We start from the raw sequence: 115,343 nt of genomic DNA, 5'->3' as shown, positions 1-115,343 counted from the left end.
CAGCGAGGAATACCGCAAATCCTACGGCAATGATGAAAACCCGGTATTTGATGATGATGATTCCGCCAAACTCCCAGCTGCCGGAAAGGTAATCAGGGGTTGCCGCTGAGATCTGATTAGGGCCCCATACTACTTTCAACATCTCTGATAAAACAAGCATCAATCCGAGCGTGATTAATATTTGCTGTACATGGTTGCCGTAAACCGGTTTGATGATCCAGCGCTCTGTGACGATGCCAAGGATCATGCCCGTCAGGACGGCACCGATAATCCCGGCAAAAAAGCTGCCTGTTGTTGAATATATCCAAATGCCGCTGTAGGCACCCCAGGCGAACAAACCGCCATGGGCAAAATTAAGCACATCCATCAGGCCGAAAATCAAGGTAAGACCGGCTGCCAGGAGGAAGATCAGCATTCCTGTGGCAAGGCCGTTAAGGCTTAAATTAATCAATACATCCACTCTTGCTTCCCCCTTTCCTAGGCAATGCCGAGATATTTCCGTCTCATTTCTTCGTCCTCACGAAGGAGGTTCATCGAGCCATTCGAAACCGTCCTGCCATCATCGATAATGTAAAAGCTGTCGCCAATACTGCTGGCCATCATGAAGTTTTGTTCCACAAGGATGATCGTTGTCTTATCCTTCATTTGCTGGATCGACTCCATCACCTTCTCCACTATGATTGGCGCGAGGCCTTTGCTGGGTTCATCGATCAAAAGCAGTTCATTGTCATTGACATAGGCTCTTGCGATAGAAAGCATCTGCTTCTGGCCGCCGCTCAAAAGCCCGCCCGGTTTTTTCCAGAACTTTTTCAAGTCAGGAAAAAGCTCAAGAATCCATTCCAGCCGCTGACGGGTTTCATCATTTTCATTTTTGATTGCTACCTTGATATTTTCCTCAACGCTCAGCCCGGCAAAAATCCCCTGGTCCTCTGGCACATAACCAATTCCTTTATTGGCAATCGTATAGGTTGGGTGGCTCTTGATTTCTTCACCTTTAAAAATAACCGAGCCTTTTGCAGCCGGATTCAATCCCATGATTGTTCTCAGTGTAGTTGTTTTGCCGGCACCATTCCGCCCCAGCAGTACGGTAACCTCCCCCTTTGGCACTTCAAAAGAGATGCCTTGAAGGATGTGATACTGACCTATGAATGTCTCCACCTGGTCAAGCTTCAGCAGCGTGCTCACTATGCAAACCTCCCAAATATGCAGATTGGACCGTTTCATTTTTCATGATTTCCTCCGGTGTCCCATCGGCAAGCAGAGCACCATTGAATAAAACCATGATCGAATCCGAAAGATCCATGATCATATCCATTTTGTGTTCGATCAAAATGATCGTCCGGTCACCGCGCTCCTTGATTTTCCTGATTACTTCCAGGATTGCCGGAACCTCTTCAAGTGACATGCCTGCAGTCGGTTCATCAAGCAGCAGCACTTCGGTGTTCAAAGCCAGCAGCATCGCTATTTCCAGCTTCCTTTTTTCACCGTGGGCAAGGTTCCTCGCAAGCGCATCCTTCTTGCCATCGAGCAAGACCAGTTTCAGCCACTCTTCTGCCTGCTCCTCAAACTTTTTAAAAGAACGGAAATGCCTGAGCATCTGATAGCGGACTCCTTCATGTGACTGGACCGCCAGACGGACATTTTCCATTACCGTCAAATTGGGGAAGACATTGGTGATCTGAAAGGACCGTCCGATTCCGGCCCTCGTCCTTTTGGTCGGAGAAAGGTTTGTGATGTCATTGCCTTTATACACGACCTGTCCCTTCGTCGGCACGAGCTGCCCGCTTAACAGGTTGAAAAAAGTCGTTTTTCCGGCACCGTTGGGACCGATGATTGATTTGAAATGATTATGCGGGACTGAAATGCTGACAGAATCAACAGCGGTATGGCCGCCAAATGTAATGCTGAGGTCTTTCGTCTCGATAATTGCCGTCATCTACTTCACCACCCTTGATTGAATTACGCCTTCAGTAAAAGCATAATGAACTTCGGCTGAGTTACCGAAGTTCATTATGATATTTGGAGCGGAAGCGCCTTGGTCAGCCCCGACAAGCGCTGGAGGGCCTGACGGTGAAGTCGTTCTTTGACTTCATTGACAGGACCGAAGCGACTCGAGGGGCTAGGCGCTGGAGCTGGACAGTTCTCGAAGTGATTTTATACTATCTTATTATTCTTGTTAATTCCTTATCGGCGGAGCTGTTTCTTCTGGAGAGAGCTCGCGGATCAGGACAGGAACTGGATAGTTGACTCCTTCCTTTTTCTCGAGCTTGATTGCGTATAATGCCTGAAGTGCCTGATGATCCTCTTCACGGAAGGTCATTTTTCCTTTTGGTGAATCAAAGCTCATCCCTTCCATTGTCTCGATCAATTTCTTGGAATCCGTGTCACCCTCGGTTTTCTTCAAAGCTTCGACAATCGCCATCGCTGCAGTCATGCCTCCTGGTGTGAATAAGTCTGGAAGCTCACCGTTGAAGCGCTTTTTATGTTCATCAACAAGCCATTTATTAATATCATTTTGCGGAAGGTCATGATAATAGACTGTGAAGCCTTCCATGCCGACAAGTGGCTCCATTGTTGCAAGTGCTGCGATATCAGGAGCGCCTGTGGAGATTTTGATTCCTTTTTCCTGTACTTTCATATCTGAAATCTGGTTCCATGGAGAATTCGCCCCAGCCCAGACGACAAATAAGTAATCCGGCTTTTGGTCGATGATTTTCTGGATGTTCGAAGTGAAGTCTGTTGCAGCTGGATCTGCATATTCTTCGTGGATGATTTCAGCGCCAAGTTTTTCTGCTGCTTCTTTGAAGGCTGCGACGCCATCGCGGCCAAAAGAATAATCCGGTGCAAGAGTTGCGATTTTCACGCCATCCTTCGCAATTGCAGCGGCACCCGCAACAGCATCCTGAGAAGAGTTACGTGCCGTGCGGAAAATATATTCATTGAATTCAGAGCCTGTGATGCTGTCCGCAACAGCCGGCTCGACGATCATGATTTTTTCATATTCCTCAGCGAGCGGCAGAACTGCCAGCGTGTCGCCTGAGCTTGAAGATCCGACCAGGAAGTCTACTTCATCCTCTTCAAGAAGTTTCGTCGCTTTCTGGACCGCTACCTCAGGTTTGGTTTCTGTATCTTCAACAACGAATTCAATTTTACGGCCCGCGACTTCATTTGTTCCATTCGTTGCGTATTCAAGGCCAAGCTCGAAACCGCGAAGTGTCTGCTTCCCATAAGCTTCAAGTCCGCCCGTTTGGGAAGCCAGCACACCAATTTTGATCGGTTCTGTGTTCTTCGGTTCATCGTTCCCTTCTTTCCCTTCAGTGCCTCCTGACTTTTCTGTCCCCGATCCACTGCAGGCACTAGTAAACAACAAGACCAAAATGAGCATAAAAGATAAAACAAAATTCCGCTGACCAGCTTTCATTGCCTTTCCCCCTTTAAAAATGGTATTCCAAAGCCTACAAGCTTTGACATCATCTTAAAGAATGCCAGTTACAAATGAGTTACATCATGGGGGATATGATTAGCCAGCAATTGTTGAAATTCTAAAAACTGTAAAAAGTGAAACCAAAAAGAGGCGCATTCCGTATAGAGAGATACATAAAAAGGGGGACAACTTCGATGGATTCTGTATTTTTGTTTATCATGATCCTTTTCACACTTCCATGGATCATTACGACCATCATCATGACACCGATCCAGTACAGATATATCAAAAAAAATGGAACAACTAAAGAAACAGAAGCAGCTTTCACAAAGTGAAATGTACGAGGAAATGCCTGTGCAGGAAGAAATCCTTCACATGAACCTTCAATCGAATATTTTGTTCATACCGGCAAACATCATTGCAGGATTGATCTATAAGTACCGGGATCGGTAAAATGGACTTTCATTATAAAACTTCCTAATAAAATAGTATCCCCTCCCATTTTTATGGCAATAACGTTACTAAACTGCCTAAAACATGGAGGGGATTTCTATGATGGGAATCTATCTGATCAATGAAAAGATTCATATAAATGGACATATCCAGGATGAAAGTGTTGATATTCAGCAAAAACTGCTGCTTGATCTAATGAAGGCAGAGAGAATTCAGCCTGTAAAATTAAATCCATACCAGCTGAACGAGCATTATACGATCCCACATGCCCTGCTCTATGATTTAAAACTCCATAAAAAGCAGATTGATTGCCTGCTGATGTATTCAAAAGAGTCTATCGAGGATTTCGCTGTAACCTATCCCGCAAGATGGCTGATCCTGAAGAGTTATTTTGACACCATTGTAACCGTGGCCTAACGCAGTAATAGGATGCAGCAGTTCCAAGTCAAAAGCCGTCTGTCCCGCCAAAAGCAATGCAGTAGCCATCAAGGTCTTTGACGGCAAACTCCTTCCAAGGACCATTATTTTCATCAACCCATGGATCGATGGCAATTTGCGCACCCTTTTCCTTGAATTCTTGGTATAGCTCATCAAGCGAATTCCAGTCTTCTACATAGCAATACAGGTCGAACCCTTGCTTTTCCCCTGCTGCCGGCGGGTTAGGCCTCACTTCTTTCGGATCGCTCGCTTCCAGCAGTTTTAGTGCCAGTCCTGAAAACCCATCCCGGATGGCCCACCAGTCGGTCACCTCACAGCCTAATACATCACTGTAAAACTTCCGCGATTTTGCAAGATCCGATACTAATAAAACCTTCAATGAACTGTGAATCTGTCTTTTTGTCCCCATGCCGTTCCTCCTGTATGTCTATTGATTTTGCCCTTCAATAATCATCTCATACATATGCTTGGTTGGTTCCAGCGGAGTGACTCCCAGTTCTTCCTCAAGCACTTCACTGCATTTTTTATACCAGCGGATGGCTTGCGGACGATTGTTCTTACGATAATAGCAAAACATCAGCAATCGATAAGCTTCCTCCCATGTTCTGTCCCTGTGGAGGATTTTTTGGCACCAATGAATGGCAGAGTCATAGTTTTCACGCCTTACATTCAGCTGCGCCAGCTTTTCAGCACCACGCAGAAAATATACAAGCAGCCGCTCCCGTTCATTGAGGCACCAATCCTCATACCTTCTTTCAGGAAGATAATCCCCGTTATATAGATTCAAGGCGCGCTCTAGTTCCTCCATCGATTTTTCAGTATTCTTCTCTTCGAGGCCGGCTTCTGCCCATTCTTCGAATATTCGCGAGTCCAGTTGAATTGCTGCCTGGGGGTTTATTCCGTATCCCGTTCCTTCCCTGATAATGAAAAATGGGGTGGATCTCGCTTTGCGCGCAGGCTCCAGAACATTATTCAAGGCATTCAGCGCAACTTTAAAATCTCTGTCTGCATTCTTTCCCTCATGTGTTGGCCAAAGAATCTGGAAAATATCCTCCTTCATCAGGAACTGGTTCCTCTTTGTCAAGAATAGCTGAAAAAGCTCTTTCGCCTTTCCTCTCTGCCAATCCCTGTCCTCCACTTCCCTGTCTCCAAGCCAGAGCCGGAATTGGCCAAGCGCTTGGACCCTTAATGTATAGCCAGGATGGGCACTCAGGCGGGGGATCTTCAAATCCTCCAACAGCTTCTCGGCATATCCAGGCGCTATGGACTGCTTTACCGCTTCAATGAGCATAGGTGAGAACACTTGCAAATCCCGCGGCCCAAATGTTGTCCGTTTTTTCAGGAAAAATTCATATCCGCCTGTCTTCATCAATTTTAAAAAGCTTGAAAATGCTGATTTGAATTCCTCATCTTCATTCAATGAAAAATAATAATAGGACTTCCAGAACGAAAGCAGCATCCTGCCATATTCATCACCACACTGGTTGATCAGCCCCTCTGCTTTATGAAGGTTCTCACTCGCCTCCTTGTGCCTGTCATTGTAAATTGATGCAATCGCCAGGCAAAGCGTTATGAGAGCCGAAAGCCAGACATCCTTCACCTGTTCTGTTTCAAGCAGCGCCTTTCTCCCAGCCTCAGCAGCCCTCTCATATTCACGCCTTGAGCCATAAAGAATGCATAGGCCCATCAGCGGTTCAGCCTTCCCGCGTTCGATGCTCAGGCGTCCCATGATATCAAGTGCCGTTTCATAGCATTTTTCAGCAAGAGCCAGATCATATTCTTCAATCAGCTGGACTGCATGGCCCATCCTGATCCAACCGCAAGCTTCCACAAATGGAGCCTGGATATCAATCCCATACTGGATCCCTGATTGAGATAATGCCTTTGCTTGCATGCCATTGCCTGTAAAAGCTTCAATCAATGCCAGCAGCAGATCGGTCTCCCTGTGCGATTGCGGCAAATGCAGTTTATCATCCAGATGGCCTGGCGCCTTGGCATCCATTAAAATCTTTCTCATTTCTTGGAATCGGCCGGTCCTTAAATATAGCCGGGCTTCCAGGTTTCCATCCTCTATATGGACCCCCATCAACCTTGCCCGTTCAATCCACCTTTCAGCCTTCAATGCCTGTCCGGAATTGATCAAGTTTTCAGCAAGAAGGCGATAAAGCCTTCCCGTTTCCTCCGCGGCAGCATCAAACATCGCCGCTTCCCGAAGCTCGATTGCCTGCGCTAAAATGCGTTCAGCTTTAAGCGGCTGGATTGTATCCAGATAAATTTTTGCTTTGCCTTCAAGTGCCTTGCTTTTCCATTCTGCATTCCCCATCCTGTCAGCTGTCTGTATGGCCTGCTCATAGCATGCTTCCGCTTGCTTGTACAATGAGCGATATCGGTAAACCTCTCCCTCAAGAAATAAGAGGGAACAATAGCGCCTTTTATCCTCCTTGGGGATTTTTGCAAGGCGCTCCTGCAGATTCTCGAGCTTGCCCATTTCGAGAAGCTCCATCCCCTGTTCGTCCATAATCGCTGCAGCAGCGCTGTATTGGCCAATTTTCTCATAACAATATAATGCCTCTTCCCACTGCCCCTTCTTTTCAAAATAATGAGCACTGTTCATCATCAATACTCTGTATTGACCAGGCTGGCTGGTGATCAGCCTGGTCTCGAGGAATTCGCGAAAAAGGGCATGATACCTGAACTGGCTGTCGCCTATCTGCTGTATGAACAGATTTTTCGCAGTCAACTGCTCCAGCATCTGGATGGAACTCTTCATACCGAGGATGTGATCGCATATATCCGTACTTATTTCCTCAAAGATACTTGTCTGTTCAAGGAATTGCTGAATCATTGGAGGCTGTTTTGAAAACACTTCATAAACCAGGTATTGAAACAGATCCTCAAGCGACTTTGCCGGTTCTGCCAGGAGATCATCCAGACTCTGCAGGTGAGGAAGCTGCTGGGCGATCATTCCTATTGCAATGACCCACCCTTCTGTAATTTGATACAACTGGTCTATTTGTTCGTCACTGATAGCTAGCTGATAATAATCAGAAAGAAGCAGTTCAATTTCTTCTTTGCCAAAAATCAAATCTGTCTTCGATATCTCATTCAATTCATTTTTAGCCCTTAACTTAGCCAGCACTTTCCAACCGGGCTTTGTCCTGGTTGAAATGACAAGATGGAGATGGCCTGGCATATGCTCCAGCAGTTTTTCCATCCAGACATTGATATGGTAGGAATGTTCGATTGCGTGGAAATCATCGAGAATGACAACAATTTGTTCAGGGATCTGAAGTATCTCATTGATGAAAAGAGAAGAGAGCATGCTAAGTTCTTCTTCCCTTATGTAACGGTTCATTTTTTTCATATAGGGTATTAACTCTTGGCCAAAATCCGGGAACAAGGTTTGAATCGAGGCTGTCAAATAGGACAGAAACGGAAGAATATCGTCATCAGAAGAAGTGATGGTATACCAGCAGCATGACTGTTTCTGATCGTTGACATGCAAGGCCAGAGCCGTACTCTTGCCATAACCGGCTCCTGCCTGAATGATGGTCAGCGGCTTTTCGGAAACCGCTTTCATTTTTCTCGATAGTTTTGCCCGCCTTATCCATTGCTCCTGTAAGCCAGGAACAATTAATTTTGTTTTGATCAATGGCAATGTTCCCTGCATGTAATCTCCGCCCTGTTTTTTAGAATGGTGCTTTAAGTCTAACATGAACGAAATAAAAAAAGACTCGAAAAATGACGAGTCTTTCACTTCTCTATATGTATGTTCAGAACGATACATCCATTTCCTCGAGCGGCCAGTATCTAAGATTGACCTTGCCAACGACCTGATTTTCTGAAATGAAACCAAACTGCCTGCTGTCCCAGCTTCCAAGGCGGTTATCGCCTAGGACAAACAATTTTCCTTCTGGCACTCTTTCAATCCCGGTCAAATCCTGGAGTGTAAAATCGCCAGTCAAGTAGCCCACGGGGGATTGCTCGCGATACTGCTTCAAAAATGGTTCCTCCACCTTTTTGCCATTGATGAATAACATATCCTCCCGGTATTCAACTTTATCCCCCGGCAGGCCGATGACCCTCTTTACAAAGTCTTCTTCCTCATTCGCATGGAAGACAATCACGTCAAACCTTTCAAGATCTTCGGTCTCGTATCCCAGCTTATTGACAACGACTTTATTCCCGTCTTCCAGTGTAGGAAGCATAGATTCCCCTTCAACCACATAATTGGAAAAAAAGAAAATCCTGATAAAGATAAAAATGATCATTCCGAGAGCAAAAGCCTTGATCCATTCGAGGCCTTCCCTTTTCACGACTTCTCTCATCGACTTCCTTCACCACCTGTTATCCTGCTATCTGTCATTATCGTCTTTTCCAACACTCATATTCATTTTTACTTCAATTCTTTTGCCGATATACCACAGAATGGCAATTACTGCGAGAACGATTGCAGTTCGCGCCGGATTGGTGATCAATGAACGAATATCATATCCTACGAAACTGATGGTGAAAATCATGACCATTTTCCCTGTTATCACTGCAAGCATATATTGAGCCATGCTGATTTTTGAAAGACCGGCAACAATATTGACGAGGGCAGATGGAGTAAAAGGAAAGCAAAGCATCAGGAATATCGGGCCAAACCCGTGGCGCTCTATCCAATTCATTCCCTTCTGGACTTTGGGGTGGCGCTGCAAAAACCTGAGGATCCGTCCCTGGCCATACCTGCGAAAGATCAAGAAAACGAGCAGGGCACCGAGAACTGCTCCAATCCAGGAAAAAAGAAACCCAAGCCACAGCCCAAACGCATTCGCATTCGCCATGACAAATAAGAACAATGGCAGGAACGGCAAAAATGCCTCAAGCATGGGCAGAAGGATTCCGGGAATCGGCCCAAATGAACGGTATTGGCTGAGCAAATCCATAATGTTTTCGATTGTAAACCATTCTTTCATCAATTCAACATCCATTGAAATCTCCTTGTCCAAACAACTCGGAAATCAGAACACTGAGTCAAAGTTCTGATCCCCTTATCCTTTTTACCTCTTAGAGATAATTGTACACCTCTATTTTTATTTTGGGGAGTTTTTAGCCAAGCCAGCTACTGAGTTAAAAATTGTTCCAGCGCGTTCCTATTCTCTTCCTTGTTTATCACGAGGACAGCACCTGCACCGCTCACCCTCTGATTTTCGAATGAACCTTCAACGGGTATCCTCATTGTTTCGATATTCCGATTATCCTTGGAGAGCAGCCCTTTTCCCATAAATAAGATATCGCCTGTATCCATATTGGTATTGACAAACGGAGTAAGAACTCCCACCAACTTAGGGAGCTTCGGCAAAGTCTGGATACTGGCGAATTGCTTGCCGACTTCCTTTATGACATTTTGCTGGCGTTCAACACGGCCAAAATCACCGACTGCATCCTGGCGGAATCGGACATACCCAAGAAGATGCTTCCCATCCAGTCGCTGAACGCCTGGTTCGAGTGTGACACCTATCCCCTCGGACATTCTCTTTTCAACGTCGACTTCAACACCTTCCGGGAATGCTTCATCAATCAGGCGGACGAACCCCTCAAAATCGACGATTGAATAATATTGAAGGCTGACATCAAAGTTTTCCTTAATTGTCTGCCGTAATAGCTCCGGGCCCCCAAGCGCAAACGCAGCATTGATTTTATTTTTTCCGTGTCCCGGGATCTCCACATACGTATCCCTCATGATTGAAGTCAACTTATAAGACTCCGTATCTGGATTATAGCTGGCAATCATGATTGTATCAGCCCTTGAATTTTCCTCTCCTCTCGCGTCACTGCCAATCAGCAGGATATTCGTGAGGCCATTGCGGTCACTCTCGCCATTAAAATGGTATTCCTGCTTGTTTTCCTCACCCGCCCTTTCCGAATCATTTACGCCAGAACGGAATTGCATGTAGGAATACAGCGCAACGGCTCCGACCAACAGGAACAGCAGCAGAAAAATGCTGGACCATCTTATTCTTTTTCTTTTCTTTTTATGCTGATGCCGTTCAGATCTCATATGAAAGTTCCTTCCGCTTTAAAGATATTGAACTGACTTTTATTAAGTCCTTTTTGTTAAGTTGTTGCTTTTGCAATGTTTTAATTCATGACAGGTTAGTTGTTACCAACATTGATTCATAAGCAACACTTTATTACTATTTTCCTTCTTTACCTATAACCTTAAACTTATCTGGAGAATTTTTCAAAAATAAACCCGCGGCATATCACATGCCGCGGGCAGTCATTCGTTTATTTTACAGATGGCTATTGAACCAATCAACTATGGACGCCAGCCTGCTGAGTCGCAGATTAGGCTTTCCGCTTCTTGAGAGCTCATGGTTCGATTCAGGGAATCGGATGAACTTCGTTTCCTTCCCCTGTCTCTTCAAGGCAATGAAAAGCTGCTCTGCCTGTTCAATCGGGCAGCGATAGTCCTTTTCGCTGTGAAGGATCAATAATGGTGTATTGATTTTATCCACATAGGCGATAGGTGAATGCTTCCACAATGTTTCCAAGTCGCTGAGGTCAGCCTGAATCTGCCACTCTGTAAAATAGTAGCCGATGTCACTGACACCATAGAAGCTGATCCAGTTTGAAATTGAACGTTGCGTGACGGCTGCCTTGAATCTGTCCGTATGACCGACAATCCAGTTTGTCATGAATCCGCCATAGCTCCCGCCGGTCACTCCCAATCGTTCCTTGTCAATGAAATCGTAATTTTCCTGAGCATAATCGACAGCGTCCATCACATCCTGATAGTCCCCGCCGCCATAATCGCCACGAACGGCATTGACGAATTGCTGTCCATACCCATGGCTGCCTCGCGGATTGATATAAAGGACACCGTAGCCTTCAGCAGCCAAGACCTGGAATTCATTGAAATACGAGTTTGCATACATAGCGTGTGGTCCCCCGTGAATTTCAAGAATCAGTGGATATTTCTTTCCTTCTTCATATCCAGCAGGCTTCATGATCCAGCCATGAAGCGGGGTACCATCACTTGCTTCGAAAGAAATTTGCTCAGGCTTCGATAAAGTGACTGACTCCAATACCTTTTCATTCACAGAGGTCAGCTGCTTCATCTCACCAGTGGTGACTTCAAGCTGGAACAATTCTCCCGGCAGCACTGGATTGCTGATGGCCGCAATGATTCTCTGGTTTTTGCCGTCAAGAGTGTACCCATAAATATGCTGCTGGTCAAGAAGTGCCGGATACACTTCGCCATCAAGGTTTCCAAAGTATAAAACCGTGTTGCCCTGGTCACTTGCAAGAAAATAAAAGCTCCTGCCATCTTCGCCCCAGATCAATCCAGGACTATTAGCGCCCTGCTGGAAGTCTGCGGCAACAGCGTCTCCAACAAGAATATCCATGTTCTCCGTGACACATTGGATGCTGCCAGTCTGGAGGTCCTGTACCCAAAGCTGAGTTAGTGTTGCATTCTCAAACTCTCTCTCATGTCCCGTATAGCCAAGGTATTTTCCGTCAGGTGAAAATACAGCATTCCCGAAGTAGCCTGTACCATTCGTCAGCTTCGTTTTATTTCCTGTCTCAATGTCCATCAGCCACAAATCACTTTTAAATGAGAAATCGCGTTCAGATGTCTCATCAGCCGATAATACAAGGCTTTTGCCATCAGGAGACCAGCATTGCAGATGATAGTCTACTTCGCCTTTTGCCACTGATTCTGCCTTGCCGTCTGCAAGGTTCACAATGACAGTCTGTTTATACTTTCCATCCCAGAAGCCAGCTGCGTCTGATTTATACTTCATTTCCTCAGCTACGAAAGGTTCCAGCTTTTTGTCGTCCTTCTTTTCTTCTGCTTTTTCAAGCAAATCCTCGTCACTCTTCAAGGATACGGAACAGGCGATCCGAGATCCATCCGGAGACCAGACTGGACCATTGGCACCATTTCTGAAATCGGTTGCCTGCTTCGCCTCCCCGCCTGCAGCATCGAGAACAAAAATCTGGTTCTTGCCGCTGCGGTTTGAAACGAAAGCCAGTTTCGATCCATCCGGTGACCATCTCGGAGAATGGTTGCGGTATTCACCATATGTCCATTGCTTCGGCTCTCCGCCTCCTTCAATGTCAATTATGTATAAATTAGATGCATAATCATTCTTGCTCTCCAGCATCTCTGTCTGAACAAACACACACTTCTTTCCATCAGGAGAAAACTGAGGGTCAGTAACGGACTTTAATTCAAATAAATCCTCTGCTTTAATAAATCTTTTTTCCATCACGGGAGCCATCCTTCCAAAGTTAAATTATTCACTTTATATTTCGATAACAGAAATAAATCTCCTGCTTTTATCGATATCTTTTTCCGAAAAAAACCGACTACACACCATTACTGCAATTTTCCTTTTGTTTTGGAGAAGATGATAGGTAGGAGTAATTTTTTTATCCTCTTGAAATCCTCTTCAAAATCCGGTACGATAATTACGAACAAATGTTCTTATTTTAAATTGAAGGGACAGAGCAAAATGACAAGGATTCCTGAAAAAGACCGCGATATTATGGAGCAGGCCATCTATTTGCCGATGGTACTGGTCGTGCTCAATCGGGATCTTTCTGTCGTCGAAAATAGTCCATTTAAATTAAAAAAGCCCTATTTGGAACTAATCGAAGAAACAATGAAAGCAGTCCAGAAAGAACTCTCCATCGTGAAAAGCTACCTCAAAAAGAATAACCTTAAGGTTGAAGAAGTAAGACGGGATGACGCCTTCACCATGTTCCTCTTCATCTACAAAGGCTACGAAGAACAGCATAACTATTTCAATCCCCGAATACGCAACAAAGTCCAGGAACTGATGGTCCATTATCTTTTCAAACGGTTCAAAACAGTGGCAGCAGAACAAAAAGAATCCGGCTGAAAACCGGATTCCTCAGTCTTTATATGCCTCACTGACGAGATTGCCATACCCCTGTGAGTCACTGTACTTCGGACCATGGAGCAGATATAACGCTTTACGTTCTGTTTCTTTCATTCGCTGCAAGAATTTGGTGCGAAGCAGGGATGTCCTCAGCACCTGGTTTTCAAATGAATGATGGGATACCGGAAGTATCAGGGTTTTCTTATTCCTGAAGGTAACCTGTGTACTGTGGGCATCCACCTTCTTATGGAATAATACATGCTCGTGTGAAACCCAGATGCAATCCTGTTTTGTGGGTGAGCTTGTTGGCATGAAATAAATGGAGCTTATAGGGTCGATGATGATGGGGGTTTTATGGGTGATCCCGGTAAGCTGTTTCGTTCCCTCTTTCCTGCCTTCATAGCTGCTTCCAAAATATTTACAGCTTTTCTTAACGACATCTATTGGTCTGAATGGGGATAAATACTCCTCCTCCAGCTCGATCACCCTGGAGTAAATCCTGCTGCCGTATTCTTCAGGAATAATTATCATGGTAAAAGGATTTATTTCGTACTCTTCTACTAAGTTCTTTGTACTTCCTGTCATTCCTTCACCTCCTAGTATACCTCATACCCTATTTTACCATAAGTGTTTTAATTTTCTTTAATTACATAAAAAGTTCTATTTTTAGCCACATTTAATGTCTGAATATAAATTTTCTAAAAATTATAAAAATTTAGTTGATTATCTTTTCGATAATCCATATAATATAAAAAAGGTCTAAGAGGTGAGGTAAATGAAAGAAAAATCGTATTCTGAAACCATGAAGGCCAGCGTGATGAAACGCATTAAAGCCAAGGAATCTTTTGTTCTGGACCTGTATGTTGACATGCTAATTTCCGAAATTCAGCTGAATACCAAGAAAGAAAAATTGATGACGAAAATTGATAAAGCAATCGATGAACGAGACAAAATCCTGTTTTTAACCTTGACGGAAGAATTGAAGGATCTCAACAAACAATTTGGCACTTGATGAGTGATATCCCCTATATAGGGGATATTTTATTATTCCGAAATAAGGCTGATCGCTTTGTTGAATTCAAAAAAGCCCTCATGTTCGAGGGCTTTTTGTTTTAGCTTTGCTCAATATTCGTCTTCCTGTTCATTTCTCTTCTTCACTTCATAATCCTCAAGTCGGGAAATCCGTTCCAGCATGGTTGGATGTCCGTAGCGGAAAACCTTTACCAGCCATGGGGGATTGACCTGGCTCAGTCCCGCCTTCGTTAGTTCCTGGAAGGCAGTTATCGCTGCATCAGTATTGTCCGTCATTTCGATCGCATACCGGTCAGCCCTTGTTTCCTGGTAGCGGGAGACAAGATTGGAAACCGGGCTTGAGGCAAACATGATCATTGAGAGGAACATCAAGAACAGCGGGAACGACCTCAAGTCGCCAGGATGCTCCAGCTTGAATTCCCTACCCCATCGCTTGATTGCCCAGTTCATCAATCTTGAGACAAGGTACAGACCGAACAAAGAAAGAACCAGGTAGCCGGCGATCCCGATATATAAATGTTTCTCCACATAATGAGCCATTTCATGGGCCATTATGAACAAAATTTGATCATCGTTCAATCTGTTCAATGTCGTATCCCAAAGAACGATTCTTGAATTGGAACCAATTCCCGTAACATATGCATTCAGGACATTGGTTTTTTCAGCCATATCCACTTCAAATACATGATCAGCGGGAATATTGGCCTCACCCGCAATTTCCAGGATTTTAGACTCCAGCTCTTTATTTTTCAGCGGGGAAAAATCATTGTACAGCGGATCAATCACTACCGGCTGCAGGAACATGATGAACAATGTGAACGGAACGGACAGCATCCATGCAAACAGCCACCAGAACTGCTTAAACTTGTTCATCAGCCAGTAAAGGACGATGACAATCACGAACATCATCGCATAATTGATCCAGAAATCAATCAACTCATCCTTCATCCAGGAAGCAAATGTTTGCGTCGATATATTATAGGTCTTAGACAGCGTATAACTGATGTAACTTAGCGGGAAGGTCGCGATATAAGCAAAGAATGTGAGCCAAATCAAATAAATCGCTGTCTGGCCATACTTATTCTTCGCCGTTTCTTCTCCCCATTTCTTGAAAGCTTTTGAAAGCCCCAAGAGCAAGATCAAAAAGTAAAACAGCCACTCAAAAGGTGTCGACAGGAAAAATAATAAATTCCTAACTTTTGAGTATTCCTCACTCAACATTAATTCCCTTCCATTCAAGAATGTTGCAGGGTCAGCTCTCGAACCTTCGAACTCAAATGGAAGGCTGCTATCTGCAAAGTAAAATAAGTACCAGTAAACCGCAAAACCATAAAGCACATAGGCGATAACACCGTAAAAACCCATCTTTCTCGCCATAGCTTCTCCCCCTTTACGTACAACCATGTCTATAACTATTTTAATCCTTTGTCCCAAAAATAGAACAAGTTATTGCTGGCAGGAGGAAATGCTCATCCAACAATTACCCAATTCTCCGACTCCTCCGCTTTTCGGGCACATGTTCTTCCAACTTGTTACCGAATTCACCGACTCCCCCGCTTTTCGGGCACATGTTCACCCAACTTGTTACCGAATTCTCCATAGCAGCAATTCAGTTGTAGTAATTCCTAAGTTCTACATTTCTTCGTCTAGTCAGACATTTGCTTTTAACAGCAAAAAGGTACCAGGAAAAAATCCCGATACCTTTTTCTTTATGCTAGCTTCTTTAATTCTTCAGGAAGCTATCGTCAATCAATGTTTTGAAGTCTGGTTTGTCTTTCAAGAACTTTAAAGTGTAGGATGAATCCGAGAAGTCCTGGATTGCCTGTGCATCTACTTCATGTGTGAAGCCGATGCGCTCCCATGCCAGCTCGACTACATCCTTTTCCAGTTCTTGCCCTGTTGTTTCTTTAATGTCGTTGATCGTGATTGCTTGTGCTTCTGCTGGATTTTCGTTGATGAATTTCACAGCATCTTTATGAGCATCAATTATTTTTTGGACAGTTTCAGGCTGTTCCTCGATCATCTTACCGGAAGTGACCATTACGGATGCAGGGAGTGTTTCGCCAAATGATACTTCATTCCAGCCGATGACGACTTCTGCTCCTGTTTCTTTTTCAATGACGGCTGCCCATGGTTCTGGTGCTACAGCGATGTCCACCTTGCCTGCCTTCAGCATTGCCGCGTACTGTGCCGGCTGGCCGGTAAGATGCTTCATCGTCCCGCCGATACGCTGTGATGTAATACCTTCCGCCTCCAGGTACGTTTCATACTGGACATCGTGTGTGCAACCTACGCCCGGTGTGATGAACGTCTTGCCTGCGAAGTCTTCAACTGAATCAATCTTGACTCCCTTCCTTGCGAGAACCACCGTGCCCCCAGTGGATGCACCCGCAATGATCTTAACATCAGCGCCTGTTGAGTAGTTATTCATAGCCGGGCCCGGCCCGACAAGACCTGCATCGATTTCCCCTGTTTTCAAGGCAGTCATGAATGAGCCGCCTTCAGCGAATGTCTTATACTCGATTGTTGTACCATCTCCAAGCTGCTGTTCAAAATAGCCCTTATCTTTTGCCACCATGGCAGGTACGTGATTGATGTTCGGGAAATAACCGATGACGATTTTCTCCTTTTCACCAGATGCTGTGGATGATCCTCCTGCACCGCAGCCTGCAAGCAGCACCGCGAATGCCATTAGAACTGCAAGAAATATCGAAGCTTTTTTCATGTGATTCCCTCCTGTTTTTATGATTCAAGTCCCCAGCGATTCAGCACCGATTTTTCGATGCGCTGGAAGATAAGCTGGTCAACCACTGTTCCAATAATGCCAATGATGATCATGACGCCTATGACCAGACCCATATTGCCGAAGTCTGAAGCGTAGCGCAGAGTATATCCAAGACCCGGACCCGTGCTTAAAAGTTCCCCTGCCATGAGGGCCCTCCAGGCAAATGCCCATGCCAGCCTTGAACCCGTGACTACATAGGGGATGGCTGCCGGAAAAATCACTCTCTTATACAAATTCCAGCCATTCACACCCATTGTCCTGGCTGCCTTTATGAATAATGGTGAAACATTTTTGATGCCCACCCTGATATTAAGGGTCATCACAAATGTTCCTCCTAGAACGACTACAAAAATGACGGCCTTCTCATTCATGCCGAACCACATGATCGCGAGTGGAAGCCATACAATGCTCGGTACACTTTGAAAAGCAAGGACGATTGTTCCAAGCGTCTCATCCGCCGTTTTGGATTTTGCAAGCAGGACTCCGAGCGCTGTCCCGATTACCAGGGAAAGTCCAAGGCCAATCCCAAGTCGCTTGAAGCTGGCAATCAAATCATATATCAAGGTTTTATCCTCGAATCCTATGACCAATGCCTCTAGGACCTTTTCCGGAGATGGAAGGATGATTGGCATCCACCACTCCAGCTCGCTTCCGGCGTACCAGAATGCAATGATTGCTGCGAAAAATATGATTCTCTTAATGTGCGGATTCATCTGCAAGCTCCTCCCTGATGACTTTGTCGATCTCCTTCTTCAGGTAGCCCATAATATATTCTTCCAGCTCAACCATCTCTTTTTTATGCTCATCGCGGGGCCTGGGAATGTCCACTTTAATATCCTTAAGGATCACTCCTGGTTTTGTTCCCATCACGATGATTCGGTCTGATAGCTTAATGGATTCGGAAATGCTGTGGGTTACGAATAAGATAGTCTTTTGTGTTTCAGCCCAAATCGTCTCCAGCTGCCCATGCAGGCGTGAGCGAGTTTGTTCATCAAGCGCCCCAAAAGGTTCATCCATCAAGAGGATTTCCGGATTCATCGCCAGCGCCCTGGCAATGGCCACCCGCTGCTGCATTCCACCTGAAAGCTCATGAGGATAATGTGAAAGATACTTGCTCAACTGGACCTTTTGCAGCTGTTTTTTTGCCTCGGCTTCTGCCTGCTTCTTCGGCATTTCCTGTTTAAGCGGAAACAGGACATTCTCCAGGACATTCAGCCATGGAAAAAGCGCTGCCTGCTGGAACACCATCCCCCGGTCCTTCCCTGGTTTATCAATTCTTTTACCTAAAACTGAAACTTCTCCGCTTGTAGCTGGAGTCAGCCCGGCCACTATCGAAAGAAGCGTGGATTTGCCACACCCCGATGGACCAAGGATCGATACAAATTCCCCTTTATTCACTCCTAGATTAATATCTTTTAAAATATCAACCTGGTGATTATTTTTATCTTCATACTGTTTGTGTACATTGCTGATTTCGATAAACAATTTAACCACCCTATTCTCATAAAACTTATTAGTATAGTCGGAATTAATAAAGTTAATTATAATCTATTCATTCATCTTGTCAACATTTCTTTATTTTTGTAATCAGCCAGCCCTTTTTTTAGATTAGTCCCTTTCATTGGCAAAAAAAATAGACCTGCATGCCAGCAGATCTAAAAGAAATAAGAATATAAAGTCAAGACTGAAATCGATCCTATGACGACTACAATGACATTCGCACCCATAAAGGCAACGATGAAAGCGGCCGCGGCTCCGATCAATCCGTACCAGATGTCTTCCTGAATGAACAGGATTGCCGGGAAAATCAGCGCCCCCAGTGTGGCATAAGGGACATTTTTCAGAACACCCTGCAGGAAAGGCGGCAATTCTTTACCGCGGAACATCACGAACGGAAGCATCCTCGGGATGTAGGTCACGACCGCCATCCCAATGATCATGATGATGATTTCTTTACTCATCTGCCTCTGCCCTCCTGTCCTTCTTAGAGCTTTCTACAACCTCTACGATAATGGCCGACAATAAAGTCGCCAGGACAATAGCCCAGCCAGTGGACATCAGTTCAGCCATCGTAAAAATCGAGTTGAACGCAGCAGCAAGTGCTGCCAGGTATACAACTTTCACATTGGTTTTCATTGATGGAACCAATAAGCCGACAAACATAGCATATAATGCGACTGACATGCTTTCCTGAAGAGTTTGCGGCAATCCGGCCCCGACAAGGAAGCCTAGCCCGGAAAAGACGACCCAGCTTGAGTAGGCAGTGAGATTCAAACCGAACATATAACCGGCATTGACCGTTCCCTCCCGCGTTGCTGCGACCGAAAACGTCTCATCGGTAATCCCGAAGGAATACCCCATCCTTGCCCCAACCGTATCCTCTTCTGCCTTTTCATTCAAGGAGGCAGACATGAGGAAATGGCGGATATTCACGATAAAGGTAGTGAGAATAACTTCAAAAATACCGATTCCCTGAGCAAGGAGGCTTAAGGAAATGTATTGTGCGGCGCCCGCGAATACCAGCATGCTCATCATGACCGTCTCACCGAGCGCAAGTCCCGTTGTCTTGGCGATCAAGCCAAAGGTAAGTGCAATCGGCATATACCCTATCGCAATGCTGATGCCTGATTGAATCCCTTTTTTAAAATCTGTTGCATGCTTTACAGCCAATGTACCTTCCACGAGATCCCCGCCCTTTCTATCACTATGTAAAAATCGAAACCCTTTAATCAATTAAAATATATTATACATACTTCCAGCAGCTTGGAAAAGTATTTCTTTTACCGAAATAATTTGACCGGTTAAAAATTCGAATCGCTGGCCTCAAAAGTGCAGTTGGCCGATATATTCGAAAATGTGGTCGATATATCTAAGAAGTGGTCGATATCATGGAATTGTAGTCGATATATTTCAAAATTCGGCGTACGAATCGAAGAAATGTGCAATTTATATGGTCTCTCAACATCCTTTTTTGCAATAACTAGAATGCAATCAACATAAAAAAACACGGCCGCGGCCGTGTTGAGTTACTTTCCTTTAAATTCTGGCTTCCGTTTCTCGCTGAATGCGGCCAGTGCTTCGAGCCGGTCTTCTGTCGGGATGGTGACTTCATAGGCTTTGCGCTCAATTTGCAGTCCTGTCTGTAAGTCGGCATTCATCCCCTGCTTGACGGCGTATTTAGCCTGCTGCAGTGCAACAGGTCCGTTAGCCAGCATCATTTCGGCAAATTTCATGCATTCATCAAGCAAGCTTTCTTTTTTGACTACAGCGGTAACGAGGCCATAATCCAGTGCTTCCTCAGCTTTCAGCCGGCGCGCTGTCAATATCAGCTCAAGTGCTTTTGCCTGGCCAATCAGCCTTGGAAGCCGTTGAGTTCCTCCTGCTCCAGGTATGATTGCCAGGCTCGTTTCTGTCAATCCCATCTGCGTCCCAGCTGCGGCAACACGGAAATCACATGCCAGGGCAAGCTCCATTCCGCCACCGAAGGCAAATCCATTGATGGCTGCGATTGTCGGCTGCGGCAGCTGGTCTACCATCGTGAATACCTCGCCGATTTTATAGATATTCCGCTTCACGTCTTCATCAGACAGAGTGCGGCGTTCCTTCAAATCAGCTCCCACGCTGAATGCTTTATCGCCAGCACCGGTAAAAATCACGACTCTGGCTTCACGGTTTGTCCTGATTTTTTCAATGACATTCTGTAACTCATCAAGCGTCTCATAATTAAAAGCATTTAATGCATCCGGGCGATTCAGCGTGACGATTGCTGTATGTCCCTGTAATTGAAAATCGATGTTTCCCACCATGATCAACTCCTTCTCCAATGACATTCTAGCCCAGGGAGCAAATTTCCTGCCCCTTTATCAAAGCACCAGCGCTTTGATTTACTCTGTCCAGCTTTCGAAGCTGAGATTACACAAAACAAGGCAAGCATGGCGCCTGCCTCTCAACTGTAAAAATTATTGTTTTTGTAAAACCTGATTCTTTAATGCTCTTCTTAAAATCTTCCCAGTTGTATTCTTCGGAAGCTCTTCGAGGAACTCGATTGCGCTCGGCACCTTGTACTTGGCCAGGTGCTCACGGCAGTAGTCCAGCAGCTGCTCCTCTGTCAGCTCAGGGTCCTTGCTGACGACATAACAGCGTACAGCTTCACCGAAGTTCGGATCCGGAACACCGAGGACCGCAACCTCAACTACTTCAGGATGGTTATACAAAACTTCTTCGACTTCACGTGGATATACATTGTATCCCCCAACCAGGATCAGGTCCTTTTTGCGGTCAACGATGTAAAAATAACCTTCTTCATCCATGCGGGCAAGATCACCTGTATACAGCCAGCCATCCCTGATAGTCGCGGCTGTTTCTTCTGGCATCCTATAATAGCCTGCCATGACGTTCGGGCCGCGGACAATCAATTCGCCGACTTCTCCAGGAGCCACTTCCTCTCCCATTTCATTTACAACTTTGTTCTCAACATTCACAATGGAAGTTCCAATTGAACCAGCCTTGCGCGGACGGTCAAGAGGGTTAAAGCAAGTTACTGGTGAAGCCTCGGACAAACCATAACCTTCAGAAACCATCACATTGAACTTGCGCTCGAAGTTCTGGAGAAGTGCAACCGGAAGGGAAGCACCGCCGGAAATACACAGTCGAAGTGACTTAAGGTCATCCGGGTTTCCTTCTGGATACTGGAATAGGAAGTTATACATCGTCGGTACGCCTGCAAAAACAGTCGCCTCATATTTCCTGGCAATCCGGAATACTTCTGCCGGGCTGAACTTAGGGACAATCAACAGTGTTCCGCCGTTCATCAGCGGCGCATTAAGGGCAACTGTCAAACAGAAGACATGGAACATCGGCAAAGCCGTGATCACCTTGTCTTCTTCATTCATCTTAAGGTAATCGCTTACATCCTTTGCATTGCTATAAAGATTTTGGTGTGTAAGCATAGCTCCCTTAGGCTTGCCTGTTGTTCCAGACGTATAAAGAATGACAGCAACATCATCATCATTCAGTTCAGGACCCTTGAAATCCAGGTCTCCAGAACCAACGACATGTGTAAACGGTTTCATTTTTTGCCCTAAAGGAAGCTTGGACATTTCCTCTTCAGACATCTGGCTCTGGCCTGTCTCCGCAATGACGAAGTGTTCGACCTTTGGCAGGTGCTGATGCATTTTTTCAGCGAGCGGCAGCATTAAATCCAGACCAACGACCACTTTAACATCGCCATTGTTCAGGATATAGCCGATTTCATCTGCTGTGTAAATTGGATTGATGGGAATGACTGTTGCACCGAGCCTTAGCGCTCCGTACATACCGATGACAAAATGTGGAGAGTTTCCTAGCAATAAAGCGATATGATCGCCTTTTTTTACCCCAAGTTTCTCAAGACCAGAAGCAAACTTAGTTACAGCAGCATCAAGCTCTGCATAGGTGCTTGCTTTGTCCATGAAAAAATATGCTGGCTTATTGCTCAGCATTGAGGCAGTGTGATGAAGCTGTGATGAAAGATTCATTAACTCCCTTCCCCCTTTGCGGTGACAAGAATCACCTAACTTTGTAAAAAGTTTTCTAAATATATTATATTGAAAGAAAATTATGGATTCAAGGAAAATATGTCGGAATTCTAACAATTTTACTTTCAGAATAAAAAACGCGGTGCATCAACACCGCGTTTCAAAAGTTAATATATTAAGTTAATGAAATCTTCTTTAGAAATATTTCCGAAATAATGTTTTATATCTACACCTTCCAACGCCTGAGCAATTTGGGACCTTTCATATTTAATTCCTGTCAGCTTGTCCTCAACTTCAGTCACATCGCCTACACCGAAGAAATCTCCATAAATTTTGCAGTTTTCAATGATCCCTTTGTTTACTTCAAAGCGGACATCGACCTGGCCAACTGGGAAACGATGCGAATGCTGAAGGTTGAACTTAGGCGACTTGCCATAATTCCAATCCCAGTTCTGGTATCTTTCTTTGGAAAGCTCATGGATATTTTCCCAGTCCTGCTCTGTTAAGACATACTCAGGAATATCGTCCAATCCATCAAAGATATTTTTTAGCAGAAGGGAACGGAATTCCTCAATTGTCACTTTTTCAGAAAGGAACTCGGAGATATTCGCAACTCGGCTGCGGATTGATTTAATACCTTTAGATTCTATTTTGTCTTTTTTTACGTTAAGCGCTGAAACTACGCTTTCAATCTCTGAATCAAACAGAAGTGTTCCATGGCTGAACATCCGCCCTCTTGTCGAAAATTGAGCGTTACCGGATATCTTTCTTCCTTCTGCCAACAGGTCATTCCTTCCGCTTAATTCCGCATTGACTCCTAGTTTCCTTAGAGCATTCACCACGGGCTCGGTAAACTTCCTGAAGTTGTGGAAGCTTTCTCCATCGTCCTTCGTGATAAAGCTGAAGTTCAGGTTGCCAAGATCATGGTAAACAGCACCTCCGCCTGATAATCTGCGGACAACATGAATGCCATTCCTGTCGACATATTCGGTATTGATTTCTTCAATCGTATTCTGGTTTTTGCCAATGATGATGGATGGCTCGTTTATATAAAACAGTAAGTACGTTTCATTAATGTCAAGGTTCTTCAAGGCATATTCTTCAATTGCCAGGTTAATCCTTGGGTCTGTGATTCCTTTATTATCGATAAATAACATGATTGATTCTCCTTTAAAGAGTGATTTCCAGCCCTTCCCTCGCAAGGGTTATAGGGCCATTGAAAATGGTTGATGCTTCTGAAACAAGCTGGTCAATTTCCCCATAATGCGGCAAATGGGTCAGGACCAGCTGCTTAACACCTGCTTCAGCCGCAAGCTGTCCGTTATCATAGCTGTTCATATGTCCCGCACCTTTTCCATCCTGGTTCCCGTAAAAATTGCATTCGGAAAGCAGCAAGTCTGCACCGGAAGCAAACGGGATGAACTCTTCCTTAAATGAAGTATCGGCAGTATACACCAGTGACTTGCCACCGGCTTCGATCCTCATTGCATAGCAAGGAACCGGATGGACAGCAGACAGGAATGAAATCGTGAAAGGTCCTGCGTTCAGCTTTTTAGCCGGGTCATAAGCGACCCCTTTAGTGATGTTTTTGTATGTAAGCTTCGCAAATTCCTGTGTATCCTGAGTATGTCCATAAATCGGAAGCTGCGGGGACCTTTTTCCCAGAAATCCCTGAATCAGACGTGCATGCTGCAATACGCCAATATCTGCGATGTGGTCTGGATGATAATGTGACAGCACCATGGCATCCAACTCTTCAGGCTGGACGAAATTTTGGAGTCTGGCCAGTACGCCGCTGCCAAAGTCGATCATCAGCTTAAATCCTTCATGTTCAAGCAAATATCCAGTGCTTGCCTCATTCACTTTTGGATACCCGCCCCAGAACCCTACTATAGTCAGCTTCAATGATTTCCCTCCTATAATCACGCTTTTTCTATCACTATACTTCATTCTGCCCATTTTTTCACTAGAACGGCTTTTTCAGAAAATTATGATTGACGCCTTTCACTCTGTTATAATACAATAGAGTAAATAATGATACTGTACCAAAACACAACTTGTTTGGAGGGGAACAACATGATTCAAAATGTCGTAGAATTCTTTCGTAATTTGCCGAAGAAGCAGTGTATTGAGTGTGGAGAATCGATTGACGAACAGCATGAGTGCTATGGAAATAAGTGTGATGGATGCATGGACCCTGGTAAACTATAAGAAAAGCGCAAGCGCCTTGTTCAGCCCCGACAAGCGTTGGAGGGCTGACCAGTGAAGTCGTTCTTTGACTTCATTGGGCGGACCGAAACGTCTCGAGGGGCTAGGCGATGGAGCTGGACAATTCTCGAAGTAGATATACGTCTATAATTCAAATTGATTCGTTTTCCTTCCCCGGTTTCCCGGGTGTAATACAATCCCTTTTCCGCAGTGTAATAGCTGCACATGAAAAGCCAGCTCGATATCTATTCGAGCTGGCCTCTTTTTTATTATGGCTGTTTTCGCAATACGAAAAGGGCCTTTGTCATTCAACTAACATGGCAAATTTCCTTTTGAACATCCAATGGAAATATAATGCTGTGCCTGCTGCCAGGACTAAAATGTATCCTGCCAAAATTCCTGTATTTTGCCACATGAAACTGAAATCGCCGCTCGAGATCACAGCTTTGAATCCCTGCACAGAATATGTCATTGGCAAATAAGCGTTAAATTCCTGTAAAAATCCAGGAATTAATTCCAACGGGAAAGTTCCAGCGCTGGTAGTAAGCTGCAAAATAAGAATGATAATTGCAACAAAACGTCCTGGGTCTCCTAACAATGTCACAAGGAATTGGATCAATGCAATGAAGGTCAGGCTTGTGACAATCGAGAAAATCAGGAATAGCGGAATGCTTTCAACCTTCAGGCCGAGACCCAAAAGAAGGATGGCATCTGCTGCAAGAGCCTGCAATATTCCGATTCCTGCCAGGATACCGAACTTTCCAAAGAACCAACTTACCCCGCTTTTAGGAACACCAGCTGGCTCCCTTAATGGGAATACTATGGAAAGCAGCAATGCGCCGACAAACAAACCAAGAGATAAAAAGTAAGGTGCAAACCCTGTCCCATAATTCGGAACTGATTTGAATGTTTCACTTTGCAGCTTGACTGGTGCCGCCAGCATATTATAGGTATCCTCGTTTGGATTAAGCTGTGCTTCCTCCGCTCCATCCTTCAACTTTTCAGCAAGCTCTGTCGTCCCATCTGCTACTTTTGTATTGCCTTCTGACAATTTTTCAGCACCTGATGCCAGTTGACCTGTTCCATCCCTCATGGCTGAGGACCCAGATGCCAATTGATCCATTCCACCAACAAGTTTGGAACTACCATTCGCCAGCTCAACAGAACCAGCTTTCGCCTCACTTAGCTTGTCGCCGAACTGCTGTAGGCCAGATTGAAATTCTTCATGGCCGGCTGCCAGCTTTGCAGCACCCGTTTCAAGTTCTCCACTGCCAGCTGCAAGTTCAGAAATTCCTTGCTGGAGCTGGTTCTGGCCTGCCATTACTTCTTTCAAGCCAGCCGATAATGTCTCTGAACCCCCAGCCAGTGCACCTGCTGAATCTGAAAGTGTCGCTGTTCCCTGTTCAAGGCTTGCACTGCCAGCTTCAAGTTCATTAAGAGCCTGGGCTAGTTGCTGCTGTTTCTCAGGGTATTCACCTAATAAAGGCGCCATTGCCTCCATTTGCTTCTTGAGCTCCTGAATGCCTGCATGAAGTTCAGCTGCACCGCCAGCCGCTTTGTCAGCACCTGCTTTCCATGCTGATAGGTTCTGGCCGAGCTTTTCAGCGCCCTCTTCAATTTTAGTTGTCCCCTCGACCATTGCTGGTATCTTGCTGTTTACTTGGTCTAATCCCGCTTTAACTCCTGAAGCTCCTGCCTGTAAATCTTTCTGGCCTGAAAGGAGCTTTCCTGAAGCATCCTCCAGCTTCGTTTCGCCCTCCACCAATTGGCCAAGGCCTCCAGCTAGTTTTCCTGCTCCAGCAGCCAACTCTTTTGTTCCGGAATTAGCCGAATTCATTCCCTGGTTGAACTCGATCGACTTGCTTGCCAAAACAGATAACTGATCATTAAGCTCCTGGCTTCCGTCCTTTAGCTTGACTGCTCCTTCGCTCAAGCCAGCAGCTCCGTCGCTCGCTTTAGATAGACCATCGGCCAGTTCGCCCACTTTGCCAAACATCGTTTCAGCATAGGTTTCAGAAACCTTCTCGGACACAGATGCTTTAATTTTTTCTGCTGCTGTCCCGCCAATCTGAGCAGATAAAAAGTTGAAGCTTTCATTAGGCATATAAACAAGTTCGAGTTTTTCAGGGTGTTCATCCATCAAAGTTGTTGCATTTTCAGAGAAATCTTCCGGGATTTTGATGAGCATATAATATTTTTGCTGCTCCAGTCCCCTAGTCCCTTCTTCTTCGGACACAAACTTAAATCCAAAATCCTGGTTTTCTTTTAATTTCTCAACCAGGTCATTGCCAAGTTCCAGCTTCTCCCCATCTAAAGTTGTCCCTGAATCGCTGTTGGCAACAGCTACGGGAAGATCTGAAAGATGTTCGTACGGATCCCAGAATGCCCACAAGAACATTCCACTGTAAAGAACCGGAATGAATAAAACTGCAATGATCGGAATAAGAAGCTTCTTGTTGCGAAAAATAGCAAGCAACTCTTGGGTAAATAAACTCTTTTTCATTTTTAGTCCTCCATGATGTAATTTTCTGACCGTTTTGTTCATTTGGTCATTTTTCTGTTAAAAATAAGGACCATCCTTAATCAGACAATCCTTTAAAAATATAAAACTCAAACAGATCTGAGATTTCTTCTTTTTCAAGTGGCTCGTTCTTTTTTTCCCAGTCAAAAATCAGCGCGATATAAAGCTTCATCATTATGAACGCTGTGATCTCCGGGTCGCATTCCTTTATTTCTCCCTTTTGGATTGCCTGAATGACCTTTTCCTTAATAAAGCTCAGGATGGCCGATTCTAATTTATCCATAACCTCCAGGACAGCTGGTGTCCCAATATCCCGGGCTTCTTGCGAGAGTTTGATTGTCAATTGATGTTTTTTACGAAATTCCAGCAGTCTATATAATGCTCTGTGGACATTTTCATAAAAAGAATCTGATGGATTTACCGCTTCATTAGCGACTTCTTTCATTTCTTTGATCAGGCCATTAACGATTTCATCGAAAAGCTGTTCTTTATTTTTGAAAAAGGTATAGATTGTGCCTTTCCCAACGTTCGCCAGCTTTGCGACTTGATCAATTGTAGTCGCCTTATAGCCGTACAATGAAAAAGAGTTGGTGGCTGCTTCAATAATCTGCTGTCTCCGGTCGACCGCCATGCTATCACCTCCAATATGACCAAATGAGAAAAACGGTCAATATGTCACTGACTAATTTATCATGTAATTAACACTATGGCAAGGATGAAAAAATAAAAAACCCTAAAAGGGTTTTTTATAAATAACTATATTTGTTCACAAAAGGGACAGCCCTTTTATCCACGAAGCTTCAAATATGACAGGATCTTTTCGACGGCTGCTTCTCCTTGATCTATGCAGTCTGGAAGGCCGACTCCCTCATACGAGCTGCCACCTACGTAGACGCCAGGAAGCTCACTGGCCAGGTCATTCTTCAGCTTCGTGACTCTTTCCTTATGTCCGACAGTATACTGCGGCATGGCCTCTTTCCATCGTGACACTACTGCAAAGTCAGGCTGTGCCTGGATATCCATCGTTTTATTTAAATCCTCGAGAGCGATCTTGATGATCTCATCATCCGAGAGCTCGACAATTGCCTCGTCACCCGGCCTGCCGACATAAAGACGAAGCAGAACTTTTCCCTCAGGTGTTGTATGAGGCCACTTCTTATGGGTCCAAGTGCAGGCGGTGATTGTATAATCACTGTTCCTTGAAACAACGAAGCCGGTACCATCAATATCTTCTTTTATGACACTTTCCGGAAATGCCATGGCAACCGTCGCAACAGAAGTTGAAGGCATATCGCGGAATGGGTCAAAAATATGTTCGTGATCGGAGAACATATGCAGCGCTGCTTCATGCGGGGCAGCTATCAGGATGCTGTCTGCATCAAGCGATTCGCCGCTGCTCAGCCTCAGACGGTAACCATTCTCCTGTTTGCTCACTTTATCGACCCTGATTCCCTTAATGACAGAACCAGGTTCAAGCTTGGATTCAATCGCGTCAACAAATGATTGAAGACCAGTCGTCACAGTCAGGAACATTCCTTTTTTCTTAGCCTGACCCGTTTCAGCAGGCTTCTTTTTTGCCGAAGGAGTTGTTTTCTTTGTGCCAAGAATCAAACTCCCGTATTTCTGCTCTACCTGGTAGAATTGCGGAAAAGTGGACAATAGGCTCATGTTATCGATATTCCCAGCATAAATACCGGAGAGCAGAGGCTCAATCAGGTTTTCAACCACTTCATCGCCAAGCCTCCGCCGGAAAAATTCGCCAAGGGACTGGTCTCCTTTTACCTTTGAAGGTGGTATAAAGAAGTCTCCGGCAGCCCGGAACTTACCTGGCCAGGAAAATAGGCCGGTTGTAACAAAAGGAGCGATTTGAGTGGGAATTCCCATCACTGCTCCGCCAGGCATAGGGTGGAGTTTGTCCTTCACCAGCACATACGATTTCCCTGTACTGTTATTGACTAGCTTATCTCCTAAACCTACTTCCCTGGCCAGACGCCCTGCGCTCTCTTTTCTTTCCAGGAAGGAATCCGGCCCTCTTTCAATGACAAAGCCATCTTTAACATACGTTTGCATTTTCCCGCCAACACGATGGGACGATTCGACCAGTTTCACATCAAGAGGAAGCTGGTTCTCCCTGGCATGCTTACGCAAATAGTATGCTGCCGCTAAACCCGTTATGCCACCGCCTACAATTACAACTTTCTTTTTTTCTGTCACGGTAAATCGCCTTCTTTAAGTAAGAGTTTTAGCGTGATGTTGACAGCTTCTTTAAAATGACATCTGCCAGTGCATCGATGAATTCAGGCTCTGTATTCGGCATCGCCGGCCTGTAATAGCTGGCTCCGATTTCTTCTGTCACGACTTTACATTCATAATCATTGTCATACAGTACTTCCAGATGGTCGGAAACAAACCCTGCCGGCACATAAACAAATGCTTTATAGCCATTCTTTTCGAACAGTTCCCTCGTCAAGTCCTGGACATCAGGCCCTAGCCAAGGCTCAGGCGTGTTGCCAGCACTCTGCCAGCCAACTTCGTAATTTTTCAGGTTTGCCTGCTTTGCGATCAGATCCGCTGTTTCTTTTAACTGTTCAGGATAAGGATCACCCATTTGGAGAATCTTCTCAGGAAGGCTATGGGCAGAAACGATCAATACTGCGTTTTCGCGCTCGTCAGCAGGCATTTCCGCAAAGGTTTTACTTACTCTGTCTGCCCAGTACTTAATGAATTTCGGTTCATCGTACCACTGCTCGACTGATACAATTTCAAGTCCGCCTAGCTTTTCTGCTTCTTCTTTAGCTCGTCCATTATACGATTTTACACTGAAGGTTGAAAAATGCGGTGCCAGCACGATGCTTACTGCCTCTTTAATGCCATCATCATGCATTTGCTTCACGGCATCCTCGATGAACGGCTCGATATGTTTCAAACCAAGATACATTTTGAATTCAATCTCATCCTGAACGCTGTTCAGATGCTGTTCGAGCTTTTCGCCCTGTTCCACCGTGATTTTTGCAAGTGGTGAAATGCCGCCGATTGCTTCATAGCGCTGTTTCAAGTCTTCAAGCATTTCCGGTGCCGGCGGACGGCCGTGGCGGATATGTGTATAGTAACGTTCAATATCTTCTTCTTTGTAGGGCGTGCCATATGCCATCACAAGCAAACCCATCTTTTTCTTAGTCATGATTGCACCTCTTTTTCGTGTCTCTAAGCTTATATTCTGCCAAAAACAAGACCATTTTACCAAATGTAATGCTCTGGAGCAGAATATAGACTATTTGCCTAATTTTGAGGCAGAGTACTCGTGGATGAAAGCCGTCAGCTTTTTCAATGTCTCAGGGTTCACAGATGGGAATACCCCGTGGCCCAGGTTGAAGATGTAGCCTGGCTGTGCCATACCCTGGTCAAGAATCGCTTTTGCCCTTTCTTCGATCACATTCCATGGTGCAAGAAGGATTGCAGGATCAAGGTTCCCCATGACAGTTTTCTGGATTCCAAGTTCGCGAGCCTCGCTCACCTGAAGACGCCAATCCAGTCCCACTACATCAAGCGGAAGGTCGTTCCATTCCATGGCAAGATGGCTTGCACCAACACCAAACATGATCAATGGTACATTTTCTTTCTTAAGTTCAGAAAAAATCCTGTTCATAACGGGCTTGATGAATGTACGGTAATCCTGGACATTCAATGCTCCTACCCATGAATCAAAAATTTGGATTGCTTTAGCACCGGCCTTGATTTGGGATTTCACATATGTAATCACCATATCTCCTAGCTTGTCCATCAACGCGAACCACGCTTCCGGCTGGGCGTACATGAATGCCTTTGTCTTGTTGTAATTCTTTGAAGGCCCGCCTTCAATCATGTAGCTTGCAAGGGTAAACGGCGCTCCCGAGAAACCGATCAATGGAACAGACAGCTGTTCTTCTGTCAGCAGCTTGATTGTATCAAGCACATACGGAATATCTGATTCTGGGTTGATCGCACCCAATTTTTCAACATCAGACAATGATTTTACAGGGTTGGAAATGACAGGTCCGATCCCTGATTTAATTTCTACATCTACTCCCATTGCTGGCAGCGGGGTCATGATATCCTTGTAAAGAATCGCCGCATCAACGTCGTATTGTTCTACAGGAAGCCTTGTAACATATGCACAAAGCTCAGGCTGGTGCGTTATTTCAAATAAAGAGTATTTCTCCTTGATTTCTCTATATTCAGGCTGTGACCTGCCTGCTTGTCTCATATACCAGACAGGAACGTAATCTGTAGCTTCTCCTCTGGCTGCTTTTAAAAATGTATCATTAATCACCTTGCTCATTGAGTGTGGTCCACCTTTCAATAATGTCTGTAATCCATTGTAATATAAAAGGATTAAAATAAAAAACAACTATTTTAACCTAATAAAATGGTGATGGTTATACCAGATGTAATATAATAGCACTTCACCGTTTTAAATCAGTTGATTGGAATGGAAATCAACTGATATTGAAAAAATAACAAACTATATACACTATATCGTTTTTATTAACCGATTTCATAGGAAACGCTTTAAATTGTTGAAAATTTGTCGAATTTTTGTTTTTAGCTTCTCTCAAAAAGGGAAAATAGATGAAGATGTTAAATCATTATAATAGAAGGAAGCAATAATTATTTAAAATGAGGTGAAAAGATGAATCTATTCATAACTTCGGGAACTGCTGATTTTCTGTTAAAAATAAAAGAAAAACACCAGGCCGAAAACATGGTCCTGATGAACAACAACGAATCATCCATCCTAGTCCATGAAACTGAAAACAAGACATTATTCAGTTCGCCTAGGAAATATGAAGTGATTGATTCAGCAGGCCAACTTGGCCATGAAGGCTTTGCTGTTTTTAACAATATCCCTGTAACCGATGAGGGAAGACCGCTATTTGAGGACCGCTTCCTTAACCGGCCAAGACTCATCGAGAACGAACCAGGTTTTGTCGCCATCCGTGTACTGCGGCCATTGAGCTCCAACACTTATATCATTTTGACCATCTGGGAAAATGAAGGAGCATTCGAAAACTGGCAAAAATCCAAAGCCTATGCACATGCACATAAGAATCGCGGGACAGAGGCTGGAATTGATGGAGCAAGACCTAATATTTTCGAAAGCGCCTCATATGTCTCAAAATACTATATTGAAGGCGAATGATCGTCTTCCTTTGGCGCCACCCTTGAGGTCATGGGTGGCGCTTTTTTCTGGTATTGGGCTATTTCGTGTCTCCATCAGGCCGATGGATGACGCTTTTACCAGATTCCGCGGCGTATCTTGTCTCCATAAGGCTGATGGTTAGCGCTTTTTTCTTATCCCACGTCATTTCGTGTCTCCATCAGACTTATGGCAAGCGCATTTTTCTGGTCCTGCGTCATTTCGTGTCTCCATCAGACTTATGGCAAGCGCTTTTTTCTGATTCTGCGTCATTTCGTGTCTCCATCACAGCTTTATCAATGTAAAAGAGGGTGTCATCTCGTGACACCCTCCCACACTTATGGCATCTTAATCAATCCGTTCCGGTTTGCGTATACTGCAGCCTGGGTTCTGTCGGACAAACCAAGTTTACCCAGAATATTGGAAACATGGGTTTTGACCGTTTTCACGCCGATGAATAACTCCTCGCTGATTTGCTGATTCGTCATTCCTTCTCCAATACATTTCAGTACTTCAAGCTCCCTTTCTGTCAGTTCATCGTGTGGCTTCCGCTCCTGTGGCCTTAATCTTTTCATCATCCTGTTGGCTACCTTTGGTTCAATGACCGTTTCTCCTCTGGACGCTTTTTCAATCGCCCTGATGACTTCTGATGCAGAAGCTGTTTTTAGCATATAGCTGAATGCTCCTGCTTCGATTGCCGGAAAAACTTGTTCATCGTCATAAAAGCTCGTGATGATGATGATTTTGCATTCTGGGTAGAAACTTAGAATCTCCTTTGTTGCTTCAATTCCCGTCCCATTCTCCATTAACAGATCCATTAGTACAACATCAGGTTTTGTATCTTTCACTAGTGAAACAGCCCTTTTTCCGGAATCTGCCTCGCCGACGATCTCAATACACGGTTCGGTTTCCAAATAGGAAATGATGCCTTTTCGGACCATTTCATGATCATCCACTACCGCCACCCTGATTTTCTCCATTATTCTTCCCTCCTCATTGCAGGTATCCGTATTTCAATATATGTCCCTTCATCCGCTTTTGAACGGATATTATATGTACCGCCAATTTGCTCGCACCGTTCCCTCATCGTCTTAAGGCCGTAGGATGCCATCCTTTCTTCGTGGATGTCAAACCCTTTGCCGTTGTCTCCTATATATAGATGGATATATTGCTGTTCCTCTGAAAGTATCAGTTTTACCTTTGTCGCATCGGCATGGCGGAGGATATTGGACAGTGCTTCCTGGACGATCCGAAAAATATGCTCCTCAGCCGCTTGCGAAATATGCTCGATCTCATCGACGCTTGCTTCGAATGCCAGGTTCGTTTTTTGCTTAAGTTCCCGGATCAGTTTAATAATCCCTTCACACAAACTCTCCCCACTCAGTTGGACAGGTCTCAAGTGAAGAAGAAGAGCCCGCATCTCTCCCTGTGCTTTGCCTGCTATTTCAGAAATTTGCTCCAGCTGCTTTCGGGCTTTTTCTGGCTCCTGGTCAAACCACCTTAGGGAAGCGGATGACATCATACTGAGTGCGAATAGCTGCTGGCTGACCACGTCATGCAGATCCCTGGCAAGCCTTTGCCTTTCCTCCATGGTCGCGACCGACTTTACCGTCTTTGATAGCTCTGTTTTTTCCTCCGCCAGCCGCTGCAGTGAATAGACCTGCTCCTGGAGGTATTCAGATAACTGGTTGAGTTCCTCTGAGATGAGCCCGATTTCGTCTTTTTCGTCCGTCATGATTCTTTCGGTGAATTTGCCTCTGCGCAAAGTAGCAATGAACAGCAAAATGTCGCCCAGTCGCCCTTTGATTACATAGCTGCCTCGTAAACTGAAGTAAAATCCAACAGCTGCTATCGTTACAAAGCTATACAGCCAAAACCAGAAGGTCATTGAAGTAGAAAGGCCGCTGTCGGGCACTAGGAATATAAAGATTTGAAGGCCGATGAAGAGGATGAGAGAAGTTATGAAAGCCATCATCAAGAAGGTCTGGATAAACCATAATCGGATACTTGTCATTTGCTTCTCCCTCCTACACTCGATCAATTCTTACAGAACCGATCTTCAATTCAATCGTAATATTCAACTTCCTTACTGCCTGGTCATAATCATCCGACTTATAGGCGACGACGTGTTTTATTTGCTCCTGCGCATAATCGAATAGCTTTACTTCACCGACACCAATGACCGCATCAATCTTTACCGGGACATCCTCCGGTATGAGCATCTTCACTTCACCAATCCAGCCTCTTACCCTTATTGGCGTCTCCCTGTCCGGAATGAAGCCTTTGCTGAAGTCGATAAAATATTCCCCGACCATATTGTATAAATCCATAGGTTCGACTGCCCAGTTCTGCTTTTTGAATGTCACATTTCCAATCGAAACCCCTCGTATTTTCTTTAAGGAGGCTTCAGACATCTCCTTCGTTGACGATATATCAGTTTGGTACATAACCTTTATTTTTTTACTTTTAAAAAGAATGGCTGCCCCAAAATAGATCAACACTAGCGGCCATAGCTTCCAGACATCAAGAAATCGAAAATCAATCACATCAAAACGGTCCATGATCAGCAACGATGAAAAAAGGGTGATGAATGATCCCCATCCGAACTGCTTTCTCATCAATAGCACTAATCCATAGACTAGTAGTAAAAAAGGATAGGTTACGACAAAAAGCTCTTTTATTTCCAAGGAAATGACACCTAAGTTAACTAGCAGAAGTATAATTCCCAGACCTGATAGTATGACAGCCGCAGCTATCTGATTCACCGAACGTGTCCCCAAAAGTTCCCCCTTCTTTCTTTCCATCATAATCAATTATTCTTTTCTGCCTCGGATAATCCCTTTATTTTACGGTTAACCCATAATATTAATCTACTTTATTTTACAGGGTAGCTTGACATTTTCCGCCCCTCTGGAGAAGCTTTCCCCCTCCGTCTCGAGACCGATAAAAAATTATCACATACCGCTCACACCTTTCCGCGGCCATCATATCCTGTAGTACTCAATTAGGAAATCCGCCTATATTGCGCGAAGTGAAAACAGCATGTCATTTAGAAAGGAGCTTTATTTTATGCTAATAGAATTAACCGCACTTCATTGGATCTATGTTTTATTCATTTTCCTTATTATTGGCTTCATGGTCATGAGAAGAGACACAACTCTTATATCGATTATCGGAATATTCCTGCTGGCAGTCGTCGCGACTGGGTCGCTGAGTGCATCGGTGAGCAGCATATTCAATAGTTTCATCTATGCGATTACCGAGCTTTTGCCGACCATTCTAGTCATATCGATTATCGTAGCGATGAGCAGGACCCTTACGGTGACCGGTATCAATGATGCGATGATTTCCCCGTTCGCCAAGCTGATCAAAACACCAGCGCTTGCTTATTGGACGATCGGGATTGTCATGATGGTCATATCCTGGTTCTTCTGGCCTTCTCCTGCGGTTGCTTTAATGGGAGCCGTTCTTTTACCTGTGGCAGTAAGAGTCGGATTGCCAGCGCTCGGTGTAGCAGTCGCAATGAACCTTTTCGGTCACGGAATCGCTCTCTCGGGAGACTTTGTCATCCAGGCAGCTCCAAAACTGACTGCTGATGCAGCTGGCATCCCTGTCAGTTCAGTGGTCCAGGCCAGCATCCCGCTGGTTATTGTAATGGGTCTTGTCACAACGATCACCGCTTTCTACCTATTAAAAAGGGACATGAAAAACGGAAAGCTAAAAAGCGGAGGTTCGCTGCAGCTGGAAATGGATCAAACAAGTGATCCCAGCTTATTATCAAACGGTGCAAGGAAGTTTTTCGCTTTCATGATCCCCGTTTTATTTGCAGCAGATGTCGCTGCCATGTCCATTCTCGACTTACAGGGGGGCGACGCCACTGCACTTGTAGGCGGTACCTCGATCTTCATCCTTCTTCTCATATCCATCGCAGCACACAAAAATAAAGGTCTCGAAAAAACAACCAGTTATCTCATTGAAGGATTCCAGTTCGGTTTCAAGGTTTTCGGAGCCGTCATCCCGATCGCCGCCTTCTTCTACCTTGGTGATTCAGGCTTCACCAAAATCATCGGTGAATTCCTGCCAAAAACATCCCAGGGCATCGTAAATGATCTCGGTGTGGCGCTTGCTTCTGTCGTTCCGCTCAGCGCTGAAGTTGGTGCGATTACGCTAACTGCTGTTGGCGCAATAACCGGCCTCGACGGTTCTGGCTTTTCCGGTATTTCTCTTGCAGGCTCGGTGGCAGCAATTTTCTCGTCTGCTATAGGTGCAGGAGCAGCTACCCTGACTGCGCTTGGCCAAATCGCAGGCATATGGGTCGGCGGCGGCACTTTAGTTCCATGGGCACTGATCCCCGCAGCCGCGATTTGCGGTGTCGATCCGTTCGAATTAGCGAGAAGGAATCTGCTTCCTGTTACATTCGGCCTTATTGTCACTACGATTGTCGCAATGTTCCTGATCTAATTTAAAACACTGGATGCCATTCAATGGCTCCATTTATATACGAAGCTTCCTTCATGGGAGCTTCTTTTGCTATGATTCTAAAATGTTTTTAATCTATTTATGTGCTATAATTATTTAAATTATCAAACTATTAAACATAAGGAGATGAATCAATTGCAGGATCAGCTTTTCAGAAAAATAGATACCCTTTTTCCGGAAATGGTGGAAATCCGCCGGTATATGCACCAACATCCTGAGTTGTCTTTTCAGGAAGTGAACACAGCAAAATATATTCAATCATTCTACGAAAAACTTGGCGCAAAGGTCCGCGCAAATGTGGGAGGAAATGGAGTAGTCGCAACAATCCAAGGTGCAAAGCCTGGAAAAACGGTCGCGCTCAGAGCTGATTTTGATGCCTTGCCGATTCAAGATGAGAAGGAAGTGCCATATAAATCATTGGTTCCCGGTGTGATGCATGCTTGCGGACATGATGGACATACAGCAACATTATTGGTTCTCGCAAAGGTATTATACGAAAACAAGGAAAACTTGCAGGGTACATATGTCATGATTCACCAGCATGCTGAAGAATACGCTCCAGGCGGGGCCATCTCAATGATTGAAGACGGCTGTCTTGATGGAGTAGATGTAATTTTCGGCACCCATCTGTGGGCCACTGAACCGACGGGTACCATCCAGTACCGGATCGGACCCATAATGGCGGCAGCTGACCGGTTTGAAATAGCGATCCAGGGAAAAGGCGGACACGGTGCCCAGCCGCATAAGACAAAGGACGCCATCGTCACCGGAGCACAGCTTGTTTCGACCTTGCAGCAAATTGTCAGCAGACGAGTGGACCCTGTCGATTCTGCCGTTGTGACCGTCGGTTCTTTCGTTGCAGACAATGCCTTTAATGTAATTGCCGATAAAGCGAAGCTGATCGGCACTGTCAGGACATTCAACGAATCTACCCGGGATTTCATTGCAGCGGAAATTGAAAAAGTAGTCCATGGCACATGCCTGGCAACAGACTGCACCTATGATTACCAATATGATAAAGGCTATCCTGCTGTCGTCAACCATGCAGCAGAAACTGAATTCCTGATTGACTGCGCAACAAAGGTTCCAGAAGTGACTAAAATAGAAGAAAGTGCCCTTCAAATGGGCGGTGAAGATTTTGCCTACTATCTACAGAATGTTAAAGGCACCTTCTTCTTCACCGGAGCTAAGCCTGAAACAAACGGGTCCTATCCACACCATCACCCAAGATTCGATTTTGACGAAAAAGCGATGGTCATCGCGGCAAAGACTCTTTGTGCAGCCGCACTCAACTATCAAACAAAAGAACAAAACAAGCGTGAAAAAAGTGAGACACTAGCATAAATATTCCAATGCAAAACACCTCCAAAGCTCATAGCTGCGGAGGTGTTTGCAGTATCCTCATTCTATATACGTTCATCGCTGTTTCTCCAAGCTGGTCAAGAAGATTGTAATTTGCATAAGCTCCAACAACAGCTCCAATCCCAGGCATCAGCTGCAGCATTTTGACAAAATCGATATAATCTCTGTACTCCTGTTGGAATTGCTGCCAATCCAGCTCGGTCAATTCAGCTTTTCTTGCTTCCCAATTCTCAATCAAATCCAGTGTCTGCTTACGATGCTCATCACTTGAAAAAGCCAGCTGAAATACATATAGGATGAACAGCCTTTCTTCATATCTTGATGGATCAAACCCATAGACAGACGCAGCATCAAAAAGGAATTTCATTTTTATCGATAAAAGCAATGGAAAATCCGCCATTCCCAGCAATATCCCGCCTGCTCCAGTCCCGGCCCCTTCAACTGCAGCTGTCCTCTTGTACGCCGACAGCTTTTTAAGAAGCTGCTGGTCTTTTTCAGCAAGAGTCAGCCCCGTACCCTGCTGCTTCTTCGTCGTATAATTCGATCCGGCCAATGTCGCCTTGACCATGTTCTTAATGCTTTCCGTCAAGAGTTGATGGACTTTGTCGGGAATCAACTGATTCACCTTTGTCTGTGCTTTCTTTGATGCCCGCGCAAATAGGCTTGAACGTTTATTCAGCTTCCGCTTCCAGGCAACTACCTCTTCATATGCCTTTAATTCATATTCATTCAAAGCACTCACCCCTTTTTGTTACATACGTATCAAACCAAAAAAACGATTCAAAAAAATCCTTTTCATAAAAGCTTAAAGCGATTACGAAAAGGATTCTTAACTAGGATTTCAATTTGCTTTGGCTGTAAAAATAAACAAAAAACAGCGAGAATGCGATGCCGGATGCCAATACAATCAAGGCAGACAGCCATTCCCCTTTAATCAGGACTGCTGCAGCAAATAAAGCTGCCTGGAAGATCATGATTCCCAATAGCAAGCTTGTGAAGGATTTCTTTCTTGCCTTCTCTGGCACTGGGTACAGCCCCACCCATAGTTTGTTTTGGTGATGGTTCCATAAGGGCAATAGCTGGAACCCTGTCAAATACATGAATAGCAAAGCGAGAAAAATTTGCCCCGGCCCATAAGTGAGGAAATAAAGCGCGGCTCCCCCTATCAGCGAAAGGCGGACCAGCAATCCAAAATAATCCCCGGACCTTGCGAAAGTCCTTAAGTATAGATGGCTGAAGGCCAGGTCCTGCCTGTATGGAATGACATTAACCAGCCAGTCAAGCCATTTTCTCCTTTTCGTGCGGTCCCGCAGCTTCGGAACATCCGTAAACATATTGGCCACGCGATAAAAGGCGTTCATCCGTCTTTCTTCGTCCTCAATCAACTGCTCCCACTTCAAGCCTTTGTCTTTCGCCTGTTTTTGATAATACAAGTTCAGCAGGATCAAGGCTGCGATCGGAACCGCCACAAAGATCAGCTGGGCTCCTGAGAAGATAAAATACAAAAGCACCACATTGATACAAAAACGAATGACACTGTCTGTCAATCTAACATTTTTTTCGATGAAATACTGTACATTCCATCGTATCAAAATATTCAACCATTTTATCAGGATGAGTGCGATCAATAGGATGAAAAACGATTTGAAGTCGGCATCATGTATTTTTACATGCAGCGGCATGAGCACAGCGAGTACCATCAGCAATAAATAGGATTGCAGGCTCAGGCTGAATACGATCGATTTCCTGAAATAATCATTCAACCTTGTTTCGAGCGGCAGCAGGAAGATTTTATCCGCCTCAGTCAAAAATGTCTGGATTGGACTATATGTAAGTATGGATGCAAGAACCAAAGCTATGATCCATGCCGCCGGGAAATCCGGCTGCAGCGTTGCAATCCACTCTTGATAGTAAAAAGCTGCTGTTCCCAATAAAAACAGCACGACAATCACTAAATGGCCATTAAAAATGTATCGAAGGTAGCTTCCCGTTTCCTTGGCAAAGGTACCGAAACGCTCCTTCCATAAGTGCTGCGGATTAAACATAGTCTTCTTCCTTCGTCAATTGGATATACAGGTCATCAAGTGTTGCTCCAGGCATCTTGAACTGCTCCCTTAGCTCTTCAAGCGTCCCATGCGCCCTGACCTCGCCATTATGAAGAATGACAAAACGATCACAGTAACGTTCAGCCGTTGCGAGAATATGCGTCGACATTAGTATCCCGGCACCATTTTCCTTCATCTTGTCCATCAAATCCAGCAAAGATTGAATTCCAAGGGGATCGAGACCGACAAATGGCTCATCAACGATATACAGGGAAGGTTGTACTAAAAATGCACACATGATCATGACCTTCTGCTTCATCCCTTTTGAAAAATGCGCAGGAAACCACTTAAGCCTTTTGCTCATCCTGAATTCCTTCAATAAAGCATCAATGCGTCGTTCATATTCCTTTTCTTCAAGTCCATATGCCATGGCGGTCAGCCGCAGATGCTCTTCAAGTGTCAACTCTTCATAAAGAATTGGTGTTTCCGGCACAAAGGTGAACTGTTTCCTATATTCTTCCTTGCCTTCTAAGAAGGTTCTGCCATTGATTTTGATGTCGCCTTTATGAGGTTCCATCAGACCGATCACATGCTTGATTGTCGTACTTTTTCCGGCACCGTTCAGTCCAATCAATCCCACGATTTCATTTTTATTGACAGTGAAGCTCACATTTTTCAAAACCGGATTCCTTGTATAACCGCCGGTTACCTCGTTAATTTCCAATAAAGACATGTGCAACGTCCTTCCAGTTCGTATTCTGTACCGTTATTTTAACAAATACAGCTTCATTAGGAAAAGCTTCAACTTATTTCGAAACTTTTCCGCATATATGATGACAATCGGGGCATCATAATTTTTGAAGGGGAAACAAGCAATAATTCGAAATGAGGTGTCTGTAAAAGACATATTATTCGTTTTATAAGCACACTGATTTAAACGTTCAAACAAGGGGATGGTTGCATTGCGCTACGTAAATGTTAACCCAGCCGTTCAGTAACATCACTCCACATTTTGAAATGAGGTGTGTGTCGCAGATCACTTCCCGCTTTATAAGTTGTGAAACCGACTAAAGCAGACAGGGGATGGTCCGATTGAACCAGGTACTGAATAACCCATCATTTATGTAAATTCAAATGAATTGACAAATGAGGTGTTTATCAAAGGTATACCTGCTGAGAACGTCAATGAACAGTAAATCGTTTTCCCTTCAGGGGACAGGATTCCATGCGGATCCTGTCCTTTCTTTCTTTATGTTTATAGTCAAAATGTGATAAAATACCAGAAACATGACCAATGGAAAGGGTGGAACAAATGAGTGATTGTATTTTTTGCAAAATCATCAATGGCGACATCCCATCAAGCAAGGTTTACGAGGACGAAAATGTACTGGCTTTCCTCGATATCAGCCAGGTAACGAAGGGACATACACTTGTCATTCCTAAAGTACATAAGAAAAATGTCTATGAATTAACAGATGAAATTGCCGCGAATGTATTCAAGGCAGTTCCAAAAGTCGCCAATGCCATCAAGGCTGCCTATGACCCGATCGGATTGAATGTCCTGCAAAATAACGGTGAAGCCGCCGGGCAATCTGTCTTCCACTTCCATATGCACTTGATTCCGCGCTATGGCAATGGAGATGGCTTCGGCGCAGTCTGGAAAACCCACCAGGATCAATATACCACGGACGATTATCAAAAAATCGCCGCAGAAATCAATAGCAAGATGTAGACTTCCGCTCTGCGGGAGTTTTTTTGTGTTTACTTTATAGTACCGAACTTCTCTATGTGACCTTTTGACTGTTGCCAACCGATTTTGGGCTTATAGAATTTTCCTATGTGACCTTTTAGCTGTTGCCAACCTATTTTGGGCTTATAGAATTTTCCTATGTGACCTTTTAGCTGTTGCCAACCTATTTTGGGCTTATAGAATTTTCCTATGTGACCTTTTGACTGTTGCCAACCGATTTTGGGCTTATAGAATATTTCTATGTGACCTTTTAGCTGTTGCCAACCTATTTTGGGCTTATAGAATTTTTCTATGTGACCTTTTGACTGTTGCCAACCGATCTTGGGCTTATAGAATATTTCTATGTGACCTTTTGACTGTTGCCAACCGATTTTGGGCTTATAGAATATTTCTATTTAATCTTTTTGCTGTATTCAGCTCCCTAATTTTTTTACTAACAATTTTCAAAACTTTTCTGAAAATATTAGAAATCCCCTTCTTTTTCTGGTAGCATGATAGTAACTTTAATACATTAACGAAATGCCGTATCTTATTTTTCGGAGGGATGATCTTGAAACGTGCTCTCAATTTTAACGCTGGCCCGGCTGCATTGCCTGAGGCCGTGTTAGCGAAAGCGGAAAAAGAAATGATGAATTATCGGAGCAGCGGGATGGGAGTCATGGAATTGAGCCACCGCAGCAAGGAATTTGAAGACATCAATGAGCAGACAATGAATTTGATGCGCAGCCTTCTATCCATCCCGGATGATTATGAGATCCTCTTCTTACAGGGTGGTGCAAGCCTGCAGTTTACCATGGTACCGATGAATCTTCTTGAAGAAGGATCATCCGCGAGCTATGTCCTTACAGGCACATGGGCTGAGAAAGCACTGAAAGAAGCACAGAAAATTGGAAATGCCGTAATAGCCGCATCTTCCAAAGATGTCAACTATCGATCAATCCCCAGTACATCTAAATTCGATATACCAGATGACTCATCCTACCTTCACATCACGACGAACAATACCATCTATGGAACTCAGTGGCATTCCTTCCCTGAGAGCTTGCCTACTCCGCTTGTTGCTGACATGTCCAGCGACATTCTCAGCAGGCCACTAAATCTATCATCATTCGGGCTCATCTATGCAGGTGCGCAGAAAAATCTCGGTCCATCCGGAGTCACCGTCGTGATCATCCACAAAGATTTGCTCAAGCGCTCTAAAACAGGACTGCCTTCAATGCTTAACTATCAGGTTCAGGCTGCTTCAAAATCTCTTTATAACACACCTCCCACGTTATCGATATATTTCCTGAAGCTTGTGCTTGAATGGGCTGAAGCTCTCGGGGGGGTTAAACAACTCGAAATGATGAATAAGGAAAAAGCGGCATTGCTTTATGATGCGATAGACAGAAGTGATGGTTTCTATAAAGGGCATGCGGAAAAACCGAGCCGCTCATTGATGAATATCACCTTTACACTTGCTAATGAGGATTTGACTTCTGCCTTCCTCCAAGAGGCGGAGGAATCTGGTTTTATCGGACTTGCGGGCCACAGATCTGTTGGCGGCTGCAGAGCCTCGACCTATAATGCTGTTCCCTTTGAAAACGTTGAGAAACTTGCCGATTTCATGAATCGTTTCAGAAACAGAAATTGACAGAATATTAACCTTTACTCCATTAAAATATATGTTATAATTGGAGAAAGCTTTTCGCTGCAGGCAAAGAGAGCACTGCAGGAGGAGTACTAGTTAGCTAGAATAGCAGAGGAGAGATGAGAAATGAATACGAAGAATCTTGTAGCATTGTCCCTTTTGGTGGGGATGGGAGCAGTCTTGCATGTGGTGGTACCCGGGTTTTTCCTTGGGATGAAGCCTGATATGATGCTGACGATGATGTTCCTTGGAATCATCCTTTTTCCTGACAAAAAGAGTGTACTCTTAGTTGCTGCCGTAACTGGATTGATCTCTGGATTGACTACTACTTTCCCAGGAGGCCTTGTTCCGAATATCATTGACAAGCCTGTTACTGCGTTCGTCTTTTTCGGAATCCTGATGGCGCTGAAAAACTTCAAGTTTTCCATTTATACTGCAGCTGGCCTTACAGCGGTTGGAACCATTGTGTCGGGAATCGTTTTCCTTGGTTCTGCCTATTACCTTATCGGCCTGCCGGGACCGTTCACTGCATTATTTGCAGCGGTTGTCCTGCCTGCAGCAGCATTCAACGCCGTTTTCATGGCCATTCTTTATCCAGTGGCAACGAACATTTTCAAAAGAGCAAAGCTCGCTGAAATCAATTAAAAATTATCAGCCCCTGTCTACATAGACAGGGGCTTTGTTTTGCTCTATTGGAATGAGTAAAAGATAATCCCGATCAGTAAAAAAATGGCTCCTCCTCCTGCCAGCGTCCCTGCTCTCTTCCGCAGAAGCGCTTTCGGTGGATACATCCCCGGCTTTCTTAACGCAAGGAGCTGATGGACGGCCCCCGCAAAGAAAGCAACGCTGATGAGAAACACCATACTTGTAAAGATCCCCACTCCCCTCCTCTCCTTCCTGAACATGACGTTATTATATTTTTATGCCTGTTAATTTAAGGCTATGAAGCTAATAACGTTTATTTGTGCGAGAATAGGAAATTAAATATAGAAGAAAAGAGGAATCGTGATTCATTTGGAGAAAATATACAGTAAAATTGTAGAGGTGGTCACAACATGAAAGCGAAAAATGTTTTAGCGGGAATGGTTGTAGGCGGAGTTGTAGCTGGAATTGCAACGCTGCTCGCGGCACCAAAATCAGGTTATGAAACCAGAAGGACTCTTCTGGCTAATAAAGATGAATATCTCGGATCCATCAAGGATATAAAGGATGCGGCTGTTGAATTGAAAAACACAGTAGCCACCGCTTCCAAGGAGGGCAAAGCCTCTATCCAAACATTTATCACCGATGTAAAGACAGCGATCTTCGAGTGGAAGCTTCAAACAGAGGAAAACATGCAAGGCCTTCAAGAGGATATCAAGGAGCTTGAGGATTCAATTAAAGATTTGGAATCTGAGTTGGCTGCTGAGAGTTCAAAAGAAAATTAACCAGAATGATCCTTCCCCTAAAGTTATTTTTTTCGGGGGGAAGGATTTTCTTTTTTTATCCAGAAAGATATATTATGCAAATTGCAATTTTCTTATGACAATTAAATCTTTACATAAAAACAACCCGACTTCAGATGGAATTTAACAAATTCAAAAAATTTTGTAAATTTATATCTTTATTAATTTTTGTTTTATTGGCATAATGAAAATAGAAACAATAAAGTAGGTGAATATGAGAATGGGAGATAAAAATTATTCAATGAAAGAAGCAATGATGTTTAGTCAAAGAATTGCCCAGCTGAGCAAGGCTTTATGGAAATCTGTCGAGAAGGACTGGCAGCAATGGATCAAACCATTCGATTTGAATATCAATGAGCATCATATTTTATGGATTGCTTACCATTTGAATGGTGCATCGATTTCTGATGTGGCAAAGTTTGGAGTCATGCATGTATCCACTGCTTTCAACTTTTCGAAGAAGCTTGAGGAACGAGGTTATTTAAAGTTTTCCAAGAAGGAAAGCGACAAAAGAAATACCTATATCCAGCTTACGGAAGAAGGAGAAGGTATTTTGCTCGCATTGATGGAAAGCTATGAGCCAGATAATAATGCTGTTTTTTCAGGTGCGATGCCATTGAAGGAACTCTATGGCAAATTCCCGGACATCATTGAAATCATGGCAATTGTCCGCAATATTTACGGCGATGATTTTATGGAAATATTCGAGAAGTCTTTTTCGAATATTGACAGGAAGTTTTCCGATGAGGACGGCACACTTAAAAAGATAGATCCAGCCGCAAAGGAGTATGCTTGATTTATAGGTATGATGGCACTCCTGATTAGAGGAAGTTAACCGCTTGGAGACACAAACTTGTCCACTTCCTCTGGCTGCTTTCGAACTGGAATCATCTTATAAAGCGGATGAATGAACATTGACCATTCCGCTTTTTGTTCTTCCTACGGCTTGCTCATTCTCTCACATTAAAATCATCATCCTTCAATCTGTTAATTTATCCTTATATAACCCTCCAGAACGGAGTATATAAAAAACTATCTTTTTCCTTAAATATTTGTTATTGTATTTAAGATAAAAAGATTGCTAAGGAGGGATTCTTCGATGATCTCCATTTTATTGGTGTTTGTCCTTTTTGCTGCCTTCATTCTCTTCTATATAAACAAGCTTACAGACTCCCTCTGCATCCAGAAGGAAATACCGGAAGACAAACATGCAAATATTTTCAGGACGATCAATATTTTAGTTACAATTTTGCTGATTTCATCCTTTGTTGAAATCTTGTATACGTGACTACATAAAAAAGCTCCAGCCCCAGCCACACGAGTCGCTTGAGCTGGACATACATTAAGCGGTGAGGTTTCCCTCACCGCTTTTTATTTCGAGTTTTAAATTAGCCTTCAATTAAGGCATGCAGAAAGCATTGCCCATATGTGCTTACAGCCAAGAAGCACCGATGATGATTAACAGAATGAACAAGACAACGAGCAAAGCGAAGCCGCTGCCATATCCATGTCCTCCTCCAGACATTGAGGTTCCTCCTTTCTGCTTTTAGAACTTGCTTTAACATCATGGCTCTCGAAGTACGGGGGTTTTTGTCCCCCCATACTCGTCAATCAGAAATTAAAGCCAAGCTGCACCCACGATGATTAACAGAATGAATAACACGACAATTAACGCGAAGCCGCCGCCGTATCCTGCACCCATATTAACACCTCCTTCCAAATGGTTATGGTATCTTATTCAAGTAATGACATATCCGCATAGGCATCTATCCTGCTTTTCTTCCATTTTGTTGATTATAGGTAAGCCGCACCTACAACAATCAGCAAGATGAACAGGACAACGATTAACGCAAAGCCTGAATTATAGTGGCCCATTTTCAACTACCTCCTTTTTTTCTCTTCTCTCCATCCTATGCACCGGTGAGAAAACGGTATAGATATTCGCCCATCTCCATAAATACCCAATATTACCCATTACATATTTTTTGTAGAAAATTGAAATTATGTTATAGTAGAGTTTGTGGATTAAAAACGGCCACTAGAATTTTCTGTTTAGGAGATGTTCACCATGAAAAAAATGATAATTTCCCTCACGGTTGCAGCCGGAGTAATGGGTTTAGGTGCTTGCAGCAACGATAATGCTGATTCTTCGGAAGTGATCGTTGAGTCGAAGGCGGGCAACATCACGAAAGAAGAACTTTATCAATCAATGAAGGAAAAGTATGGAGAGCAAGCGCTTCAAGAATTGCTATACCAAAAAGTTCTTGCGGAAAATTATGAAGTAACGGATAAAGAGGTTGAGGAAAAAGTGGCCGAGCTTAAGGATGAGCTTGGAGAGAACTTCGAGCTAGTTCTACAGCAAAACCAGCTTAAAGACGAAGAAGAATTAAAAGAAGTCCTTAAAGATCAGCTTCTAATGGAAAAAGCTGCACTTAAAGACGTGAAAGTCAGTGAAGATGAAGTCAAAAAGCGTTATGAAGAGTACAAGCCTGAAATCAAGGCAAGCCATATCCTTGTAGAAGACGAAAAGACTGCACAGGAAGTGAAGAAGAAGCTTGACGAAGGCGCAAAGTTTGAGGATTTAGCGAAGGAATACTCAAAGGACCCTGGTTCAGCTGCACAGGGCGGAGACCTTGGATTCTTCGGTCCTGGCAAAATGGTACCTGAATTTGAAGAGGCTGCTTATGCCCTTGAAGTAAATAAAATCAGTGAACCAGTTAAATCCCAGCACGGTTTCCACATCATCAAGGTAACCGAGAAGAAAGAAAAAGGATCTTACGAAGAAATGAAGGACGAGCTCGAGTATGAACTGAAGCTTGCTCAGCTTGACTCTAATAAGATTCAAGAGGTCCTGAAGCGTGAGCTTGATGCTGCGAACGTTAAGATCAAGGATAAAGACCTTAAAGGTGCTGCTGAATTCCCAGAAGCAGAAGTACAAACACCACAATAATTTCAAAAAACGCTGGCTCCATTTTCGGAGCCAGCGTTTTTTATGCTTCCGTTGAATGTTCACGCTGTTCTTTTTCCCTCTCGAGCCTTTTCATGTATAGCTCGCCCTCACGCTCAATGCTTTCCATTTCTTCTTTTCTTTCTTCTTTCCCTGTTTTCACTGCCATGAAGGCACTGAATACGATTCCTGCTGCGACTGCTATTACCCAGATTGGAATTGACATTTTTGCATACCCTCCATTTAAAGGTTGTCCAAATTGAACTCTTATTGTATTCATATGAAGAAAATTTCCAAATATGCCTTTTGAGGAGTAAAAAGAAACATAACAAAAAGGCCCCTCCATATAAAACGGAATAAGGCCTTTTGCTTTTTACTTATGGAAAACAGGCTTGTAAAATGAGCGGTTATCAAGCGCGAATACTCTTTCAGAGAACTCGCCCGGTTTAACCCTTGATAGCGCACGGTCCAGCATATTCATTTTCGCATCTAAATTATCGATATAATGCAGGATTTCCGCCTCTTTGATCATTGGCGGTTTCGGGCTGCCCCATTCCGCCTTGCCATGATGACTTAAGACCATATGCTGAAGAATGATGATTTCCTCACCACTGATGCCTAACTCATCGGCAGCCTTGCCAATTTCATTGACCATGATCGAAATATGTCCGAGCAAATTCCCTTCAACTGTATAGGTCGTAGAAATCGGACCTGATAATTCAATGACTTTCCCCAAATCATGTAGGATGACTCCCGCATACAAAAGATCCTTATCAAGGCTTGGGTATAATGTTGCGATTGACTTCGCAAGGTCAAGCATTGAGACAACATGATACGCAAGTCCTGAAACAAATTCGTGATGGTTCTTTGTTGCTGCAGGATATTCCATAAAGGCATTCATATGCTTTTTCAGAAGATGTCTTGTGACCCTCTGGATATTAGGATTCTTCATTTCGAATATATATTGGGTAAGCTTGCTGCTCATTTCATCCTGGCTGACTGGGGCTGTCTCAAGAAAATCAGATAGTTTGACAGAGTCAACTGGTGAAGCAGGACGAATTTGCCTGATTTTCAGCTGGTTGCGCCCTCGGTAATTCTGGATATCCCCCTGTACTTTCACAATGCTTTCAGCACCATAAGTACTTTCATCTTCCTCGGAAACATCCCAAAGCTTTGCTTCGATCTCCCCGCTCTGATCCTGGAGGATGAGTGTCAAAAACGGCTTGCCGTTGCTGGCAATTCCTTTTGACGAATGCTTGATCAATAAAAACAATTCTACCTGGTCCCCTGTTTCGTGATTTAAAATTCCTTTATTCATAGTTAACAGCCCTCTCCTCTCTGCAACAGTATAACACACAGAGTCTATTGTCTCTGATTCTCAAACCATGCCATTTTTAAACTATATTTGTACTTTTTTCTTGCAGGTTGACGATTTCATTTTCCGCAAAATAGTCCAGCAGATGGCGATGGCATGTAAAAATGAGAATTTGGTTGTTATTGCTCATTTCCCTAAGCAGCCTAATCGTCCTGTTCGTCCTGTTATGGTCAAAATTGACAAAGCTGTCGTCGATGATAATCGGAAATGGATAGCGTTCATGATGGTCTGCAGCAAGTGCAAGCCTTATGGATACATAGACTTGTTCTGCCGTTGCCTGGCTTAGTTCATTCGCTTCAAATAAAACATGGTCATTTCTTTCAATCAGGAAGCCGCTGCCGGAGATTTGTGGAATGATTCTCACATAGCTTCCATCAGTCAATATCGACAGGAAGCTTTCAGCCTTGGCCAGCATTCTCGGCATCCGCTCATCCTTATAACGTTCAATTGTCTTCGAAAGCAAATCCCTGGCGATCGCAAACTTTGCCCACTCTTTCGCATCCTCCGTGAACTCATGCTGAAGCTGCTTATATTTATGGAGCAATTCACTATATATGCCACCTTCTTCAAGCACCTTCATCTTATGCTTTACATCGGCAAGCAGGTCAAACTTTGCGGATAACTCCCGCTTTCTTTTTACTAACTTCGATTCGTTCTCCTCAATCTGTTCCTCAAGCGGAATTCCTGTCAGGATCATTATACGATCCTCATCCGTGATCCCAGATACAAGCAGCTGGTGATTTATATCCTCCAGCCTGGCTTTCCACCCCTTCACCAATGAGGCATTTTCCGCTTTCATCCTGAATCCATCCTCATCCTCTGTTCCGGCCTGTTCAAGTAATCTATCCTTTTCTTGACTGATCACTTCCTCTTCCTTCATTAGGGATAATGATTCTTCCTCCATTTCGTCCAGTTTCCCGGTAAGTTCACGGTACCTCGACTTCTGGTCAATTGCTTCACGCAGTGTCCGCTTTAATAGACCCGCCGCCTCAACAGGAGCAAGCTTGCCATTATGAAGGAATCGTTCCGCAAGCATTTTCAGGCTGTTTTCCATTTCGGATAAAGATCCGGTCACACTTTTTAAGCTTTCTTTTATTCTCTTTCTTTCACGGAAATACTGCTTTTGTTTTTCTATTAATTGGTAGGCATCCACTACCTTGATAGGACCGGAAAGATCCGTTAATCCAAATTGTTTCAGTAATTCCGACCTTTTCCGTTTTAGTTGTGCTTCATCTGCTTCCCATGCTTCAAATTGCTGAACTACTTTTTCAAAACGATCATGCTGCTGCTCGATTTTGATCATCAGTTCTCGATGTCTCAGCCTCGCCTCTTCGTCTTTTGCCAATAAACTCTTGATCATATAAGCATTGCCTTCCGGCTGGCTGTTCAAGCTTTCCTTCAACGCTCTTTCCCGTTCCAGCAGCCTGGATAGAGCCCTATCCTCCATTGGCATTTTCTCTGTGGACTTTAAACGCGCTGCCAGCAAAAACACCAAGCCTGCTATCCCTATCCCGGCTAGAAACCACGAACCATTTGTGATTCCCCAGAGAGAAACAATGAGAAAAATGCTTCCAAGCAGGAGCAATTGAGTTTGATCCTTCTTCTGTTGCTGCCTACGTCTGGCTTTTTCACTTTCTTCCTTGATTTTGGCCGATTCTATCTGGTCCATGACATATTGTAATTCGGCTTGGATTCTTTCTTTGTTTTCCAGCAGGTCGAGGTTATTCACCAGAACCGTTCGTTTCGCTTCAGCGAGGAGATCTTCTTTTGCGGCTTCAGCCCTAGCCTCAAGATCGGCCAGCGCCTTTTTCTCTTCTTCAAAAGAAGATTCCAACTCCAGCTTTTTATTGACTAATCTTTGCTCTGTCTGCTCCACATTGTCCGCTTGTTCCTTTATGAAGATGCTTGTATTGATTTCGTGGATATTTCCCTCATTGAAATCCGTATGGAGCTTGTCATTAAGCTGATCTATTTCTTCCGTTATTTCCTCCAGCTTGCTTTCCAGAAGCCTTTTTTCCTGTTTCAGCTGATCATATAATGGCAGATTCTCAATTCGTGCTTGAATTTCCGTTTCCATTTCCAGCAAATCTGAGTTTGGCTTGTGCCTTTCCAGATCTTTCAGGAATTGATCCTTCTTTTCATCTATCCTTAACTTTCTAGCCTGTATGGACTTATGCTGCTCGTCCAATTTTTCAAGCCGCTTCAGGCCGTCCTCTGGAAAAAAGGATGGATTATGCACTTGGATTTTCCTGTCCAATGCTGCAGCTTCCAGCACCAGCTTTTCATTGCGTTTATATTCGCGAAGCTTGGTCCCACTCTGCTCAAGGACGAAAATCTCATCCTCCAGCTGAGAGATTTTATTACTCACTTCCTCTTTCATGCTCATCAACTCTGAATATTGATCATTCTGTTGTTCAGCATTTTTCAACGAACTTTGGATGTCTTTCAACTCTTTTAATTTCTCGTTCAGCAACGGCCTTTTTCCGCTGGGCTTAAACCGCACTTCCATTTCCTTAAGCAGCAACCCCTCCGTGTTGAAGAGTTTGTCTGTGCCAAGAGTTCCTGCTGAAAATAAATACCTGCCAAGCTCTTCACCCTTCATTCCATGGATATTTTGCAACCCATGGACATTGAAAGAAAAAATGGCCTGGAATATACTTTTATCCATTCGTTTCAAAAGGTCTTTAAGTAATTCTTCGCCGCCAACCGTCCCGTCCTGTAATGATACAGTCACGTCACCGGCTGCCTTGCCTTTCACCCTTTCGATGACGGCAACTCCCCTGTCAGGAAAGAAGGCTTTGATCTTGCCGCCATACTTTGGGTTATTTTTTGGCTCATAGCGGATTTCTGCACTTTGCTTGGCGGGGAAGCCGAACAAAATGCTGTGAATGAATGACATGATGGTCGATTTACCAGCTTCATTTTCACCGTAGAAAATCTGGAGTTGATCTAAGGATTTAATCACATAATCCTCGAACTTGCCATATCCGTAAATATGCAGTTCAATTAGTTTCATCTTTCTGCCTCCTTTCTTTAATTTTTCAGCAGCAGCTGGAGCAAGATCCTCTCGGCATCCTCAACCAGTTCTTCCTTATCACGTTCCGACATCAGCTCTAAATGCCTTCTTGCCTGGCTGTGCTGGAATAGTGGAGACAGTGAATTCCGCAGGTCATCATACTCCTCAATCGTACTGAACAGCTCCTGATAAAAATCGCTTTGCTTAATCAATTGGGCGCGGTCGACAACAATATCTTCGGTAAATTTCAGCCTGTGCACCCAGACAAATGACTCTTCTTCCTTTTCTGCTTCCTGCAGGAGTTCCAGAAGTTCGCCGCTTGTTATTTTTTCGATCACATCGGTATGGCTGGAATTCAGACCTTTAATCCTAATATCCAGCAGGACCCCTTTTCCTTCTCTTCTTCTTCCATCAATGATGTTCAGGCAATTTTCATAAAGGGCATTGAAGCTTAACGAATCTTGTGCGTCAATAACAGTTTCATCCCAGATGACACCAGCAGTTTCAAAAAAGGAAGCTTCTGAACCTGCTTCTGTCAAATGAACGATATAAGCCCCTTTTTCTCCTATTTCCTTCCGATTCCTACCCTGGGGGTTTCCAGGGTAGACCACATAGGGCTGCTGGGATAAAAGCTCCTTTTTATGAATATGGCCCAGTGCCCAGTAATCATAGTCTTTTTCGATAAGGTCAGATAATCTGAAAGGTGCATATTTCCCATGATCACTCACACCCTCAAAATGGCCATGGAGCAAACCAACGTGAAAGTCTGCACCATCAATCTTCTGATACCTCTCGATCCACCGTTCCATGACATGCCGCTCCGGATAGCTAAAGCCGTATAAGTGGACAAGTGTACCATCAGCCTTTCTAAAATCAACCTTTTCTACCTGATCTGAGAAAAAGTGAACATTGTCCGGATAATTTAAAGCCACAGATTTTACGCCAAGATGATCATGGTTACCGTGAATTGCATATACCTTAATCCCTTTGGCAGCCAGTTTTTCCATTTCATTGCGGAGAACGGCCTGGGCCCGAATGCTCCGGTCCTCTCCATCGAATAGATCGCCAGCCATTACGACAAAATCCACTTCATGCTCAATCGCAGTATTTGTGATATTTTTCAAAGCCGTAAATGTGCTCTCCTGAAGCCGATGAAAAATGGCTTTGGGCAGATGCCGCAGGCCAACCATCGGGCTATCAAGATGAAGGTCGGCAGTATGTATAAATTTTACCTGTTTCATTGGATGATCCTTTCCCGTCCTATTTTCCTTTATTTTAACACTCTAAAAATACGAATGCACGTTCTATCATAAAAAAGCGTTTGCGTCTTGGCCAGCTTCGACAATCCTTTGAGCAGGAGACCCGTCATAGGTCAAACTCTTTTTGACGCAAAAAAACTGCAGCCCTCATGTGACTGCAGTTCCTCTTTATCCAAGAAATATGGTCTTTACTATCTCCTCTTGTGCTTTTCCACCTGATTCCCAAACATGATAGGCTTTTGCTTCTGGCCGGGAGCTTACCGCTTTATATAGCTGTTCATCGATATAGTGCAATGCGGCACCATCATCTGCAGCATATCCAGCAGCAATCCTGCCACAGCCAACGAATTCCTGGTATGCAGGCCGACGCTCCTCTTCTCCATCATAATGCGGGCAATTACTCCCTTTTAAGAATCCGAGGGTCTTTAGCGGTTCGAGTCCGCTGCCAAAAGAATCTGTAACACCTTCCTCGAACCAGCAGATTGAGCCCGCGCTTACTCCAGCCATTATTTTGCCATCTTGCCAGGCTTTCCGCAGGATCGCATCAAGACCCCACTCCTTCCACAACGCCAGCAGGTTCTTTGTATTTCCTCCACCTACATAAATGATATCCTTATCCATCACATAGTCTTCCAAATCCCTTGTTGGAGGACGGAACAATGAAAGATGGGAAGGGTTGCAATCATGGTTTTCAAAAGCGTTATAGAATCTCGAAATATAATTTTCCGCATCTCCGCTGGCTGTAGGCACAAAGCAAACTTTTGGCGTGCTGATTTCCGCCTGGCCCAGAATGTACAAGTCCAACAGCGGATTTTCCGGCTCCATCGAAAAACCTCCGCCGCCCATCGCAATAATCTGTCGCAACATGAACACTCTCCTTGTAAACTAGTAAACTTGTGACCGAAATTACTTGTCGCTCTCCATCCCGGGCAGAAGTTTGACTCTTATGTGACCGAAATCTGGGTTCCTGCTGTATTTCGGGCAGATACCTATTTCTTTCTACATAATACTTATTCCATACATTCAATCAAATTCCTTGTAAAAAAGCCACAATCACAGGATTGCAGCTTTTGGTTGTTATTCGTTTTTCGTTAGCTGAAGTGCTTTTTTGATGTCCTTGAAGGAATTCGATTTTCCGTACATCAGCACTCCGCCTCTGTATACCCTCGCACCGAATACTGCCAGGAAGGCTATCGTTGCCACAAGGATACCGATTGATAAGGCAATTTCCCAGAAAGGGATGTTCAGCATTCCAACTCGCAGGAACATCAGCATCGGCGAGAAGAATGGAATGAACGACGTATATTTTATAAATGGCGCTTCTGGCTGGCCCAGTCCGAACATTGCCATCATGAAACCTGCAACCACTAGCAAAGTCATCGGTGTGATCATTTGCTGGACATCTTCAATCCTGCTGACAAGCGAGCCAAGGAATGCAGCCATTGTCGCATACAGGAAATATCCTAATATGAAGAAGATAACCGCATAAATGATTGTGCTTGCTGCAACATTCCCAAAACCAAAGAACTCAAAGAATCCGCCCTCCATGCTTTCGAGATTCTGTTTGATTGAGATGTACCCTACTAACAAGAGGACTGCGAGTTGTGTCAAGCTTAACAGCCCGATGCCCAGGATTTTCGCGAACATTTGCTTGATCGGCGATACGCTTGAAATCATGATTTCCATTACTCTTGATGATTTCTCGGTAGCGACCTCCATTGCGATCATATTGGCGTACATGATGACCGCAAAATAAATGATGAAAAGCAAGACATAGACCAGGCCTCTAGCTTGGTTCAATTCCTCTTCCGTTTTCGCATCTTTTTCAAGAGCTGTTTTTTCAAACTCTACAGGCGCATAAAGCTTTTCCAGTTCATCCGGGGCGATATTGATTTGTGTCGAAGCCATAGCAGTTTTAATCTGCTGCAAGGCGGCCTGCAGATCAGCGGGAATAGCAGAATCGGCAATGCTCATCGCCTGGTAGGCTGCTGACGGAAGTTCTTCATTGTTCAAGCTCAGCTGAAGGAGGCCCTTATATTCCCCTTCCTCGACGGCTTTCCTTGCTTTTGCCTCATCTCCATAAAACTTCTCCAGGACCAGCTCCTTGTTCACCATCTTCAACTGCTGCTCCAGTGGTTCAATTAGCTGCCCTGACTCATCGATAACAGCGATTTTTTCAGCTTCATCACCCTTGTTGAAAAAATCGATAATGTTCGTCATATTCGTTAGCGCCAACATAATCCCTGCGGTCAGGATGGTAGTGACCAGGAAAGATTTTGTTTTAAGTTTACTCATGTATGTATGGATCAGGATAATGAAAAAATTATTCATAAGAATCACCCACCTTTTCTATGAAAATATCATTGAGGCTTGGTTCTTCAAGGACGAACTTGCGGATAAAACCTTTACCAACAATCTCTTTTAAAATGGATTCAGCAACTTGTTCACCTGTGATTTGCAGGTGTATTCCTTCTGCTGTTGATTTTGCTCTCGTCACTCCAGGATATTCCTTTAGGAAAGTAGTATCAAAATCAGCATGGATGACCAAATTCTTTTTACCAAAGGATCGCTTGATTTCTTTCAGGGCACCGTGAACGACAGGACTTCCTTTGTGCATGATGCAAATATGCTCACACATTTCTTCCACATGCTCCATGCGGTGACTTGCAAATACAATCGTCGTACCCGCATTTTTAAGCTCAAGCACTGCTTCCTTTAATTGTTCCACATTGACGGGATCCAGTCCGCTGAAAGGCTCATCAAGGATCAACAGCCTTGGCTTATGGATGACCGCGGCAATGAACTGGATTTTTTGCTGATTGCCCTTCGAAAGCTCTTCAACCTTTTTATCAGCATATTCCGGGACCTTGAAACGATTAAGCCAGTAATCAAGCTCCTTGAGGGCCGCTTGTTTTTGCATCCCTCTTAACCTCGCAAGATAGACAATCTGTTCGCGAACCTTTAATTTTGGATAAAGCCCTCTCTCCTCAGGCAGGTAACCAATGATACTGCTTGTGTCATAATTGATCGGCTTCCCATCCCAGGTGATCTTTCCTTCCGAGACATCCAGCAGGCCGAGAATCATCCGGAAAGTTGTCGTCTTCCCAGCACCATTTGCACCAAGGAAACCGAACATTTCTTTTTCAGGTATATTTAGTGAAAGCTGGTTAACTGCTGTAAAATTGCCAAATCTCTTTGTAACCTGTTCGAGTTTTAATTCCATATTCAAATTCCTCCTTTTCCAATAAGATACTACGAATTATATATGGAAATAGTTTCATATTTTATTATATTTTTGTTTTGCATATTTAAAAAAGTTATGCAAAAATAATAGTAATCATCTGAATTTTGCAAGAAAAGCGTAAGCGCCTTGGTCAGCCCCGACAAGCGCTGGAGGGCGTGACAGTGAAGTCGCTTTTTGACTTCATTGGCAGGACCGAAACGTCTCGAGGAGCTAGGAGCCGCAGCTAGACAAGCGTCTCGTGCTGCTCAAAGCTACCGCTTCTCGCAAGATACTCGAAGAAGCAATAACAGGGATGAAAACTGGTTAGGCGCTTGAGCTGGACAATTCTCGAAGTTAATTTTATACTTACTAATCTTTTAAAAGGGGAAGTTGTGATGGATACTTACAAACTGACAGCCTTTGAACCAAATGGGGAAAAACTGATTGACGAATCATTTCAGGCTGCCAATGATGAAGAAGCAAAGGAAATTGGCGCAAGAATGCTTGAAGAAAAAAACCTCAGCGACAAAACGCACCGCTGCACATCACCGAGAGGCAAGCTGGTTCTTTTCCGTCCATAAGAAAAGCAAAGAGGCTCAAATCCTCTTTGCTTTTTTTGTTTATTTCCCTTTGAACTGCGGCTTCCTCTTTTCAAGGAAGGCAGCGATGCCTTCCTTGTGGTCTTCTGTCTGGCGCATTTTAAACTGCCCGTATTTTTCGAGTTCAAGGATTTTCAACAGTGCAGGCCTGTTTTTCTCCGCAAGAATTTTCTTTGTTTTAATCATAGCCTGAACTGGTTTGTTCAGCCATCCTTGTATTTTTGCTTCCACTGCTTCTGTAAAATCGCCTTCAGGCACCTCGTCAATAAGGCCCAGTGTCAACGCATCATCCGCAGAAAGGGTTTTTCCTTCCCAAATCAGCTGCTTCGCCTTCGTTTCCCCAAGACGTTCTTCCATGAAGAAGTGGCCTCCTCCATCCGGGATCAAACCGATGCCAATAAAATTCATTGCAATCTTGCTTGATGGCTCAGCGATTATGTAATCAGTCGCGAGTGCTAGACTGAATCCCAGCCCGGCCGCAGCACCCGTTACTGCGCTGATGGTCACTTTTGGCATGCTGTACAGTGTCACGATCATATCATGGATATCGTCCATTACATGATAGAAATCGCTTTCATTTGTATTCGAAAGCATTGTCTTGATATCCCCGCCTGCAGAGAAAGCCCGACCGGCTCCTTTAATCAACACGATATCAATTTCATCAGACTTACAGATTTCCTTAAGGTTCATCGTGATTCCCTTGATCATTTCCACATCAAGTGCATTCAATGCTTCAGGTCTGTTCAACTCAAGAACCGCCACACGTCCATCAATGTCTAATTTTACAGTGTCCGTTGAAAATTCAATTGTCACCTTCATCCCCTCCATTTTTCCTTCTATTTTTATTATATAGGGAGAAGTTATATTTAAAAACCTTTTTTCTCACTATTTAGATTTTTTAAAAGAATAAGGGAATGTAGCCTTCCTTAATCGTTCTACATAACCATAAAAAACTCCCGAAATTTAACTTCGGGAGCTAGTCTTATTGAATAATGAGTCGAGAATCTCGATTTTCTTATTCGCGTATTCTTCAAAACTGTCGTTATATGACTTCGGATCTTTTGGATTTGAGAATTGGGTGATTACACCTGTTTCAGGGTCGATGAACTTGCTCGATGCTCCGCATCCAAGGCCGATGATGGTTTGCTGCTCTTCCATGATGATGATATTGTACAGACTCTCTTGTTCCGGGAAAGCATAGCCGACATTCTCCAAGTTTCCAAGAATGTTCTTCTGCCTGTACAGATAGTATGGCACGTAATCATGTTCCTTCGTCCATGATTCAGCCATATTCATCATTCTTTCTATTTCATCGCGGCCAGCAACCTTATACTTCTGTTTATTCCTTGTCATTTCGGACGCTCTTTTAAAAGAAAGAGTATGGACCGTCAAGGATTCTGGCATTAGCTTTTCCGTTTCAGCAAGAGTATGTGCAAATTCCTCCGTCCCTTCTCCAGGAAGGCCGATGATCAAATCCATGTTGATATTGTTCATGCCCATTTCTCGGGCCAGATGGAATTTATCGATCGTTTCTTCGACTGTATGGTGACGTCCGATTGCCTTCAAGGTTTCCTGGATGTAAGACTGAGGGTTAATGCTGATGCGATCGATATTCCACTTTTTCAGCACCTCCAGTTTTTCAGGTGTGATTGTGTCCGGGCGGCCTGCTTCGACAGTCACTTCCCTGATATTCTCAACATCCGGGAATGACTGATGGACCTCTTCGTACAGCATATCCATTTCTTCAGCGGTAATCGAGGTCGGCGTGCCGCCACCATAGTAAACGGTCGTAATCTTGATATCATTCTTCTTCAGCCAGTCCCCTATTTGGCGGATTTCGTAGTGGAGACCGCCAAGGAAAGAGTCCACAGATCCCTGTCGGCCGTTGATGGCATATGCCGGGAATGTGCAGTAAGCACATTTCGTCGGGCAAAAAGGAATGCCAATATAAATGCTGACACCATTTTTCAGATCGTACAAATCAGGCAGGACCGCAAGCTGGCGGTCAACTATTTTCTGCATAAGATGAATTTTTTCATCTGATATCAAATACTGTTCCTTCAGTTCTTTATGAGCAACCTGCTGGTCAATCCCTTCACGAAGCTTTTTATGCAAAAGCTTCGTAGGGCGGACGCCGGTTAGGATGCCCCATTTCTGGATCATTCCTGTCCAGTCTTGAAGTACTTTTAAATAAGCCCTTGAAATGACGGTTTTAAGCAATTTGAATTCTTCCTTTTCGCTCAAACCGGCTGGAACTTCTTTATTGGCCTCAGCTGTAAAAGTCTTCCCATCCGCCACCAGGGCTGCTTTTACATAAAACTGCCCTTCGACATTCTGAACATCGAATTCTATAGCTGCATCGGCTTCCTGCTCCGACTCGCTTAATGCTACTTCGGATTCTTCAAAAAACAAATTGGCAATCAATCCTAAAGGACGCTGAAATCTTTCATCTTGTATACCTTTTATATTAATTCTCATGAGATTCACCTTTTTCAATTAAACATACTTCAATAAGTGTAATAGAAGTATGATTCAAAGGTCAAGACAGTGTAAAAGGTACCAGTTTTCGCCGCTAGTCCGACTGAGTATCATAGACTTCCGATTAGGCTCATTGTAATTAAACCTACAGTCTAGTACTAAAATACTCACAAACACAGCAAAAGCATGCCTGTGGTGTTTTCACCCCAGGCATGCTTGGTATGTTTACATTTTTATAATATTCATTTTTCTGAGAAATTCGATTGGCTGTTGTTTGCGAAAGTGTTCTTTGACCATATAGCTGACACCATGCTGATTGTTCGAGCGGGTCACCCAATCGGCAGCCTTTTTTACTTCTACAGGTGCGTTCCACATCGCGACGCCAAGACCGGCTGCTTCTATCATATCAATATCGTCATAGGCATCACCTATTGCGACCATTTCCTTTAATGGGATTCCAAGGTGCTCACCCAGTTGGATCAGGCCGTTCAGCTTGGAAACACCTTGAGGCATGATATCGAGTCTGTATTCATTCAGCCTTGACAGGGACACTTCTGAGAACATTCCGTTTATCGCCTGCTGAGCATCCTTCAAATCCTCTTCGTACTCGAAATAGACTTCAATTTTTGGAGGTGAGACTGGATCATTGACTAATGTTTCACTGATAGAATCAGTGAACTGCTGTGAGTAAAAAATCGGGTCACCTGAAGTGAATACAGTTTTCGCCAGCAGATTGTGGTTCAATTTATACTTGTTTGCCAGAGAAAACTTTTCATGCACAAGACGGATTTGGCATGGAAAGCTCTCGAGGAACCTGACGAGCTGGAAAGTGACATCCTCTGAAATCCGTTTTTCAAAAACCGGATCACTGCGAAGGTCATTAGAGATGTAGGATCCGAGGTGAGTCACAAGCAATGAATTTATTTTCAGCGCTTTAGCCACTTTTTTGGCTGATGGAAAGCTTCTTGAAGTTACTAGAGTCACATACACTCCTTTTTGCTGAACGTACTCAATCGCATCCCTCGTGGATTTATGGACCCTTCCATTTGATTGGAGAATCGTTCCATCCACGTTAAGCGCAAGAAGACGGTAAATCATAATTATGCCCCCATTTCTTCGGTGTTTTTGTCCTTATTTAACTTGTATGATAGAAAGCAAGAGAATAGAACATGGGCAGGATTTTGATATTAGCTTCCTTTGCTGGACGCAGTCCACAGAAGGAATGAGGGCAGCGTATATGATAAGTCTCCTTCCGCCCAAAAGAGTCATAGATGACGGACAGTTTTTCCTTTTTTCCTCTTATTTTTGTCCGTCATAACCTTGATGACGGACAGATATTCCTCTTTTCCTCTGATTTTTGTCCGTCATAACCTTGATGACGGACAGTTTTTCTTCTTTTCCTCTGATTTTTGTCCGTCATAACCTTGATGACGGACAGTTTCCCCTTTTTTCCTCTTACTTTTGTCCGTCATAACCTTGATGACGGACAGTTTTTCTTCTTTTCCGCTGATTTTTGTCCGTCATCCCTTAGTTGACGGACAGTTTTTCCTCTTTTTCTCTGATTTTTGTCCGTCATAACCTTGATGACGGACAGTTTTCCCTTTTTTCCTCTTACTTTTGTCCGTCATAACCTTGATGACGGACAGTTTTTCCTCTTTTTCTCTGATTTTTTTCCGTCATAACCTTGATGACGGACAGTTTTTCCTCTTTTTCTCTGATTTTTTTCCGTCATCCCTTAGATGACGGACAGTCTTTCTTCTTTTTCTCTGATTTTTGTCCGTCATCCCTTAGATGACGGACAGTTTTTCCTCTTTTCCGTTGATTTTTGTCTGTCATAACCTCGAATGCAATAGTTTTTCCTATATTCCAAAACAAAAAACTCCCGCACATCGGCGGGAGTCCTGTCATTCTATTATTGCTGCTGGTTCGGGTTTCCGTAAAGCTCTTCAAGAGGCTTCATGATGATCTGGTTAAGCTCGGCAATGACCATGCTCATTCTTTGTTCTGCTTCCATCAGCTTAGAAATAAGTTCATGCTGCTGGACAAGCGCGACTGTCTTTTGTGCCTGCTCTACTTCTTCCTGGGTAATTTCCTGACCAGTCATTTGCTTTTCCTGAAGCTGCATCTGGATATTGCGGAAGTTTTCAAACATCCTTTTTGCTGATTCATCATTATTCACAGCATCATATAGTTTTTTTAATTCTGTGTATTCCGAACTGTTCCTGATTGCTTTCTCTAATTCGTAGGCTGAATCATAAGTATTGACTGCCATTTAAATCACTCCTTCTACGTTAAACGCTCCACTCCACTATAACAAACTATGTTGCTGATTGCCAAAAGTTCGGGTCCGGCGACATTCTGCACCTACCTTAAAAATCACCAATAACCACTACTATTCATAGGATGCAATATGTGTGTTTGCCTATTTTACAAGGTGCTGCCTTATGCAGCCTAAAAGAAAATGAGGAGAAGCTATGACGCCAGCAAAATCGAAAAGCTTACCCAACAATCCTGTCATCGCTTTGCTGACCGAAATAAACGAAGATCATGGACCTGACTTTGGTAAAGTCCACTCCTTTTGCGAAGAGCTTCACCAGGGAGTTTCTGAATTAGGGGGAAGCTTTTATGTTTTTTCACTCAAAGGCTTTTCTGATCAAGGAGTAGAGGGCTTTTCTTATGATGACAAAGAAGATGGATGGAAAAGGGGTTTCTTCCCTTTTCCTGCTGTCATTTATAATCGGGTATCGTCACGAAGAACCGAAATCAGCAAAGGATTTAAGGGATTTTTAAATAAATTGGACGCTCTCGGAATAAAGATATTTAATCACCGCTTCCTTTCGAAGTGGGAGGTTCAAGAATTTTTAATGAAAGAAGACCATTTGCATCCTTTCATACCGGAAACACATCTCTATTCCGAAAGTCTGCTCGAAAGCATGCTTGAGAAGCATGACGAGTTATACATCAAACCCGTTCACGGCAGCCAGGGCCGCAATATTATCCAGGTGGCCAAAAAAGATGGGATGTTCCATGCATCCTTATCCTCAATGCCAGCCAGGGACCTTAGGGAATTTAAACATGTTTCGGAGCTGGCCCATTCCATTGCTCCCATCGTCGGAAAACGGCTCTGCATCATTCAGCAAGGAATACAGCTTTCGGAACTGAATGGCAGAAGAATGGACTTCAGGGTCCTCTGCCATAAAAATGCCCAGCAATTCTGGAAGGTTACCTCCATCGTCGCCAGGGTTTCCGCTGAACAATTATTCGTCTCAAATATTGCCCGCGGCGGCGAAGTCATGAAGCCCGGGTATACGCTTGCGTTGATATTCGGAAAAGAACAAGCGAAACATCAACTGGCGCTTATGAAGGAGCTCGCCCTTGAGACGGCAGAAGTCATAAGCAAATATGCGGAGGGGCTCACAGCCGAGCTGGGGATTGATATTGGAATCGATATAAAAGGGAACTTATGGCTGATTGAGGCAAATTCCAAGCCTTCCAAGAACTTTGAAGAGCGGGCTGCCAAAATCAGGCCCTCAACAAAATCCATCATTGAGCATTGCTACGGACTTTGCCAGTCATAAATTTAAAGGAGATATACAAAATGATTTCATTTGGAATGATGTCACTTTCCATGAAAAGTGAAATAAGCTATTTTACCGAAATTGCCAGGCGGGCGAATGCAGACAGATTCACCTGTTATAGGTTTTCGCCAGCTAAAATCCATCCAATCACTGAGATGGTTACAGGCGAGGTGTTCGACCAGAAGAAAGATTGCTGGGTAAAAGCTGAATTTCCGCTCCCAAGCATCATTTATGACCGGTGTTTTTATACAAATGATCCTGCATCGAAACAGTCCTTGGCGATTGTGAAATGGCTCAAGAACAAAACGGATATTACCTTCCTTGGGAACGGTTTGCCAAATAAATGGGACATATACCAGGTTCTATCGACATCTCCCCTCTCACCATATATTCCGAAAACGATTCTTGCCGGCAGCGGCAAAGTTGTTATTGCCCAACTGGATGAGATGGGCCAGGCAATATTGAAACCGATTTTCGGATCTGGCGGGGCCGGGATTTACAAAATTAAAAAAACAGGCAGAGAATTTGAAATCTCAGCCGACATTGGCGACAGGCTGACCACTAAAACCTTCCATTCAACTAGTGAGACAGAGAATTGGCTTGATAATCTATTCAGAAAAAAAGAGTATATGGTGCAGCCATGCCTCAGTCTGTCAGATCCGCAAGATTGTCCTTTTGACATAAGAGTGCTGCTGCAAAAGGATGCTGAGGAAAATTGGATCGCGCGCGGCAAGGGCATCCGACGTGGAATCAAGGATGGAATCCTATCGAACTTACGTGCCGGCGGAGAAATACTGCCATTTGAAGAGTACGTGAACACCCTTGATATCCGTACCAGAAGATTCATATTACTTGAATTAGAGGAAATTCTTTCGAAGCTGCCAGGCATCCTTGAAGCTTCATTTCCCCGTCTTTTCGAGCTGGGAGTAGATATTGGTGTTTCAAGGGATCATGCCCTCTGGGTGCTTGATACAAATTCAAAACCCGGCAGAAAGGTCATCACTTCCACTAATCCCGATTTGAAAGAAGTGCTATATAAAGCACCGATCGAATATGCCAGCGTGCTTTCGAAAATTCTGCCAGAAAGAGAGGAACAGCATTTATGAGAAAGAAATATCCGATAGAAGTTATCTCCCACTCCAAACAACTAGTCTTTGTTCCGGCTGATCTAGTCCTTACAAAAGAAATCAATAAAGTCGCTTTTGGCAACAAGGTAGTGGATGTAACATGCGCACCTCATCCTAAAGGAAAAAACGTGGTTGTCCTGAGCAATGATGTGCAGACGGAGCTCTCGATGCCTGATTTATCGGTCTCATTGCACCTATTTATCGACCAGAATACATTGTTTATCGGACCCCTGATCGGGATCCTGACGTCTGGCTTCACCCCTTTTCCATTAAGGCCGATTGGCGAGAGGTCGATGTTCTTTGCCAAGCTGCTTTCGGTCAATAAAACGGTCGGCGCACTGCCCTTCGTCTTTGGCGAGGAACATATCGACTGGAAACAAGGGTTGATTGAAGGTTATTTCTTTGTCGATGGAGGATGGATGAAAATAAAGGTTCCCTTCCCGAATGTCGTCTATGACCGGCTTCCAAACAGGCGCACCGAAAGAAAGTCAGAACTCCGCAGCCTGAAATCCAGGATGCAGGCCGATTACTTGATTCCATGGTATAATCCAGGCTTTTTCAGCAAACTGGATGTCTTCGAACGGCTGCAGCAGGATGATCGAGCATCAGAGTACTTGCCTGAAACGCATCAATTTTCTTCTTTTTCAGTGATAGAAAGGATGCTTTCAAATTACGGAAATGTCTATGTAAAACCTGCTAATGGAAGTCTTGGACTTGGAATCCACCAAATCCTATTCGATAAGTATAGTGGCTATTATTATTGCCGTTATCGTGATCAGGAGGGCATCAATAAGTTAACGAAGTTTGAAAGCCTGGAAAGGTTGATGAAGAAAATTTTCCACAAACGGAATCTTTCCCAGATGATTGTCCAGCAGGGAATCAGCCTGCTGCGATCTGAAAAAAGGCTCATTGATTTCAGGGTCCACACAAATAAGGATGAATACGGGGTTTGGCAGGTAGCCGCGATAGCCGCAAAAATTGCCGGCCAGGGCAGCGTCACCACCCATGTGAACAACGGCGGCATTGTAAAATCACTTGATGAGTTATTTGAAGACCGGACCGAGCGAGAACTCTATGAGAAAAAACTCTCTGAAGCCGCACTGATTTTAAGTTCCATTTTAGAAAAGAATATGGAAGGAATCATCGGCGAGCTTGGTTTTGACTTTGGAATCGATAAAACAGGAAAAGTATGGCTCTTTGAGGCCAATTCAAAACCGGGAAGGTCGATTTTCAAGCATCCAAAGCTAAAGAATTTCGATTTATTGACCCGGAAACTGTCTTTATCCTTCGGCATATTTTTAGCGGAAAAGGCTATAACGGCACCTGAGGATATTTTCAAATGATCCTCCGCTATAATGCTGAATCGAAGGCGTGGACTCATGAAGCCAAAGCTGGCATACCAATCAGCTTTGGCTTTAATCATATCAACATCCCTGCTGCTTCATCTGGGACACTTCCTGAAAATAGCCAGCAGTTCTTATTGAAAAACAGGCGGGGAAATATTGGGCCGCTGATTGGGGTAATGACCTCAATGGGCAAAAATATGTCCTTATCTGGCAATGGTTCATTGTTCCAGGCGCTTCAAGCCGAGATACTGAAAAGGAATGGACTGATTGTCGTCTTTCCACCTGAAACCATCGTTAAGGAGGGACTTACAGGAGTTGCATTTTTACCTGCTGAACAAAAATGGATTCCAGTAAAAACGCCACTTCCCCATCTTGTTTATAATCGCGTACCCTTTCGGAAAGCTGAGCAGCAACCTGCTTTCAAGGATGCCGCAGGATATCTGTCAGCACTTGGGATTCCATTTTTCAACCCTGGCTTTATTAATAAAAATGAACTTTACTCCCTATTTTCGAGACATCCACAATTAAGAAAGCTGATGCCTGAAAGCATTGAAGTGAAATCGATGATCAAGCTGGCTTCATTCCTAGAAAAGCATGAGGGCATCTATTTGAAGCCTGCTTCGGCTTCCAAGGGCATCGGGATTTTTCGCCTGCGGCAAAAGGAAGGAATGATTGAGTTCGAGAGCCACTCCCACCGGCATTTGTATCCTGGCATGAAGGAATTTTGGAAAATCAAGTCCAGGCAGCTGTTAAAATACGAGTACATTGCCCAGAAAGAAGTCATGCCTACTGCCATCGACGGGAAACGATTTGATTTCCGTGTCCATGCCCATGATGGACCGGATGGGTATGAAGTGACAGGAATCGGCATCCGTCAATCCCAGAAGCAGGATTTGACCACCCACTTGCCGAATGGAGGCATCATGCTCCCTTATGTACAGGTAAAGAATGACAGGCATGATCAATTCTTCGATTGGGCGGTAAAAGAAATCGGACAGCTGCTTACTGAAGAGTTAGGTTACTTCGGAGAATTCTCCCTTGATGCCGGGGTCACCCAAAAAGGCAATTATGTCATTTATGAAGTCAATTCAAAACCTATGAGCTTTGACGAGCCACTGATTGAGGAAAAGAGGATAACTGCTCTAGTGGATCTATTTTTCAGGAAAACAGGGTTCTAATATGGTCTCCATAAACCAGATTCAAAATATCAGAACATGATGGGCCGCACCCTTGGCGGCTTTTTTTATTTTTGGTCTAAAAAACTTTTTCTCTCGAGTAATGGCAGCGCATCTTTCCATTATATCGATTTAATACGATATAATAATGAAAAAGACTTTTTTCACAGGGGGATATCGGCTTGATTACTCATTTCCAATTCAAATCATTATTTGAAAATAAAGATATGCCTGGCTGGCATTTTTCATTTTATTACAAGAAGCAGAAGTATACAGGCATCTATCATCAAAATGGAGATATTCAGTGGACTTCCGAAAAGCCATCAGACGAGGATGTAGATCAGTTAAAAGAGCAAATTCACGAGCTTATGCTCTTCCATGTATATGATAAGTGACGTGTATGATTTTTCTCCTTTTCCGGAACTCTAACCATAAAAAGGTTAGAGGAGGATACCATGAAGAAAATACGGAACAAGAAATTCGCTGATGATCTGCAAAATGAAGGACGGGACAAGGTTTATGTCGATGTTGACCGGATGATCAATGAGGGCATGGCCGGCGGTACGGTGCATCGCTTGGACAGTTCACCCAATATAGGCGAAAGCCATGACTTTTACCCAGAAGACCCGCCTAACGAATGAAAAGTGGAAAAAAGGTTGCTTTTATATGTTAAAAAGCCTAAAAAAAGACACCACATCCAAAAGAGGATGCTGGTGTCTTATCTGCTTTTTACAATCATATTCACTGCTTCTTTTATCGCTTCGTCGGCATCTTTGCCTTCCTGAGCTGCTTCAGTAATGCAAGATTCAAGGTTCTTGGCAACGATGAAACCAATTGCGCGGTCAACTGCGGATCGGACAGCTGATAATTGTGTGACAACGTCCTTGCAGTGATTTTCTTCTTCCATCATACGGATGACTCCGCGTACTTGGCCTTCCAATCGCTTTAGGCGATTTTTCATTTCTGTTGTGTATTCCATTTCCTACACCTCTCTCTTACGGTACCCCGTATTGTATCTATTATACCAACATTTTTTCCTTTTTTCTACCAATGATAGCTCTAGGGATGAATTAACATTTGCAAGCTACAACTGTTATAATAAAAGATATGTCAGCTTTTATCAAATTAAATCTGAGGATACTTATATGATTAATAAAATATTATCTTATTTCGCTGATTCTGTCACCTATGAAAATTTCCCTGACGCTCCATCACCAGATTATCATTGGTTAAAAAATAGTGATAACAAGCCTTTATGGATTGGCATCCCCAAAAACAAAATTTCCGATAGCCAACTGGATTTGCTGAAGAACCTGTTTCATTTTGTCGAAAATGAAGATTATACCCAGTTAAGAGGAGCCGCGCTTTCCTGGAACAAATTTCTGTTCCAAGAAGGTGCAATTCCGTCCACGGACAGCGATGAAGTCCGTTTCATACAGTTCCATCTGCAGGCAAACGAGGTGGACTATGCGGAAATCCATGAAGCTTTGAATGGATTTTTCCCTGAACACATCATCATCTGGCTTACGGATTCTTACGGCATCATTATAGAAGAAAAAAAGGAAGTATCAGAAAATGCAGAAGAACTTTTTTCCATTGCCTCTACTTTGGAGAGTGATTTTTATATCAAAATCTCCTTCTATATTGGCAAATTCCAGAAAGTTTCTGCCCACCTCCCTCACTTTTTCAGCCGGGAAAGGCTGGTTTTCGACGAACTCAACCGCCATTCGACCCGGGACGTTGTCTATACATTTGAAAAAGCTTTTCCAATGCTATTGGCGACAAACTTGCCTGAACACCTTAAGGAAATCATGGAGGCTTCCATACTTGGTGCATTTGGTGAGGACCAAGAGTTGATGACAACAATCAAAGTATTTCTGGAAAACAATTCAAACGCATCGCTTTCGGCAAAAAAACTCTATGTTCACCGAAATACTCTTCAATACAGATTGGACAAGTTCATGGAAAAGACAGGAGTTAACCTAAAAGATCTTGACGCAGCTGTTGTCGTCTACCTGGCAAGTCTTTATGAGGAAATTCGTTGATACACCAGAAAAATAACTCAATAAACAAATTGCATAAAAGGGCTTACATTTTTTTGTGCATCCTGCCGATGATTATTCTGGAGCACATCAGCTAAACTGTTTTTGTAGACAAACAATCAGGGAGGCTTAAAAAAATGGCCGAGTTAAAATTAGATCACATTTATAAAATTTATGATAACAAAGTAACTGCAGTTGAAGATTTCAACCTTCACATCCAGGACAAAGAATTCATCGTATTCGTTGGCCCATCAGGCTGCGGTAAATCTACGACTCTTCGTATGATCGCTGGTCTTGAGGAAATCTCAAAAGGCGATTTCTATATTGATGGAAAGCGCGTGAATGACGTTCCTCCTAAGGATCGTGACATCGCAATGGTATTCCAGAACTACGCACTTTATCCGCATATGACAGTTTACGATAACATGGCATTCGGATTGAAGCTTCGCAAGTTCGCAAAGGACGAAATTGACCGCCGCGTTAAAGAAGCAGCAAAAATCCTTGGTCTTGAGCCTTACTTGGATCGTAAGCCAAAAGCACTTTCCGGCGGACAGCGCCAGCGTGTTGCTTTGGGACGTGCAATCGTCCGTGATGCAAAAGTATTCTTGATGGACGAACCTTTATCAAACCTTGATGCAAAGCTTCGTGTACAGATGCGTGCTGAAATCGCAAAGCTTCACCGCCGCCTGGATACGACAACTATTTATGTAACACATGACCAGACTGAAGCAATGACAATGGCAACACGCCTTGTCGTCATGAAGGATGGAATCATCCAGCAGGTTGGAGCTCCTAAAGAAGTTTACGAAAACCCTGAAAACGTCTTCGTTGGCGGTTTCATCGGATCTCCTTCAATGAACTTCTTCTCTGGAAAGCTTGAAGAAGGCAAATTCACAATCAATAATTCTTCAATCGCGATTCCGGAAGGAAAGATGAAAGTCCTTCGTGCTCAAGGTTATGTAGGCAAGGAAATCATCCTGGGCGTAAGACCAGAAGATCTTCACGACGAGCCAGTATTCATCGATGCTTCTCAAGGAGCTACAATTAAGGCAAATGTTGAAGTTTCTGAATTAACTGGTGCAGAAACTATGATCTACTCTCAATTCGAGGGCCAGGACTTCGTTGCACGTGTAGATTCACGCACAGATGTAGCACCAGGGCAAGTAATTGAATTGGCTTTCGATATGAATAAAGTCCACTTCTTTGATGCAGAAACTGAAGTGAGAATCCGTCCTTAATTCTGGACATTCAAAAAAGCAACCGCCTCTTGCGGTTGCTTTTTTTTAGATCCATGACACGAAGCTTCATTCTTTAATTAAAAATACCTGATTTGAACCGCAATTTGGACATTTGAACAAGTGCGGGCATTCCCCTTCTTTAAAATCTGTCGGATATCCATCTTCCAGTTTCATTTGGTCGATTGGCATATAAGGACTATAATCATCATAAAAATCTGCTTCCCGTCCATTGTTCTCCATGCTGCCGCTGCAGTTTGGACACTTTGGAGTGATGGTCTTGAAGCCATTGCAAACCGGGCACATCCCCATTATCATCATCCTTTCTGCTTTTCTGTTCGTATAGTTTGCGTTGATCAGAAATGGTTATGTAGCATTACACTTTTGGAATTAATTACCTTAATCCAAGGGCGCATAAACTTTTTAAAACAAAACATACTAGTTATTAATAAAACAGCAACAGAAAACAACGCAGCAACAACAACGCACTAAAGTCATTGGGTTAAGCCTTAGAAGGCAGCTATTACGCGCGCCGGTGCAAATCCGGCTAGCCCAGCCAAATTCCTTAACGCGGGTTAAACCAGGCGGCGTGGCAAAAGCCATGATTGGTTCGATTCCAATACTGACCCAAATACAACTTTGAAAAACACAAAGGAGGAAATATTAATGGCTAGCAGTAACAACTCTAATCAATTATTAGTTCCTGGTGTTCAACAAGCTCTTGATCAAATGAAGTACGAAATCGCTACAGAATTTGGAGTACAACTTGGTGGAGAAACTACTTCTCGTGCTAACGGTTCAGTTGGTGGAGAAATCACTAAGCGCCTAGTTCAAATGGCTGAGCAACAACTTGGCGGTTCTGCACGCTAATTGCAATAAACAATAATTAAATAGACTGGCTTAGGCCCCCTTACACCAGGGGGCCTTTTAATTTGTCTTCAGATTTTAACACTGTACAGATTTATTTTTGAAATAAGTCAATGTGGTCCATGAACCAGTTAGATCATCTTTTCTGGCTTCACCCATTCGTCATACTGCTCTGATGTTAAATAGCCTGTTTTGATTGCTGCTTCTTTCAAGGTACTGTTTTCTTCGAAAGCGAGCTTGGCAATTTCTGCTGCTTTTTCATATCCAATGTGTGGATTCAGGGCTGTTACCAGCATTAAAGATCGCTCAACATGGCCGGCGATCACGTCAAGGTTGGCTTCAATACCTTCTGCGCAGTTATCGTTGAAAGATCTCATTCCATCTGCCAATAGCCTTGCGCTCTGCAGGAAGTTATAAATGATCACCGGTTTAAAAACATTCAGTTCAAAATTCCCCTGACTTGCCGCAAATCCGATTGTAGCGTCATTTCCGAACACTTGGGTTGCCACCATTGTCAGTGCCTCACTTTGCGTTGGATTGACCTTGCCGGGCATGATTGAGCTTCCTGGTTCATTTGCCGGTATGGAGAGTTCCCCAATCCCGCTTCTTGGACCGCTTGCGAGCCAGCGTACATCATTGGCTATTTTCATCAAGTCAGCTGCAAGTCCTTTGAACGCTCCATGAAGGAACACGATTTCATCATGTGAAGTCAGCGCATGGAACTTATTTGGAGCAGAATGGAATGTCTCGCCTGTTTGTGCGGTAAGCTGCTTCGCTACCTGGTCCCCAAAATCTTTCGCGGCATTAATTCCTGTACCTACAGCAGTTCCGCCGATCGCCAGGTCCCGTACGTATTTCAGTCCATCCTTAATCATCTGTTCATTTTTCTCAAGCATGTTTTTCCAGCCGCTGATTTCCTGTCCCAAGGTTAATGGAGTCGCATCCTGGAGATGTGTCCTGCCGATTTTAAGGATGTCATTGAATTCTTGCTCCTTTTTCTTCAATGTCTCTTTAAACAGCTCCAGTGCAGGCAATACTTCCCCGGTTACTTTTTTTACAGCGGCAATATGCATCGCTGTCGGGAATGTATCGTTCGAGCTCTGTGACATGTTCACATCATCGTTCGGATGGACTTTTTCATCTGAACCTTGATCTGCCAGCAGTTCAGTTGCCCTTCTTGCGGCCACTTCGTTCACGTTCATATTGGATTGAGTACCGCTTCCTGTCTGCCATACGACTAACGGAAAATGTGTATCGAATTCCCCTGAAAGGATTTCATCGCAGGCTTTCTCGATTGCCTTCGCTTTTGCTTCTGACAGCTTTCCGGAAGCAGCATTCACATTGGCTGCAGCTTTCTTGACTTCTGCAAATGCATAAATCACCTCAATCGGCATTTTTTCAGTACCAATTTTAAAATTCTGCTTGCTCCGCTGTGTTTGCGCACCCCAGTATTTATCTGCTGGCACTTTGATTTCACCTATCGTATCTCTTTCAACCCGATATTCTGACAACACGATCCCTCCTCAATCTAATTATTAACTTATCAAAACATTTAAAACATTTTCGCCTCTAGGATACCTGTTTTAAAAGAGAAATTACAGAAAAGTGCATTTGGAACGACGAAAAAAGCGGAAGCAGCCATGATTGCCGCTTCCGCTTTTCATTATGTCTATTTCCGCTCCAGATTATGCCTTATAAATTGCATAGCCTATATAATAGCCCAGGATCATGATGCTTGCGATGCTTAATGTTACTGCGAACTCCGCCATCTTTACAACCTCCTGATTTATATATGTTTATTACTAAATTACCACAGGAAGCCTAAAGGCAACGGAAGGGTTTCGTAACATTCTGTGACAAAAACGATATTCATGGTGATATATCTCATAGAGGACCTGAGTTGAAACAGGTTAAAAAAAAACCGCACCCACCAAGCGTGAGTGCGGATTCCGTTAACCTGCCTTAACGTTGTTGCCAAGCTGCAGCTGATACATTTGAAAGTATTTCCCTTTTAGCTCCATCAACTCGTCATGGTTTCCTTTTTCCACGATCCGTCCGCGATCCATCACAAGTATCTGATCGGCATTGCGTATGGTCGACAGCCTGTGGGCGATGATGAAGGTCGTCCTGCCTTCTTTAAGGACATCCATGGCTTCCTGGATGATCGCTTCGGTTTCTGTATCAATGCTCGATGTCGCTTCATCCAGAATCAGGATGGCGGGATTGAAGGCCAATGCTCTGGCAAAAGAAATCAACTGCCTCTGCCCGCTTGATAGCGTACTGCCTTTTTCAATCACTGGCTCATCGTACCCTTTTTCAAGATTTTTCAGCACACGATCTGCTCCGACGCTTGCCAGCGCTTTCTCAACAGTTTCCCTGGTGATGCCAGGATGATCAAGACTGACGTTAGAGGCTATAGTCCCAGTGAACAGGAAAGGATCCTGGAGGACAATTCCCATATGACTTCGCAATGTCTGCCTTGGCATTTCAGCTATATCCATGCCGTCAATCAGGATCTTCCCCTCCTGTGGGTCATAGAACCTGAACAGCAGGTTCATGATCGAGCTTTTGCCAGATCCAGTATGGCCAACGAGTGCTACCGTTTCTCCCTGCTTCGCTTCAAAACAAAGATCTTTCAGCACATATTCGCCTTCTTTATAACCGAAAGACACATGATCGAATAAGACATTTCCTTTGTAGCGGGGAATCTCCTTTTGACTTACATCGATTCCTTCCTCATCCATTAAATGGAATACCCGCTCTCCGGCGACCAGTGCCTGTTCCAGGTTAGCCAGTTGATTGACGATCCCTTGGACAGGATTGAACAAACGGTTGATATAATCTACGAAAGCATAAAGCATACCGAGTGAAATGGCAGATGACGGCTGCAAGGCCTCACCGCCAAAATACCAGATGAACGCCACAAAGACGATATTTCTTAATACACCTACAAGATTATGTGAGGTGGAGGAGTTCAAACTTAGCAATTTATTTTGATAAGTAAAATGCTCCTTGTTCAGCGTCTCGAATTCCTGCTGTGTTTCTTTTTCACGGCTAAAGGCCTGGATGATGCTCATTCCCTGAATGGACTCATTGATCATCCCGTTAATGTCACTCACCCGCGAGCGAATGACATGATTATATTTTGAGGCGTATTTACGGTATAGCTTTGCCCATAAAAACAGGATTGGCAAGAGCAGCAAACAGATCGCTGCAAGCTTCGCATTCAGGATGAACAAGGCAATGTAGATACCGGTTATATAGATGAAGCTTGTAAAGAATGTTGAAAGGACGGTGACATATAATTCACGGATCGCCTCTGTATCATTCGTGATCCGGGCAACGACCTTCCCTGCCGGCAGATTGTCAAAATACTGGATCGGCAGCCGCTGGATTTGCCTGAAGACATCCTCCCTCAGCTTCTGGATGATCCTGTTGGCTGACTTTTGCAGATAATATCTCTGGCCATATTGGAAGATTGATGCAACGACGAGCAAGCCGAAATAAAACGACAAGAGTTTAATAATATTCGGGATTTCCGGCTTGTAAAAACTCATCAAGTCATCGCCAGACAATAGTTCAGCTTCATATTGCGCCGCTTGTGATCCTTTGCTGATGGTTAGCACCCCATCCTCGTAGCTCCTGCTTCCATCGAATTCGACTTCAGCATCCACAAAGACAAAATTCCTGCCGACCTGAAAAATCCGTGCGGAATCTGCATTGGCTGCTTCGCTTTCTTTCGAGTAAAAACTGCCATTGTACTCAACGGCACCTTTTCCAGCTTGTGTTTTATGCCAAACCGATTCGATTCCTAAAATGTGATTATCAATCATCCGCTTGGCGATGAACGGCCCTGCAAGGTCAGCGACAACAGCGACCGTTAGCATCGCAAGGGCTATCAAGATTATTTTCTTGTAATTTAACGCGTATTTGAACAGTCTTTTTCCTGTACTCATGTGGAGTGCACCTCCTCTTCGACTGCTGCTGCCTGCTGCTTGATATATTGCTCGTAATACCAACCTTGAACAGCCATCAATTGACCATGCGTGCCTTCCTCGATTATTTTCCCATCCTCAAGCACGACAATGTGATCAGCATGCTCTACCGCAGACATTCTGTGAGTAGTAATGATGGTTGTTTTTGCATTCCGCTCCCTGCGGATATTATCAATGATTTTCTTCTCCGTTTTTGCATCGACAGCCGATAGCGAGTCATCAAGAATCAGGATTTCCGGATCCTTGATCAAAGCCCTTGCAATCGAAATACGCTGCTTCTGGCCACCTGATAGTGCGACACCTTTTTCACCGACAAGCGTTTCAAGTCCTTCAGGCAGCATCTCAAGATCCTTGCGGAATGCAGCCAGGTCAATGATCTCCTGTAAATCCTCTTCGGAAGCCATTGGATTTCCGAACAGGATGTTTTCCTTGACCGAACGCGAGAAAAGGATGTTTTCCTGCGGAACATAGCCCATCCAGCCCCTCGTCTGTCTCAGGCTGTGCTCCTGGATCGGAACTCCTGATATTAGCAGGTTCCCATCGCCTTCTGGATATTCCCTCAGCAGCTGTTTAATCAGCGTTGTCTTCCCGCTGCCTGTCTTGCCCACTATTCCCAGCGTCTCACCGCGGTTTAAATGCAGTTTAATCTGTTCAAGATTATTGACATTGGAAGAAGGATATTTGAACGTGAACTCGGACATCTGTAGATATTCCGGGTCATTGCCTTCCACCGGTTTCGCTGGGTCGGCAACATCCTCCTTGTAGGATAATGTTTCATTCAGACGGTCAAGAGACGCATTGCCTCGCTGCATGACATTGATCAATTCGCCGATTGCGAACATCGGCCAGATCAGCATTCCGAGATACACATTAAAGCTGACAAGCTCCCCCAGCGTCAGCTTTTGCTGAAAAACAAGAAAGGCTCCGTATCCTAATCCAATCAGATAGCTCATACCAACGAGGATTTTAATCGTTGGTTCAAATAAAGAATCAATTTTTGCGACTTCCACATTTTTTCGGTAAACATCTTCAGTCAACTCATGGAATCGTGCTTCATCCGCTTTTTCCTGGACATAAGCCCTGATGACCCTGACTCCTGAAACCGATTCAAGCACCCGATCATTCAGCTCACCGAACGCATCCTGGGCAGAAGTGAATTTGGAGTGGATCCTTTTGCCGTATATATTAATTAGATACGCCATGATTGGCAGCGGGATGATGGAAACCAGTGTCAGCTCCCAGCTGATGAAAAACCCCATCGTGAACAGGATTGTCAGCATGAAGATGCTTGAGTCCACAAGCGTCAGCACCCCGAAACCTGCGGTGATGGAAATGGCCTTTAAATCATTCGTGGCCCTTGCCATCAAGTCACCTGTACGGTTCTTTTCAAAAAACGTTGGTGTCATTTTCAACAAATGCGTCATGAACCGGGATCTGAGCTTCCTTTCAATCAGGAACGCCCCGCCGAATAACTGATACATCCAAATATAAGTGATGAAATAAGAGACCACCGTAATCAGCATGAGGCCGCCTATATACTTTAAGATTAATTCCTGGCTCATGGAACCAAGCTGGATTGCGTCGATCGCCATCCCAACGATTTTAGGCGGCAGCACATCAAGTATGCCGACAAAAATCAGCAAGGAAATCGCGACACTATATCTCTTCCAGTTTTCTTTAAAAAACCAGCTCAACTTTGATAAGACCGATAACATCATCAATCACTCCTTTCTGTTATAAAAAATCCGACTAGCCGCTTTCTAGATATTCCTTTTTTGCGAGTTTCTTTTCATTTGATTTGCACATATTGTTTCCTCCTCGATATATTTTGGAATGGAAATTGTCTGAACATGAAAAAGGACATACCGCGGCATGCGATATGTCCTGAATCAATCGATAAAGACAGAAAAAGGCATACGTCACGCAGATGCGCAACCCATGCCTTTGCAGTCACAGAGCAACTTGATTAAAAAATCAATTATAGCAGAAGGATGGGTTACGTTTATTAAGTTGTACGTATTTTACAATTGCTACAATGTTCATATCGATAACCCTCCTTTTAGTTATTTTTTCCATTCCTTTGTAAGGTTATCACCTTACCAGTCAAAATGTCAATTCTAACTTTTCACTATTTTTCATCATTTTTCTTTTACAAAGATTTTCGCCGCCAAATTTTTCGTACAAATAGCAGATAAAAGAGCAAAGGCATTGGTGCCTGGATCAGCCCGATGATTCCCCAAAGCCAATAATTATGGCCATGCTTCCGGGCATTTGTAAAAAGAAAAATGCTCTGCACCAACAGGATCACAACAACCACGGCCAGCATGACAGGTGACAGTTCCTCGTTCATCTGCTGTCCACCTGCTTTTGCACACCTTTATAACTATAGATCGCTGTAATTACGAGCGTCACGGCCTGGAGCATGTAGAACACTGTCGGCAGTTCCAGCATGGTGAAGATCACCCCGCTTAAAATCAGCAAAGCGCTTAATATGAACCACGCTAATTCCCGGCGATACTTCTTTTTTTGTATTTCCTTTTGTTCCAACACCATATGCTCAAACCATTTATCATCTGGGACATAAGGATCGATGGAGTCCAGTTTGTCCAACCCATTATTGATGGCGCTGATGGTATCGAAAAATTCCTTATCCATATTTTCATGTTCTGGCGAGATTCCCTTTTGGTTTTTCATCTACTTTCAGCTCCCTTCTAACAGCTAAAAGTCCATGATGGACTCTAGACTTTGCAGTACCAGCTGCGATATTCAGGATTTCACCAATCTCATCATACGAATAGCCATAATAATGCTTAAGGATTAACGGGATACGCATTTCTTCTGTCAGCCTGGATAATGCAGCCAGTGCATCTGTCCATTCCTCATTTTTCGATTCCATATGCCACTGTAACTTCCGTGACGCTGCTTCTCCTTCGTTCCATTCCCGCTCGCGCTTCTTTTTTCGCTGCTGATCAATAAACATATTCGTTGCTATGCTGATCAGCCATGAAGAGAATTTGGATTTACCATTGAATAAATGAATTTTCTCCACACATTTAGCCATCGTTGCTTGCGCAATTTCCTCTGCGACATCAGGATTCATCGTTATTTTCATCAGGTATTTTACCAGCAGGGGATAATGATTCCTGAACAGCACAGCAAACGATCGGTGGTCGCCTTTTTTAGCGCTATTGATTAAGTCTTTCTCATCCATCAAAGCATGCCTCTCTTTCCCCGCCACCCCAAAAAATTATCTACTAATTGATTATTTATTATTAAGACGTACAAAGTAAAGATTCGTTCAAAGTTTTTTTAAAATACATCAAAAAAGCCCCCGAAAGGACTTTTCTATATCCCCTGCTCGACTGTTGCCTCATTAACAGCAGTCTCATTCGCCTCTGCAAGCCTCGGTAATACCATCATGTAAAACACTCCTACGATGGCAAGGCAGCCGCCGACAATCCAATATAACATTTCAATGGTAAGAATGGACGGGAAGCTGTAGGCAATGAAAGCAAGTGTCAGAGAATGTGAGAACATGTTGAGCGGGCTGATCAATCCCTGTACCCTGCCCATCATTTTTGGATCAATGATGCTTGGAAGCCAGCCGCCGATCCCGATATTTATAAGCGGCAGAGCCAGAGCAGAGATAAACAGTAGACCTAAGAACAGGTAAATATTGTTTGGCAGTGATGCAAGTGCCGTGAAACTCCCTGAAATCAGCAGACCTATAGAAATCAGGTGATAGAGCTTGATTTTTTGAGAAAGCAAGGATGCAATGAAACTTCCAATCAGTACGCCGATTCCAAATACTAAACCGACAACAATTGAGTATTCCTCATACGTTTCCGGCGCAAGCTTATATTTCAGAATGAAGATTGGCATTACCGAAAAGCCGCCATTGACGATTCCGAAGATGAAAAACCCAACGATCAGTGCGAACAGCAATTTGCTGCTCATCACATACATAAAACCGTGTTTAAAATCCCTTAAAACCAATTTGAGGTTCAAATCCTTCAGCGAATGAGTGCCGTTTGGAAGTCGGGCTTCATGCGGAACAACCGTCTTCTGGATGAGCAGCGCACTGATGATGAAGGACAAGGTGTCAACTAAGATGGCGCCATAGATGCCGATCGACCAGTAAGCGAGAACTCCGAGACCATTGCCGAACAGCATGAACAGGCTCATGACAAGCTGATTCAGACCAGCAGCTGTTGTGTAGTCTTCTTTCTTCAATATTCCCTGAACCATCCCATGTTCAGCCGGGAAAAAGAATTTTTGAACCGCACTTCTCAAAAACAGGGCAGCAAAGACAAGAGGCATCCAGCCAATATAGATAGCAGCAATTAATGCCAAAGATAAAGCCGCACTGATCCAATCACAGTAAACCGCTATTTTTTGCCGGTCCATCCTGTCAGCGAGCACTCCGATCAAGAAAAAGACCGCCAGCATTGGCAGGGAATACATGAGCTCGGTTATAGTCGCATAAGCTGGCTGGGAGCTGAAACGGTCAAGCAAGAAAAACATGAAGGCAGTCAACCCAATGGTACTCCCCATTTGAGAAGTGAAGTTAGCTAAAAATAACTTGGTGAAACTCATGTTCCTGAAAATCTCCGCAAATTTTTTCATAAGATTACTCCTCGCATCTCTTTTAATAGCTTCATTTTAGCGTAATGTTCAGGTCCTCAAACACTTTCTCCTGACCGTTTCTTTCTCCTCCCTGAGACTGAGCGCCAATGTCCTGGAGAACCATCCTAGCATCAGGCTCCTTTTAAGCTGCACCTGCCAACTTCGCCCATTTTCACCTCAAAAGGTTTTCGGACCAACTTAACGGGGTAATATTCTACTAACCTAATAAAATGATTCATTAAAGGAGTTTATATAAATGAAGGAAATTATGTCATCAAATGTTATGGTCCAGAAAAGATTCACAATGAAAAAAATGCTTGAAATTTATCAGGCAGCAAAGAAATTGGACGGTGCCACTTACCTATATAGCCGCCAAAAGGCTGTTGAGGCAACCTCATTGTCCAAACTTGTTTCATTCTTGCTGACGGTAGAACCAAATACAACTTTAAAAATTATTATGGAAGGCACAGATGTAGAACCGAAATTAAATCAGCTTACCAAGCTGCTTACAAATGAGGCTTCTGTGCTCCGAGTAAAACGCAAGCGCCTGATCGAGTCTTCTGAATCATTCCAGATATAGTCACAGTAATAGATAAACCAATAACTGAGGTGAAGTTTCGTGGTAAGAACCATTCTAATGATCATCGGCGCTGTCGTCGTGATCGGTTTCCTTTTAAGTTTAATATAATTGGATGTTTGTAAAGACCTGCCCCATGCAGGTCTTTTTTTAAGGTCTTAACTTAAGCTCTTTTCATAAGTTTTGTTGCTTTCATAAAAACAGCACAGGAGAACGATCTCCTGTGCTTTGTTCGTATTAGTTATCGTTATCATCTTGTTCTTTATCATCCTGAAGACTCGTCCCCAGAATCACCGGTGTCTCCTTCATCACCGGTGTCTCCTTCATCACCGGTATCTCCTTCACCACCGGCATCTCCTTCACCACCGGCATCTCCTTCACCACCGGCATCTCCTTCACCACCGGCATCTCCTTCACCACCGGTATCTCCTTCACCACCGGTATCTCCTTCACCACCGGCATCTCCATCTTCGCCGGTATTTCCATCTCCGCCGGCAGTTCCACCAGTATCCATTGAATCACCATTATCTTTTTTCTCACTGGTGTCATTGCTGCTGGAAGAGTTCGTTGACGCTTCGGCAGATTGTGTTTTTGTTTCCTTATTCGCTTCTTCTTTCGGCTTTTCTTTCTTGTCTTTTATCTTCTTCTTTGCCTCTTCCCATTGCTTTTTAAGCTTTTCTGATTCCTTTTTGATTCTTGATTCAAGCTCTTTTACAGACTTGGCACGCTGCTGCTTCTTGTGTTCCTCGATAAATTTTGAAAGCGGAGGAACATTGAAGGATTCTGCTTTAGTATCTTTCAATGCTTCCGCCATGAAGTCCTTGAAAACCAGAGCTGCCCCTTCACTGCTTGTCGTGGTTAAAAAGTGTTCCTGATCTGTCTTGTCATAACCAACCCATACAGCGCCGACAAGCTGTGGAGTATACCCTACAAACCACTGGTCTTTCGTTCCTTTGATCCCTTCAATCGGTACTTGAGTTGAGCCAGTTTTGCCTGCTATTTCCCTGCCAGGAATTTGTGCACCTTTCCCTGTGCCTTCCTGGACGACACCAAGAAGCATTGTCGTCATTTTCTCGGCAGTTTCTTTTGAAACAGCACGGCTCTTCTTCCCTTCATATTCAACAATAGTATTTCCTTCTTTATCAATAATCTTTGTGATGGCATGTGTTTCATGACGTTCGCCCTTATTGGCCAATGCTGAATATGCTTCAGCCATTGTTACCGGTGATACCCCAGTCGATAGGCCTCCTAGCGCAAGGCCAAGATTACGGTCATTCACTGGATCGAGATTGATGCCAAAGTTCTTTACTGCATCCATTCCTTTGACAATTCCGATTTCATCCAGCAGCCATACAGAAGGCACATTCAATGAATCTCTCAATGCTTCATACATAGGGACTTCGCCTTTATATTTACCATTGTAGTTTTGAGGCTTGTAATCTTTGAATTCCATTTCTTCGTCCTTAAGCATGTCCGTCACACCCCAGCCTTCTTCAAGCGCCGGTGCGAATACGGCAAGTGGCTTCATCGTTGAACCTGGCTGTGCTTTTAACTGAGTAGCTCGATTATACCCCCTGAATACATGCTCACCGCGGCCGCCTACAAGGGCACGGATGCCTCCGGTTTTAGGATCGACCAGTACAGCACCGCTTTGTACCATTTGTTTTTCCGTTCCTTTTGGGAACAAATCGTCCTTAGCGTAGGTAGCTTCCACAGCTGATTGCATGGTGACATCAAGCTCAGTATAGATTTGCAATCCGCCTGTCAAAATTTCTTCCTGCGTCAGGCCGTATTTCTTGATTGCTTCATCGATGACGTGATCTACATAATACGGATACTTTCCGCGCAACGGATCTCCGCCTTTTTCATTAAGGACAACCTCTTCAGCAATTGCCTGTTTATATTCTTTTTCTTGGATAAAACCATGGGTTTTCATCATTTGCAGGACAAGATTCCTTCTCTCAATCGCTTCTTCAAAATTCTTATTTGGATCAAGCGCGGACGGAGCCTTGATCAAACCTGCAAGCATGGCTGCTTCGCTTATGGAAAGGTCTTTAACTTCCTTGCCAAAGTAACCCATCGCAGCCCTTTTAATCCCCCATGACCCATTACCGAAATAAATTCGGTTCAAGTACATTTGCATGATATCATCTTTGGAATATTGCTTTTCGATTTCCCTCGCCAAAAAGAATTCTTCGAGTTTCCTTTTATAAGTCTTTTCACTCGAAAGCAAAGCATTTTTAGTCAACTGCTGAGTAATTGTACTTCCACCTTCGACAATGCTGCCTGCTTTGACATTCTGGACAAATGCCCGCGATATCCCCACAAGGTCCACCCCATCGTGTTCATAAAAACGATGGTCCTCGATCGCAATGACGGCATTCTTTACATGATCCGGAACATCCTCTATCTTAATCCCTTCATTTTTCAATGCCGAAATTTTGCTGGCAACTTCACCATTCGCATCATAGATGACGGTCGACTGTGCCATGTCATCATTCAATGCGCTAATGTCAGCCCCCTCAGAATACACATGGAAGAAACTCAAGAATGCCAGTACCGCTGTCGAAACTGACAATACCAGCACCTGGTTCATATGTAGCCTTTTCCAGCCTCTTAGAAAACGTGTAACTATTGAATTCTTGCTCACTGAGCACCCCAACCTTTTAAAAATAGTTTATAAATATGACACTTTCTTTTACCCATTTTTAAAAGGCATTAACACATATTGGCTAATAATGAGGAAAAAAGGCATATAAGCAAGCAGTGTGGCCAATATATATACCTTACGGCTTTGGTTTTTGGGACTCCTGATTAAAAATCCCACTGCACAGGCGAGGTTAAGGTAACTTCATCACCAAATACAGGTCTCATCGGACAAAAACCCCTGATTGAGACGTTGTTTTGTCCGAACCCCGTAGCACATAGGACAAAATCGTATGCCTGAGACACGATTTTGTCCGAACACGAGGTCACTTCAGACAAAATCTCATGCCCGAGACATTGTTTTGTCCGAATATCAGTTTTCCTAACCCCAATATGTGATATCCACGATGTTATGAGGACTTCTTAGGCTATCTGGAAATTATTAGATGAGTTAGTTCTATTTTAAAAGTGGGTATTGAACTATAAGAAGTTCTAATCTTGGAGGTTGATCTATATGGCTGGAATAAAAAATGTAGTACTCGCTTACGATGATTCTGAGGGAGGCAATAAAGCTTTGCAACTGGCAAAGGAATTCACTGCTGATAGAGAGGGCGTCAAGTTGTTTGTTGGCCATGTTTTTGAAGAGAAGGTAAAAAGCGAATTGGTTGAGTCGAATGAGCGTCCTATTGAGCATCTGCCGATCAACAATTTTCCTGCTGATGGTATCCAGGTCCCTCCACTGGCTATGGAACAGGGAGCACTAAAAAAATCCGAGCATTCCATCATAACCCACAGCTCCGAACAAGCCTTCAACAACGCAAAGGCGGAACTGGATGCACTGAACATCGACACTGAATACTCTATCCTTGAAGGAAGTCCATCCGAGAGTATCGTGGATTACGCCAATAGCGTGAATGCTGATTTGATTATCATCGGCCAGTCCGGAAATGAGGGAATCAAGCGCAAGCTTCTTGGTGGAGCAAGTCAAAAAATAGCCAATAACGCTCATTGCCATGTGCTTATCGCGAAATAAAAATTAAAAGCAGCCCTCTGGCTGCTTTTTCATTTCGGTCCTCTTGATTTATCCGTTCATTGCTTCAGCTGCAATTTCTTTTAAACGCTCCATCGTTTCCTTTTCTTCAAAGCTGCTGAAGATCCGGAAATCATCTTGATCCAGAATCCTGTAATGCTGGCTAAGGATGTTTTGCTGCATGACGAATCCTCCAATCCTTGTTACTTCACGCCACCAGACTTTACCGCCCAATGTTTTTTCTTTTCGGTAATCTGTGCCTTCATGGGCAATCGTCTCAAGGACTTCCAGTGGTTCATTTCCGAACAAAAACCGAATGGTCTCTGTTTCCCTGAACAGGGCAGCTATCGCCACGACTGTCGACCAGCCGGCTTGAGCCCTGCCCTTTTCAATCTGGACTAACGTCTTTTTGGAAATTCCAATGATATCAGCCATTTTATCCTGTGTATAACCAACTTCTGCCCGAAGTACCCTAACTTTTTCCGATACCCTGCTTATGATTTCATCCCTTGTCATCCACTTCATCCCTTTGAATTGCTTTTAGTGTAATTTTACACCAAATAAGTTTGAATTAAAAATATTTTTTATTTTCCGCTATGTAAATTTGAATCAGGTATATTATTTCATAAAGAAAAAAAGGAATGCAGCTGAGTAAACTGCACTCCTTTTGATTTATTTGACCTGTTTTTCCTCCATGACGCTGCAGTTGCTTGAGCAGGAGTTTTTGATGGAGCAGGCAGCGCATTTACCTTCCTTGGATTTCTTGATGAATCGGTAGAAGGCCCAGCCGGCATATCCGAATATGGCTCCACCTATTAAGATGTTTGCAATCATGAAACCTTCCTCCTTCCCTGCTTAGCTAAATCCAAAGAGCATGCCGCCTTGATAAATGGCCAGAGATAACAGATATGCGATAACCAGGGCATAAATGATTGAAAACGAGGTCCAGCGTTTTGAACCCGTTTCTTTGTAAATCGTTGCAGTAGTTGCCAGACAAGGAATGTATAGCAGGATAAAGACCATGAAGCTGTATGCGGCCAAAGGTGTGTAATGAGCAGCAAGCAAACCTTGCAGACTTGCTTCATCCGGGACGAAGTAAATGATGTTCATCGTTGAAATGATTGATTCTTTCGCCAGGAACCCAGTGAATAAGGATGCACTCGCCTGCCATGTTCCAAAGCCAATAGGAGCAAACAACGGTGCGAAAATGCCTCCAAGCAGCGCCAGATAGCTGTCATCCATGCTGACATTCACGCCTTCCGGACCTGCGTAGGCAAGCAGCCAGATCAGGACGGATCCGGCAAAAATGAAGGTTCCTGCCTTCTTCACGAATCCCTTTCCCTTATCCCATGTGCTTCTCCAAAGCGCCCTCGCCTGAGGAAGCCTGTATGGCGGAAGTTCAATGACGAATACAGAAGTTTCGCCTTTCAAAAGCGTCTCAGAGAATACCTTTGCCAGAATAAGCGCAATCACTACTCCTAAAACATACAAACTTAAAACAACAGCTGCTTTATGTTCCAGAAAAAACGCCCCGACAAACAAAGCGTAAACTGGAAGCCGTGCAGAACATGACATGAGCGGCGTCAACAGGATGGTCATCAGCCTTTCCTTTGGCGTCTCAATCGTCCTTGCTGCCATGATGCCCGGCACATTACAGCCAAATCCGATCATCATCGGGATGAATGCCTTCCCATTCAAGCCGACCGATTCCATTAAGCGGTCCATGACCAGAGCGACACGGGCCATATAACCCGAATCCTCCAGTAAGGATATGAAAAAGAACAAAATGAAGATTTGCGGCACGAAGACGAGGACTCCCCCTACCCCTGCTACAATTCCGTCAAGGACCAGATCTTTGATGAATGATGAAGCACCGGCTGCGGCCAGTGCCGCCGTGATCCCAGTTGTTACTGGTCCGGACAGAAATGAATCCAATGCGTCAGACAGCGGGAAACCAAGCCAGTCAAAGGTAAGCATGAACATCATGTACATCAAGATAAGAAAAATAGGGATGCCCAGGAATTTATTCGTGACAATCATGTCAACCTTCTCAGTCAATGGAATCTTATTATCACCCGTTCTTGTTGTTGCTGCAGATACTATTTTATCGATTGCTTCACTGCGCTTCCGGTGGATTACCTGGTCAAGTGCTTGTCTGCTGCCGGTATTTTTCTGTTCGGCAACAGAAACCTGGTTGATCAATTCGTCAATTTCATCCTGGTGCAAAATTGTTGCCAGATAGTTTCTCACATATGGATTTCCTTCAAACAACTGAAGCGCAAGCCAGCGAATCGGGTGTTGAGTCTTTCCGGCCAATAAGTTCTCAAGCTCAAGAATACCCGCTTCAATACCTTTTCCATAATAAACGAGGTTCGGCTTCCCGGTGCCTACGGCTTCGCCTGTCACTAGCTCCGCAAGTTCATTACAACCCTTGCCTGTCCTTGCAACCACTGGAGCTACTGCTACACCCAATGATTCCGACAATTTGTGAGTATCTATTTGAATACCCCTGTTTTTTGCAACGTCGAGCATATTTAAGCCGATTATGACTGGTGCTCCGTAATCCAATAGCTGCATAGTAAGGTGGAGATTTCTCCTTAACTGCGAAGCATCCAGGATATTCAGGAGTTTCTCAAATGGTTCGTTCAAGAAAAAGTTCGTTACGACCCCTTCATCTTTGGATAGTGGATTTAACGTATAAACTCCCGGAAGATCAATAAGCTGATCCTTGCCATTTTTAAAGAGGCCGACTTTTTTTTCGACCGTTACCCCGCTCCAATTTCCTACATATTCATAGGAACCTGTTAAGTTATTAAACAATGATGTTTTCCCCGTGTTCGGGTTGCCAATAAGCGCAATGTTCATCATACTCGCTCCACTTCAATCCTTAGCGCTTCCTTGCGGCGGATGCCGATGCACTGCCCGCAGGATTCAACCATCACAGGTCCTCCAAAAGGCAGGATGCATTTCACGCACACTTCCGATCCCTCCGCTATCCCCAAATCAAGCAATCTTCTTCTGACAAATTTATCAGCACTAGCTATATTCATGATCCGGCCTTTTTCACCAGTCTTTAATTTTCCCAGCATAGCCATCACCTTTTTTGTTTAATAGTTTTTATGCAATTTAGTTGGATTCCATTTCACAACTTTATCTAAATGAGAATGATTATCTTTATTTAACCAGTTCAGAACAACTTTCACTGTGACTTAAGTCACTATATAGGGATTTTAACTCTGCATTCCAAGCAAACTCCATATAATTGACAATATTTTTCTCTATAGTTACTTCATTCTCATTATATACCTATCAGGGTATATGGTTGAATATAAAAGAGGAAGCTGAAATAATCAGCTCCCATCTTTATCATAATCTATTGCTAACAGGTGCAGACTTCACCATCCTCGATGGTGCATATCCGATGACAAGTATAATGATGATGGCACTTAAGATCATGCTAGGGATCATGTATGTTCCATTATAGATAATGGAATAAAGCCACGCTGGCTGTCCCTCTGGCGCCCATACTCCAAAAAAGATCCACCCGGAAAAGAAGTGTGCGACAAAGCGGAGAAGACTTCCAATGAAAGTCCCAGCGATGATGAAACCAATCCACTTTTTCTTTTCTCCATTCTGGATATTCTCTTTGATTTGCCTTGCAAAAATGCCGGCAGCTCCGAGAATAGTGAAGGCAACCACATAGTCGATGAAGCCCTGAACAGGATGGTATATCTGCGAAAAGCCGAGGATGAATTGCAATAGTCCCAGCAGCAGTCCAGTGATTGCACCGCCCTTGATCCCCCAGCGGAACGCCATCAGGAATACGGGCACCATCGCAATCGATACGGAACCGCCCTGCGGCCAGATTCTTGAGAATAAGAATCCAGAAAATAAATCCAGCAAATAAGCCAGTGCGGAAAATACGGCAATTTCCACTAAAAAGAGAGTTTGTTTTTGTTTCATGTTTAGTTCCTCCTTCTTTTCAGAATGAGGTCCGTTTCTAACACGCCTTTTCTGCTTCAGAAACAAAAAAAGCAATCAGGGATCGATATAGGATTCCCAAGATTGCTTTCCTATCGCATCCACATTCCTTCGCTAGCATTAACTAACAGGTTCAAAGGGTAAGAACTCGGCCGCTCACTCTCAGCTGCACTAGGCAGCTCCCCTTGTGGTTATTATTTAGTTTCTACACTATGAATATACTACTTTAAATATATTATCACAAGTCATAGCTTAAACTTTTCAGTCGATGTCGAACAGATTTGACAAAACTCAGCCAGTATTGCTAAAAATATCGGTCTTTTGTCACATTTTTAGCTATTCGACTCATTTCTGCGGATGTTCTTATTATTCGACAAAGGGATTTCGGTTTTTTCCTCGAATCTTTAATACCGAAATGAAAAACTGGGGGACTTAATGAAATGCTGCCAATTACGGATAACCGATTGCTTAGCTTCCTGACTAGTGAAAAAGAAAATCTGATAGCCGACTGGACCGATAATATAATCGTTTCAGAAGATGATCCATATAAAGAAAAAATAAGTAAGAACGCAGAGAGAATGTATGAAGTCATTCTCTCGGTTTTTTCTAAGACAAACGAAGAATTGGAAGAGCATATCCAAGAGCTTGCTTTTATAGTCGGAGAGGAACGGGTACGGGCAGACATTAACATTGGCGATTTTGTCTATAATGTCAATTCCGGACGCTCCGTGGTATACAAACATCTCCATAAATTGAATATGGAATGGACTGAAATGCAAGAGGCCATCAACCGGATCAATTACTGTTTTGATACCTTTTTGTATTACGCTGTATCTTATTATAATGAACAGAAAAATAAGATCATCGAGGAAAAGAACCAGTTCATTGATTCTACACATAAAGACAGACTGACGCTTCTCGGCCAAATGACGTCTAGCTTCATCCATGAATTCCGCAATCCATTAACTTCGATTCAGGGCTTCATCCAGCTCCTGAGATCTGAACATCAAGATATGAAGTATCTCGATATCATCTCAAGCGAACTTGAACAACTGAATTTCCGGATTTCCCAATTCCTGTTGCTGTCAAAAAAAGAGTTGATTGGAAAAGAAAAGACTGTTTTCTCACTGAATAAGATGATTGATGAAGTTCTAAACTTCCTTTATCCCAGCATTCTTGACACGAATGTCCGGATCATCAAGGAAGTAGCCGAAGATATGGAGTTGTACGGCTATGCGGATGAAATCAGGCAAGTCCTGATCAACATCATCTTCAATGCAATTGATGTATTGAGCCAGTATCGTGATGATCCGAAAATCGAAATCAAAGGATTTTTCGTGAATGATACCCATATCAAAATAGAAATTTCAAATAATGGGCCAGTCATTCCTGACCATTTGTTAAAGACGATTTTTGAGCCTTTCGTTACAACCAAGACACTTGGTACCGGACTTGGATTGTTCGTCTGCCGGGAAATCATCGAAAAGCATAAAGGCATACTTGCCTGTTCATCAGAACCGGACAAAACGTCTTTCATCATGCTTCTGCCTTTAACAAGGATCGAAATCTAAAATATCTATCAGAATAATGAGACCCCGCCTGAATTGGCGGGGTCTTTACTTCTTTATTTAAAAGATTCAAGCGACCGGTCTTCCGCTACTTTTCTTACCTTGCTCTTCTCCGGAAGCAATGCATGTTTTTTTTCAGACTCAGCAACGATGACTGCACAAGCCGCATCTCCTGTAATATTGACAGCAGTACGGGCCATATCGAGTAAACGGTCGATGCCTAGAATCAGGCCGATTCCTTCAACAGGCAGGCCAACAGACTGTAGAACCATTGCCAGCATGATCAGGCCCACACCTGGAACACCTGCAGTCCCGATACTCGCAAGGACAGCTGTCAATACAACCGTCAGCAGTTCCGCCATTGTCAGGTCTACACCGTATACTTGGGCTATGAAGATGGTAGCTACACCCTGCATGATGGCCGTGCCGTCCATGTTGATTGTCGCTCCAAGCGGCTGCACGAAGCTACTGACAGATTTAGGGACACCAAGATTTTTCTGTGCTGTTTCCATTGATATTGGCAGTGTTGCATTACTGCTTGATGTACTGAAGGCCACTCCCATTGCTGGTGAGAATCCTTTGAAAAACTTGAAAGGATTCATCTTCCCCATGAAGTACACTGTCGATCCATAGGTCAATAATGCATGGATCAGCAACGCAAGAACAACAACTAACATGTAAACACCCATAGCCTTGATGGCGTCAAGTCCCTGGCTGCCGATAGCCGTTGCGATCAACCCAAAAGTTCCATACGGAGCAAACTTCATGACAAGGCCTACAAGATACATCATGATCTCGTTTCCTTGTTCAACCAGATTTAAAATCCCCTTCGTTTTATCCCCAAGTGCAGTTAACGCAATCCCGATGAATAGCGCAAACACAATAACCTGAAGCATATTGCCAGTTGTCAGTGCTTCAAACGGGTTTGCCGGAATAAGATTTAAAAAGGTTTCGCTTACTGGCGGAGCTTTTTCAGCCTTGAATTCCGCCCCACTCGTATCAAACTGGCCCATCAAGCCAGGCTTTATTAAATGTGCCAGGGCAAGACCAATTATGATTGCTATGGCTGTTGTAGATAAAAAGTAGCTTACAGTCTTAAAGCCTAGCCTGCCGAGTTTTTTTGGGTCGCCTAGTCCAGCAGTTCCAAGAATAATTGAAAATAAGACAATCGGTACGACAAGCATACTGATTAAATTGATGAATATCTTGCCGAGAGGCGTGAATAAGAATTTATCTAAAATAGTGAATAATTCGGGTGAAAAAATGTTGAGAATCAGCCCGGTCATCGCTCCAAGGCCAAGGCCAATCAAAATCTTCGTCGTTAGTTTCATAAGGATCCTCCCAAAAAAAAAGTATAAAAAACAATGTAAAGCTTTTTTCCCTCTTTCGGTTGTCATAAAACCACAAGAAATTAATTGGTCAAAACTACCAGCAGAAGAAAGTGTAAGGAGGTCCATATGTTAACATTGAAGGTTGATCGTGAACTTGAACTTCGAATTTTTGAGCTGCAAGAAGCCGGTGAGTTGTTCAGGCTAGTGGATTCCAACCGCCGCTATTTGAGGAAATGGCTTCCTTGGATTGACGGGATTCAGTATCCTGGACAATTTTCTACGGTGATACAGATGTGGCAGAAAAATCATCAAGAAGGGAGAAGCAGTCATTTTGGAATTCGATACAGGGGAGCCCTTGCAGGGAGTATCAGCCTGCATGCTATTGATTGGAACAACTCTCAGGCAAGCATCGGTTATTATCTATCGGAGAAACTGCAAGGAAGGGGCATAACGGTAAGAACTGTGACAGCGGTATTAAACCATGCTTTTTATGAGCTGGGACTTAACCGAATTGAAATCCGCTGCGGCAAGGACAATCACAAAAGCAAGGCAATCCCGAGGAAGCTTGGCTTTTTCGAGGAGGGTGTCATTCGTGATGGAGAATACTTGAATGGCACCTTTCATGATTTAATCGTTTACGGTCTTCTTGCAAGAGAATGGCATGAAAGGAATGCCCTATATCCTTGATCACTGGTGTTATAAAAATCAGTGGATCGGAAGTTTGATGGTGAATGTTGTTCCTTCAGGACTTGATTCCACATTGATATGGCCATTATGTTCTTCTATGATTTTATAGCAAATCATCAAACCCAGCCCGTTCCCATTCGCCTTGGTTGTAAAAAAAGGCTTACCGATCTTTTTCAAATCCTCTGATGAGATTCCTTTTCCGGAATCTGAGATTGAAATGGTCATCTCCTGGTTTGCCTTAGAGGCAGCGATCGTAATTTCACCTGGCAAATCCATTGCATCAATCGCGTTCATCAGAATATTGATCAATACCTGCTTGATTTTATTCCCATCACAAAGAAGCGTCCCGTCTTCCAACGTGGATGGCTTGGTTATCTCAACACACTTTTTTGCCGCCTCAGCCATTAAAAGAGTAATAGCATGGTCGATCAATTCATTCATATCAAAGGATTTAAAATCAGATTTATGCGGCTTGGCCATAAGCATAAGCTCTTTTGAAACAGCCTCCATCCGCTTTATTTCATCTTCCATGATCGCTAAATAATTGTGGTTCAATTCTTTGCCGGACTTCATAAGCTGGATAAAGCCTTTTAGGCTTGTCAAAGGATTCTTGATTTCGTGCGCAATACCTGCGGCTAGCTGTCCGACAACGTTTAATTTTTCATACTCCAGAATAAAATGCTCTGCCTTGATTTTTGCAGAAACATCACTTGTAACCGAAAACAGTTCAAATGGTTCATTTGTATCGGGATGTCTTATAACGGATATCCGTGAGTTCACCCATATGTATACTCCGTCTTTTCGCTTAATGCGGTATGTCAGGCTGCAAACTTCCTGAGACTCAGGCATGGAAGTACTCAATGTTCTTTTATAATCTTCTGCATGGACAAATAAAGTGTACAGCCTTCCGACTAATTCAGATGGCTCAAAACCGAGCATAGATTGAACAGATGGCGAAACATATTTAATAAGTCCATCCGGTGTTCTTTTACAAATAAAATCCATGGATGGTTCTACCCAAATCTTCTCGTCTGTCTTTTCGACTTTATGTAACTTCCTTTCCAAACTGGATAAAAGAATACTCATACACAGCCTCCTCTTTGTAAGAATTTTACTGAATATTTAAACTAATTTCAAATTATAATTGTTAAATTAAACACAAAAAGTATATTATTTCCATTGGGAAATTTTTGTGATGCATAGGACTAACACTAATTTGTTAAAAACTGAATTTTCCAATATAATTAAACATAAACTTCATACTTTATGTGTCCGTTTCATACATTGATATCAAACCGTATTTATGTTCCCCTTAAATATTCTCGATATGGTATAATAAAATTTAATTGATAAAGCTGAGGTGGTATGATGGGGCAATCTATCGTATCAAGAATTTAACAGCTGCAGGCGCGGAAGGAACAGCATAACAGGATTTCGGCCCTGGCTGATCCAGCCGCACGGAATGGGCCGTTAGATTTCTTGAAGAATTGATTCATGACTCTTTACGCATTGATTGAGATTGTTCGTAATTGTTGATTCATTCGTATTGAAGAACTTCTCAAGTGAAAAAGCGCAAATTAGTTATGAGAGCATTATAGGTTAAAAAATGAACTTGATCATTTAAATTAAAGTCTGTGCAGCAGGCTTAATTTTCAGTTTACTGGGAGGTGACTCCTTACCCGCTAATCCGCGGGCTAAGGGAACTTATTTGGACATATTTAACTTGGTTTGGATAGCCATTTTAATTGCTTTAACGGCATTTTTTGTCGTATCAGAATTTGCGATTGTTAAAGTGAGAAGTTCCAGGATCGACCAATTAATAGAGGAAGGCAGCAGAAAAGCTGTGCTTGCAAAAAGAGTCATTTCCAATCTGGATGAGTACCTTTCTGCCTGCCAGCTGGGCATAACGATTACTGCTCTGGCAATCGGCTGGCTTGGAGAGCCGGCAATTGCCGATTTGCTAAAACCATTGTTCAACAGCCTGGCTATTTCTGAATCAGCCGGACATGTCTTTTCAGTGGGGATTGCATTTGCGACCATCACATTCCTTCATGTCGTAGTCGGAGAGCTGGCCCCTAAGACATTAGCAATCCAAAAAGCAGAATGGGTTTCGCTGAATACAGCTGGTCCGCTGATCTTATTCTACAAGATCATGTACCCGTTCATCTGGTTATTGAATGGATCTGCCCGTCTTGCTGTTGGCCTTGTCGGTCTTAAGCCTGCCTCTGAAAATGATTTGGCTCATTCTGAGGAAGAACTTCGCATTATACTTTCTGAAAGCTTTAAAAGTGGTGAAATCAACCAGTCAGAGTTTAAGTATGTAAATAAAATCTTCGAATTCGACAACCGGATCGCCAAGGAAATCATGGTACCCCGCACGGAAATTATTTCGTTGTCAATCGAAGATACTCTGGAGAACTTCCTCCAGATAGTGAAGGAAGAGAAATTCACCCGTTATCCTGTCATCGATGGAGACAAGGACCATATTGTCGGGCTCGTCAATATAAAGGAAGTCATGACTGATCTAATCCATGACCAAGGCCGGGGCAAAAAAGAAATAGAATCATATATTCGGCCCATCATCCGGGTCATTGACAGCATCCCTATTCACGATTTGCTTGTCAAGATGCAGAAAGATCGTATACACATGGCGATCCTGATGGATGAATATGGCGGCACGTCCGGCCTCGTAACAGTAGAAGATATCCTTGAAGAAATTGTCGGAGAAATCCGCGACGAGTTCGATATGGATGAAGTGCCGATGATTCGCAAAGTCCAGGAAAGCCATTATATCATTGATGCCAAACTGCTAGTCAGTGAGGTAAATGAACTTCTTGGATTAGATATCAACGATGAAGATGTCGATACAATCGGCGGCTGGATGCTTACCGAAAATTACGAGGTTAAGCAGGGCGACGTCGTCAGTTTTGGTTCATTCCATTTCAAGATCACCGAAATGGAAGAGCACCACATTAAATATATTGAAGTAATGAAACAACCTGAAATCGAAAAGACAGCAGACAGTTTTTTTATGAACAAAACTGAAGTTGTTTCATAAGCAATCCATCTGTTGCTTCTAACAAGCAAAACCCAGGCAGGTCTTCCCTGCCTGGGTTTTTTGCGGCTTTGTTTTAAAGCTTCCAATTCTGGACATCATCTGCTTCGATGATACCCAATACTACATCATCTACGTCCGGGTCTGTCAATACCTTATCCCTGACCCTGAACTTGATATCATCTGCATCAGCAAGGGTCAGCCCCTTGCGCAGCTCCAGATAGCTCTCGACATGGTACTGCCTTCCCTCCTGGACAATCCTTAATGTATTGATATCAATGACATCTGGATCTGACAGGAGAAGCCTGGCTATACGATCCTCAACTACCTTAGGTGCTGCTACACCAATGAGACCTACCGTGTTCTCAAACCCGATTTTCAAGGCGATCCCGATCAGCAGGATTCCAATCAGCAAGGTTCCAATTCCATCAAGCAAATAAAATCCTGTAACATGCGCCATGACAATCGAAACCAATGCCAACAGGGCACCAAATGTCGCAATCAAATCTTCATAGAAGACCAATCTTGTAGGCGGTGCTGCAAGGCTTACATTCTTAAAGGCATTTGGTACAATACCAAAGCCCTTTGCGTTGCTTCTCGTTTCATGTGCAATCTCTTTCATGGCCTTGACCAGAATTGCTCCATCAACAAGTACTGCAATCGTCATGATTATGACATTTAGCCACATATTGGAAGAAGCTTTTGGGTGCTGGATCAACTCCCACCCTTTAATGACTGTTTCATAAGCCATAATGGAAATGATGATAACCGCTACCAGTACAAATAAGTTCACAACCCGCCCGAAACCGGTCGGAAATCGTTTTGTTGCTTCTTTTTCAGAAATGGCACTGCCGATGAAAACAAAGAATTGATTCAATGCATCCGCAACTGAATGAAGTGTCGTCGCCAGCATCGTGCCGCTTCCGCTGATCACTGCAGCAACCCCTTTGATTACTGCGAGGAATGTATTCCCAACCGCAGCAATACCGGAAGATTTATTTCCTCTTTTAAAAAATTCAACCATCGATGACATTTCTCCACCCGCTTTACTAGTTAAATATATTTTCCTTTACCTTTTCACATTTCCTTTAATTTTAAACATTTATTATCAGGAATTGGAGGAGCCAATTGAGTAGGGATATACAAAAAAACCTTCAGGACTATATCCTGAAGGGTTTTATGAGAAAATTCATGTTCTGCTCTTAGAAGCTTCCCCGACTCTTTTATTATAGGCATTCCATTTCTGTTTCGCATTGATCCATATGTCTTCTGCTAGAAGTTCGATTCCGATGGCCGTGAGTGAGAAGATATCAGCGTAGTGCTTTTTCACTTCCCATTTCAATTCGTGCTTCCCGCAAATGCTGTATTTGTTCACTTCTTCCATTTCCTTGCTGAGCAAAGCTAGCTGCTGAGTTTTTTCTTGTTCAGGAAGAGCGACGATTTCATCGATTTTTTCGATATATTCAAGTGATTTGGCGATTTTTTCGTTCACCTCATCATGAGTCTTCCTGTCTACCAGGTCATATTTCAGTTTAAAGGCATTGAGGTTCCTGGCAGATTCATAGGTTGATCGAACAATTTCATCCCTGGTCATATAATCTGTTTCAAAGCTGAGCATATATTTCCATGATGGCTGGGTGATAGCCTTTCGATGGTCTTCGATACTATGGCAAAACTTCTTATAACCGTATTTTTCCGGATTTTCGAATGCCGGACTTGCCGGGTCCAGGAATGGTGCCAGTGGCGCAACAAAGTATGATAATCGTTTATCCCCGCCACATGCATTATGAATTTCTTCACAGAAATCAACATTATCGAGCGCACTTTGATAATCCTGATGCGGGATGCCAACCATGAAAAATATATCGATCTTCTTGCAGCTATGCTTTAATGCTGCCTGCAGTGTTTCGATCACTTTCGCATTTGTGCAATTGAATTTGCCATTATAACGGCGAATTTTTTCGTCATGTGTTTCTAGTGTCAGTTCAACGCTGTACTTCGGTACAACCTTCTCAATTTTTTCAAAAAACTCCTCGTTCGCATATTGGAATAATTCAAATACCAGCTCATTCTTTAAGTTGATTTTGCTGAGCCTTTCAAAGAACTCATCCACATATGCCTTCCCCGCCTGCCGGATATCATGAAGAATGAAAATCGGTGCCCTGCTGAAGCGCTGGATAAAAACAATGTCCTCTACCAGTTTTTCAGGTGAGCGTTTTGCCAGCACTTTACGGTTGCAGTTATCCTTGTATGATTGCTTTGAGCCCCCGCAAATCAAACATCCCTGGGTGCAGCCCTTCGCCGTGAGTATGGCAGTATTCGGATATTGAAGCCAGCCGTTATATGGCAATGGGTCAAGGAAATTTTTATACTTGAAGACCGACTTGATCGTATACCGGTATCCAGGAATATCAAATTCATCCAGGCTGTCAGGGACATGGCTTAATGGATTGTAAACAGGATTGTCTCCATCCTTCCATGTAAGGTTCGGAATGCCGCCAAGGTGATGAGTTCCATTCTTAAAATGGTTGATCAAAAGGAGCATCAGCTTTTCGGTTGAATCACCCCGCATGACAAAGTCGATGAATGGATACTCTATTAACTCTTTATGATAATAAGTTGCGGAAAGGCCTCCAAAAATCATCGGTGTTTCCGGATGAAGCTTCTTAACAATTTTCGCAAGTTCAATACTTCCATGAGCGTGCGGCAGCCAATGAAGATCAATTCCAAATGCACGCGTCTTGATTCTTTTCAATTTCTTTTCCACATCAAAGTTTTCATCCATCAGCATTCGATTGGCGATATTTATGATCTTCACGCGGAGGCCATGGCGTTCTAAATATTCCGCAATGCTTGTCAGGCCAATCGGATACATTTCGAATACAGGAGATGACGGGACGACGTCACTGATCGGTCCTGCCAGAAGCGCATTTTTCCGGAAGTCGTAAACACTTGGTGCATGAAGAAGGACTAGATCGTATTTCAAAGGACTCACCTCGAATAAAATATATACTATTAATCTGCCTAATAAAGGCAATGTATGATTACACCTTAATCATAACTCCCGATCAGTTCTTCCAAGTCCTGCAAAGTGCAATTTTTTGTGAACAGCTGAACATAATACGAATATTAACAGCCGGAAACCCTTGATAAATAAAGGGATTTCGAGTTTATGAAAGTTTTGTGGATGGATTGTGATCTATGTAAAAAAAAAGACTGCGATATCGCAATCTTTGGATACATTATTTTTCCTGCTGGACCATGAGGATTTCTTCCTCGACTCTGCCCAATTTTAACAGATGGGAATCAAGGCGTTTGTGGATCGTGCTGAATTCTGAGTTGTTTTTGATTTCTGCCTTGTTCAGTAATTCTTTTAACATATTTTCAATCTTGGCGCTTTGCATTTCTTCCATTCTTTCAAGAGCGTCCTTGATATCTGTTATATCGATCTGGTTTGATGTTACGCGATGTTCAATACTGTCGACTTTCTCTAGACGTTCGAGCCTTTTCTCAATGCTTTCGGCTCTTTTATGCAATGAATCAATTGAACTTTCAATCCCTTTTATCAGATTAATGATTTCAGATAATCCTTCCATTTTGCATGGCTCCCCTTTATTTGGCTTAAGATTATTTTATCATCATTAATCACATCGATATGTTACAAAACTGGTAACAAAGCCGGCATTTGTTTTCATTTTAGCCACATTTCAAGATTACTTGATCCGCAGGTCCATGATTGCTTTTTCAGCGCTTCGACTGGACATATTGATAGAATTCCAGCGCTCTTCTGAAGCCATGAATTCCCGCTTCCTTTGCAGCAGCAACTCAGAGAGACCAGGATGGCCAGGATTAAGCTTATAAAGCTCCACCAGTCCTTCCACCCCTTCATAAGACAGCGAATTCAAATAATGAATATCGATTTTCCCGGTTTCTGAGTATCGCTCCAGATTTCGGTCAACAACATACTGATCAAGCTGGATCGTGTTGATTATTGTATAAAATATGATCGCAGAAATGATGTAAAAGCGAACAAGAGAGAGCCTTTCCATCCATATCCTCATAAAGGAGTAGCATAAAATCACAAGCAGGAAAACCATGAATGAATGTGCCAGTACCCTGGCAAAGGTAAATCCATAAGCCTCTTCATACATAAGCAGGCGTAAAAATGCTGAATACAGCATCACTCCGCTGAATGTAACGAGCAGGGAAAGAAGGGAACGAATGGCCAGTGTCAAAAATTTAGATGTTTTATCAACATACGAAACAATCGTAGAAATGATCAACAAATTCAGCATCGTTACAAAAAGAAGTTCAAAGAATCCTCTTCGCGCAAATTCAGCATACGTAAATCCAGCCTTTAATGTTTCACTGAAAAAGTATTGAAATTGTACTGCTACAAATAAAAGGTAAACAATATTCAATAAAGTGAGCACGGTCAAACTGATCACACTATCCCATGATATCCTTCCAGTTGGCTTAGGGTCTTCGGCCGGCACCTGCTGTTTAGTCCTAAGCACCTGAAGCAGACCAAAGATAGCCAATGTGTAAATGGCGACTGCAATCGTCCGCAGCACTTGCTCTTCTATCTTCAATCCCAAAAGCCATCGAGGAAAAGCACCCAGAAGGTTTCCGAATTGCTGGTCAGCAGAGACAAGCAGGTTGACGATCACAAACAATAGCGGCAATGAAATACCCACGCCAATCAGTACTTTTCGAATCGTTGCACTCTTGTTTTCTTCAAGTCCTCTGACAGAAAATTTAGCGACATGTATTAAGAACCTGTAGACATAGGCTAATGCTGCACCTACTGTCAAAAAGAGCTTTTGGATGAACGGCCACCTGTGCCACTGATTATGAAGCGGATAGGTAACAAGCACCAGTTGAATGAGGACCATTACTGGAATCACCAGAAAGTTCAACATATATAAAATCATATTCGAATGGAGGAAAAAGCTGGTGGACAGCAGCCATATGGAAGCAACCATCAATAGTCCCAGCTTTTTATTTGTAAAAGTAAATGAACGGTACCTCCAGAAAAACACAGCATAGAATGCTGTAATAAACACGGGATATGACAAGCCAATGAGCCCATGCAAGAAAGATCTTTCGGCCAGGATTCCCAGAGCAAGACAGACCAGGAAAAATACTCCGTCGCCTTTTTCCAATTTCAAAGTCATTATTATCTCCCCTTCCACCTAGAATAACTAGGTAGTTATTCAAAAAAATATACCTTTTAATTCTATATGCATAGAAATTCGATGTAGTAGACTAAAAAAATCAGATGGAAGCTTTTTTCCCCCATCTATATCCAATCCAACAAATTGGATACAATAACGCTGTAAAAAGGATACAAATAAAAATGAATGCTGGGCTCAGCAGCGGCTGGAACCAGTCATGTGGTATCAGATTGAGCAACGTCAGGTTCATGAGAATGATATTCGGCAAGATGGACAGGATAAACGTCTTTTTCATCAATCTTCTCCCCTTGTGCCCAAATCCTTTGCCAATCTCATACCCAAGCAGTGCCCAAAAGAAGAGATAAAGAAAGATGATCACAGCAGGTATGGAAGTAAGGCTTTGCCATGCCATGTCAATAAAAGGGAAATCAAAAAGATTATGTACAAGGGTCAGGATGATGCCACCAGCAAAGAAAAACAGATTAGCACAAATGAAAACCCATTGAGTTTTCCTTGGTGTCGTCGATAGTTCTTCACGCCAGCTTTCGGCAATTTCTTCTGGCGTCCCCAATCTTGAATGAATTTCCGAGTTAATAGCCGACTCTTCGCTATCCATGTCCTGAAACTCTTCAAGCATTTCGGTAATATGGAGCTCGTATTCAGCTAAAATTTGTTCTTTGTCTGCATGCTTCCCTAAGTGCCTATCAAGCTCCGCGAGGAATTCAGTCTTTAACTGGATCATTTTTCGTTCTCCTGATCACCTTGTTCATGACATTGACGAAGTGCTGCCACTCTTCCGTTTTCTCTATTAGGACTGCTCTGCCTTCATCCGTAATCCGGTAATATTTCCTTGCCGGGCCTTTTTCCTGCTCCTGCCAATAAAATTCAATGTATTCCTGCTTTTCAAGTTTATGCAATGCTGGATAAAGCGTTCCTTCTTTTACCTGCAGACTATGGTCACTACGCTTATCCAATTCTTTCACCAGCTCATAACCATACATATCCCGTTCATTCAGCAGCTGTAGCAACACTAGGGATGTGCTCCCTTTTAAAAGTTCCCGATTAAACATCCTATCACCTACCTAGTAATAAAAGGTACCTAACGGCATCATAATATAAAATGGTTGAATTTGCAAATAAACATTCAAAAAGCAGGCTGCATTTTTTTGCAAGCCTGCTTTTCAAATGGATTAATTGCTACCGGATGTTGCCTTCAGTCCGATGATTCCCACAAGAATGAAGCCTACAAACATCAGCCTCAGAAGATTGCGCGGTTCCCCAAACAAGACAATCCCTAGTATGACTGCCCCTGCAGCTCCAATACCTGTCCAGATTGCATATGCGGTGCCAATCGGCAATGTTTTAACCGCCATCGAAAGAAAATAAAAGCTGACCGCCATTCCTGCCAGAGTAATCAAAGATGGAACTGCCTTGGTGAAACCTTCTGTATACTTCAGGCCAATGGCCCAGACGACTTCAAATATGCCGGCAATAACTAAATAAAACCAAGCCATATTTCTTCCTCCCCTTTCATTTTAAAGCTCAGGCGACGGAGCTAGAATAAAAAAACCCGGGAGATATCCATAGATATCTCCCGGGTTTTTATCCCTCCGTGTACACAGGCATTCCTGTGCGCCCTCTCTCGGACCAGTCCAGCAAAGCTGCGGAACCCTAGAGGACTTTTGCTAATAAGAATAGTAACATATTCGAGGCAGTCAGTCAAAGGGCCATCAGCTTTCCTGAAGCTCCCTGTTCATCATTGTTTCATATTCATTGTATGGCAATGGCGGTGAATAGTAATATCCCTGCACTTCCTGGCATCCCAGTGATTTTAACAGGTCAATTTGCGATTCCGTTTCAACCCCTTCGGCAATCACTTTTAACTTCAGGTTATTTGCCATCGAGACAATCGTAGAGATGATTTCGCGGTTTTCCTGTGAATGCGAAATGAAGCTCTGGTCAATTTTCAAGCGATCGACTGAAAGCTTACTTAAATAACTCAACGAGCTGTACCCCGTGCCAAAATCATCAATGCTGACCTCGATTCCAATTTCCCTTAATGCCTGGAGCTGCTCATTGATGCTGTCTTCCTTCTTGATCATAATACTTTCAGTTACTTCAATTTCGATCAATTCACCATAAAGTCCATATTCTTTCAGTGTATGCTGCATGAACTTCACGAAATCTTCCTGGTAAAAATGGATGATCGAGATATTGATGGAAGTGCGCGGAACTTCAAAACCTCGGCTCTTCCATGCGACAAGCTGGCTGAACACTTTCCTGATGATCAGTCTTTCAAGAGGGACGATCAAGTTTGCTTCCTCTGCAATCGGGATGAACACGCCAGGAGGAATCATTCCATGGCGAGGGTGCTTCCACCTTGCCAGCGCTTCGGCCCCGGTTATCGCATTTGTTGCTGCATTGTATTTAGGCTGGTAAAAAACAGTGAGAGAATCGCTATTAATCGCGTTCCGCAATTCATTTTCAAGCTCGAACTTATTCAGGTTGTTGTCCACCATGCTTTGGTCAAAAAATTGGAAGTGGTTAGCGCCGTTTTCTTTTGCTTTATACATTGCCATATCAGCATACTTCAGCATCAGTTCAAGATTATTCGTATCTTCTGGATACCTTGAGATTCCAATACTCGCTGTGATCAGGAATTCCATCCCCTCCGCAAATAGCGGACTCTGGAAAGCGTGTACAACCTCCCTGGCGACCCATTCCGGCTTGTTTCCTCCAGTCACAAGAATCGCGAATTCATCTCCTCCAATTCTGGCAATAAGGCAATCCTCCGGCACAACTTCGGCAAGCTTCCTGCCGATTTGCACCAAAATCTTATCACCAAATGAATGGCCAAAGGTATCATTAATTCTTTTAAAGCGATCGAAATCAAGGTATATCAAGGAAAACTCTTCGTCATTGATAAATTGCGCTGCCATTACTTTCTCCAAATTACGTCTATTAGGCAAATTAGTCAATTCATCATGATAAGCGAGATACTCAATCATTTTGTCTGCCTTCTTCTGTTCTGTTATGTCCCTGACGATTCCAAAGACTCCCACCGTTATATTTTTGACGATGATCCTCACGGCTGTAATTCTTACATCCGCGTAAGTTGAGTCCGCTCTTTTCAGTGTGGTTTCAATCAATTTTGTTTCACCGCTGAGCACTTTCATGAAGTATTTCCTTATTTTCTTTTCTTCCTCGCTGCCCCCTATCAGATCGATGAAATGTAGGCCAACCAATTCATTATCCGTATAGCCAGTCAGCTCTACTGCCTCTTTATTGACACTTAAAATATATCCCTGCAAGTCAACCCTGAATACAGAATCAGGGTTATGGGTGAACAAAGATAAATGAGACTGGACGTTCTTCATGATCAGTTTTTCGCCAAAAAGGTCTGGGACGAGGATGAATAATAAGTTAGCAAAAGCCATATAAACGAATGGCGCGAGGAAAGAAAGTATGCCGCTCCCATCCTTTACGGCCATCATTGAAGTCAGGACGATATACGGAATACCTGCCAATGCCATGCCGCCAAGAACACTGCCTGCGTACTTATACTTTTTTACAAACTCATAAATATCCTCATTTGTAATCTGCATTAAAAAACGGATAAGCGAAAATGAAGTGACCAAGACCATTAATAATGACATAATCGATAAAACTGGCTGGATCTCGATTGCATCCCTGAAGATTATATAAAAAGCAGTATATTCAGCTGCCATGATACTGACAGCGATTAATAAACTTGTGAATACATACTGTGGAGTATTGCCTATATCCCTTTGAGCCAGACTAAAGGCCGCGTAAGACCCCACTCCACAAATACCAAAGAAAATCAGAAAAAAAGCATAAAAATTGCTCGTTGAAAATGGGACTCCTGCGGAAATAATCACAAATAAATGCGTAAGCAAAAATGTAAGAGCCAAAAGAAGAGAATACAGGACTTTTTTGCGTTTTTTTCGATATACAGTCTTTTTGATTTGCCTGCTGAATTCAACTGCCATGATTGAAGAAATGATTAAAAAAACGATGGTTAAAGCTATATTATTCAAATCAAATATGTACATATGGGGAATATCCATACTGCCCCTCGTTTCTGTCTGTTTTTTGCTTTCGTGGATTAGAAGCTGAGATTTGCCAGTTATTTCACCGACAACTTTCGCTAGAATGGATGAAGCTTTCTAAATATTATACAATATTCATCCAGATAATTGACGTAGTACGAGATTTATTTTCAAAATATTCAAATATAATCCATGCCATTCATAAAGAAAATTTAATATAATATAAGTAGAAGCAATTCCACTTTCAATCACGTAATGGCCCCTACTTACCTCACCCTGTTCGTCTCTTCCCAAATAAGCATAATTGGACAGACTCTTTTGATAATATCGGCATAACCGAATATTTATTAAGCACAATACGTGTATAAGCCTCTAAAAATATATTAAAAAGCCCCTGACGATTAATTATGAAATAAGGCGTTTTGCCGCCTTGGATAGGAGGGGATTAAAAATGCAATCGGAGGAAAACAGGAGGAATATCAGAAGCTTATTTTCTGAATCAGCCATCCTAAGGACCGCAGCTGCAATCAACTGGCCCATCATCGGTTACCTGCTTGATCTTAACCTGGATTTACTCCCTTACTTAACTGTAGCAGGTTCCGTTGGAGGATTGGCTTTATATGGTCTTTTAGCTGCAAGAAAGCGAATAGTGCCAGAAGAAGCCAATAAGAACTGGCCAATCATTGAGACAAGCGTTGACGATATAAAAAAGGCAGTCCGTATATATTCGGATCAGCTTCCGAAGGGGGTGTACCGAACCATACTCGTAAAGGAAGATAATAGGATCGATGCTGAACAGCTTGCCCCAATCCTGAAAGGGATTCCATCACAAAACTTTTACATGTCTAAGGAAACATACGATATTTTCACTGAAGAAGAAAAAAATCTTGCTTTAACAATTGATAAAGTCCAAAAGGCAGTAGATCTTTATGTTAAAGAGCATAAGCAATACCCCGTACTCCCCTATGACCCTCTGCACAGAGTGAATTATTATCAGCTGCTGAAAGCCCACTGCCTTGATACCCAACCGGAGATAGAGCTATATATCACCAATTACGATGGTTTGATAACACATAAAAAACCAGAGCAAAACAGCATCGGGAATTAAAATAAAATGCTGATTAAGTAAATGCCAAGGAGCAGAAAAATCACAAAGATAACCCCAGTGGAAACTTTTATCAAAGTACTGGCTGAAGCAAAAGTTTGATTGTTGATATTTTTCCGCACCGAGAAATAATGTGTGGTCGCGAAGAAGAGAATGACGAAACCAATCACCAAAGAAAAGATGCTGATCAAAACAGCAATTGTGTCAGCGGCCTTGCTTGCAAAGCTAATATTATTGAAGTGCAGACTTGAAGCCAAGAAGCCAATCCCGATTATGGCGATCGATGTCCGGACCCATGCCAGGTATGTTCGTTCATTGGCGAGATGCTGCTGGATATATTTTGATTCTAGTGTTTTATTTTCGTCCATCATACCACCCCCGAATTGCGGATCGTTTATTGCTTTCGCATAAGTATCTTCAATACCGCTTGGAATCGTTGGTTCTTGCCCGCAAAATCCTCAACATTAGTTTATCACCCGGGCCGGACAATTCCTCTTCATTTGCTCATCATCAAGCTTTATGATTCCTCGTTGTTGGGGAACGTTATTCGTCACAATGATGAAACAGGTTATATCGCATAAAACACGGCTGAATTCCCAGCCGTGTTGCTCTTCATAAGTTATAATAAATACAGGAGGCTGATCAATTTGGAAGATAAGAAAAATAACTCTCCTGAAATGGAGTTGGATGAGGAAACTTTATTCATGGTCTCACAGACGTTCAAGGCCCTCTCAGACCCGACACGGCTCAGGATTCTCCATCTGCTGTTCCAGGGAGAACATTCGGTCAATGAGATTGCTGAAAAACTCTCTTTGCTGCAATCAACTGTTTCACATCAGCTGCGCTTTTTAAAAAACCTCAGGCTCGTCAAATTCAGGAGAGAGGGAACAACACTTTATTACACACACGATGATGAACATGTCATCGACCTTTTAAAGCAAAGCATAGAACATGCCAGCCATCATTGAGTTTTACCAATGTCATTGTCTGGCATGTCTTAAGCTTGTGAAAGAATGTTTAAAAAAGTTACTGCTACTCACTAATTGCACGGCCCATGTGCACAAGGGCAGCCATGCTCTTCCCCTTCTACTTGCAGCGTACTGTGGTCAATCCCAAACTTGTCGTGCAAGAGCCTTTGTGCTTTATGCAATACTCGGTCATGTGCTCCTTCCCCTTCGACAGCAATATGGCCGCTAAGCATGAAAACACCTGATGTGATGGACCAAACATGGACATCGTGTACATCCTTCACCTCGGGAATCTTCAGTATTTCATCTTTCACTTCATCCAGTTTTACCTGCTCTGGTGCCCCTTCCATTAACACGTGGAAGCTTTCCTTTGTCACCCTCCAGCCACTTATGATGATCAGGATTGCCACTGCGACGCTTGCAATCGGATCGGCGAGTCCCCAGCCAAAGAAGTAAATCAGCAATGCTGCAGTGATGGCACCTACTGAACCCAGCATGTCACCTATTACATGGAGGAACGCACTTCTTACGTTTAGGTTCTCATCTTTGTCCCCACTCATTAAAATCCATGCCGCGACGATATTGACAAGCAATCCGATGACCGAGATTGTCAGCATCCCAAGGCTTTGAACCTCTGGAGGATCTGTGAAGCGCTGATACGCTTCCACAAAGATATAAATGGAAATGACAATCAAGGTCAGCCCATTGAGTGCAGCTGCAATGATTTCAAAACGCTTGAACCCATATGTCTTGCTTTGGGTAGCGTTTTTTTCACCAAGCTTCATCGCGAACAAGCTCAACCCAAGCGCGGCTGCATCGCTCAGCATATGGCCTGCATCCGAAAGCAGGGCAAGGCTGTTAGTGATGACCCCGCCAATTACCTCCACAACCATGAATGTGGCGATTAGAAGGAATGCCCAGAATAAAGCCTTTTTATTGTTTGTATGGCTATGGCTATGGCCATGTGCATGCCCATGTGAATGGTTATGCCCCATATGTCCGCCTCCCTTGTTTATATATGAATATATGCTCATATATATAATTATGCCTGACTATTGAGTTTGGTTCAATAAAAAGCTTGTCTATATTTTAAATACCTTATTATTATGGTTTTTACACAAAAAAAAATTAAACCGCTGAAAAACAGCGGTTTTGGTTTTAGCTTTATAAATATTTGCGGTGAATCCCTTTTCCATCATATGTGTACAGCATCGCCCTGCTTTCAACGATGGTTTCGATATGGCATTTCCTGCCCCAGAGCTGATGGACATATGGAAGGACTTTTTCAAGGTACTTAATGTCCAGCTCTATTCCCTCAAAGCCGTGAGTTATATATAATTCACCATTCTTCAGGTAATCGCCGTCTGTTACAGTCAAATACGGGAAGCCTCCATTGACTCTCATGCTGACAAGCTGGTCGCGAACTTGTTCCCACGCTTTATCGACAACTTTGTATTCACGCCCTTGCTTTTGGAAAAGATACATATCTTCGCGCATGACCAGATCCTTCGTCAAGTAGTTTCGTAAAAATGAGATATCCGATTCGATTTCGCGGACTTCAAACATTTTTTCCCGGCCTGAACCAGGCTTAACTCCGCGCCGTTTCATTTCATCAGTTGGATTATTATAGCGGTCTTCAATATCTTCAAAAATTTTGATTCCTAAATAATAAGGATTAATACCAGTCTTAGATGGCTGTACGACCCCGGCATTCAATTTCGCAAATTCGATTGATTCCCCGCTAGTCAAGTCCATCTCCCTGAGAATTCGTTGGTGCCAGTAAGAAGCCCAGCCTTCATTCATGATTTTCGTTTCAAGCTGCGGCCAAAAATAGAGCATTTCCTCACGCATCATCGTCAATATATCCCGCTGCCAGTCCTCAAGCTCACGGCTATAACTCTCAATGAACAATAGTAAATCTTTCTCCGGGCGCGGCGGAAATTTCTTTTTGTTGTTTTTGTCTTTTGCTTCAGTCTTTTTTGAATCAAGATTCCAGAGATCATCATATGGGGTTGCTGCGGACATTGGCTCATCTTCTTCATCCTCATCCTCAATTGACCATGCAAGCTTCGGTCTCATCAGTGAAGGATCGATATGCTCTTCTATAGCCAGCACCGCATCAAGGAATGATTCAACCTTTTGCTTTCCATGCTGTATTTCATATTTGCGGATCCTCTCCGCTGTTGCTGCCATGCTTTCAACCATATCCCGCTTCGTATTCTGGAAACGGACATTGTTCTTGAAGAAATCACAATGGGCAAGGACATGGGCAACAATCAACTTATTTTGAATCAGCGAATTCGAGTCCAACAGAAAGGCGTAACATGGATTGGAGTTGATAACCAGCTCATAAATTTTTGAGAGGCCCAAGTCATAATGAAGCTTCATTTTATGAAACTGCTTGCCAAAGCTCCAATGAGAAAATCTTGTTGGCATTCCATAGGCACCAAATGTATAGATGATTTCTGCAGGACATATTTCATACCTCATCGGATAAAAGTCCAGTCCAAACCCTTTAGCGATTTCGGTAATTTCAGAAATGGCATATTCCAGTGATTTCTGATCCTCTGACACCATCTCTCCCCCTTTCATCTCTTACAACAATGTATGAGGAAAAAAGGAGAAAGATGAACAGGTTAGAAACTTTACTGCTGGTGTTGTTCAGTCACTGTAAGACTCAATAACCTGTCATTTTTTAAATCATGAGTCACTTGGACCGTCATGATCATTGGTTTACCGTTGACGCTGACCTTGTACTGAAATGAGTCGAGTACCTGCCGATCGTCTATTTGCTTCCTGCCCATATACTTATAATCCTGGACAGCTTCTCCGGGAAAATCCTCCTTGACCACTGCAGTTGCTATCCTGCCATATTTTTCATAATCAGGCCTTTGTGCATGAATATCGACTCTTTGGATGCCCAGTAACAAAAACAACAACACAGCCATTGAGGCAAAATACTTTTTCATGATTACACTCCTTTTGGGCTGCCAGCTTTGTGATTCCCGCCTCGATATGTAGTCATTGCGGTGCGCAATTATACAGGTAAAACTTGAAAGTCCCTGTAAACAGGGTTGTCCAACATTTTCTGAGGAAGTTCCGCCATCAAATCCATATAATATTATCAACTCCTCATAAGGAGGATGGGATATGAACAAAATGGATTACGATCGGGCCTTATATTACACGCACCGATCTCAATGGGATAACCTGCTTATCCTTATGGTCAGGACCGAGGACCAGTTTCTGGCCAAGAAGATAGAACATTTTCTCCACGCTTACAACTTTGAAAAAGATTACACTGTCATTGAAAAACGCCTGTATTCCCTGCTCAGATATATCGACCACGCAAATGAAGCCGCCGGCGATGACTACCTGGAAACCGCTGTAACCGGCTCGATTTAACAAGAGAATTCCACCAAAAAAATAACACGGCCACCTATATTAAGGTGCCGTGTTTATTATTTTTTATGCTGATTTTCACTGGTAATAATTAGTTCCCGTTTCTCTCTGTACCGCTCCCCATGATCAGGCAATCGGGTAATTCTGCACAAGCGGGTGAATGACGATTTCATCAATCAGCATATGTTTTGGCGCGGAAGCCATATAAACAACTGCGTTCGCGATGTCCTCCACCTTCAGCCAATCATGCTTTTCCGGAAGCCCCTGTTTTGATTCAGCAAAATAGGTATCAACCATTCCTGGGTTGATGGTGCCAACACGAATTCCGTATTCCCTGACTTCCTGAGCGAGTGCTCCGCTGAAACCCTGGACAGCGTACTTTGAAGCTGTATAAGCGCTTCCGTTTGGAATGGTATATCTTCCAACATCTGAAGAGATCGTGATGATGGTACCCGATTTACGCTCTTTCATATGAGGAAGAACGGCTTTTGCGCCAAGGAATACACCTTGAACGTTCACTTCAAATAGCTTTCTCCATTCTTCAACCGTTACTTCTTCTGCGAGCTTGAAAAAGCCGATTCCAGCATTGTTGACAAGTACATCAACCTGCCCGAACGCCTCCATTGTTTTTTCAACAAGGTTCTTTACCTGCTGTTCATCGCTGATATCAGTCTGGACGGCAATGACATCAGAAAAACCTTTTTGTTTCATTTCTTCCGCTGTCTGATTGATTTCGTCTGAGCTGCCTGCGATTGCGAGCTTCATTCCCTGCTCAGCCAATTTCACAGCGATTTCCTTGCCGATTCCTCTTGATGCACCTGTGACGATTGCGACTTGTTCTTTTAACATATGATTACTTCCTTTCTTGCTGCAGTTCTGAGGCTGTAATTACTGGTTCTTTGCTGCTTCCATTTTCATTTCAACTTCCTGCATGAAATCCTGCTCGATTTTCTGCAGTTTCTGCTTGCTTTCAGACAGGCTCTTGTCGTTCACACCAAAATAAAACTTGATCTTTGGTTCCGTTCCAGACGGGCGAAGGCACACCCAAGTACCATCCTCGAGATAGTATTTGATAACGTTTGAAGAAGGAAGCTGGATTTTTTCTTCCTCGTTGTTTTCATTCACTCTTACGCCTGTTAAATAATCTTCCACTGCTGTAACTTTCAATTCACCAAGCTGCTTAAGAGGGTCCTGGCGGAAGACTCCGAGGGTTTTCTGTATCAGCTCTGCGCCTTCTTTTCCTTTTAGCGTCAAGGAACGCAGCCCTTCCTGATAATAACCGAATTCTTCATAAACGCTAAGGAGCGCATCGTATAGAGACATGCCCTTCTTTTTGTAATATGCACAAACCTCGACAGCTAGCATTGCAGCCTGGACTGCGTCTTTATCACGGGCAAAATCCCCGATTAAGTATCCATAGCTTTCTTCATAGCCAAACAGGAACTTATACTCCCCTGACTCTTCATATTGCTTGATTTTTTCAGCAATGAACTTGAAGCCTGTCAGGACATCAATGGTCTCGATCCCGAAAGAAGAAGCGATTTTACGTCCAAGTTCTGAAGTAACGATTGTCTTGAATACAGCCCCATTGGCTGGGAGTGTCTGTTTTTCCTGCTTTTGCGTCAGGATATAGTGCAGAAGCAGCGCTCCCGTCTGGTTTCCAGTCAGCACAACATATTCCCCATCTGGGTCTTTTACAGCAATACCAAGACGGTCGGCATCAGGATCTGTAGCAATCAGTACATCTGCATCTATTTTCTTTCCTTCACGGATTGCCAGCTCAAATGCAGCATGCTCCTCCGGATTCGGACTTTTCACCGTTGAAAACTCTGGATCCGGCAGCTCCTGCTCTTTCACGACCGTGACATTCTGGTATTTCAGGTTCGTGAGGATATTGCGTACTGGCATATTGGCAGTACCATGCAATGGTGTGAATACCACCTTTACATCAGCTTCATCTGAGAGTGTCGGATTTTCGGAAATCGTCATCAGCTTCTCAAGATACGCGCGGTCCACTTCGGAACCAATCATCTTGATCAAGCCTTTTTCCTTCAGTTCATGCTCGTCCATGACTTGAATTGACAGTTCATTCTCGATTTCATTTACCTTTTCGATCACTTCATCCGCACTGTCAGGCGGCAGCTGCCCGCCGTCAGGACCATATACTTTATAGCCATTGTATTCAGGCGGGTTATGGCTGGCGGTAATGACGATTCCAGCGTATGCATGCAGGTAGCGGACTGCGAAAGACAGCTCCGGTGTTGGCCTTAACTCTTCAAAGACATATGTCTGGATGCCGCGGGTTGCCAATGTCTTCGCTGCTTCCATAGCAAATTCAGGTGATTTATGGCGGGAATCATAGGCAATTGCCATACCACGCTGTTTCGCTTCATTCCCTTGCTCTTCTATGTATGCTGCCAGGCCTGCAGATGCCTTGCGGACAGTATATAAGTTCATCCGGTTGGTACCAGCGCCAATCTCACCGCGCATGCCGCCAGTCCCGAACTCCAGGTTTTTATAAAATACTTCCTCTAAAGCTTTCTCATTATCCTTTAGTGAATCAAGTTCGGTTTTCAGCTCCGGATCCAATCCGGCAAAACCAAGCCACTTATCGGCTTTCATCTTCCAATCCATGAAATGACCTCCTGAAAATAAGATTTGAATCTTACAGCTAATTATAAAACAAGATGGGGTATGATTGATAATTAAATTCATGAAAACCACAGGAATGTGTCCGTCATCTAGCTCGTGACGGACAGAAATTCGTAAAAAAGGCGAGAAAGTGTCCGTCACTTAGCAAATGACGGACAGGAATCCATGAAAACTGCGTGGAAGTGTCCGTCATCTAGCTCGTGACGGACAGAAATTCGTGAAAAAGGCGAGAAAGTGTCCGTCAATTAGCTCGTGACGGACAGAAATTCGTGAAAAAGGCGAGAAAGTGTCCGTCATCTAGCTCGTGACGGACAGAAATTCGTGAAAAAGGCGAGAAAGTGTCCGTCATCTAGCACATGACGGACAGAAATTCGTGAAAAAGGCGAGAAAGTGTCCGCCATCTAGCTTGTGACGGACAGAAATTCGTGAAAAAGGCGAGAAAGTGTCCGTCATCTAGCACATGACGGACAGAAATTCGTGAAAAAGGCGAGAAAGTGTCCGTCATCTAGCTCTTCACGGACAGAAGTGTCCGTCATCTAGTCTAAGCAGGCGCATTTGTCTTGAAAAACGAGAACAAAGACAACCGATCAGCCAATTGGAAAAATTATTCTCTTACTCATTGGAGATAATTGCACGGACAACACAGGTAATTGCACGATACATAGTGATAATTGCACCAATAAAGGTGATAATTGCACGAAGAAAAGGCATAATTGCACCTTCATCCTATTAAAGGAAAAATTAGGAGTTAATACCTGTTCACTCTTTTCATCATGATCAAAAAAGACCTGGGGCATCGAGCATTTACCCCAGGTGGTGTACGCAATCCTACTTCTTATACTGTATACGATAAATATCATGTCTGCGGTCTTTCAGCTGGCGGACTGTACCGTCCTGGCGCTGGCGGCGCAGGATTTCCAGGTCGACATCCCCGATCATGACCATTTCAATGTTCGGGTTTGTTTCGCCGACGATTCCGTCCCTCGCGAATTCAAAATCCGATGGCGCGAAGATTCCTGATTGTGCATACTGGATATCCATGTTCTCTGTTTGCGGCAGGTTGCCGACAGTACCTGAAATGACTGTGTATACCTGGTTCTCGACCGCTCTTGCCTGGGCACAATATCGCACCCGCAGATAACCCTGGCGATCTTCGGTACAGAATGGCGTGAAAATGATTTTGGCTCCCCTATCCGTGGCAATCCTTGCAAGCTCAGGGAACTCGATATCATAACAAATTTGGATAGCGATTTTGCCACAGTCAGTATCGAACACCTTCAGCTCATCGCCGCGGCTGATGCCCCACCACCTGCGCTCATTTGGCGTGATATGGAGCTTATATTGCTTATCGATTGTACCATCGCGGCGGAATAGATAGGAAATATTGTAAATCTCATCATCATCTTCTTTTACCAAATGAGAACCACCGATGATGTTCACATTGTAGCGGACAGCCAGGTCGGTGAAGAGCTCGATGTACTGCTCTGTATATTCTGTCACCCTGCGGACTGCGAGCGATGGGGACTTCTCATCCATGAAGGACATCAGCTGGGTCGTGAAGATTTCCGGGAACACGGCAAAATCAGATCCAGCATCCGATGCGACATCCGTAAAGTATTCACACTGATGAGCAAAATCATCAAATGACTTGATTTGTCTCATCATATACTGGACAACGCATATCCGTACAGGATTGCTTGTTTTATAAAAACGCTTTGACTTTGGCTGATAGTCGACATTATTCCATTCCATCAAGGTAGCATACTTGTTGGACTGAAGATCATCCGGAAGATAGTTTGGATTGATCCTCATTAGTGTAAAATCGTTCCTCAGCTGGAATGAGAGTACGGGATCATAGATTTTATGCGATGCGACCTGCCGCACATATTCACGAGGCGACATTTCCTCAGCGTGCAAGTGGTAATTCGGAATTCTTCCGCCAATGATGATACTCTTCAGGTTCATCTGCCTCGCAAGATCCTTCCTCGCTTCGTATAACCGGTAACCAACCTTCATTCTCCTGAATTCAGGATGGGTCATCACTTCAATTCCATATAAATTGTAGCCATCATGATTATGGTTCGTGATGTATCCTTCATCTGTGACATCATCCCAGCTATGGCGGTCATCGTATTCATCAAAGTTTATAATCAGGCTCGAACAAGAACCTACCACTTTCCCATCATATTCAGCGACAAATTGGCCTTCAGGGAAGATTTCAAGATGGCTCTCCAGCTGGTCCCGCTTCCATGGGTCCATCCCAGGAAAGCAGCTGTTCTGCATTTTGATGATTTCATCAATATCCTCTTGCCTCGTGTTGCGGATGATCATTCTTTTTTCAAATTTGGACAAATCCAATTCACTCATACAAATCTGCATCCTCTCAATAAAAAATTACGTATGTAAATTTACTCAGCATATCCCTATACCCAAAATGGCCATCTAATAATACTGTTTATTTATCTTCCCCTTTTCTATTGGGAAAAATAAATTCACATAATGTTAATTGAAATATTTTATTACATTCCTTAAGATGTAATGAGAGATAAGTGTTTTCTTTATAAAGATTGTTTAAATAGAAATTACATAGCTTAGGGGAGATTAGCTTGGAAAAGACGAAAAAAGATTCGAGGGAGTCGTTTTTATTTGCGGCTTGGGCTACATCGATCATTGCCATGTTCGGCAGTTTGTATTTCTCGGAAATCCGACAGTATGAGCCCTGCCTGTTATGCTGGTACCAGCGAATCCTGATGTATCCTTTTGCCTTGATACTCGGAATCGCTGTTGTAAAAAAAGATTATAAAATCTCCTTTTATACGATGATTATGTCGGCTGTAGGCGGATTGATTTCCCTCTACCATTATTCATTGCAGAAGGTGCCATTCATGGCCGACAATGCTGTTACTTGCGGCCGGGTGCCTTGTACTGGCCAATATATCAACTGGCTTGGTTTTATCACGATCCCATTCCTGGCTTTAACTGCATTTATCATCATTTTTACATTAAGCCTGTTGATCTGGCAGAAATCTAAGGAGGAAGCGTAAA

General features: G+C 43.5%; 114 protein-coding genes and 2 riboswitches (1 of these 116 running past the window's edge). Of the genes, 35 read left to right on the top strand and 79 right to left on the bottom strand.

Features of this window, described 5'->3' with window-relative positions; all coding sequences use genetic code 11:
• From RH061_RS06095 to RH061_RS06080, 4 genes are all read right to left on the bottom strand, one after another.
• Window positions 1-460: the 5' portion of a branched-chain amino acid ABC transporter permease gene (locus tag RH061_RS06095; RefSeq protein WP_311074656.1), read on the bottom strand. Its footprint begins 401 nt before the window's first position; the window shows 460 of its 861 coding nt (coding positions 1-460); it begins with the start codon at window positions 458-460; its stop codon lies beyond the left edge, outside the window.
• A gap of 17 nt (window positions 461-477) precedes the next feature.
• Complete coding sequence (locus RH061_RS06090; protein WP_311074655.1) at window positions 478-1,185, bottom strand: ABC transporter ATP-binding protein; 708 nt, start codon at window positions 1,183-1,185, stop codon at window positions 478-480.
• Entirely contained in the window at window positions 1,163-1,936 is a 774-nt protein-coding gene (locus RH061_RS06085; protein ID WP_311074653.1) for an ABC transporter ATP-binding protein, read from the bottom strand. The genes RH061_RS06090 and RH061_RS06085 overlap by 23 nt, the downstream gene beginning before the upstream one ends.
• 240 nt (window positions 1,937-2,176) lie before the next feature.
• Window positions 2,177-3,385 carry a substrate-binding domain-containing protein gene (locus RH061_RS06080; protein ID WP_396654886.1) on the bottom strand — a complete coding sequence of 403 codons (1,209 nt, stop codon included), beginning with the start codon at window positions 3,383-3,385 and terminating at the stop codon, window positions 2,177-2,179.
• A gap of 233 nt (window positions 3,386-3,618) precedes the next feature.
• Between RH061_RS06080 and RH061_RS06075 the strand changes: the two genes are divergently transcribed.
• The 3 genes from RH061_RS06075 to RH061_RS06065 all read left to right on the top strand — a co-directional run bounded on the left by RH061_RS06075 (window position 3,619) and on the right by RH061_RS06065 (window position 4,294).
• Window positions 3,619-3,759, top strand: coding sequence for a hypothetical protein (locus RH061_RS06075; RefSeq protein WP_311074649.1), 141 nt, complete (start codon window positions 3,619-3,621; stop codon window positions 3,757-3,759).
• A complete protein-coding gene (locus RH061_RS06070; protein WP_311074648.1) occupies window positions 3,719-3,877 on the top strand; it encodes a DUF3949 domain-containing protein in 159 nt (52 codons plus the stop codon). Before RH061_RS06075 ends, RH061_RS06070 begins: the two co-directional genes overlap by 41 nt.
• 99 nt (window positions 3,878-3,976) lie before the next feature.
• On the top strand, window positions 3,977-4,294 hold the full coding sequence (locus RH061_RS06065; protein ID WP_311074646.1) for a hypothetical protein: 318 nt from the start codon (window positions 3,977-3,979) through the stop codon (window positions 4,292-4,294).
• Between the two features lie 28 nt (window positions 4,295-4,322).
• Here the strand turns inward: RH061_RS06065 and RH061_RS06060 are convergent, their stop codons facing one another.
• From RH061_RS06060 to RH061_RS06035, 6 genes are all read right to left on the bottom strand, one after another.
• Window positions 4,323-4,724 carry a VOC family protein gene (locus RH061_RS06060; protein WP_311074645.1) on the bottom strand — a complete coding sequence of 134 codons (402 nt, stop codon included), beginning with the start codon at window positions 4,722-4,724 and terminating at the stop codon, window positions 4,323-4,325.
• Window positions 4,725-4,742: 18 nt separating this feature from the next.
• Window positions 4,743-7,985 (bottom strand): AfsR/SARP family transcriptional regulator, encoded by a 3,243-nt coding sequence (locus RH061_RS06055; RefSeq protein ID WP_311074644.1) that lies wholly within the window; start codon window positions 7,983-7,985, stop codon window positions 4,743-4,745.
• Window positions 7,986-8,088: 103 nt separating this feature from the next.
• Complete coding sequence (gene lepB / locus RH061_RS06050) at window positions 8,089-8,643, bottom strand: signal peptidase I (protein WP_311074643.1); 555 nt, start codon at window positions 8,641-8,643, stop codon at window positions 8,089-8,091.
• 27 nt (window positions 8,644-8,670) lie between these two features.
• Window positions 8,671-9,288, bottom strand: coding sequence for a TVP38/TMEM64 family protein (locus RH061_RS06045; RefSeq protein WP_311074642.1), 618 nt, complete (start codon window positions 9,286-9,288; stop codon window positions 8,671-8,673).
• A gap of 131 nt (window positions 9,289-9,419) precedes the next feature.
• A complete protein-coding gene (locus RH061_RS06040; protein WP_311074640.1) occupies window positions 9,420-10,358 on the bottom strand; it encodes an LCP family protein in 939 nt (312 codons plus the stop codon).
• Window positions 10,359-10,593: 235 nt separating this feature from the next.
• Complete coding sequence (locus RH061_RS06035; protein WP_311074639.1) at window positions 10,594-12,576, bottom strand: S9 family peptidase; 1,983 nt, start codon at window positions 12,574-12,576, stop codon at window positions 10,594-10,596.
• A gap of 246 nt (window positions 12,577-12,822) precedes the next feature.
• Here RH061_RS06035 and RH061_RS06030 point away from each other — a divergent pair, with 246 nt between their 5' ends.
• Window positions 12,823-13,212 carry a YhjD family protein gene (locus tag RH061_RS06030; RefSeq protein WP_311074637.1) on the top strand — a complete coding sequence of 130 codons (390 nt, stop codon included), beginning with the start codon at window positions 12,823-12,825 and terminating at the stop codon, window positions 13,210-13,212.
• Window positions 13,213-13,224: 12 nt separating this feature from the next.
• On the opposite strand, the gene RH061_RS06025 is transcribed toward RH061_RS06030, so the two are convergent.
• Window positions 13,225-13,797, bottom strand: coding sequence for a competence protein ComK (locus RH061_RS06025; RefSeq protein ID WP_311074636.1), 573 nt, complete (start codon window positions 13,795-13,797; stop codon window positions 13,225-13,227).
• Between the two features lie 190 nt (window positions 13,798-13,987).
• Between RH061_RS06025 and RH061_RS06020 the strand changes: the two genes are divergently transcribed.
• Window positions 13,988-14,224 (top strand): IDEAL domain-containing protein, encoded by a 237-nt coding sequence (locus tag RH061_RS06020; RefSeq protein WP_167832109.1) that lies wholly within the window; start codon window positions 13,988-13,990, stop codon window positions 14,222-14,224.
• A gap of 110 nt (window positions 14,225-14,334) precedes the next feature.
• Here the strand turns inward: RH061_RS06020 and RH061_RS06015 are convergent, their stop codons facing one another.
• From RH061_RS06015 to RH061_RS05970, 10 genes are all read right to left on the bottom strand, one after another.
• Window positions 14,335-15,621 (bottom strand): M48 family metallopeptidase, encoded by a 1,287-nt coding sequence (locus RH061_RS06015; protein ID WP_311074634.1) that lies wholly within the window; start codon window positions 15,619-15,621, stop codon window positions 14,335-14,337.
• Window positions 15,622-15,967: 346 nt separating this feature from the next.
• Window positions 15,968-16,969, bottom strand: a complete 1,002-nt coding sequence (locus RH061_RS06010) for an aliphatic sulfonate ABC transporter substrate-binding protein (protein ID WP_311074633.1) — start codon at window positions 16,967-16,969, stop codon at window positions 15,968-15,970.
• A 17-nt stretch (window positions 16,970-16,986) separates the two neighbouring features.
• Window positions 16,987-17,742 (bottom strand): ABC transporter permease, encoded by a 756-nt coding sequence (locus tag RH061_RS06005; protein ID WP_311074630.1) that lies wholly within the window; start codon window positions 17,740-17,742, stop codon window positions 16,987-16,989.
• Window positions 17,726-18,514 (bottom strand): ABC transporter ATP-binding protein, encoded by a 789-nt coding sequence (locus tag RH061_RS06000; RefSeq protein ID WP_167832105.1) that lies wholly within the window; start codon window positions 18,512-18,514, stop codon window positions 17,726-17,728. The genes RH061_RS06005 and RH061_RS06000 overlap by 17 nt, the downstream gene beginning before the upstream one ends.
• Before the next feature lie 170 nt (window positions 18,515-18,684).
• Entirely contained in the window at window positions 18,685-18,990 is a 306-nt protein-coding gene (locus tag RH061_RS05995) for an AzlD domain-containing protein (protein ID WP_311074628.1), read from the bottom strand.
• The gene (locus tag RH061_RS05990; protein ID WP_311074627.1) at window positions 18,983-19,711 is read right to left on the bottom strand and encodes an AzlC family ABC transporter permease; all 729 of its coding nucleotides are present in this window, start codon (window positions 19,709-19,711) and stop codon (window positions 18,983-18,985) included. Before RH061_RS05990 ends, RH061_RS05995 begins: the two co-directional genes overlap by 8 nt.
• A 344-nt stretch (window positions 19,712-20,055) precedes the next feature.
• Window positions 20,056-20,835, bottom strand: coding sequence for an enoyl-CoA hydratase-related protein (locus RH061_RS05985; RefSeq protein WP_396654862.1), 780 nt, complete (start codon window positions 20,833-20,835; stop codon window positions 20,056-20,058).
• A 153-nt stretch (window positions 20,836-20,988) separates the two neighbouring features.
• On the bottom strand, window positions 20,989-22,545 hold the full coding sequence (locus RH061_RS05980; RefSeq protein WP_311074625.1) for a fatty acid--CoA ligase family protein: 1,557 nt from the start codon (window positions 22,543-22,545) through the stop codon (window positions 20,989-20,991).
• Window positions 22,546-22,712: 167 nt separating this feature from the next.
• Window positions 22,713-23,702: a lipoate--protein ligase gene (locus RH061_RS05975; protein ID WP_311074624.1), complete on the bottom strand. Its 990-nt coding sequence runs from the start codon at window positions 23,700-23,702 to the stop codon at window positions 22,713-22,715.
• 13 nt (window positions 23,703-23,715) lie between these two features.
• Complete coding sequence (locus RH061_RS05970) at window positions 23,716-24,450, bottom strand: MBL fold metallo-hydrolase (protein ID WP_311074623.1); 735 nt, start codon at window positions 24,448-24,450, stop codon at window positions 23,716-23,718.
• Between the two features lie 171 nt (window positions 24,451-24,621).
• Here RH061_RS05970 and yhfH point away from each other — a divergent pair, with 171 nt between their 5' ends.
• A complete protein-coding gene (yhfH, locus tag RH061_RS05965) occupies window positions 24,622-24,756 on the top strand; it encodes a protein YhfH (protein WP_167832100.1) in 135 nt (44 codons plus the stop codon).
• A 301-nt stretch (window positions 24,757-25,057) separates the two neighbouring features.
• On the opposite strand, the gene RH061_RS05960 is transcribed toward yhfH, so the two are convergent.
• The 5 genes from RH061_RS05960 to hemE form a co-directional block, all read right to left on the bottom strand.
• Window positions 25,058-27,256 carry a YhgE/Pip family protein gene (locus RH061_RS05960; protein WP_311074621.1) on the bottom strand — a complete coding sequence of 733 codons (2,199 nt, stop codon included), beginning with the start codon at window positions 27,254-27,256 and terminating at the stop codon, window positions 25,058-25,060.
• Between the two features lie 76 nt (window positions 27,257-27,332).
• Window positions 27,333-27,905: a TetR/AcrR family transcriptional regulator gene (locus RH061_RS05955; protein ID WP_311074620.1), complete on the bottom strand. Its 573-nt coding sequence runs from the start codon at window positions 27,903-27,905 to the stop codon at window positions 27,333-27,335.
• Between the two features lie 155 nt (window positions 27,906-28,060).
• Window positions 28,061-29,488, bottom strand: a complete 1,428-nt coding sequence (gene hemY, locus RH061_RS05950; protein WP_311074619.1) for a protoporphyrinogen oxidase — start codon at window positions 29,486-29,488, stop codon at window positions 28,061-28,063.
• 28 nt (window positions 29,489-29,516) lie between these two features.
• Window positions 29,517-30,455 carry a ferrochelatase gene (hemH, locus tag RH061_RS05945; protein WP_311074618.1) on the bottom strand — a complete coding sequence of 313 codons (939 nt, stop codon included), beginning with the start codon at window positions 30,453-30,455 and terminating at the stop codon, window positions 29,517-29,519.
• Window positions 30,456-30,545: 90 nt separating this feature from the next.
• Window positions 30,546-31,592 carry a uroporphyrinogen decarboxylase gene (hemE, locus tag RH061_RS05940; protein ID WP_311074616.1) on the bottom strand — a complete coding sequence of 349 codons (1,047 nt, stop codon included), beginning with the start codon at window positions 31,590-31,592 and terminating at the stop codon, window positions 30,546-30,548.
• A gap of 351 nt (window positions 31,593-31,943) precedes the next feature.
• Here hemE and RH061_RS05935 point away from each other — a divergent pair, with 351 nt between their 5' ends.
• Complete coding sequence (locus tag RH061_RS05935; RefSeq protein ID WP_311074614.1) at window positions 31,944-32,453, top strand: antibiotic biosynthesis monooxygenase family protein; 510 nt, start codon at window positions 31,944-31,946, stop codon at window positions 32,451-32,453.
• Window positions 32,454-32,788: 335 nt separating this feature from the next.
• Here the strand turns inward: RH061_RS05935 and RH061_RS05930 are convergent, their stop codons facing one another.
• The 3 genes from RH061_RS05930 to liaF are packed head-to-tail and all read right to left on the bottom strand — an operon-like array spanning window position 32,789 to window position 35,230.
• On the bottom strand, window positions 32,789-33,430 hold the full coding sequence (locus RH061_RS05930) for a response regulator (protein ID WP_311074613.1): 642 nt from the start codon (window positions 33,428-33,430) through the stop codon (window positions 32,789-32,791).
• Complete coding sequence (locus RH061_RS05925; RefSeq protein ID WP_311074611.1) at window positions 33,430-34,464, bottom strand: sensor histidine kinase; 1,035 nt, start codon at window positions 34,462-34,464, stop codon at window positions 33,430-33,432. The genes RH061_RS05930 and RH061_RS05925 overlap by 1 nt, the downstream gene beginning before the upstream one ends.
• Before the next feature lie 13 nt (window positions 34,465-34,477).
• Entirely contained in the window at window positions 34,478-35,230 is a 753-nt protein-coding gene (gene liaF, locus RH061_RS05920; RefSeq protein WP_311074610.1) for a cell wall-active antibiotics response protein LiaF, read from the bottom strand.
• 289 nt (window positions 35,231-35,519) lie between these two features.
• Between liaF and RH061_RS05915 the strand changes: the two genes are divergently transcribed.
• Together RH061_RS05915 and RH061_RS05910 are read left to right on the top strand one after the other, a co-directional pair.
• The gene (locus RH061_RS05915; RefSeq protein WP_311074609.1) at window positions 35,520-36,911 is read left to right on the top strand and encodes a hypothetical protein; all 1,392 of its coding nucleotides are present in this window, start codon (window positions 35,520-35,522) and stop codon (window positions 36,909-36,911) included.
• Between the two features lie 153 nt (window positions 36,912-37,064).
• Window positions 37,065-38,273, top strand: a complete 1,209-nt coding sequence (locus RH061_RS05910; RefSeq protein ID WP_311074608.1) for a M20 family metallopeptidase — start codon at window positions 37,065-37,067, stop codon at window positions 38,271-38,273.
• 28 nt (window positions 38,274-38,301) lie between these two features.
• Here RH061_RS05910 and RH061_RS05905 read toward each other — a convergent pair whose 3' ends face one another.
• The 3 genes from RH061_RS05905 to RH061_RS05895 form a co-directional block, all read right to left on the bottom strand.
• Window positions 38,302-39,024 (bottom strand): EcsC family protein, encoded by a 723-nt coding sequence (locus RH061_RS05905; RefSeq protein ID WP_311074607.1) that lies wholly within the window; start codon window positions 39,022-39,024, stop codon window positions 38,302-38,304.
• A 100-nt stretch (window positions 39,025-39,124) separates the two neighbouring features.
• Entirely contained in the window at window positions 39,125-40,336 is a 1,212-nt protein-coding gene (locus RH061_RS05900) for an ABC transporter permease (protein WP_311074605.1), read from the bottom strand.
• A complete protein-coding gene (locus tag RH061_RS05895) occupies window positions 40,329-41,069 on the bottom strand; it encodes an ABC transporter ATP-binding protein (RefSeq protein ID WP_311074603.1) in 741 nt (246 codons plus the stop codon). The genes RH061_RS05900 and RH061_RS05895 overlap by 8 nt, the downstream gene beginning before the upstream one ends.
• 579 nt (window positions 41,070-41,648) lie before the next feature.
• Between RH061_RS05895 and RH061_RS05890 the strand changes: the two genes are divergently transcribed.
• From RH061_RS05890 to RH061_RS05880, 3 genes are all read left to right on the top strand, one after another.
• The gene (locus RH061_RS05890) at window positions 41,649-42,068 is read left to right on the top strand and encodes an HIT family protein (protein WP_311074602.1); all 420 of its coding nucleotides are present in this window, start codon (window positions 41,649-41,651) and stop codon (window positions 42,066-42,068) included.
• A gap of 568 nt (window positions 42,069-42,636) precedes the next feature.
• Window positions 42,637-43,719 (top strand): 3-phosphoserine/phosphohydroxythreonine transaminase, encoded by a 1,083-nt coding sequence (gene serC, locus RH061_RS05885; RefSeq protein WP_311074601.1) that lies wholly within the window; start codon window positions 42,637-42,639, stop codon window positions 43,717-43,719.
• Between the two features lie 123 nt (window positions 43,720-43,842).
• Window positions 43,843-44,361 carry a tryptophan transporter gene (locus RH061_RS05880; RefSeq protein WP_311074599.1) on the top strand — a complete coding sequence of 173 codons (519 nt, stop codon included), beginning with the start codon at window positions 43,843-43,845 and terminating at the stop codon, window positions 44,359-44,361.
• Window positions 44,362-44,405: 44 nt separating this feature from the next.
• On the opposite strand, the gene RH061_RS05875 is transcribed toward RH061_RS05880, so the two are convergent.
• A complete protein-coding gene (locus RH061_RS05875; protein ID WP_311074598.1) occupies window positions 44,406-44,597 on the bottom strand; it encodes a membrane protein YhzF in 192 nt (63 codons plus the stop codon).
• Window positions 44,598-44,771: 174 nt separating this feature from the next.
• Here RH061_RS05875 and RH061_RS05870 point away from each other — a divergent pair, with 174 nt between their 5' ends.
• The 3 genes from RH061_RS05870 to RH061_RS05860 all read left to right on the top strand — a co-directional run bounded on the left by RH061_RS05870 (window position 44,772) and on the right by RH061_RS05860 (window position 46,449).
• The gene (locus tag RH061_RS05870; protein WP_311074597.1) at window positions 44,772-45,143 is read left to right on the top strand and encodes a YtxH domain-containing protein; all 372 of its coding nucleotides are present in this window, start codon (window positions 44,772-44,774) and stop codon (window positions 45,141-45,143) included.
• A 238-nt stretch (window positions 45,144-45,381) separates the two neighbouring features.
• Window positions 45,382-45,957, top strand: a complete 576-nt coding sequence (locus RH061_RS05865) for an HTH-type transcriptional regulator Hpr (RefSeq protein WP_311074596.1) — start codon at window positions 45,382-45,384, stop codon at window positions 45,955-45,957.
• A 303-nt stretch (window positions 45,958-46,260) separates the two neighbouring features.
• A complete protein-coding gene (locus RH061_RS05860) occupies window positions 46,261-46,449 on the top strand; it encodes a hypothetical protein (RefSeq protein WP_225650422.1) in 189 nt (62 codons plus the stop codon).
• Window positions 46,450-46,593: 144 nt separating this feature from the next.
• Here RH061_RS05860 and RH061_RS05855 read toward each other — a convergent pair whose 3' ends face one another.
• From RH061_RS05855 to RH061_RS05845, 3 genes are all read right to left on the bottom strand, one after another.
• A complete protein-coding gene (locus RH061_RS05855; protein ID WP_311074594.1) occupies window positions 46,594-46,686 on the bottom strand; it encodes a YjcZ family sporulation protein in 93 nt (30 codons plus the stop codon).
• Between the two features lie 93 nt (window positions 46,687-46,779).
• Window positions 46,780-46,863 carry a YjcZ family sporulation protein gene (locus RH061_RS05850; protein ID WP_064503397.1) on the bottom strand — a complete coding sequence of 28 codons (84 nt, stop codon included), beginning with the start codon at window positions 46,861-46,863 and terminating at the stop codon, window positions 46,780-46,782.
• Window positions 46,864-46,955: 92 nt separating this feature from the next.
• The gene (locus RH061_RS05845; RefSeq protein WP_023615406.1) at window positions 46,956-47,036 is read right to left on the bottom strand and encodes a YjcZ family sporulation protein; all 81 of its coding nucleotides are present in this window, start codon (window positions 47,034-47,036) and stop codon (window positions 46,956-46,958) included.
• Window positions 47,037-47,229: 193 nt separating this feature from the next.
• Between RH061_RS05845 and RH061_RS05840 the strand changes: the two genes are divergently transcribed.
• Complete coding sequence (locus RH061_RS05840) at window positions 47,230-48,111, top strand: peptidylprolyl isomerase (protein WP_311074592.1); 882 nt, start codon at window positions 47,230-47,232, stop codon at window positions 48,109-48,111.
• Window positions 48,112-48,151: 40 nt separating this feature from the next.
• On the opposite strand, the gene RH061_RS05835 is transcribed toward RH061_RS05840, so the two are convergent.
• The 7 genes from RH061_RS05835 to RH061_RS05805 form a co-directional block, all read right to left on the bottom strand.
• A complete protein-coding gene (locus RH061_RS05835; RefSeq protein ID WP_311074591.1) occupies window positions 48,152-48,334 on the bottom strand; it encodes a sporulation YhaL family protein in 183 nt (60 codons plus the stop codon).
• A 147-nt stretch (window positions 48,335-48,481) separates the two neighbouring features.
• Window positions 48,482-49,426, bottom strand: coding sequence for a 3'-5' exoribonuclease YhaM (gene yhaM / locus RH061_RS05830; protein WP_311074589.1), 945 nt, complete (start codon window positions 49,424-49,426; stop codon window positions 48,482-48,484).
• Between the two features lie 76 nt (window positions 49,427-49,502).
• On the bottom strand, window positions 49,503-52,499 hold the full coding sequence (locus RH061_RS05825; RefSeq protein WP_311074587.1) for an ATP-binding protein: 2,997 nt from the start codon (window positions 52,497-52,499) through the stop codon (window positions 49,503-49,505).
• Window positions 52,500-52,516: 17 nt separating this feature from the next.
• The gene (locus tag RH061_RS05820) at window positions 52,517-53,740 is read right to left on the bottom strand and encodes a metallophosphoesterase family protein (protein WP_311074586.1); all 1,224 of its coding nucleotides are present in this window, start codon (window positions 53,738-53,740) and stop codon (window positions 52,517-52,519) included.
• 186 nt (window positions 53,741-53,926) lie between these two features.
• Window positions 53,927-54,622 carry a Type 1 glutamine amidotransferase-like domain-containing protein gene (locus RH061_RS05815; RefSeq protein ID WP_311076294.1) on the bottom strand — a complete coding sequence of 232 codons (696 nt, stop codon included), beginning with the start codon at window positions 54,620-54,622 and terminating at the stop codon, window positions 53,927-53,929.
• 213 nt (window positions 54,623-54,835) lie between these two features.
• Complete coding sequence (locus RH061_RS05810) at window positions 54,836-56,089, bottom strand: ABC transporter permease (protein WP_311074584.1); 1,254 nt, start codon at window positions 56,087-56,089, stop codon at window positions 54,836-54,838.
• A complete protein-coding gene (locus RH061_RS05805; RefSeq protein ID WP_311074582.1) occupies window positions 56,082-56,981 on the bottom strand; it encodes an ABC transporter ATP-binding protein in 900 nt (299 codons plus the stop codon). Before RH061_RS05805 ends, RH061_RS05810 begins: the two co-directional genes overlap by 8 nt.
• A gap of 395 nt (window positions 56,982-57,376) precedes the next feature.
• Between RH061_RS05805 and RH061_RS05800 the strand changes: the two genes are divergently transcribed.
• Window positions 57,377-57,562 (top strand): YhzD family protein, encoded by a 186-nt coding sequence (locus RH061_RS05800; protein ID WP_311074580.1) that lies wholly within the window; start codon window positions 57,377-57,379, stop codon window positions 57,560-57,562.
• A 39-nt stretch (window positions 57,563-57,601) separates the two neighbouring features.
• Here the strand turns inward: RH061_RS05800 and RH061_RS05795 are convergent, their stop codons facing one another.
• The 4 genes from RH061_RS05795 to RH061_RS05780 all read right to left on the bottom strand — a co-directional run bounded on the left by RH061_RS05795 (window position 57,602) and on the right by RH061_RS05780 (window position 62,330).
• On the bottom strand, window positions 57,602-58,393 hold the full coding sequence (locus tag RH061_RS05795; protein WP_311074578.1) for an enoyl-CoA hydratase: 792 nt from the start codon (window positions 58,391-58,393) through the stop codon (window positions 57,602-57,604).
• A gap of 150 nt (window positions 58,394-58,543) precedes the next feature.
• Entirely contained in the window at window positions 58,544-60,058 is a 1,515-nt protein-coding gene (locus tag RH061_RS05790) for a coproporphyrinogen III oxidase (RefSeq protein ID WP_311074576.1), read from the bottom strand.
• Window positions 60,059-60,283: 225 nt separating this feature from the next.
• Window positions 60,284-61,156 (bottom strand): Cof-type HAD-IIB family hydrolase, encoded by an 873-nt coding sequence (locus RH061_RS05785; protein ID WP_311074573.1) that lies wholly within the window; start codon window positions 61,154-61,156, stop codon window positions 60,284-60,286.
• Between the two features lie 814 nt (window positions 61,157-61,970).
• Window positions 61,971-62,330, bottom strand: coding sequence for a YlbF/YmcA family competence regulator (locus tag RH061_RS05780; protein ID WP_311074571.1), 360 nt, complete (start codon window positions 62,328-62,330; stop codon window positions 61,971-61,973).
• A 202-nt stretch (window positions 62,331-62,532) separates the two neighbouring features.
• Here RH061_RS05780 and RH061_RS05775 point away from each other — a divergent pair, with 202 nt between their 5' ends.
• From RH061_RS05775 to RH061_RS05750, 6 genes are all read left to right on the top strand, one after another.
• Window positions 62,533-63,636, top strand: a complete 1,104-nt coding sequence (locus RH061_RS05775) for a YheC/YheD family endospore coat-associated protein (protein ID WP_311074570.1) — start codon at window positions 62,533-62,535, stop codon at window positions 63,634-63,636.
• Window positions 63,637-63,656: 20 nt separating this feature from the next.
• A complete protein-coding gene (locus RH061_RS05770) occupies window positions 63,657-64,742 on the top strand; it encodes a YheC/YheD family endospore coat-associated protein (RefSeq protein WP_311074569.1) in 1,086 nt (361 codons plus the stop codon).
• Window positions 64,739-66,106, top strand: coding sequence for a YheC/YheD family endospore coat-associated protein (locus RH061_RS05765; RefSeq protein ID WP_311074568.1), 1,368 nt, complete (start codon window positions 64,739-64,741; stop codon window positions 66,104-66,106). The genes RH061_RS05770 and RH061_RS05765 overlap by 4 nt, the downstream gene beginning before the upstream one ends.
• A complete protein-coding gene (locus RH061_RS05760; protein ID WP_311074567.1) occupies window positions 66,103-67,287 on the top strand; it encodes a YheC/YheD family endospore coat-associated protein in 1,185 nt (394 codons plus the stop codon). Before RH061_RS05765 ends, RH061_RS05760 begins: the two co-directional genes overlap by 4 nt.
• A 179-nt stretch (window positions 67,288-67,466) precedes the next feature.
• Window positions 67,467-67,679: a YheE family protein gene (locus tag RH061_RS05755; protein WP_311074566.1), complete on the top strand. Its 213-nt coding sequence runs from the start codon at window positions 67,467-67,469 to the stop codon at window positions 67,677-67,679.
• Between the two features lie 60 nt (window positions 67,680-67,739).
• The gene (locus tag RH061_RS05750) at window positions 67,740-67,925 is read left to right on the top strand and encodes a hypothetical protein (RefSeq protein ID WP_311074565.1); all 186 of its coding nucleotides are present in this window, start codon (window positions 67,740-67,742) and stop codon (window positions 67,923-67,925) included.
• A gap of 77 nt (window positions 67,926-68,002) precedes the next feature.
• On the opposite strand, the gene RH061_RS05745 is transcribed toward RH061_RS05750, so the two are convergent.
• Window positions 68,003-68,263, bottom strand: a complete 261-nt coding sequence (locus RH061_RS05745; protein ID WP_041966706.1) for a metal-sensitive transcriptional regulator — start codon at window positions 68,261-68,263, stop codon at window positions 68,003-68,005.
• Window positions 68,264-68,429: 166 nt separating this feature from the next.
• On the opposite strand from RH061_RS05745, the gene RH061_RS05740 reads away from it, so the two are divergent.
• Both RH061_RS05740 and RH061_RS05735 read left to right on the top strand, forming a co-directional pair.
• Entirely contained in the window at window positions 68,430-69,329 is a 900-nt protein-coding gene (locus RH061_RS05740) for a PucR family transcriptional regulator (protein ID WP_311074564.1), read from the top strand.
• Between the two features lie 134 nt (window positions 69,330-69,463).
• Entirely contained in the window at window positions 69,464-70,564 is a 1,101-nt protein-coding gene (locus RH061_RS05735) for an ABC transporter ATP-binding protein (RefSeq protein WP_311074563.1), read from the top strand.
• 66 nt (window positions 70,565-70,630) lie between these two features.
• Here RH061_RS05735 and RH061_RS05730 read toward each other — a convergent pair whose 3' ends face one another.
• Entirely contained in the window at window positions 70,631-70,873 is a 243-nt protein-coding gene (locus RH061_RS05730; RefSeq protein ID WP_311074561.1) for a hypothetical protein, read from the bottom strand.
• Window positions 70,874-71,227: 354 nt separating this feature from the next.
• On the opposite strand from RH061_RS05730, the gene RH061_RS05725 reads away from it, so the two are divergent.
• Window positions 71,228-71,431, top strand: coding sequence for an alpha/beta-type small acid-soluble spore protein (locus RH061_RS05725; RefSeq protein WP_023615428.1), 204 nt, complete (start codon window positions 71,228-71,230; stop codon window positions 71,429-71,431).
• Window positions 71,432-71,559: 128 nt separating this feature from the next.
• On the opposite strand, the gene fumC is transcribed toward RH061_RS05725, so the two are convergent.
• From fumC to RH061_RS05690, 7 genes are all read right to left on the bottom strand, one after another.
• Complete coding sequence (gene fumC, locus RH061_RS05720; RefSeq protein WP_311074558.1) at window positions 71,560-72,939, bottom strand: class II fumarate hydratase; 1,380 nt, start codon at window positions 72,937-72,939, stop codon at window positions 71,560-71,562.
• Between the two features lie 441 nt (window positions 72,940-73,380).
• Window positions 73,381-75,384 (bottom strand): ABC transporter ATP-binding protein, encoded by a 2,004-nt coding sequence (locus tag RH061_RS05715; RefSeq protein WP_311074557.1) that lies wholly within the window; start codon window positions 75,382-75,384, stop codon window positions 73,381-73,383.
• The gene (locus RH061_RS05710) at window positions 75,381-77,138 is read right to left on the bottom strand and encodes an ABC transporter ATP-binding protein (RefSeq protein WP_311076293.1); all 1,758 of its coding nucleotides are present in this window, start codon (window positions 77,136-77,138) and stop codon (window positions 75,381-75,383) included. The genes RH061_RS05715 and RH061_RS05710 overlap by 4 nt, the downstream gene beginning before the upstream one ends.
• Before the next feature lie 434 nt (window positions 77,139-77,572).
• Window positions 77,573-77,773 carry a sigma-Y antisigma factor component gene (locus RH061_RS05705; RefSeq protein ID WP_311074555.1) on the bottom strand — a complete coding sequence of 67 codons (201 nt, stop codon included), beginning with the start codon at window positions 77,771-77,773 and terminating at the stop codon, window positions 77,573-77,575.
• Complete coding sequence (locus RH061_RS05700) at window positions 77,770-78,117, bottom strand: YxlC family protein (protein ID WP_311074553.1); 348 nt, start codon at window positions 78,115-78,117, stop codon at window positions 77,770-77,772. Before RH061_RS05700 ends, RH061_RS05705 begins: the two co-directional genes overlap by 4 nt.
• Window positions 78,083-78,634, bottom strand: coding sequence for an RNA polymerase sigma factor SigY (gene sigY / locus RH061_RS05695; RefSeq protein ID WP_311074552.1), 552 nt, complete (start codon window positions 78,632-78,634; stop codon window positions 78,083-78,085). Before sigY ends, RH061_RS05700 begins: the two co-directional genes overlap by 35 nt.
• Window positions 78,635-78,768: 134 nt before the next feature.
• Window positions 78,769-80,049 (bottom strand): MFS transporter, encoded by a 1,281-nt coding sequence (locus RH061_RS05690; protein WP_311074550.1) that lies wholly within the window; start codon window positions 80,047-80,049, stop codon window positions 78,769-78,771.
• A 256-nt stretch (window positions 80,050-80,305) separates the two neighbouring features.
• Here RH061_RS05690 and RH061_RS05685 point away from each other — a divergent pair, with 256 nt between their 5' ends.
• Complete coding sequence (locus RH061_RS05685) at window positions 80,306-80,629, top strand: HPr family phosphocarrier protein (protein WP_311074548.1); 324 nt, start codon at window positions 80,306-80,308, stop codon at window positions 80,627-80,629.
• Window positions 80,630-80,891: 262 nt separating this feature from the next.
• Here the strand turns inward: RH061_RS05685 and RH061_RS05680 are convergent, their stop codons facing one another.
• Window positions 80,892-83,222, bottom strand: a complete 2,331-nt coding sequence (locus RH061_RS05680) for a transglycosylase domain-containing protein (protein ID WP_311076292.1) — start codon at window positions 83,220-83,222, stop codon at window positions 80,892-80,894.
• Window positions 83,223-83,786: 564 nt separating this feature from the next.
• Here RH061_RS05680 and RH061_RS05675 point away from each other — a divergent pair.
• Window positions 83,787-84,305 (top strand): universal stress protein, encoded by a 519-nt coding sequence (locus tag RH061_RS05675; protein ID WP_311074547.1) that lies wholly within the window; start codon window positions 83,787-83,789, stop codon window positions 84,303-84,305.
• Between the two features lie 48 nt (window positions 84,306-84,353).
• Here RH061_RS05675 and RH061_RS05670 read toward each other — a convergent pair whose 3' ends face one another.
• From RH061_RS05670 to thiT, 5 genes are all read right to left on the bottom strand, one after another.
• Complete coding sequence (locus tag RH061_RS05670; RefSeq protein ID WP_311074545.1) at window positions 84,354-84,818, bottom strand: helix-turn-helix transcriptional regulator; 465 nt, start codon at window positions 84,816-84,818, stop codon at window positions 84,354-84,356.
• A gap of 156 nt (window positions 84,819-84,974) precedes the next feature.
• Window positions 84,975-85,136: a FeoB-associated Cys-rich membrane protein gene (locus RH061_RS05665; protein WP_311074544.1), complete on the bottom strand. Its 162-nt coding sequence runs from the start codon at window positions 85,134-85,136 to the stop codon at window positions 84,975-84,977.
• Window positions 85,137-85,157: 21 nt separating this feature from the next.
• Complete coding sequence (feoB, locus tag RH061_RS05660; RefSeq protein WP_311076290.1) at window positions 85,158-87,167, bottom strand: ferrous iron transport protein B; 2,010 nt, start codon at window positions 87,165-87,167, stop codon at window positions 85,158-85,160.
• A complete protein-coding gene (locus RH061_RS05655) occupies window positions 87,167-87,391 on the bottom strand; it encodes a FeoA family protein (protein WP_052442186.1) in 225 nt (74 codons plus the stop codon). The genes feoB and RH061_RS05655 overlap by 1 nt, the downstream gene beginning before the upstream one ends.
• Before the next feature lie 277 nt (window positions 87,392-87,668).
• Window positions 87,669-88,265, bottom strand: a complete 597-nt coding sequence (gene thiT, locus RH061_RS05650) for an energy-coupled thiamine transporter ThiT (RefSeq protein ID WP_311074540.1) — start codon at window positions 88,263-88,265, stop codon at window positions 87,669-87,671.
• A 107-nt stretch (window positions 88,266-88,372) separates the two neighbouring features.
• Window positions 88,373-88,479, bottom strand: a riboswitch (TPP riboswitch).
• Window positions 88,480-88,723: 244 nt separating this feature from the next.
• Between thiT and RH061_RS05645 the strand changes: the two genes are divergently transcribed.
• The gene (locus RH061_RS05645) at window positions 88,724-89,854 is read left to right on the top strand and encodes a histidine kinase N-terminal domain-containing protein (RefSeq protein WP_311074538.1); all 1,131 of its coding nucleotides are present in this window, start codon (window positions 88,724-88,726) and stop codon (window positions 89,852-89,854) included.
• Window positions 89,855-89,907: 53 nt separating this feature from the next.
• On the opposite strand, the gene RH061_RS05640 is transcribed toward RH061_RS05645, so the two are convergent.
• Window positions 89,908-91,182 (bottom strand): dicarboxylate/amino acid:cation symporter, encoded by a 1,275-nt coding sequence (locus tag RH061_RS05640; protein WP_311074537.1) that lies wholly within the window; start codon window positions 91,180-91,182, stop codon window positions 89,908-89,910.
• Window positions 91,183-91,308: 126 nt separating this feature from the next.
• Here RH061_RS05640 and RH061_RS05635 point away from each other — a divergent pair, with 126 nt between their 5' ends.
• The gene (locus tag RH061_RS05635; RefSeq protein ID WP_311074535.1) at window positions 91,309-91,869 is read left to right on the top strand and encodes a GNAT family N-acetyltransferase; all 561 of its coding nucleotides are present in this window, start codon (window positions 91,309-91,311) and stop codon (window positions 91,867-91,869) included.
• Between the two features lie 18 nt (window positions 91,870-91,887).
• Here RH061_RS05635 and RH061_RS05630 read toward each other — a convergent pair whose 3' ends face one another.
• The gene (locus tag RH061_RS05630; RefSeq protein WP_311074533.1) at window positions 91,888-92,955 is read right to left on the bottom strand and encodes an ATP-binding protein; all 1,068 of its coding nucleotides are present in this window, start codon (window positions 92,953-92,955) and stop codon (window positions 91,888-91,890) included.
• 622 nt (window positions 92,956-93,577) lie between these two features.
• Here RH061_RS05630 and RH061_RS05625 point away from each other — a divergent pair.
• A complete protein-coding gene (locus RH061_RS05625; RefSeq protein ID WP_311074532.1) occupies window positions 93,578-94,927 on the top strand; it encodes a hemolysin family protein in 1,350 nt (449 codons plus the stop codon).
• 73 nt (window positions 94,928-95,000) lie between these two features.
• Here the strand turns inward: RH061_RS05625 and RH061_RS05620 are convergent, their stop codons facing one another.
• The 8 genes from RH061_RS05620 to RH061_RS05585 form a co-directional block, all read right to left on the bottom strand.
• Entirely contained in the window at window positions 95,001-95,957 is a 957-nt protein-coding gene (locus tag RH061_RS05620; protein ID WP_311074531.1) for a cation diffusion facilitator family transporter, read from the bottom strand.
• Between the two features lie 156 nt (window positions 95,958-96,113).
• On the bottom strand, window positions 96,114-97,910 hold the full coding sequence (locus RH061_RS05615) for a TIGR04190 family B12-binding domain/radical SAM domain protein (protein ID WP_311074530.1): 1,797 nt from the start codon (window positions 97,908-97,910) through the stop codon (window positions 96,114-96,116).
• 256 nt (window positions 97,911-98,166) lie between these two features.
• On the bottom strand, window positions 98,167-98,520 hold the full coding sequence (locus RH061_RS05610; RefSeq protein ID WP_311074528.1) for a hypothetical protein: 354 nt from the start codon (window positions 98,518-98,520) through the stop codon (window positions 98,167-98,169).
• 117 nt (window positions 98,521-98,637) lie between these two features.
• Window positions 98,638-100,101 (bottom strand): DUF4153 domain-containing protein, encoded by a 1,464-nt coding sequence (locus RH061_RS05605; protein WP_311074526.1) that lies wholly within the window; start codon window positions 100,099-100,101, stop codon window positions 98,638-98,640.
• 100 nt (window positions 100,102-100,201) lie between these two features.
• On the bottom strand, window positions 100,202-100,843 hold the full coding sequence (locus RH061_RS05600; RefSeq protein WP_311074524.1) for an HAAS signaling domain-containing protein: 642 nt from the start codon (window positions 100,841-100,843) through the stop codon (window positions 100,202-100,204).
• Window positions 100,824-101,171 carry a PadR family transcriptional regulator gene (locus RH061_RS05595; RefSeq protein WP_311074522.1) on the bottom strand — a complete coding sequence of 116 codons (348 nt, stop codon included), beginning with the start codon at window positions 101,169-101,171 and terminating at the stop codon, window positions 100,824-100,826. Before RH061_RS05595 ends, RH061_RS05600 begins: the two co-directional genes overlap by 20 nt.
• A 120-nt stretch (window positions 101,172-101,291) precedes the next feature.
• Window positions 101,292-101,615 (bottom strand): quaternary ammonium compound efflux SMR transporter SugE, encoded by a 324-nt coding sequence (gene sugE / locus RH061_RS05590; RefSeq protein WP_311074520.1) that lies wholly within the window; start codon window positions 101,613-101,615, stop codon window positions 101,292-101,294.
• Between the two features lie 75 nt (window positions 101,616-101,690).
• Window positions 101,691-101,787, bottom strand: a riboswitch (guanidine-I (ykkC/yxkD leader).
• Between the two features lie 44 nt (window positions 101,788-101,831).
• Entirely contained in the window at window positions 101,832-104,189 is a 2,358-nt protein-coding gene (locus RH061_RS05585) for a putative bifunctional diguanylate cyclase/phosphodiesterase (RefSeq protein ID WP_311074519.1), read from the bottom strand.
• 433 nt (window positions 104,190-104,622) lie between these two features.
• On the opposite strand from RH061_RS05585, the gene RH061_RS05580 reads away from it, so the two are divergent.
• Complete coding sequence (locus tag RH061_RS05580) at window positions 104,623-105,279, top strand: DUF3939 domain-containing protein (RefSeq protein WP_311074517.1); 657 nt, start codon at window positions 104,623-104,625, stop codon at window positions 105,277-105,279.
• Here RH061_RS05580 and RH061_RS05575 read toward each other — a convergent pair.
• On the bottom strand, window positions 105,276-105,647 hold the full coding sequence (locus RH061_RS05575; RefSeq protein WP_311074516.1) for a YidH family protein: 372 nt from the start codon (window positions 105,645-105,647) through the stop codon (window positions 105,276-105,278). The genes RH061_RS05580 and RH061_RS05575 overlap by 4 nt on opposite strands.
• Window positions 105,648-105,953: 306 nt before the next feature.
• Between RH061_RS05575 and RH061_RS05570 the strand changes: the two genes are divergently transcribed.
• Window positions 105,954-106,244 (top strand): ArsR/SmtB family transcription factor, encoded by a 291-nt coding sequence (locus RH061_RS05570; protein WP_311076289.1) that lies wholly within the window; start codon window positions 105,954-105,956, stop codon window positions 106,242-106,244.
• Window positions 106,245-106,315: 71 nt separating this feature from the next.
• Here the strand turns inward: RH061_RS05570 and RH061_RS05565 are convergent, their stop codons facing one another.
• From RH061_RS05565 to RH061_RS05555, 3 genes are all read right to left on the bottom strand, one after another.
• Entirely contained in the window at window positions 106,316-107,239 is a 924-nt protein-coding gene (locus tag RH061_RS05565) for a cation diffusion facilitator family transporter (protein ID WP_311074515.1), read from the bottom strand.
• A 169-nt stretch (window positions 107,240-107,408) separates the two neighbouring features.
• Window positions 107,409-108,821: a SpoVR family protein gene (locus tag RH061_RS05560; protein WP_311074513.1), complete on the bottom strand. Its 1,413-nt coding sequence runs from the start codon at window positions 108,819-108,821 to the stop codon at window positions 107,409-107,411.
• Between the two features lie 68 nt (window positions 108,822-108,889).
• Window positions 108,890-109,213, bottom strand: coding sequence for a DUF3889 domain-containing protein (locus RH061_RS05555; protein ID WP_311074511.1), 324 nt, complete (start codon window positions 109,211-109,213; stop codon window positions 108,890-108,892).
• Window positions 109,214-109,394: 181 nt separating this feature from the next.
• Here RH061_RS05555 and RH061_RS05550 point away from each other — a divergent pair, with 181 nt between their 5' ends.
• A complete protein-coding gene (locus RH061_RS05550; protein ID WP_311074509.1) occupies window positions 109,395-109,649 on the top strand; it encodes a YhdB family protein in 255 nt (84 codons plus the stop codon).
• A gap of 123 nt (window positions 109,650-109,772) precedes the next feature.
• Here the strand turns inward: RH061_RS05550 and RH061_RS05545 are convergent, their stop codons facing one another.
• The 3 genes from RH061_RS05545 to RH061_RS05535 form a co-directional block, all read right to left on the bottom strand.
• On the bottom strand, window positions 109,773-110,495 hold the full coding sequence (locus tag RH061_RS05545) for an SDR family oxidoreductase (protein WP_311074508.1): 723 nt from the start codon (window positions 110,493-110,495) through the stop codon (window positions 109,773-109,775).
• Between the two features lie 39 nt (window positions 110,496-110,534).
• Window positions 110,535-112,280, bottom strand: coding sequence for a phospho-sugar mutase (locus RH061_RS05540; RefSeq protein WP_311074506.1), 1,746 nt, complete (start codon window positions 112,278-112,280; stop codon window positions 110,535-110,537).
• Window positions 112,281-113,126: 846 nt separating this feature from the next.
• Window positions 113,127-114,665 carry a GNAT family N-acetyltransferase gene (locus RH061_RS05535; RefSeq protein WP_311074504.1) on the bottom strand — a complete coding sequence of 513 codons (1,539 nt, stop codon included), beginning with the start codon at window positions 114,663-114,665 and terminating at the stop codon, window positions 113,127-113,129.
• 239 nt (window positions 114,666-114,904) lie between these two features.
• Between RH061_RS05535 and RH061_RS05530 the strand changes: the two genes are divergently transcribed.
• Window positions 114,905-115,342, top strand: a complete 438-nt coding sequence (locus RH061_RS05530) for a disulfide oxidoreductase (protein ID WP_311074503.1) — start codon at window positions 114,905-114,907, stop codon at window positions 115,340-115,342.
• Window position 115,343 lies beyond the last annotated feature (1 nt).

It is taken from the genome of Mesobacillus jeotgali (assembly GCF_031759225.1).
GTDB lineage: Bacteria > Bacillota > Bacilli > Bacillales > Cytobacillaceae > Mesobacillus > Mesobacillus jeotgali_B.
Note: the sequence above shows the minus strand (reverse complement) of the source record. Positions and strands in the feature narration are given on the sequence as shown.

What these genes read in the sequence shown, in the direction of transcription:
- RH061_RS05560 (WP_311074513.1), bottom strand. Translation starts at nt 108,821, where the DNA reads ATGGTGTCAGAGGATCAGAAATCACTGGAATATGCCATTTCTGAAATT.
- RH061_RS05835 (WP_311074591.1), bottom strand. Translation starts at nt 48,334, where the DNA reads ATGTCAATTCCAATCTGGGTAATAGCAGTCGCAGCAGGAATCGTATTC.
- hemH (WP_311074618.1), bottom strand. Translation starts at nt 30,455, where the DNA reads ATGACTAAGAAAAAGATGGGTTTGCTTGTGATGGCATATGGCACGCCC.
- RH061_RS06035 (WP_311074639.1), bottom strand. Translation starts at nt 12,576, where the DNA reads ATGGAAAAAAGATTTATTAAAGCAGAGGATTTATTTGAATTAAAGTCC.
- RH061_RS05690 (WP_311074550.1), bottom strand. Translation starts at nt 80,049, where the DNA reads ATGAAAAAATTTGCGGAGATTTTCAGGAACATGAGTTTCACCAAGTTA.
- RH061_RS06040 (WP_311074640.1), bottom strand. Translation starts at nt 10,358, where the DNA reads ATGAGATCTGAACGGCATCAGCATAAAAAGAAAAGAAAAAGAATAAGA.
- RH061_RS05580 (WP_311074517.1), top strand. Translation starts at nt 104,623, where the DNA reads ATGCAATCGGAGGAAAACAGGAGGAATATCAGAAGCTTATTTTCTGAA.
- RH061_RS06045 (WP_311074642.1), bottom strand. Translation starts at nt 9,288, where the DNA reads ATGGATGTTGAATTGATGAAAGAATGGTTTACAATCGAAAACATTATG.
- RH061_RS05935 (WP_311074614.1), top strand. Translation starts at nt 31,944, where the DNA reads ATGAATCTATTCATAACTTCGGGAACTGCTGATTTTCTGTTAAAAATA.
- RH061_RS05630 (WP_311074533.1), bottom strand. Translation starts at nt 92,955, where the DNA reads ATGAGTATTCTTTTATCCAGTTTGGAAAGGAAGTTACATAAAGTCGAA.
- RH061_RS06015 (WP_311074634.1), bottom strand. Translation starts at nt 15,621, where the DNA reads ATGGCGAGAAAGATGGGTTTTTACGGTGTTATCGCCTATGTGCTTTAT.
- RH061_RS05785 (WP_311074573.1), bottom strand. Translation starts at nt 61,156, where the DNA reads ATGATTTACCGTCTTCTTGCGCTTAACGTGGATGGAACGATTCTCCAA.
- RH061_RS05900 (WP_311074605.1), bottom strand. Translation starts at nt 40,336, where the DNA reads ATGTTTAATCCGCAGCACTTATGGAAGGAGCGTTTCGGTACCTTTGCC.
- RH061_RS05680 (WP_311076292.1), bottom strand. Translation starts at nt 83,222, where the DNA reads ATGAACCAGGTGCTGGTATTGTCAGTTTCGACAGCGGTACTGGCATTC.
- RH061_RS05635 (WP_311074535.1), top strand. Translation starts at nt 91,309, where the DNA reads ATGTTAACATTGAAGGTTGATCGTGAACTTGAACTTCGAATTTTTGAG.
- RH061_RS05725 (WP_023615428.1), top strand. Translation starts at nt 71,228, where the DNA reads ATGGCTAGCAGTAACAACTCTAATCAATTATTAGTTCCTGGTGTTCAA.
- RH061_RS05850 (WP_064503397.1), bottom strand. Translation starts at nt 46,863, where the DNA reads ATGGGTGCAGGATACGGCGGCGGCTTCGCGTTAATTGTCGTGTTATTC.
- RH061_RS05960 (WP_311074621.1), bottom strand. Translation starts at nt 27,256, where the DNA reads ATGAAAAAGAGTTTATTTACCCAAGAGTTGCTTGCTATTTTTCGCAAC.
- RH061_RS05985 (WP_396654862.1), bottom strand. Translation starts at nt 20,835, where the DNA reads ATGGTGGGAAACATCGATTTTCAATTACAGGGACATACAGCAATCGTC.
- RH061_RS06005 (WP_311074630.1), bottom strand. Translation starts at nt 17,742, where the DNA reads ATGAATCCGCACATTAAGAGAATCATATTTTTCGCAGCAATCATTGCA.
- RH061_RS05790 (WP_311074576.1), bottom strand. Translation starts at nt 60,058, where the DNA reads ATGAGAATTAATATAAAAGGTATACAAGATGAAAGATTTCAGCGTCCT.
- feoB (WP_311076290.1), bottom strand. Translation starts at nt 87,167, where the DNA reads ATGAACATTGCGCTTATTGGCAACCCGAACACGGGGAAAACATCATTG.
- RH061_RS05585 (WP_311074519.1), bottom strand. Translation starts at nt 104,189, where the DNA reads ATGGATATTCCCCATATGTACATATTTGATTTGAATAATATAGCTTTA.
- RH061_RS05705 (WP_311074555.1), bottom strand. Translation starts at nt 77,773, where the DNA reads ATGAACGAGGAACTGTCACCTGTCATGCTGGCCGTGGTTGTTGTGATC.
- RH061_RS06085 (WP_311074653.1), bottom strand. Translation starts at nt 1,936, where the DNA reads ATGACGGCAATTATCGAGACGAAAGACCTCAGCATTACATTTGGCGGC.
- RH061_RS05925 (WP_311074611.1), bottom strand. Translation starts at nt 34,464, where the DNA reads ATGACAAGTATCCGATTATGGTTTATCCAGACCTTCTTGATGATGGCT.
- RH061_RS06065 (WP_311074646.1), top strand. Translation starts at nt 3,977, where the DNA reads ATGATGGGAATCTATCTGATCAATGAAAAGATTCATATAAATGGACAT.
- RH061_RS05600 (WP_311074524.1), bottom strand. Translation starts at nt 100,843, where the DNA reads ATGATCCAGTTAAAGACTGAATTCCTCGCGGAGCTTGATAGGCACTTA.
- RH061_RS05745 (WP_041966706.1), bottom strand. Translation starts at nt 68,263, where the DNA reads ATGGAATACACAACAGAAATGAAAAATCGCCTAAAGCGATTGGAAGGC.
- RH061_RS05670 (WP_311074545.1), bottom strand. Translation starts at nt 84,818, where the DNA reads ATGACAAGGGATGAAATCATAAGCAGGGTATCGGAAAAAGTTAGGGTA.
- RH061_RS06075 (WP_311074649.1), top strand. Translation starts at nt 3,619, where the DNA reads ATGGATTCTGTATTTTTGTTTATCATGATCCTTTTCACACTTCCATGG.
- RH061_RS05870 (WP_311074597.1), top strand. Translation starts at nt 44,772, where the DNA reads ATGAAAGCGAAAAATGTTTTAGCGGGAATGGTTGTAGGCGGAGTTGTA.
- RH061_RS05845 (WP_023615406.1), bottom strand. Translation starts at nt 47,036, where the DNA reads ATGGGCCACTATAATTCAGGCTTTGCGTTAATCGTTGTCCTGTTCATC.
- RH061_RS05620 (WP_311074531.1), bottom strand. Translation starts at nt 95,957, where the DNA reads ATGTCATCGATGGTTGAATTTTTTAAAAGAGGAAATAAATCTTCCGGT.
- RH061_RS05750 (WP_311074565.1), top strand. Translation starts at nt 67,740, where the DNA reads ATGAAGAAAATACGGAACAAGAAATTCGCTGATGATCTGCAAAATGAA.
- RH061_RS06030 (WP_311074637.1), top strand. Translation starts at nt 12,823, where the DNA reads ATGACAAGGATTCCTGAAAAAGACCGCGATATTATGGAGCAGGCCATC.
- RH061_RS05675 (WP_311074547.1), top strand. Translation starts at nt 83,787, where the DNA reads ATGGCTGGAATAAAAAATGTAGTACTCGCTTACGATGATTCTGAGGGA.
- RH061_RS05640 (WP_311074537.1), bottom strand. Translation starts at nt 91,182, where the DNA reads ATGAAACTAACGACGAAGATTTTGATTGGCCTTGGCCTTGGAGCGATG.
- RH061_RS05740 (WP_311074564.1), top strand. Translation starts at nt 68,430, where the DNA reads ATGATTAATAAAATATTATCTTATTTCGCTGATTCTGTCACCTATGAA.
- RH061_RS06020 (WP_167832109.1), top strand. Translation starts at nt 13,988, where the DNA reads ATGAAAGAAAAATCGTATTCTGAAACCATGAAGGCCAGCGTGATGAAA.
- RH061_RS05800 (WP_311074580.1), top strand. Translation starts at nt 57,377, where the DNA reads ATGGATACTTACAAACTGACAGCCTTTGAACCAAATGGGGAAAAACTG.
- RH061_RS05575 (WP_311074516.1), bottom strand. Translation starts at nt 105,647, where the DNA reads ATGATGGACGAAAATAAAACACTAGAATCAAAATATATCCAGCAGCAT.
- RH061_RS05545 (WP_311074508.1), bottom strand. Translation starts at nt 110,495, where the DNA reads ATGTTAAAAGAACAAGTCGCAATCGTCACAGGTGCATCAAGAGGAATC.
- RH061_RS05765 (WP_311074568.1), top strand. Translation starts at nt 64,739, where the DNA reads ATGAGAAAGAAATATCCGATAGAAGTTATCTCCCACTCCAAACAACTA.
- RH061_RS05540 (WP_311074506.1), bottom strand. Translation starts at nt 112,280, where the DNA reads ATGGATTGGAAGATGAAAGCCGATAAGTGGCTTGGTTTTGCCGGATTG.
- RH061_RS05535 (WP_311074504.1), bottom strand. Translation starts at nt 114,665, where the DNA reads ATGAGTGAATTGGATTTGTCCAAATTTGAAAAAAGAATGATCATCCGC.
- RH061_RS05860 (WP_225650422.1), top strand. Translation starts at nt 46,261, where the DNA reads ATGATCTCCATTTTATTGGTGTTTGTCCTTTTTGCTGCCTTCATTCTC.
- RH061_RS05595 (WP_311074522.1), bottom strand. Translation starts at nt 101,171, where the DNA reads ATGTTTAATCGGGAACTTTTAAAAGGGAGCACATCCCTAGTGTTGCTA.
- RH061_RS05820 (WP_311074586.1), bottom strand. Translation starts at nt 53,740, where the DNA reads ATGAAACAGGTAAAATTTATACATACTGCCGACCTTCATCTTGATAGC.
- RH061_RS05915 (WP_311074609.1), top strand. Translation starts at nt 35,520, where the DNA reads ATGCTAATAGAATTAACCGCACTTCATTGGATCTATGTTTTATTCATT.
- thiT (WP_311074540.1), bottom strand. Translation starts at nt 88,265, where the DNA reads ATGAAACAAAAACAAACTCTCTTTTTAGTGGAAATTGCCGTATTTTCC.
- RH061_RS05930 (WP_311074613.1), bottom strand. Translation starts at nt 33,430, where the DNA reads ATGGAGAAAATCAGGGTGGCGGTAGTGGATGATCATGAAATGGTCCGA.
- RH061_RS05805 (WP_311074582.1), bottom strand. Translation starts at nt 56,981, where the DNA reads ATGGAATTAAAACTCGAACAGGTTACAAAGAGATTTGGCAATTTTACA.
- RH061_RS05605 (WP_311074526.1), bottom strand. Translation starts at nt 100,101, where the DNA reads ATGACTTTGAAATTGGAAAAAGGCGACGGAGTATTTTTCCTGGTCTGT.
- RH061_RS05855 (WP_311074594.1), bottom strand. Translation starts at nt 46,686, where the DNA reads ATGTCTGGAGGAGGACATGGATATGGCAGCGGCTTCGCTTTGCTCGTT.
- RH061_RS05700 (WP_311074553.1), bottom strand. Translation starts at nt 78,117, where the DNA reads ATGAAAAACCAAAAGGGAATCTCGCCAGAACATGAAAATATGGATAAG.
- RH061_RS05710 (WP_311076293.1), bottom strand. Translation starts at nt 77,138, where the DNA reads ATGTTATCGGTCTTATCAAAGTTGAGCTGGTTTTTTAAAGAAAACTGG.
- RH061_RS05955 (WP_311074620.1), bottom strand. Translation starts at nt 27,905, where the DNA reads ATGGCGGTCGACCGGAGACAGCAGATTATTGAAGCAGCCACCAACTCT.
- RH061_RS05655 (WP_052442186.1), bottom strand. Translation starts at nt 87,391, where the DNA reads ATGCTGGGAAAATTAAAGACTGGTGAAAAAGGCCGGATCATGAATATA.
- RH061_RS05555 (WP_311074511.1), bottom strand. Translation starts at nt 109,213, where the DNA reads ATGAAAAAGTATTTTGCCTCAATGGCTGTGTTGTTGTTTTTGTTACTG.
- RH061_RS05715 (WP_311074557.1), bottom strand. Translation starts at nt 75,384, where the DNA reads ATGAGTACAGGAAAAAGACTGTTCAAATACGCGTTAAATTACAAGAAA.
- RH061_RS05810 (WP_311074584.1), bottom strand. Translation starts at nt 56,089, where the DNA reads ATGAATAATTTTTTCATTATCCTGATCCATACATACATGAGTAAACTT.
- RH061_RS06010 (WP_311074633.1), bottom strand. Translation starts at nt 16,969, where the DNA reads ATGAAAAAAGCTTCGATATTTCTTGCAGTTCTAATGGCATTCGCGGTG.
- RH061_RS05890 (WP_311074602.1), top strand. Translation starts at nt 41,649, where the DNA reads ATGAGTGATTGTATTTTTTGCAAAATCATCAATGGCGACATCCCATCA.
- RH061_RS06080 (WP_396654886.1), bottom strand. Translation starts at nt 3,385, where the DNA reads ATGCTCATTTTGGTCTTGTTGTTTACTAGTGCCTGCAGTGGATCGGGG.
- sigY (WP_311074552.1), bottom strand. Translation starts at nt 78,634, where the DNA reads ATGGATGAGAAAGACTTAATCAATAGCGCTAAAAAAGGCGACCACCGA.
- RH061_RS06025 (WP_311074636.1), bottom strand. Translation starts at nt 13,797, where the DNA reads ATGACAGGAAGTACAAAGAACTTAGTAGAAGAGTACGAAATAAATCCT.
- RH061_RS05995 (WP_311074628.1), bottom strand. Translation starts at nt 18,990, where the DNA reads ATGAGTAAAGAAATCATCATCATGATCATTGGGATGGCGGTCGTGACC.
- RH061_RS05775 (WP_311074570.1), top strand. Translation starts at nt 62,533, where the DNA reads ATGACGCCAGCAAAATCGAAAAGCTTACCCAACAATCCTGTCATCGCT.
- sugE (WP_311074520.1), bottom strand. Translation starts at nt 101,615, where the DNA reads ATGGCTTGGTTTTATTTAGTTATTGCCGGCATATTTGAAGTCGTCTGG.
- RH061_RS06055 (WP_311074644.1), bottom strand. Translation starts at nt 7,985, where the DNA reads ATGCAGGGAACATTGCCATTGATCAAAACAAAATTAATTGTTCCTGGC.
- yhaM (WP_311074589.1), bottom strand. Translation starts at nt 49,426, where the DNA reads ATGAATAAAGGAATTTTAAATCACGAAACAGGGGACCAGGTAGAATTG.
- hemE (WP_311074616.1), bottom strand. Translation starts at nt 31,592, where the DNA reads ATGAGCAAGGTGATTAATGATACATTTTTAAAAGCAGCCAGAGGAGAA.
- RH061_RS05685 (WP_311074548.1), top strand. Translation starts at nt 80,306, where the DNA reads ATGAAGGAAATTATGTCATCAAATGTTATGGTCCAGAAAAGATTCACA.
- lepB (WP_311074643.1), bottom strand. Translation starts at nt 8,643, where the DNA reads ATGAGAGAAGTCGTGAAAAGGGAAGGCCTCGAATGGATCAAGGCTTTT.
- RH061_RS05840 (WP_311074592.1), top strand. Translation starts at nt 47,230, where the DNA reads ATGAAAAAAATGATAATTTCCCTCACGGTTGCAGCCGGAGTAATGGGT.
- yhfH (WP_167832100.1), top strand. Translation starts at nt 24,622, where the DNA reads ATGATTCAAAATGTCGTAGAATTCTTTCGTAATTTGCCGAAGAAGCAG.
- RH061_RS05895 (WP_311074603.1), bottom strand. Translation starts at nt 41,069, where the DNA reads ATGTCTTTATTGGAAATTAACGAGGTAACCGGCGGTTATACAAGGAAT.
- RH061_RS05645 (WP_311074538.1), top strand. Translation starts at nt 88,724, where the DNA reads ATGCTGCCAATTACGGATAACCGATTGCTTAGCTTCCTGACTAGTGAA.
- RH061_RS05565 (WP_311074515.1), bottom strand. Translation starts at nt 107,239, where the DNA reads ATGGGGCATAACCATTCACATGGGCATGCACATGGCCATAGCCATAGC.
- RH061_RS05735 (WP_311074563.1), top strand. Translation starts at nt 69,464, where the DNA reads ATGGCCGAGTTAAAATTAGATCACATTTATAAAATTTATGATAACAAA.
- RH061_RS05825 (WP_311074587.1), bottom strand. Translation starts at nt 52,499, where the DNA reads ATGAAACTAATTGAACTGCATATTTACGGATATGGCAAGTTCGAGGAT.
- RH061_RS05570 (WP_311076289.1), top strand. Translation starts at nt 105,954, where the DNA reads ATGGAGTTGGATGAGGAAACTTTATTCATGGTCTCACAGACGTTCAAG.
- RH061_RS05665 (WP_311074544.1), bottom strand. Translation starts at nt 85,136, where the DNA reads ATGATTGCAAACATCTTAATAGGTGGAGCCATATTCGGATATGCCGGC.
- RH061_RS05760 (WP_311074567.1), top strand. Translation starts at nt 66,103, where the DNA reads ATGATCCTCCGCTATAATGCTGAATCGAAGGCGTGGACTCATGAAGCC.
- RH061_RS05770 (WP_311074569.1), top strand. Translation starts at nt 63,657, where the DNA reads ATGATTTCATTTGGAATGATGTCACTTTCCATGAAAAGTGAAATAAGC.
- RH061_RS05975 (WP_311074624.1), bottom strand. Translation starts at nt 23,702, where the DNA reads ATGTTATTTATCGATAATAAAGGAATCACAGACCCAAGGATTAACCTG.
- RH061_RS05880 (WP_311074599.1), top strand. Translation starts at nt 43,843, where the DNA reads ATGAATACGAAGAATCTTGTAGCATTGTCCCTTTTGGTGGGGATGGGA.
- RH061_RS05610 (WP_311074528.1), bottom strand. Translation starts at nt 98,520, where the DNA reads ATGGAAGGATTATCTGAAATCATTAATCTGATAAAAGGGATTGAAAGT.
- RH061_RS05865 (WP_311074596.1), top strand. Translation starts at nt 45,382, where the DNA reads ATGGGAGATAAAAATTATTCAATGAAAGAAGCAATGATGTTTAGTCAA.
- RH061_RS06070 (WP_311074648.1), top strand. Translation starts at nt 3,719, where the DNA reads ATGGAACAACTAAAGAAACAGAAGCAGCTTTCACAAAGTGAAATGTAC.
- RH061_RS05550 (WP_311074509.1), top strand. Translation starts at nt 109,395, where the DNA reads ATGAACAAAATGGATTACGATCGGGCCTTATATTACACGCACCGATCT.
- RH061_RS05730 (WP_311074561.1), bottom strand. Translation starts at nt 70,873, where the DNA reads ATGGGGATGTGCCCGGTTTGCAATGGCTTCAAGACCATCACTCCAAAG.
- RH061_RS05980 (WP_311074625.1), bottom strand. Translation starts at nt 22,545, where the DNA reads ATGAATCTTTCATCACAGCTTCATCACACTGCCTCAATGCTGAGCAAT.
- RH061_RS06060 (WP_311074645.1), bottom strand. Translation starts at nt 4,724, where the DNA reads ATGGGGACAAAAAGACAGATTCACAGTTCATTGAAGGTTTTATTAGTA.
- RH061_RS05780 (WP_311074571.1), bottom strand. Translation starts at nt 62,330, where the DNA reads ATGGCAGTCAATACTTATGATTCAGCCTACGAATTAGAGAAAGCAATC.